Genomic DNA, 115,343 nt, shown 5'->3' on the forward strand with positions numbered 1-115,343 from the left:
TGATTATGTTTGGGTGCAAGAGGGGCAGACTGTTCGTGTTCCCCAAACGCATTACTATGTGAAAAATGAAGGATCAGCGGTAGAGTACTACAAAGAAACAGCGAAATCGAATAAGGGTCCGATTGTTAGTAAATATAGGACGAAAGCAGTATTATACCAAAAAGATAATGCTGGAAAACTGGTTCCGCTGACGAAAAAAACAATTTTAGTCAATGATCCACTAAACTATAAAGGTTTAAAATTATATCAATCCGATTTTCGCTCTGGAGACTTGACAGGGATTAAATTTTCGCTCACTGATCGAAAAACGAAGCAAAATCTCGGGGTGTTTTCCGTAAATCTTTCCCAGATTACCGAGTCACAGATTTATAAAGTGGGAGACTTACGAGTAAAAATCAAAGATTATTACCCTGATTTCGCCATTGAAAATAATGTTCCAGTTACAAAATCCCAAGATCCGAATCAACCAGCTTTTTTGTTTGAAACGATAGAAAAAGGCAAAACAAAAGGGGAGAACTCGTTAGTTATTTCTGGGATGAATTTTCCAAATCCCAAAAGTAATAAATACGATATTGGGCTTGCTGGATTTGACATGGTTAATACAGCAGGGCTAATGGTTCGAGTTGAAAAAAGTCTGCCTATCTATTTAATCGGTGGAATTATTTCCATGATAGGTTTAGTCATGGGCTTTTACTGGCAACATCGAAGAGTATGGATCAGAATTCAGGATAGAATCCTGTACTTAGGAGCACATACAAATAAAAATTGGTTCGCACTTCGCAGGGAGTTATCACAGATCGGCTTTAGCCATCTAGTGAAGGAGATAGACGAATGACTACCGTAATGAACAATCTTTTATATGGGACTTTTATCTTATATCTTGTTTCTGCAATCGCTTTTGTAGTTGTAGCAACAGAGTCAAAAAAACGTTCCAAAGTGTGGAGAAGACTTGCCATCATTCTCAGTATCACAGGGGTAGTGATCCATGTTGCATTTATGATTACAAGAATTGTGATCGGCGGTCACTTTCCAACAAGTAATATGTTTGAGTTTATTGCTTTTTTGTGTTTTGCTTTGGTATTGGCTTTTATTGTTATTTTTGCAATATACAAAACCTATGTATTAGGTGCATTTGTAATGTCATTAGCAGTAGTGTTACTCGCTTATGCTGCTGTTTTTCCAAGAGATATTCAACCTTTGATTCCCGCACTTCAAAGCCACTGGTTATATATTCATGTGACTACTGCTGCTTTGGGACAAGGTGCTTTTGCTGTATCCTGTGTAGCAGGATTAATTTATCTTATTTATCAAGTTGGGAAGGGAGAAAAGCCAAAACATGCAAAGTATTTGGAGATGACATTGATTATTTTTGTCATGTTACTTGGATTTTCGATTGCTTCTCTACTCTTTCAAACATTTGGATACCAAGCGAGCTTTACGCATCAAGTGGATGGAAATCAAGTGATAGAGGAATATAATCTACCACCAATTGTTGCTCCAAATGAAAGTAAAGCAGTAAAAGTAGATCGATTTCTTGGTTATCAAGGTCCTCTATTTGAAGCACCATCTTGGATGAAAGGAGAAAAAGCAGCAAGTAAATTTAATTCTGTAATTTGGGGAATTGTGGTAGGATTAGTTTTATACGCTATCTACCGAGCTATCGTCAGAAAAAATCTCTATCAATTACTCTATCCTCTTGTGCGAAAATTAGATCCAGAGTTATTAGATGAGATCAGCTATCGTGGTGTAGCCATCGGGTATCCTCTCTTTACATTGGGAGCCCTTATCTTTGCAATGATATGGGCAAATGAAGCATGGGGAAGACCATGGGGATGGGACCCAAAAGAGACTTGGGCATTTATCACTTGGATGTTCTATAGCGCTTATCTGCACTTGAGGTTATCTCGAGGATGGGTTGGAATGAAATCTGCTTGGCTTGTAGTAGGTGGGTTTGTTATCATTATGTTGAATCTGATAGTTATAAATCTTGTTATTTCTGGTCTTCATTCCTATGCTTGAGGATGGAGATGGAAGAGTTCGTAAGAGGTGAATGTATTGGCATCTAATGAAGGCAAAAATTATTCTATCTTAGTCGTAGATGACGAGGATCGCATCCGGCGTTTGCTAAGGATGTATTTGGAACGAGAAGGTTATGTTATTGAAGAAGCAGAAGATGGGGAAATAGCAGTCCAAAAAGCATCTTCACAAAATTACGATCTCATCTTATTAGATCTGATGTTACCAGGTATGGATGGTTTGGAAGTTTGTGCAGAGATCAGAAAACATAAAGCTACTCCCATCATTATGTTAACAGCTCGTGGAGAAGAAACAAATCGAGTAGAAGGTTTCGAAGCTGGTACGGATGATTATGTAGTGAAGCCGTTTAGTCCCAGAGAATTGGTGCATCGAGTGAAAGCTGTACTTCGACGAGCATCTGCAACCGCATACTTATCTACGAATACGGAAACACACAATGTTATTGTCTTTCCTGAACTCACTATTGATAATGATGCTCATGAAGTAAAAGCAGGCGGCAAATCAATCTCGCTTACCCCTAAAGAATATGAATTACTGTATTATCTGGCACAGTCACCCGATAAAGTATTCACTCGTGAAACCCTACTGCGTGATGTATGGAATTATGAGTTTTTCGGCGATTTACGAACCGTTGATACTCACGTAAAACGGCTCCGGGAAAAATTAAATCGTGCATCCAATCGTGCAGCATCGATGATAACTACAGTTTGGGGTGTAGGTTATAAACTAGAGGTGCCTAAAGAGTGATTTTAAGAAGTGTTGTCGGGAAACTGTGGCTTACGATAATTATTTTGGTTTCACTCGTTCTGATTCTTCTGAGTTTGTTTCTTAATCAACAAGTAGAAAAGACATATGTGCAAGACCAACAAATTAGTTTAAGTAAGCTAGCAGACGTCGTACAACGCAAATTAAACAGTACGATGATTGATATGCCTAACTATGTTGCTAATACAATTGCCATTGCCAAACAATTTAACACACATGTAGTTATTGTAGATCGGAATGGAAAGGTTTTACCTACTCTATCTTCCTTTGAAGATTCTGTTCCAAAAGCACTAATTCAAAAAGCCAATTTACCATACATACTAGCTGGAAATAAAAGTGTGGCCGTTGGGCGTATTCCGTCAACGGAATCCTTTTTAACGAGTGCCTTTCAAAAGAATGATGTGTTTTTAGTTGGAGTTCCTTATAAGAAAGATAATAAGACGATTGGTGCGATATTACTTTATCAAACAAAAGATCAGTTGAGTGTTTCGGATATCAAACATTGGATCTTTTATTCTGCTCTTATTGGTATTGCTTTAACTACTGTTTTTGCTTTCTTTTTATCAACACGTATTACCCAACCATTGATTCAAATGCAAAAAGCAGCTGAGAAAATGGCTCTTGGGCAATTTTCCACTCGTGTTCGAGTCAGGCCGCATGAACGCGATGAAATAGCTGACCTCGCGATCACGTTTAATCGCATGGCGCGACAGTTGGAAGAATCCATTAATCTTTTATCTCATGAGAAGGAACAGTTGACTAGTATTCTGAGAAGTATGGTCGATGGAGTTTTGACCATCAGTGCTTCAGGTAAAGTCATTGTCACCAATCCACCTGCTGAAAAATTACTAACTCTATATGATTTTCCTCATTCTCGTTTACTTCCGCCTCCATTGGAAACCGCATTTCGCCAAGTATTGGAGGAGGAGAAAGAGTATCAGGGAGACATTACAGAACAAGGAAGAACCTGGTCTGTTGCCATGACTCCACTATATGCGAGGAATCAAGTGAGGGGAGCAGTAGCCGTTATTCGAGATGTTACAGATGAACGATTACTTGAAAAGTTCCGCAAAGATTTTGTGGCCAATGTTTCCCATGAACTCCGAACACCACTTGCTATGTTACAAGGATATAGTGAAGCTTTGTTAGATGATATTGCAGAAACACCAGAAGTTCGACACGAGATTGCTCAAGTGATTAATGATGAGTCACAACGTATGGGTAGATTAGTCAGTCAGTTGCTTGACTTAGCGAGGATGGAAGCTGGGTATATTGACTTAGAACCAACCTTTATCTCCTTGCATCCATTCATTACCCGGGTATGCCGAAAATTTGCAAACTTGGCAGAAGAGCAAAAAGTTGAGTTAACTAGTGATTTCCATAATCCATTGCCTGAAGTATTTTGGGATACAGACAAAGTGGAACAAATTTTGACTAACTTAATCGGAAATGCAATACGACATACACCAGAAGATGGAACCGTTACTGTAAAAGTTTATTGGGAAAATGACTTTGTTCATCTCGATGTCGTCGATACAGGGGAAGGAATACCAGAAGAAGACTTGCCATTTTTATTTGAGAGATTCTACAAAGCGGATAAATCTCGGAAACGAGACAACTCTTCTGGAACTGGACTCGGATTGTCGATCGTAAAACATTTAATCAAAGCTCATGATGGCGATGTTACCGTTCGAAGTAAATTGGGTGTGGGGACAACGTTCTCTGTACAGCTACCAGTAGAGGTAAAGTTAGAGAATGATGAGGAGTTAATAGGATAACGGAAGAGAGATGTTGGTCTATCTTGGACCGACATCTTTTTTTGTAAATGACTCAAAGCGAATATAATCTATTGACTAACTATTGTGTTACTATAATAATTAAGCGCACTAGTTAGAAAGGTACGATTAATGCGACTTCTGCGATTTCTTCAGAATAGCTTGTCCCGAAAGGGCGCTGTGACCTACGGATATATCACTGTGCCTCAGATCGTGATCTGTTCTGGGAATCCAAATGAGATCACAGGAGTAAAGTCAGAAATGGGTTCGGTGACGCTGCCGGTGATGCAGGTGGAATCAGGAGCACCGCCGAAAGGCAACGGCTCTTGACTGGGAGCGTTGAACCGTGACTAAGTGAGAAAAGACCGACTTGAATCATTCCTTCAATAGATCAAGTCGGTCGCTCGTTTCAAAACATTTACGGAACTTGTGGACGCATCACAATTTGACCATAGATGACTTCTTTAGGGGATTCAACAACCATCAGAACCGTTTCTGCGACTTTTTCAGGTGGCAGAGCCCAGTCTTTGGGGGTGCCAAAATTAGTCTTAATGGAGCCTGGACAGATGGTGGATACTCGTACATGATATGGCTTAAGCTCTTGGGTTAAGCTATCAGACAATGCCATCAATGCAAATTTGGATGCGCAGTATCCTCCACCTTTAGCAAATGCTCCAAGGCCTGCTCCACTGGAGATATTGACAATATGGCCTTTTGTCGTTTTTAAGTGAGGGATAGCATATTTGCAAGTAAGAAAAGGCCCTTTGCTGTTTACATTAAGCATTTCATCCCATTGTTCTTCTGTTAGTTCGTCGACCGGAGCAAAATGCCCAACTCCAGCATTGTTTACTAAAATATCAATTTGATCCCATTTTGCTATCGTTTGGTCGATGACATCTTTTACTTGCTCTTGTTTGGTGATATCACAGCTTACAGGGAAAATTTGCTCAGGAGCTATCTTTGCTAACTTGTTTAAGGATTCTTTATCCCGAGCAGCAGCAACTACTCGATATCCCGTCTGAACAAATTGTTTTACAATCTCATAGCCTACTCCGCGACTTGCTCCTGTTACAATAGCTACTTTGCTCACGATGTTTCCTCCCGTTACAATCGTTTACACCACTATTATACTAATGACTAGAGCTCAATCACTTGAACTCCATTTACTACACCACACTCACGTAGATTTTCAAGAGCATTCTCGTCAATACCTTTGTCTATTCCTAGTAGCATAATGGCCTGTCCACCGATTGTTTCTCGACCAACTTGCATCGTAGCAATGTTTACATTGTCATTTCCGAGGATTGTCCCAACTTTTCCAACAACCCCTGGTTGGTCTTGATGAGTGATGTGAAGAATATGTCCTTCTGGGACAACGTCAACAGAATATCCATTTACTTTTGTGATTCTAGCACCAAATCCATTCAGTAATGTACCAGAAACAGTAGTTTTTCCTCTGCTTGTCGTAATATTTACTGTTATCAACTGTGTAAATCCATGACTAGCAGTGGATTTTTTTTCAAGAACTTCAATTCCACGATTCTTCGCCACATGTGGGGCATTTACTTGGTTAATTCCATCAAGATGCTCTGAGAGTACACCACTTAGTAAAGCTCGTGTTAATGCGGAAACTTCAAGGTCTGCTACTTCTCCGCCATAGGAGATAATCATTCTTTGTACAGCACCAGTTGCCAGTTGGGAAGCAAATTTTCCTAGCTTTTCTACTAATGGCAGGTAAGGTCCTATCTTTTTTTGTAATTCTGCTGATAGTGAAGGAAGATTTACTGCATTTTTGAAAGGTTTGTTTCTCAGTACATGTAGTACTTCTTCAGCAACGTCTATAGCTACATTTTCTTGTGCTTCCACAGTAGAAGCACCAAGGTGAGGCGTAACAATAACTTGTGGTAAAACGAAGAGTGGGTGATCGGATGCAGGTGGTTCTTGTTCAAATACATCCAACGCAGCTCCAGCAACTTTGCTAGATTGAATAGCAGTGACAAGTGCATACTCATCGATAATACCACCACGTGCACAATTCAAAATACGAACCCCATCTTTCATCTGATGAAAAGCGTCACTGCTGATGAGATGACGAGTTTGTTTGGTTAAAGGAGTGTGAACAGAGATAAAATCTCCTGCTCGAATAGCATCTTCAAACGAAGCTTTTTGTACTCCCAGTTCTTCGGCACGGGCAATAGTCAAATAGGGATCAAACGCGACGACATTCATCCGAAAAGCTTTTGCTTTGAGGGCCAATTCTGCACCAATACGTCCTAATCCGATTATGCTTAATGTTTTTCCATTAAGCTCTACCCCAACATACTCTTTTCGTTTCCATTCCCCATTGATGGTGGACCGATAAGCTTGTGGAATATTACGGGATAGGGAGATGAGCATTGCAAAAGTATGCTCAGCGGTTGAAATCGTATTTCCATCGGGAGCGTTCATCACGATAATGCCACGTTTTGTAGCGGCATCAACATCGATGTTATCTACACCTACTCCAGCTCTACCAATTACTTTCAATTTATGAGCTCTTTCTAGTACTTCCGCAGTCACTTGCGTTTGGCTGCGAACGAGCAGTGCATCTGCGTCTTCTATTTCAAGCAATAGTTGGTCTGATGATAATCCTGTCTTTTTTACAACCACCACATCTTGTGCATCTGACAGAGCAGCTAATCCTAAATCGCTTATATTATCTGTTACCAATACTTTAAACATAAGTAGATAAAACCTCCTCAGCAGCTTGTATTGCAGTACCAAAAGATAGGGCTACATTTTGTTTCTTTAAGGAAATCTCAATTGCAGATAGAACAGGTAATATATCGAAGGGGTCGCAGTAGCCCATATGACCGATGCGGAAGATCTTTCCTTTTAAATGTTGTTGTCCTCCTGCGATGACAATTCCCATATTTTTGAGATCGCTTCGAAGGCTTTCACTATTCCAACCATCAGCTTGGAACACAGATGTAACAGTTGGAGAAGCGTCCTGGTCACTTGTCATTAATGGTAAAGAAAGAGCACGAATAGCACTTCGGGTCATTTCTTTCATCACTTCATGACGTTTGAAAATTTGAGTCAATCCTTCCTGCTCCAGTAACTCAAGCGCGGCATCAAGGCCAAACAATAGTGATACAGCAGGAGTAAACGGAGTTGTGCCTTTTATTAGATTATCGCGGTAACGTCTGAAATCGAGATAAAACTTTGGATTTTTATTTTCTTCAATTACTTTCCATGCTTTTTGGCTAACTGCTGCAAACGCCAATCCAGCAGGGATCATCAATGCTTTCTGTGAACCAGCAACTGTGATATCGACTCCCCACTGATCCATCTCAAATGGTACGGCACCTAAGGAACTAACAGCATCCACGATGACGAAGGCATCAGAATGTTCCTTAACGATAGGGGCTAATTTATCAATTGGATTTAAAACTCCTGTAGATGTTTCACATTGAGTAAAAAAGACAGCTTTTGCGTTTGGATTTTGTTTCAATACGTTTTTTACAGCATCAGGTTCAGGAGTTTTCCCCCATTCCACATCTAATTTCTTTACAATAACACCATATTCTGTCAATATTTTCGCGAAACGATCCCCAAATACACCTGTTACTACCACGATAGCTTCTTCATTAGGTTGAACCGTATTGACAACAGCTGCTTCAAGGACAGAAGTACCACTGCCAGTAAACAATAGAGGGGACTCATTTGTGCCAAAAAAAGGTTTTAAGCGTTCGCTTACCTTTTTGATGAGTGTACTAGCTTCACCGCTTCTATGACCAATCATTGGCTTATTCATAGCAGCTTGAACTGCTGGTGGTATCGGAGTTGGACCTGGAATGCGAAGATTGATTTTGTTTGCTATAAACATAAGATAAATTTCCTCCTTAAAATAAAAAAACTCGTTCCAGTCACCTACTGTAGGTAGGTGAGGGACGAGAGACTCGTGGTGCCACCCTCAAATCATCGTTTGCTCACGCAAACAACCTTGAAAAGTCAGTTGACTTAGAGGTAACGGATCTACCGTATTTGCCTACTATATTCTTTCAGCAAATCACTCCAGAGTGCTCCATCAGGTTAGGAATGCCGATTTACACCAACCACCGGCTCTCTTTAATTCCTCTTTCCTCATTTGGCTCTTTCATCGCTTTCGTATGAAGTTGTGCTTACTTTAACACGAATAAGAAAAGCATGTCAATGCACTTTTGTGAAAAATGGGTCCGTAATAAAGAACGTTTATTGTGAGTTATAGTGATAATGTTCGCTTTTTTAGTATTTATGGATGAAAGCAGCTTTTTTCGACTTGCGAAAACACAAAAAACCAGATAGTAGAACTATCTGGTAAAAAGCAAAATAAAACAAAGCAAATTACATAGAATGGTTAAGACAACCATACATGGTCATTCTGCGTTTCAGCGATCACTGGTCGCAGTTACTGGTAAGCTTGATCGTATCCTGTTACCGATGCGAATACGTTTTTTTAACCAACACTATATGTTAGCTAAAAGGACGTATCCGTAACCGTAACGGGGAAACGATTTGTTTTCAAAACATCATTTGTTTCCTTCCCGTGTGACGCGTCCAAAAAGATCACGCTTACTCCAAGAAGTCACCAGAAAGTATGGGTAACACATTCCAAATTTATTATATGATAGAGAAACGTTCAGATCAATCAGAAAATGCTTTGTGTTTGTGTTTAGATACGTTGGAAAGACATAAAACCTAAGGAAATAAAATGTAAATATAAAAACATCAAAAATAAATCCATAAAAATTTACTATCCTTCCCACTGGTAATAATAATACGGAAATATTTTTCCTTTGATATTAAAAATATACTTGACTAAAAAAATACACGAAGATATAGTGTATGTAACCGGTTTCATGTAACCGGTTACATACGGAAGGGGAGGTGTGAAGGATTTGGCTACTATTCGTGATGTGGCGAAGTTAGCCGGGGTTTCTGTTGCCACTGTATCACGAGTGATAAACAAAAATGGTTATGTCCATGAATCTACGAAACAAAGTGTAGAAGCAGCAATATCCCAATTACATTATCGTCCAAATGAAATAGCACGAACACTATATAAAAAGAATTCAAAACTTATTGGGCTGATCATTCCAGATATTACAAACCCTTTTTTTACAGAATTGGCTAGGGCGATAGAAGACACTGCACATCATTATGGATACACCGTTGTCCTTTGTAATACCGATGAGATTTTAGAGAAGGAAAAGCATTATATTGAAGTATTACAGCAACGGCAAGCAGATGGGTGCATTATGATTACCAATGAAAAAGTAACTCATTCTAATCTACAACAAGATTTTCCCATTGTGGCATTAGACCGTCCCATTCATGCAAAGATTCCTTTTATTCATGCTGATCATTACCAAGGGGGACAACTTGCAGCTCGGATATTGCTGCAAAAAGGATCCAAACATTTGGTTCATATTCGAGGTCCAAAGTATTTAGATTCTGCTGAAGCAAGGTATCAGGGATTTTTGGATATAGTAAAAAAAGAAAGTGTTTCCTATCACATATTGGAGAGCTCCTTTCAACCAAGAACTGACGAGCGGTTAATCAATGACCTGTTTGATCGTTTTCCAGAAACAGATGGAATATTTGCAGCAAATGATGTTATTGCAGTATCTGTTTTAAAAACTGCTTTGCGTCGAGGGATTGCTGTACCAGAAAAATTACAAATCATGGGTTATGATGGAATTTTGTTTGGACAGTTATTCTATCCATCTATCTCCACAGTCGCACAACCGATCTATCAACTAGGCGAAAAAGCAACCAAAATATTATTGCAATGGATTGAAACGAAAACTTGTGATCCGATGGTCAGTTGTTTGCCAGTAGAATGGATAGAACGTGATACAACTCGAAAGGAGTCAAATGGATGAGCAACATAGTGATAATCGGCAGTATTAATATGGATCTAGTTGTGATCGCTTCTCGACGTGCTCATCCAGGCGAAACTATTTTTGGAGAAAAATTTCTTACTATTCCTGGAGGGAAGGGAGCCAATCAAGCAGTTGCTGCTGCTCGGTTAGGAGCAGATGTACACATGGTTGGTGCAGTAGGAGATGATTCGTTTGGAGCATCCATGCTTCAGAACTTGAAAAAGGAAGGGATAAATACAACGAACATTCAAGTTCTGTCAGATGTGAGTACAGGTACTGCTCATATCACAGTTGCAGAAAGTGATAATACCATTATTGTTATCCCTGCGGCAAATGCAATGGTGTCTGTGGAGATCATACAATCAATTCGAAAATGGATAGAAGATGCTTCTATCGTGATTCTTCAACTGGAAATTCCACTCACGACAGTAACATATGCAATCGACCTTTGCCAAGAATTACAAACTCCTGTTTTGTTAAATCCGGCTCCTGCGCAAGCTTTGCCGAAGGATATGGTGGATAAAGTAACTTATCTTACTCCTAACGAACATGAAGCAAAGATACTTTTTCCTGATGAAGAATTAGAAGAAGTGCTGAAAAAATACCCAAATAAATTAATCGTAACCGAAGGTGAAAATGGTGTTCGGTTTCATGATGGAGAGCAGTTGATCCATGTTCCAGCAAGAAAAGTTAAGGTAGTGGATACCACTGGGGCTGGAGACACCTTTAATGCCGCATTCGCTATTGGCCTAACAAAGGGATACAAATTGAAAGAAGCGATTGCGTTTGCCAACTTAGCAGCAGGATTATCAGTGGGTAGGTTAGGTGCACAAGCAGGAATGCCCACATTAGAACAATTAATTCAAGTTCAAGGTGAGATCGATGAAAAAAATAGGCGTCATCAATAGTGAGATATCTACTGTATTGGCACGAATGGGGCATACCGATACCATTGTAATAGCAGATAGCGGCTTACCAATTCCTGAACATGTAAAAAGGATTGATTTGGCTGTTGATCTAGGAAAACCTACATTTATCGAAGTTTTACATGTTGTTTTAAGAGAATTAGAAGTAGAAAAAGTAACGCTTGCTTCCGAAATAAAGCAGCATAATCCGAATTTATTTCAACAGGTAGAGTCTATTTTTTCTGATCAGGGCAAATCATTTGTTTCACATGAGCAATTTAAAAAAGCATGTTACGAAGCGAAGGCTATCATCCGAACAGGTGAAAATACCCCATATGCAAACGTTATTTTGCATGCAGGAGTGATCTTTTAAGAAGGGAGGAGGTTTTATGCGAATTCAATTAAAAAATATATCGAAGTCTTTTGCTAAGAATCAAGTGCTTAATAGGGTTGATTTTGCTTTAGAGTCTGGTGAAGTACATGCTCTTATGGGTGAAAATGGTGCCGGAAAATCAACGTTGATGAAAATCTTGACTGGTGTATACACCCAGGATGAAGGACAAGTTTTAATTGATGGTAGGGAAACCAAATTTAAAAATGCGAAGGAAGCAGAAGAAAAAGGAATTGCTTTTATTCATCAAGAGCTGAATATTTTCCCGAATTTAACTGTTGCCGAAAACTTATTTCTAGGACATGAAGAAAAGATAGGTCACACGGGAATTTTAAAAACCAAACAGATGGAACAGAAAACAGAAGAGTATTTAGCCAGTCTTGGTTTATCTGTTAAAGCTTCAAAGCTTGCAGGTTCGCTTTCTGTAGGACAACAGCAGATGATCGAAATTGCAAAAGCATTAAGACTCCAAGCACAGGTTATCATCATGGACGAGCCTACAGCTGCTTTAACGGATCGTGAAATCCAAATACTTTTTTCCCTGATTGAAAAACTCAAAAGTCAAGGTGTGTCTTTTGTGTATATCTCTCATCGGATGGAAGAGATATTTGAAGTATGTGACAAAATAACGATATTACGTGATGGACAATATATCGCGACTAAACAAGTAAAAGAAACAACATTTGATGAAGTAGTTTATTTGATGGTAGGGCGAAGTATTGGAGAACGATATCCTATACGATCTGGCCATAAGCAATCAGATGTGTTTTTAGAAGTCAAAGATCTGACAAGAAAAGGTGCATTTGAAAATATCTCTTTTCATGTAAAAAAAGGAGAGATTTTAGGTGTAGCTGGTTTAATGGGCGCAGGTAGAACCGAGATCATGAAAGCTATTTTTGGCTATGAATCAGTCCATTCAGGGGAGATATGGATAAATGGGGATCGAGTGTCCATTCGAAAACCATCAGACGCCATACGATATGGCTTAGGTTTTATAACAGAGGATCGAAAATCTGAAGGTTTAATAATAGATTTTTCGATTCAAGAGAATATGGTTCTACCAATTTTGAAACAATTTCAATCATTATTCGTTATATCCAAGCAAAAAGAAAAAAGTTTTGTTCATAAGATGATAAAAAAATTAAACGTTAAAACCACGAATGAAACGCAACAAGTCAAATCTTTAAGCGGTGGAAACCAACAAAAAGTAGTTCTTGCGAAATGGCTTGGACTTAGGCCGGATTGTCTTATACTTGATGAACCGACAAGAGGTGTGGATGTAGGAGCAAAAAAAGAGATTTATTCTCTCATGCAAGAGTTGGCTGATCAAGGTGTAGCGATCATTGTTGTTTCTTCAGATTTACCAGAGGTCTTAGGTATTAGTGATCGTATCATGGTCATAACTGAAGGAAGAGTTGGTGGATTTGTGGACAAACAAGATGCTACAGGTGAGAAGATCATGAATCTAGCAACAGGAGGGAAATAAATCGTGACTGCAATTCGAGAAAGACTAGGGACTGGATGGAAGCAATTAGGTTCCATGATTGGTTTAGTGCTCATTATCCTAATTGTAAGCGCTTTAAGTGCTGATTTTTTAACGATCAATAATTTGTTGAATGTTTTACGGCAAGTTTCTATCAATGCATTGATAGCTTTTGGAATGACTTTTGTTATCTTAACAGGTGGCATTGATTTATCTGTTGGCTCTATGTTGGCGCTATCGAGTGCTGTGGTAGCCCAATTGATAGCAAAAGGAGTAAGTTTCTATCCCGCATTACTAATAGGAATTGTGGCTGGAGCAATAATGGGTGCATTTAATGGTTTTATGATTACCAAAGGAAAAGTAGCTCCTTTTATTGCAACTCTCGCCACGCTAACTATTTTCCGAGGATTCACCCTGGTGTATACAGATGGTAGTCCTATTACGGGGATGGGTAATGATCTGTCCTTTCAATTGTTTGGGAAAGGTTATTTATTTGGTATTCCGATCCCAGTTGTGACTATGTTAGTGGTTTTCCTGTTTTTGCTTTTTGTATTAAAGAAAACGGTTTTTGGCCGACAGACCTATGCCATCGGTGGTAATGAAGAAGCTTCGATTTTAGCTGGCATCAAAGTCGATCGCATCAAAGTAGTCATTTATTCCATTTCCGGAGCACTTTCTGCATTAGCAGGGGTTATCTTAATTTCTCGCTTGAATTCAGCTGATCCAAATGTCGGCACTTCGTACGAATTAGATGCAATTGCAGCAGTAGTGTTGGGTGGTACCAGTCTTTCTGGTGGGAAAGGCTCCATCTGGGGAACGTTAATTGGTGCATTGATTATTGGAGTATTGAATAATGGACTAAATTTATTGAATGTCTCTCCATTTTATCAACTTGTGGTAAAAGGATTTGTCATTTTGTTAGCAGTACTCATTGATCGAAAAAAATCATAAAGGAGATCAGATATAAAATGAAAAAAATATTTACACTGGTCCTTGTTGGAATGTTGCTTTTAGTTGGTTGTTCGATGCAACCAGCAGGACAAGAAAAGACAAGTGATAAGAAATCTGCAAAAACAATTGGACTTTCTATTTCTACCATGAACAATCCATTCTTCGTTACTTTAAAAAATGCAACTGAAAAGAAAGCAAAAGAGTTGGGATATAAATTAATTACAGTAGATGCGCAAAATAATTCAGCAAAACAAGCGAGTGATGTAGAAGATTTGATTCAAAAAAACGTAGACTTTTTGTTAATTAACCCAGTCGACTCTGATGCTGTAGTTTCCGCAGTTCAATCGGCTAACAATGCAAATATTCCTGTTATTACATTGGATCGCTCTGCAAATGGGGGAAAAGTAGTTTCTCATATCGCGTCTGACAATGTATCTGGAGGAGAAATGGCTGGAAAACATTTACTTCAGCTAGTTGGTAATGGAGCAAACATTGTTGAGTTGGAAGGTGTACCTGGTTCATCTGCTGCACGTGAGCGTGGACAAGGTTTCCATAAAGTGATTGATGGGAAGTTAAAAGTAGTCTCTAAACAATCCGCAGATTTTGATCGTTCCAAAGGACTCTCTGTTATGGAAAATATCATCCAAGGAAACAAGAACATCCAAGGTGTATTTGCACAAAATGATGAAATGGCTTTAGGAGCACTAGAAGCTTTAAAATCTGCTGGTCTCACAAATGTGAAAGTTATCGGTTTTGATGGTACTGATGAAGCGAAAGCAGCAGTGAACAAAGGCGAATTATCTGCGACGATTGCTCAAAAGCCAGATGTTATGGGGGAAACCGCGATCGAAACAGTGAAAAAAGTTTTAGCTGGTGAAAAGGTCGATGCTAATATCCCTGTGGCACTAGAACTTGTTGTGAAAAAATAGCATCATTGGTGAATTAGGTAAAGCTCCAATCTTTGATTTGGAGCTTTACTTTTTAACTCGTCTTGCCGAAAATTTACTGTTCCTAAAATCAAGGAAATTTAAACTAATGAACTACTTCGACTGTAAATCCTCCAGGAGCTTTTACATAAAAAGTATAGCCATGTGATTGGGCAGGTGGCTGTACGTCAAATCCATCTTCTTTCAACTGTTTATTTATTTCATCTACTTGCTCTCTGCTCTTTTGCGGGAATCCAATATGGAAGGTTTTTGGATAATTCACTTCTTTTCCATACATCAATGTTAGTACAAATTCATCTTCGTCGTACATTAAGGCAAATCCATTTCCACGGGTTGCTGTGCATGTTAAACCAAAATAAGTTTCTAAAAACTTACGTGCAGCCAAGACGTCTGTAACTGTCAGATTGAGATGATTCAGTTTCAATGTTGCTCACCTTTTCTCTTGAAATTGTCTTTCATTCTTATTGTATTATATGGAAGCTAGTGAGAAGTTTATAGATTGAACCAGTTTATTTTTCTGAGTTTTACATCCTAGAACTTGTTAGGTAGTTTAACGTCTTGTCTGCATATTTAAACAGAAACTTTAGTGGTTGAGGTCTATAACCTATCTAGCACTTGCAAGTTTTTTTATTTTGCATGAAGATAGAAGTACTGTGTTGTTGGAGGCGGTAGATTTGGCAATGAAAGATATGGTAGGACAAGAGTGTGTCGTCAGATGGCTTCAGTCATCGATCAGGCAGAATCGGTTAGCACATGCCTACTTATTTACAGCTTTAGATATGGATGAACCTATAAGAATGGCTATTCAACTTGCTAAAGCGTTAAATTGTGAGAAAAAAGATATCGATGCATGTGATTCTTGTCCAACTTGCATTCAAATTGAACATGGAAATCATCCAGATGTGATTACAATTCAACCAGATGGTGCTTATATTAAAATAGATCAAGTTAGAGCAGTACAAGCAACTTTTCGATATCGAGCATCCAACCATATTACACGAATTCTTATTATTGAATCTGCTGAGAAAATGCGATTAGAAACAGCAAATTCATTACTCAAATTTTTAGAAGAACCCATCTCTCCGATGGTTGCGATTCTCATTACGGATAAAAAAGAACGTATTTTGCCTACTATCCAATCAAGATGTCAATGGGTTCGATTTTCTCCTCCTTCTCTGCAAAACCAAATGGAGCAATATCTTGAGGCAGGATTTGCATCTACAGATGCACAATTGCTTGCTTCTCTAAAATACAAAGCGGAATTAAATGAACTTTCGCCCTTAGAATTAAAGGATTTGTTGGGTAAGTTAAATAACTGGTGTCATGATTTTGTTACTGGGAACGACTCTGCTCTATTGGAAGTACAAGTTGGATGGCTCGCAGATGTATGCGCTCAAGGTCAAGTGAAAAGTGTATTGGAATTGCTTTTGATGTGCTTAAGAGAAAAATTAACCAAACAGACCCATTATTTTTCGCCAAAAAATGAATCAGAAACAGCTATTACATTAGCTATGGAAAATGTACTGATTGCGAGTCGGATGGTACAAAAAACAGAGCTATCTTCTCCTGCGGTATTAGAGCAGATGGTAATTGCGACCCAAGAGAAACGAAAAAGTAAGCCAGATGACTGGCGTCTGATCGTTATCTAGTATATAGAAGAAAGGAGCTATCAACAGTTGTAGCTTCTTTTTTGTATCTATTTTTCATATTTATCGAAAAGAAGTATGTAAATGAAAAAACTCCCCATGACGGGGAGTTTCTACTTTGTTTCTTGGTGACGAGATAGACATGCTTGGTAAAGATTAGAGGCAAATGCTGCATCTTTCCAACCTTCGATATGTGTTTCTTTTTTCTCCAGATCTTTGTAGACTTGGAAAAAGTGAGAGATCTCATCCAAAATATGCGGGGCGACATCATCTAAGCTTTTTACATTTGCAAAACGTGGATCGTCTGTTGGTACGGCTAGCAGTTTTTCATCTTGGCCTTTGTCATCAGACATTACCAACACACCAATTACACGACTGGAAATAACACATCCAGGAAAAGTCGGAAAACTGGTGAGAACTAGAATGTCTAATGGATCTCCATCTTCTGCCAATGTTCCATCTAGGTATCCATATTCAGTTGGATAATGCATAGGCGAAAAAAGAACACGATCTAAACGGAAAACACCTTTTTCTTTATCGTATTCATATTTGTTTTGACTGCCAGTTGGAATTTCAATAAAGGCATCTACAATAATTTCTTGGGACATTATGAAACCTCCTTAAATATGTACAAGCAACATTTTAAACGTTACAGAGAGAAATTTCCACAAAATAAAAAAGAGGCGTGTTGGCCCCTTTTTATTCTTCGACTTTGATGGAGTCAGTAGGACATCCTTCTTGTGCATCACGAACATCGTCATGTAGGTCTTCTGGTACATCGGCTGTACCTGTATTATCATCTAATGTTACATATGCAATTCCATCTTCGTCATAGTCATAAACATCTGGTGCAGTTGCTCCGCAAGCACCACATGCAATACATGTGTCCTTATCTACCCAAGTACGCATGATTGAGATCTCCTTCCAAGTATGTAGCCTAAGAACTTCATACACCATTGTAGAATGATTCAGTGCATATTGCAACAAGGAATGTGCAAGTACACATAGAGAGTAAATCAATAAAGAAAGAAAAGGTAATTCGTAAGAATGAGGCAAACATTGAACCCATACTTCTATCATATAGTGAAGAGGGAGGGATGGTGATGAGTAAAACAATTTGGATAGTGAGTATTGCTACTTGCGTGGCGTTATATTATTTCCCTAATCAAGATAATTTCTGGGCTTACATCAGTGTACCATATTATTTATCTGTATGTGGATTGATTGTAGCGTTGTTCCTTTCTACCCAAAATATATACAAATTGATAAATTATATGATACTGATGAACTCCTCTCTACAAAAAACCTTTGTTCTTCTATTTTATGTATGTATTTTGGGTATACTCTTCCTGTTTCTTCCTACACATACAACTCTCTTCTTTTTTTTGTTTGCGATTTACCAATGGAGGGAATGGAGTGAATATAGAGACATACTTTTACTCCGGAAAGAGCAATTAAATAAAGAGAAGTAAGTTATCCTTTTATAGCATTTTTAGGGACGTTCATGTATCATAATAGTAGAAAGAAATGGAGACTTGGAGAAGGAACAAATTATTCTCCTAACACATACAATACCATGTAAAGGTCTCCAGCGAGGGAGGGTAAGAGCCATGCGTGTCGAACGTCTAGGTGGGGATAAGGTCCGTTTCTTTTTAACTTTGGATGATTTAATGGATCGAGGAATTGAGAAAGAGGATATGTGGCGTGATATCCCCAAGGTGCATGAACTATTTAATGATATGATGGAGCATGCCTACCAAGAATTAGGCTTTGAGATTGCTGGGCCTTTAGCCGTAGAGGTATTTGCCTTACCAGCGCAAGGGATGGTTGTTGTCGTAACACGAGGACGAGTTCCTAAATCAGAAAATGATGACTATGATGGCAGCGATGTTTATGAGCTAGAGGTAACGATGGAAGAGAGTGATCGTATCGCTTTCCGGTTTAGCGACTTCGAATACTTGGTTCAAGCCGCTCTCCGTCTAGAACCGTTAGTGAAACAAGCGGGTCAAGTATATAGCTATAAAGATTCTTATTATCTTTTATTCTCAGACGATATCCCAACTTCACGCTTAGAAGGTGTTATTGCAATTTTATTGGAATTTGGAGAGCCTTCAACAGCAACAGATGTTTTTTTAATGGAGTACGGTAAAGAAATATGGAAAGAGAATGCGATTAAAGAGATTATCCACTATTTTGGTTAATGATATAGAGAATTATTACGCGCTTCGAGCGCGTTTTTTTATGGAATTACATTGATTTTTACTTTGCATTTGTAGTAAGGTGAAAAGGGTGTGTCAATCGTAATTTTTTATATATTATTTCTTCTTTTTTTACAGGCTTTTTCCTGCTAAAGAAGTGGTGTATACTGTTCACGTGATGGAATAAGTTCGATAACATTTCGAGGTGGTTAGGATGGGACAAACAATAGCGAAAGGTCAAGAAGAAAATCTAGATGTACTAGTTTCTACACAAACAGTTGTAAAAAATGCATTGGATAAACTAGGATATCCAGAGGCGGTGTATGATCTGCTAAAGGAACCAATGCGTATATTGACTGTCCGAATTCCGGTTCGTATGGACGATGGAAAAGTGAAAGTATTTACAGGATACCGTGCTCAACATAACGATGCAGTTGGACCAACCAAAGGTGGTGTTCGTTTCCATCCAGATGTAACAGAATCAGAAGTAAAAGCATTATCCATTTGGATGAGCTTAAAAGCAGGTATTGTGGACTTGCCTTATGGCGGTGGGAAAGGCGGTATTGTCTGTGACCCACGAAACATGTCTTTTGGAGAGTTAGAGCGTTTATCTCGTGGTTATGTTCGAGCGATCAGTCAAATCGTGGGACCAACCAAAGATATTCCAGCACCTGATGTTTTTACCAACTCCCAAATAATGGCATGGATGGTAGATGAATATAGTCGTATCCGTGAATTCGATTCTCCAGGATTTATTACAGGAAAGCCTTTGGTTTTAGGTGGGTCACGTGGACGTGAAACTGCTACAGCAGCAGGTGTGACTATCATGATTAACGAAGCAGCAAAAAAACGAAACATTGATATCAAAGGCGCTCGAGTTGTCATTCAAGGTTTTGGTAATGCGGGTAGTTTCCTTGCTAAGTTTATGCATGATGCTGGCGCAAAAGTCGTTGGGATCTCGGATGCTTATGGAGCGCTTCATGATCCAGATGGATTGGATATTGATTATTTATTGGAGCGTAGGGATTCATTCGGAACAGTTACAAAGCTATTTAAAGATACGATTTCTAACCAAGATTTATTAGAATTAGATTGTGATATTTTGGTACCCGCAGCTGTTGAAAACCAAATTACAGCTCGCAACGCAGCTAATATTAAAGCAAGCATCGTGGTGGAAGCTGCAAACGGTCCAACTACATTAGAAGGTACACGTATCTTAACGGAACGAGGAATACTGCTCGTTCCAGATGTAATTGCAAGTGCTGGAGGAGTTACTGTTTCTTACTTTGAATGGGTACAAAATAATCAGGGGTACTATTGGTCAGATGAAGAAGTCCAGTCCAGACTGGAAGAAATTATGGTTAAAGCATTTGCAAATGTTTACCAAGCAGCGGAGTCTCGTGGTATAGATATGCGTTTAGCAGCTTATATCGTTGGTGTAAGGAAAATGGCTGAAGCTTCCCGGTTCCGCGGGTGGGTTTAAACATATAATAGAAGAAAAATGAAAAGCACCCACTTGGGTGTTTTTCGCGTAAGAGGATGACAAAATGGAAGATGTAATTATTATTGGTGCAGGGCCATGTGGGTTATCAACTGCAATCGAGTTAAAAAAAGCTGGATTTAATCCATTGATCTTGGAAAAAGGGTGTATAACGAATTCGATCTATCACTTTCCACTTGGGATGACTTTTTTTAGTTCTCCAGATAAGATTGAAATTGGCAATGTACCTTTCCCTACCATTCACGAAAAGCCTACGCGAATAGAAGGTTTAACATACTATCGGAGATTGGTGGAACATTTTGGATTGCGTATTCATCAATATCAACCAGTGGAGCATATTTATGTTAATCCTCATCATTTTGAGATCTGGTCTACTTATCGTGGAAAAAAGCAAATTTTCCATTCTAAGTACTTGATCGTTGCGACAGGATATTATGGAAAACCAAATTTATTAAATGTTCCTGGGGAAAATTCACCTCATGTCCATCATTATTTCCGAGAAGCTCATCCATATGCTGGAAGAGATGTGGTGGTGATAGGTGGAAAAAACTCAGCAGTTGATACAGCTTTGGAGTTGTCTTATGTCCGAGCAAATGTAACGATGATCTATCGGCGGTCTTCTTTTCAATCGAGTGTAAAACCATGGGTAAAACCGTTGATTGAAGCAGTTATCAAAAATGGACGAGTAAAAATGTTTTGGGATACCGAAGTGGAAGAGATACAAGATGATACTGTTATTGTTCGTCATCAAGGTAATAGGAGAAAAATACCTACCGAGTTTGTTTTTGCAATGACAGGTTATCAACCAGATACTTCTCTTTTACAAAGTGCAGGTGTTCAGTTTGAGTCAGATGCCAAAGTCCCCATTTACTCGGAGTACATGGAGACTACAGTTCCTAACTTATATGTTGCTGGCGTTGTCATATGTGGGAAAGAGACTAGTAAAGTATTTATAGAAAATGGACGACTACATGGTCAACAAATTGTCCAAGGTATTAAGAAAAAAGAACTTGTTGGATAACTATAAAACAGTTAAGTGCAAAAACCTCCACTATGAGAGTGGAGGTTTTTTGTAATACCTAATTTGTTTTTCCTGTGAGTAAGAATTGTACCGTACTGGTTACTCGATCTACAATGCGGATAATAGGTCCATCATGGTTTGGTACTTCTGGATCAGTGACAACAGGAGTTTCCGTTGATTTCGTTGGTGGTGTCTCTTTTGGGGGATTTGGTTTGGATTCCTTGACTTGACTAGGCTTTGATTGAGAATGTAACTTTGTTGGCTTTTTAGTTGTAGTAGAACTTGTTGCCTTTTTTTGTTTGGTTGATTGTTTTTGTTGTATTACATCAGTTTGTTCTGTTTTGGTTGATGTCACTGAATAAACAGAAGTTTTGGACTCAGTTGCAGGTACTGGATTTACTTTTACTTGCCCTGATGGTTGTTTAACGGCTAGTTTCGTGTGTGTTATATTGGGAGATTTGTTAACTGCAAAAACCGTTGATTTTGTTTTTTTGGTTGAAGTTGAAGCTTGATTCGTTTGTTGCATAGCAAAAGCGATGCTTAATCCGACCAACAAAGATGCAGCTATTGTACATATATACCAGATCCAATGGGTTTTTGGTCTTTTTCGCTTCAACTCCTGTAGGGGATAATTTGATTGGGTCAAACTAAATTCCTCCTATGATAATCCGACTACTCCAATTAAACAAAATTCGTTACATCTTTTCAAGTTATTCAAATTTAATTCTTTACATTTTCACAAAAAAACAGACAACTAGCCAGCTGTCTGTTTAAATGGAAATGGGATTAAGGTATGAACTTTTGTATTATCTATCAAGATGGATAGGAGTTGTTTTTCGAATGTGTCGTCATCATAGTATTTTCGATTATCTAATAGCTCTCTTAATTTTTCTTGATTTTGGGGACCGTTCATGACCGTTTGATATAGGATCATTTTTCAGCAGCTCCCGTTGCTTTATTATATTAAAGTATAAAGCATTTTTGATATAATGTGTATATTCTTACGGGTAATTTTCACATAAAAAACTTATTTTTTTTCATTATCCTGTCCATACTGAAAATGGTGAGGTGATGAAAATGAATGAACAGCGCAGATACATAGTAAATATACAGTGTAACCAATGTGGTGAGCGATTTATATTAAAAGGAAGAGTGAAAAAAGGAAAGATTGAAACGGGATTTAAAAAATGTTTGTGTGATAATGAAGATGAATTTGAGATATCACAAGAGGAGCTAATCTAGCTTCTCTTTTTTGTATAAGGAACCAAGTAACAGTTCAAAATACCATAGAAGTTAAATTTTTTAGGAGACGAAATAGGTAGGTTAGGAGGTTGGAAAGGATGAAGAAACTTATTTTCTTGTCTGTATTTATATGTGGATTTCTCTTTTTAGCTAGTTCAGAGCCTTTATTTGCTGGTAATGCAGGAAAGAGCAGCAGTGGATTTTCTGAGAATGACATTCGTCTCATTTCGAATGCTGTCTATGGAGAATCCCGTGGAGAACCATATATCGGACAAATAGCGGTTGCCGCAGTCATTTTAAATCGATTAGAAGACAAACGATTTCCTCACACCGTTTCAGGCGTTATTTTTCAGCCAGGAGCATTTACTGCTGTAGCAGACGGACAAATTTATCTTACTCCAAATGCAAAAGCAAAAAGAGCTGTAGTGGATGCAATCAATGGCATGGATCCTACAGGTGGATGTAATTATTATTTTAATCCTGCTACAGCTACTTCTAAATGGATTTGGTCTAGACCACAAGTGAAAAAGATTGGAAAACATATTTTCTGTCGATAAGGAGTGTTTTTTTTGTATAGAAAAATAGCAGCTGTATTATTCCCGGTTTCTCTCATAGCTTTGGTAGCGACAGGAGTGTGGGGGTATTATGAGAGTCAGGATAAAGATTCGGTATTAATCAAAGCAGAAAATCAATACCAACGAGCGTTTCATGAACTAAATGATCATATGGATCAATTAAATGAAGAAATGGGTAAATCACTTGCAATTAATTCAGCAAAACAAACAACTACTTCGATGACAAATGTTTGGAGGCTGACTTATGCAGCTCAAAATGATATTGCACAATTGCCAATGACATTGATGCCATTTCATAAAGCAGAAGAGTTTTTAAGTGATCTTGGTACCTTTTCTTATAAAATTGGTGTAAGGGATCTCCACGTACAGCCAATGAGCAATAACGAATGGAAATCACTACATTCCCTTTATAGTCATCAGAAAGATATACGATCCAATCTACACCAACTTCAATCAAAAGTAATGGATAAGAATCTTCGTTGGATGGATGTTGAACTGGCTTTAGCTTCAGAAGATAAAGCAATGGATAATACCATTATTGATGGATTTCATAAAGTAAACAAAATGGTAGAACAATATCCAGAAGCGGATTGGGGACAGACCGTAAATAATTTAAAAGTAAGGCAGAAAGAAAAATATACCCGATTAAAAGGTAATTCCATTGCTCCAGAAGAAGCAAAACGGAAAGTAGCCCAATTGATGAATCGACCTTCTACCAAGAATATGTCTGTTGTTTTAAATAAAAAAGGTGATTATCAAACCTATAGTGTCCGATATCCTTTGAAATCTGGTGATGTTTACACAGATGTGACGAAAATTGGCGGACATGTGGTGTGGATGATTGATGAGCGACCTGTAGGAAAAGCAAAACTGAGTTTCGACCAGGCTGAAGCAGGTGCTAAGCGATTTTTAACGAGAATTGGTTTCCCAGATATGTCTGTTATCTCGTATAATCAAGCTGATAATTTGCTTTCTTTAAACTATGTTCATCGTGAGAATGGTGTTTTGGTCTATCCTCAGGCGTTGACCGTTAAAGTAGCTCTAGATAACGGTAATGTTGTTGGAATACAAGCAGCAGAATACGTATTTAATTTCCATGCAAAAGCAAAAGGTAAACCAAAATTAACCGAAGCAATGGCAAGGAAGTATGTGAGTCCTAGATTAAAAATCCAAAAAACAAATCTCGCTTCTATTTATGGAGAAGATGGAAATGAAGCGCTTTGTTATGAATTTTTGGGCACCATTGACAAAGATCAATTTCGAGTCTTTATCAATGCACAAAACGGAAATGAAGAACTAGTGGAGAAGATAACCAAAGCGGACATTTCGAAGGCTTAAGAAAATTAGTTCAAATCGGTCCTTGTGTCCATTGAATGGCGTTTGCCCCTTGCAAGTTCGACAAAGTATAGTATAATACCTGTAGAACGAGCACGAATGTTTACATAAATATGATGTTTTGTCGGGTCGAAGTCTTAGATGGATTGCATTGTATGATGAAAATAAGTTCATCACTTTGAGCAGGCTAAAAGACCTGCTCTTTCTATTTTTATGCATGGGGAAAGGATCGACGGAACATGTTGCCCATTCAGGTAGCAATTGATGGTCCAGCAGGTGCTGGAAAAAGTACAGTAGCAAAGTTGGTTGCCAAACAACTTGGTGCAAAGTATATCGATACAGGTGCGATGTATCGAGCAGTTGGATGGTTAGCCTTAAATGAGCATATTGATCTTTCAGATGAAGAAAAAATCGTTCGCTTGGCAGAGTCTCTGCGTTTTACACTTACAGATTCAGGGATACAAGTCAATGGATACCATCTGTCGAATGAAATTCGTACGGGAAAGGTTTCTGCAATTGCTTCCGATATTGCAACATTAGGTGGAGTAAGAGAAGTGCTCGTCGATAAACAGCGCCAACTTGCTGGAGAACAATCTGTAGTGATGGATGGTAGGGATGTAGGTACACATGTCCTACCTAATGCGAATATAAAAATATTTCTTACGGCATCTATTGACAAACGGGTAGAAAGACGTTATCACGAGCTCAAAAAGAAAGGTGGATCCCCATCACTAGAGAGCTTGCGAACAGAAGTTATCAGGCGAGATCACAATGATAAAAATCGTCAATTCGCCCCTTTATGCCGTGCTGTTGATGCTATTCTTCTCGATACAACTGATATGACAACAAAACAAGTAGTGAATCAAATTATTCAGTTATGTCGCACCAAATTAGGCGGTGAAGAGTAGTATGAGTGAGAGTAGAGGCTGGTATGTATTTTTTCGAAAATGTTTTCGAATCCTATTTATAACTATTTTTCGATGGAGAGTAGTAGGACTTGAACATGTCCCCACAGAAGGTCCTGCAGTTATTTGTTCCAACCACATTAGTCTACTGGATCCTCCGTTAGTAGGGAGTGCATCAAAAAGACCTGTACATTTTATGGCAAAAGAAGAGTTATTTCATATTCCGGTATTATCTTATTTTTTACCTAAAATATTGGCTTTTCCAGTTAAACGTGGGCAAAGCGATATGAAAGCGGTTAAGACTGCAATTAAAATCCTGAAGAGTAATGAATTATTTGGAATTTTTCCGGAAGGCACTCGGAAAAAGGAAAATGTATCTGAACAGGAAGCAGAAGAAGGTGCAGTGTTTATCGCTTTAAAAGCAAAAGCACCTATAATACCTGTAGCATTGATTGGTCCCTATCGTTTATTTCGGCCAGTGCGTGTTATTTTTGGAGAACCTATTGATACAACGCCATATTCTACAGGAAAGATCAGTAAAGAAGTGGTGTCAGAAGTTACACGGATTATGATGGATAAAATCCAGACGATAATTCAACAAAATCGGTAAATGGATCATTATGTGAGTATAGAACAATTGCTCCGTGATCATTACAATAAATAATTGGCACATTGGTGATTTCATAAGGAGGTCTGTTGGCATGTCAGAAGAAGTAAAAGCTGAATTTGTGCAAGTTGGAGACGTTGTGACAGGTAAGGTAGTGAAAGTGGAACAAAATCAAGCACTTGTTGATATAGGGTATAAATCTGAAGCAATATTACCTATTTCGGAAGTATCTAGTTTGCACGTAGAACAGGTGGCAGATGAACTACAAGAAGAACAAGAATTACAAGTAAAAGTAATTCGATATAATCAGGAAGAGGATCAGTTTGTCGTATCTAAAAAGGCTGTGGATGCAGAGGAAGCTTGGGAAGGGTTACAAGCAAAGTTTGAATCTGGAGAGTCCATTGTTGCAACTGTGGCTGATGTCGTAAAAGGTGGATTAGTTGTTAATGTGGGTGTACGTGGATTTATTCCAGCATCTTTGGTAGAACTTCGTTTTGTTGAAGATTTCTCCGAATATAAAGGTCAAGAATTAGAGTTAAAAGTTGTAGAATTAGATAAAGAAAAAAATAAATGTATTTTGTCTCGTAAAGCAGTCTTGGAAGAAGAAGTAAACCAAAATAAAGAAAACACTTTAAATAATGTAGAAGTGGGATCGGTATTAGAAGGTACTGTCCAGCGTCTAACAGATTTCGGAGCTTTTATTGATATTGGTGGAGTGGATGGATTGGTTCACGTATCTGAGATTGCTTGGCACCGTGTAGGCCATCCATCTGAAGCATTAAATGTTGGAGACAAAGTACAAGTAAAAGTATTAAAAGTGGATCGTGATAACGAGCGTATTAGTCTCAGTATAAAAGAAACACAAGAAGGTCCTTGGCAAAGAGTTGCTCGTGAAATTCAAGTTAACGATGTTGTCAAAGGAGAGGTAAAACGTCTCGTGTCTTTCGGAGCGTTTGTAGAAGTATTTCCAGGAGTAGAGGGACTTGTGCATATTTCTCAGATCTCCCATCGTCATATTGGAACGCCATCTGAAGTATTAAAAGAAGGCGAAGAAGTTGAAGTGAAGGTCTTAGATATCCAACCAGATCAAAAACGGATCAGTCTTAGTATTAAAGAAGCAAGTGAACAACCAGCTCCTGTGAAAAAAGAAGCACCAGAGTCAGTTAAAGATGATTCTGCTTTTGGTGTTACTTTAGGGGATATGTATCCAGAGCTTCGCAACTTGAAGTAATCTTAAAAAGCGTAATTCAGAAAGACCTAGCTATACATTAGCTAGGTCTGTTTGTGTGGGAAAAAATAAACAAAAACAAATCATTTAGTTAGTACGAAGCTCAAATATAATTGGTAATTTTTTGAAATTGTACATCATAGTGCTTGGGTGGACTTCAAGTTGGGTATCTGTTTGTAGTTGGATTTTTTTTATATTGAAAGTGCAATTCGCGATTCTAATTTGGCAAGGGGAGCACCTACACAATAGTGAATACCATGTCCAAAGCTACTGACTACTCCTAAATTATTTCTTTGGAAATCAAAGTTTTCAGGATCAGGAAAGACAGTTTCATCGTAATTAGCAGCCCCCATCCATACGTTTAAGTAATCCCCTTTTTTGATCTTTTGACCACGTAACTCTACATCCTTAAGAGCTATTCGATTTAAGCTCTGAATGGAAGCTCGAAAACGAAGCACTTCGTTAATTACATTTGGAATATCTTCAGGATGGGATTGGAATGGACAGCTTCCATTTGCCTTTTTTTGATGGGCTCTCGCAAAAGATCATTTGTGAAGGATTCTATTTGTGGCTCCAATTTTTTTTAGATCGGTCCATTAAATGATCGGGAGACATAAGCACGTAGAAATTTATGATCTGGTGGATCTACATTATTTATCGCCCTTGACAGTGGATTGTCGGATGGAGGAACTACTTGGTTGGAAAATGTATCGTATTCACTCATGACTCGTTTTACATCTTCGTAGAGAAATACATGCCATGCACCTTTAGCACCGAAATTCAACATAAAATCGGGATCATAAAACACAGGTTTTTCTCTCTGCATTTCTCGGTACCATGGAAATGGGTTTAATGAGTTTCTTTTCATTTTTCCCCTCCATACCTGTAATTAGTTTTTTTATTTATGTTATTACATTACTATTTTATACTAAATTCATAACATATAGTAAGAATAAAATACTTGAAATTTTAGATGCAGTACAGCTTATCGGATGCCCGTATGTAGAAAGAAATTTTAATTAAATGGATATAGTATGTTATTTTGTTTTATCGAAAAATCGCTAATTATTTCGGAAATGACATGTTGTTTTATGTAAAATAAAATAGAAAAAGGGAATAATTTTTATGAGTAGAGCTAAACCTTGGAAATAAAAAGACGTGATGAAGTAATTAAATAAAACAGTTTTATACGAAAAGATGATTGCAATTGTAATGCAAATCAATGCAGTGATGAAAGGAAAATACTTATACTTATATATATATATATCTATCTTGCAAGCTTAGTTTGGATGCGATGTAATTTAACAGACAAAGTTTAATAAGAAGAGCCCATGTGAGTACAATTATAGGAAAAGGATCGATATTTTTTAAAAACTCACCCTTTGAAATAAATCGTAGATATTCCAGTTGAGGAAATCTTATTCGTTGAGTCAGGTGATATCCAAACTCCAAAAAAGAGTAAATCCAATGTTGAATGTTGATATAGGTAGTTAATAGTGCAGCTAGGCTTAAAGCTATAAAAGGTGATTTTTTTGTTTTAAACTCTGGTGCAAGAAACAAAAACAACACAATGTCTCCTGTCCAATTTAAGGTTACTAAATAGGAGTAGTTCATTTTATTCCAATCAAAGTGAAAAAACATACGAAGCATATTAAATATATACTGAAGATTTAGATATATCACAATGAATTCAACTAGAAACTTTCCTTTCCCGGAAGTTTTTTGTTTTTTCTAGTGTTTATTTACCCATACTAAAAAAGAGGTGAAGTCTATGTCTACATTTATTCCTCTGGTTATTATGATTTTACTTTCAACAGGTTGGTTAACTTTTCTTCCAACGCAACTAGAAATAACCAAACAATACATGATTGTATATTTGTCTATTATCGGATGCATCTCCTTACTACCGCCGATTTCTATTACGTCCTCTGTTGATATTCAATTGGACTATCTTTTCCTGTTTTTCTTGTTTATCTATTCGTTAAAGGACACTTCTGTTCCCCAGTTAGTGACGTTACTTAGTTTGATTTTAATGTTAGGAAGTATTTTATTTTTATTTCATGAAGTTTTAGGAACTACTTTGATGGGCAGATCTTCTGTTTTTCAATGGGTAACCATTTTTTTATCGCTGGGCGAAGCTATTGTTTCAACAAATAAGATGAGGGAACAATTTTGTTTGATTTATGGCGGATTGTTGGCAACACAGGGTGTTCTCTACTATCTTTATCACGAACGTATCAGTCCAATTTCTTTCCCTGGTGTAGGAGTATTAGATACGTTTTGGATTACCATTGTTATTTTAATCGTACTAAAAGGTGTACAGCTTCGGATTTCTACTATACAGAAAAATTGGAGGCTCGAGTATTGGATAAAGAAACGTTAGCTATTTCTCTTGGAGTTGCAATTGGCTTTATGACTAGGTTGCGTTTGCTTCAAAGTGATTACCGCCAATATCCCACCTATCCACATGGACAAGTTATCCATTTAGCTTTGGGCTTAATTGCTTCTGCGTTAGGGGCAGTTGCAATCCCTGCTCTCTTAAAACCTGACTATACAGCAGTTACTTTTTTAACCCTTGCAGCTCAACAGTTTCGAGATGTACGAAATATGGAGAGGCAAGCCCTGCAAAAATTAGATGAAACTGAATTAGTTCCAAGAGGATTTAGCTATATTGAAGGGATAGCTATGGTCTTTGAAGGAAGAAATTATATTGTCATACTAGCAGCTCTGTTTACGAGCGCAGCGGTGATGATTGGTGGATGGGGTACTGGATTGATTGTAGGAGTTATCGTTATTCTTTTATCTAGTTTCTTAAAATCTGGAAAGCGAATAGGTCAAATTGGAAATGTATATGAAGTACCACTTCGTGTTAAAGGGCCTAGTTTATATGCAGATGATATTTATTTGATGAATATTGGTCTAGAAGATAATCTAAAGCGAATCATGGAAAATGGAGTAGGTGTTATCATAAAACCGTTAGATGCGAGTAGTAGAATAACCATTTCCAATCTCGGTCAGCGCCAAGCTATTTTGCATGATGTTTCTTCTATTTTAGGAGTAACTAGAGATTCTGGTGAACCAGCTTTGACTCCTATAGCAAAGTTAGATTTAAAAGATGGTCGATTGGGTTTAGTAGTTTTACCTCAAGAAAAAAATGTACCAAAATTAATAAAGATTATTGAAAGTGTACCTGTACTCGAAAGTGCTGTGCGTAAACCGAATGAATTTGATGAAAAAAAGCAGGTGGGAAATTAGAATGAACGAAATAATATTAGCTGTCATAACGACAAAACGGGACTTAGTGGGAGGTGGTTCTCCTATTTTTGTCACGGAAAACGAGAAAGAATTAATAGAAAGAGCTTTTTTATTGGAGAAGATTTTAGATGCGATGGTACATAAATTAAATGAATCGACTTATATCATCGTAAAACATTAACGGTTGAAGTCAGAACCGACGATAGGTAAACTGTATGAGGGAGACTTTGACGATCAAAGTGATAAATGAAGTGAGGAAGTTTACATGAGTTTACCAGTAGTTGCAATTGTAGGAAGACCAAATGTAGGAAAATCAACGATATTTAACCGATTAGCAGGTGAGCGGATAGCAATTGTTGAAGATCAACCTGGAATTACGAGAGATCGAATATATTGCCAAAGCGATTGGAATGGAGAACGATTTCATGTGATCGATACTGGTGGTCTTGAATTTGGAGAGCAAGATGAAATACTAGATCACATCCGTAATCAAGCAGAATTGGCTTTAACAGAATCAGATGTTATTTTATTCGTTGTCGATGGTAGAGAAGGAATTACAGCTGGTGATGAAGAAGTAGCTCGATTGTTGCATAAAACAAATAAGCCTGTAATCGTTGTTGCTAACAAGATTGATCATCTGAAACATGCAGATTTGGCATATGAGTTTTATCAACTGGGTTTTGAGCATGTAGTTGCTGTTTCGTCTTTGCACGGAACAGGTACGGGTGATTTACTAGATTTAACTGTTTCGCTTTTTCCGGAGAAACTGGAAGAAACTTATGATGAGGAGACCATTAAAGTATCGTTAATCGGTCGTCCAAACGTAGGAAAATCTTCGCTTGTCAATGCAATTTTAGGAGAAGATCGAGTGATCGTAAGTCCTGTCGCAGGTACAACTAGAGATGCGATCGATACCCCGTTTACCCTTGAAGGGGAGCAATATGTCTTAATTGATACCGCAGGGCTTAGAAAACGTGGAAAAGTATATGAATCCATTGAGAAATTTAGTGTTTTACGAGCCATGCAAGCAATCGAACGTTCAGATGTTTGTCTCATTGTATTAGATGGTGAACGAGGTATTGCAGAACAAGACAAAAAAATTGCGGGTTATGCCCATGAAGCAGGACGAGCAGCCATATTTGTAGTAAATAAGTGGGATGCTGTTGAAAAAGATGAAAAAACAATGGATCGATTCCGTAAAGAGATTCGGTTCCAATTTCAGTTTATGCCTTATGCACCCATTCTTTTCACCTCTGCTAAAACGAAGCAACGGGTTGGAAAAGTATTGCCAAAAGTAAAAGAGGTAGCTGAACAACACGCAATGCGAATTTCGACTTCGGTTATTAACCAAGTGATACAAGATGCTATTACCATGACTCCACCTCCTTCGGACAAAGGGAAAAGATTTAAAGTACAATATGCGACACAAGTAGCTGTAAAGCCACCAACCATCGTTTTGTTTGTAAATGATCCAGAACTATCTCATTTTAGTTATTTACGTTATTTAGAAAATCAACTGAGAGAGGCTTTTGCGTTCGAAGGTACACCGCTGCGAATATTGTTACGTAAAAAGAACAAATAATGGGGAGGATTTATGGACTTTTTAGCTATTATTTCGATTGTACTCGCTTATTTAATAGGGTCCATTAGTTTTAGTTACTTAATAGCACGATGGGTAAAAGGTGTGGATATTCGTGATCACGGTAGTGGAAATGCTGGAGCGACCAATACCCTTAGGTTACTTGGTAAAGGTCCTGCGGTAACGGTTTTAATTCTTGATGCTTTAAAAGGTGTTATTGCTATATACACTACTTTTCTCTTTGTTGGAAATAACCCTATAGTCCTAGCCGTCTCTGGGATGCTGGCCATTTTTGGCCACAATTGGCCTATTTTTTTACGCTTTCGTGGAGGAAAAGGAGTTGCAACAACAATAGGTGTTGTCGTTTCCTTGATGTTTTATGCAGGTCTTATATCTGGAATTATAGCTATTCTTCTTATTGTTATCACTCGATTTGTGTCTCTTGGATCATTGGTATTTACTGTTGGCTTACCTTTCGCTGTCTTAGCCTTTCAAGGTCATTATCCTGAGCCCTATCTTTGGCTTAGCTTTGCTATAGCTTTACTTGCTATTGTCAGACATAAACGAAATATCAAAAGTTTATTTCAGGGGACTGAACGGAAGATTGGTCAAAGGGAAGGAGAGAAATAATGAAGCGAGTTGCAGTTATTGGTGCGGGAAGCTGGGGAACCGTTTTGGCAAATGTTTTAGCTGATAATGGACATGAAGTTACCATATGGGCAAGAAAAGAAGAAGTGTCAAATGAGATAAATAATTTACATTGTAATCGTGCTTATCTCGGGGAAGCTGAATTACACCACAATTTAAAAGCAGATTCTTCATTAAAAACTGTAGTTTCTAATAAAGAGGTTGTTTTATTTGCAGTCCCATCACATGCGATGCGTGAAATGTTAACACAAGTGAAACTTTATGTTCACTCAGATGCATTGCTCATCCATGCAACAAAAGGTTTTGAACAAGAATCATGGAAACGAATGTCTGAGTTAATTGCTGAGGAATTACCACAATGGGGTGAACGAATTGTGGTTTTATCAGGACCTAGTCATGCTGAAGAAGTGATTAAACGTTCCCCTACAACAGTAGTTGTAGCTTCTTCTTGTCAGCAAAGCGCAGAATTAACCCAGACTATCTTTATCAACTCCTATTTCCGTGTGTATACGAATCCAGATGTTGTTGGTGTGGAGATAGGTGGAGCATTGAAAAATATTATCGCTTTAGCCACTGGTTTAGCCGATGGATTGGGATATGGGGACAATGCTAGAGCTGCTCTAATGACACGGGGATTGGCAGAGATTGCGCGTGTTGGTACAGCAATGGGTGCGGAAGCCATCACGTTCGTTGGATTAGCCGGAGTAGGGGATTTAATCGGCACTTGTACGAGTAAGCATAGCCGAAATTGGCGTGCTGGTTATGCCATTAGTCAAGGAAAAAGTTTAACGGAAGTGTTATCCGAGATGAAGATGGTAGTAGAAGGCGTCAAAACTACCCGTGCAGGTCATGCATTAAAAGAAAAATACAATATTGAAATGCCGATTACAGAGCAGCTCTATGCTGTTCTCTTTGAGGGAAAAGATCCTAAAATTGCTGTTGGAGATTTAATGAGTCGAGGTAAGACAAGAGAGTTACAGGAAATGGCACAAGGTTGGTGAAAAAAATTTTCACAATCTAATATCGCATCGAGTGTAAGGAACATATTCTAGGAGTAGCTTGAAACATTATCCTATTAACACTTGAGCATAGGTGTATCTGGGACAGGGATCAGTTTTTGATGCACCATCATACACATAGGATGATGAATAAGAAAAAAGGGTAAGCCCTATGGCTTAACCCTTTTTCTTCTGATGTTTCTTCTGCGCGCTGTTCGTGGTATTGTGTTTGGTCTTGATCTAACCGTGTTTGTGCGTACACGTGCTGGTTTAGCTGCAAACATCTGCGTAAAAATATTTTGCATAAATGGGGATTGCAATACATTTAGCACCTTACCCATATCTACATATTGCAACATGCGTAATAATGGAGAACGAGGGGGTGGCATATTAGGGAGTTTGATAATGGGTATATCCTCATCTTTAAACTCATCTTTCGTTTTAAATTCATCTTTACTCACTGGGGGTTTCGGTAATTGCGGTACAAAGGGTCGTTTCCCCGCCCGCGCATCTCTTCCTACGGTGAAAAATTTTGCAGTATGATCCATCATAGATTCCAATCGTTGTAAAGATTGGCTCAAATCATGAACAGTTGATCGGAAGGAGACAAACCCGTTCATTAATCTTAAAATGTTAATGTTAGGTACGGCAGAAGGGCTCGGTAGAGGCCTACGGGATATTCTCCCTGTAGGAGCTCTGTGACGTCTGGGATATTGCTTTGATCGTACAGGAGATTCTTTCACTGCTACTCCTCCATTCAGGCGTTAGTCCATCTATCATATGCAGGGCTTAATCCTTAAGTCTAGACGGTTATCTCTATGAATGGATAGGCTTCTGCGGAATTGCTTAAATCTAGAAAGGAATGTCAATACATGTCTTTGATGGCCACTATTTTTTTTCTTATTTTGGTTAACTTTTTTGTTGCATTTGCAAGACAACAAAAAAAGGGAGGCTTACGTGCTCTTCTGTTTGTCATTGCCATTGTGACACTGCTGCTAGCTGTTTTATTTGCAATACGAGCATTATCTGCTTAGGAGGATGAATAGAAATGAAAAAAGCTTTTCGTTTGGGCGCCATTATGATTGGTTTCTTATTCCTTACAGCATGCATGTATCCCAATGAGGAGAGGCAGCAACTTGCTGATGTAGTAAATCATGTAGCCAGGGTACAAGCTCAGTCAGAACAGTATCTACAGCAACATAAAACACTGCCATACAAATATTCAACCGATGACAGGAAATTTACTTCGCATTATCTGGTAGATTTTCAATTGCTATCTGAAATCCCAATGACTGCATACGAAAAAGGAGGGGATTTTCTATATGTCTATGTAGGCGCAGAAGGAAAACAACCTCTTGTTCGCTTGTTTGATCTACGTGTGAATGATGAAGTAGAAAAAGTACAACTCGCAATTAACAATTACAAATCGAAAAACAAAAATTTACCGATCAGGTCAAAAGAAGCAAATGGATTTTTCGATGTTGATTTAGAAAAATTACATATGTCAGACATCAAAATCCCATCTCCCTATTTTTCTGAAGCTAATTTGCCTATTCTTATGGATAAAAATGGCCGTATTTTTTTGGATTATCGAGGTGATGTCACTCGATTAATCCAAACGGTAAAGCAAAAACCTTCCTCACAGGAAGATCTGCGCCCGTTTATGGCAAAAAACTCGCTTTTTGTCCCAGCGTTCTCACCTCCACTAAAAGTTGGAAAGAAGGGAGAAATACTTTTTTTCTCATAATTTCTTAAAAGATTCATATGATGAAGTAACCAATTGAGAGGCAGGGTTTTGGGATGAATACAGTTTTGTTTCACCTCATCCTTATTCCAGGTGTATTTATGCTAGGTTATCTATTTGCAAGCATAAAAGTTGTCGCATTTCATACTGCAAAAAAAGAAAAAGATAAAGAGCTACAGCAATGATATGTAGCTCTCTTTTTTGCTTAAATTCGAAATTTTTGGGGATAGTGGTATAAGTGAAAGCTCATATCGCGAAATATGATATTTTAAAATTACAGTTGATTCTGATGGATGGAGAATCAGATGGTTCGGAACTGTCAAAGAAGGCTGTGGCGGAGCAGATGCTCACGGTTGGAATGGAAATAATCCTAGCAGAGGGGAGAGATACTCTCGAAGCAATCGATGAGTTCTACTTTAGCTCTGCTGGTTTTCCCAAGATCGGCCCAGCGATGGTTGCAAAGGGAGAAGAACTCGGGTTTCCTTATAGCATCCACCTCCCTGATGCAATGAATGCCTTTGAGAAGGCTAAGGAGATGATTCTCCAGAAAGACTGAGTCGACAGGTCGAGGCAGCAACCAGTTGTCTCGACCCCGCATTTGAAAAATAGCCACCTGATAGGGTGGTTTTGTTGTGTATGCGCGTTTAAAATGGTACAAGGATTAGAAACACATCATTCACCTATCCAAAATTGGGTGCTTTTTGTGTCCATAAAGATGGTTATAATATATTTTAAACGTTTATAAATTTCATCTGACCATTACAAACGAAATATGGTATAATTGTAATAGTCTGAATATTCACGAAAGATGAAATGATGCAAAAAGTATTTGGATATATTCGAGTGAGTTCGAAGGACCAAAATATAGATCGCCAGTTAGTAGAATTGCAAGAACTAGGTATTGAAGTATGTGACGTATTTATCGATAAACAAAGTGGAAAAGATTTTGATCAACCTCAATATCAAACATTAAAACAATACTTGCGTAAAGGTGATTTATTTTATATAAAATCGATTGACCGCAATTTTACTATTGATGATTTTTTGGAATTATCCAATGTATATGAGATAGCAACGATAATGAGCCAAAATCCAGTTATTCTATTGGATGATAGTGAAACAGTTCATTAGAAAGAAATAATTAAACAAGTACGTCGAGGATATAGACCTTATCAGAAAATTGAATATCAAGACAAAACAAAGAAAGTGAACCAGCATCCAGCGACTGAGGGGCATGGAACCATATAATGGAATCTATCTGACGACGACGAAGCAAGAACTCTGTCATTGGCCTTTTTCAGGGCGTGAGCAAAAACACCCATATTATGTAGACACTTTTTATCCATAAGAAAGAACGGACAGGCATGAACTCCAGGATTCGCAAAAAAATTACATTTCGTTTGTTTTACGATGGGCTTCCTTACATTTATCTAGATACAACAGATCAAGTGAGCGAGAACAGTAGTCTTAAAGATGAGTTAGTATTGAAGCGAGAAACAAATGACCTTCATGACACACTGGCATTCTATTTATTACGTTCATATATAAATTACGATTATTTAGAAAGCAAAGAACGCACCATTGTTAATGATGGAGGAGATTTATATGAGAAAATTCATCACAACCTTATGTCTGTTTATCTTGTTGTCTGGATGTTCTGAGATCAATCCGATGGCAGATCCACTCGATAAGGTCGATTCTAGAACCAGAGTCTATCGCCCTGGTTACGAGAAAGAAAAATCAATGGGTGATCCTGCACCGATGATTGAGAAAGCAAATCCACAAGCATTTATTTTTCGCGATGAGAAGATGATCTATTCCTGTAACCTGATCACCATCAAGGATTTACGTGATACAAAGGCACTGCTTCAACCTTCCTTGGACGGTGGTGGAATTATTCGGCACTACATGGATGGAGAAGGAAATGACGAAGAGTTAACCGCTGATTTGGAGGAAGGTTCCTTTAATCAATGCCGTTATCTATTAGTGAATCAAACGAGTATTGATGGAACCGACTATAATGATTTTGTATATTTAGATGTTTATCAAAAGAGATACTCAGATCTTGCTATTATCAAAAGGCAAATCAAACAGGATTATGAATCCGAAACGAGTTTTGGGGATGTGAAGGTGTTTCGGAAAAAAGATTCAACCTTTGATAATGAGGTGTATGTATTACAAAAAGGTGACGTGTTCGCCAAAGTAAAATTTGAATTAAAAGGGAAGACGTCAATGATCCAAAATCTCTTAAAAAAATCGGCTAACAACCTGACAAAGCAAGTTGTTCATCCCAATGGACTTTCGAAAATCGGGTTCAAGAGTCCAACATTCACCAAAAGTTTTGTGAATACATGTGAGATCGTTACAACACAGGATCTAAAGAAGATTTCTGGAAATGATGGAGTGGCTTTAGTAATAGAGGATTTTGGAACGGCTGTCGGAATAGAGATGTTGTATCCAAACTTATATAACTATGTGTCCCATGCATGTTGGAGGTTTGTGGGTAAGCAATATGTTCATATTGAGGCCAAAACATTCGAAAATGAGCAGGCTGCCAAAGAAGATTTTGCTGAACACAGGAACTATTATCAGAGTAAGAAGCAATATATCCAACAAAAAGGAATTAGTGATGAGGCCTATTTGAATAAAGATAACTCTGACCAGAAGTTGTTGCACTTTCGTAAAGGAAGGGTGAATATCGATATTGAGTACGTGGATGATAACAAGAAGAACATGGAAATAAACGAGATGCTCCAGAAGTTAAAGCTTATAATCCCCGAGATGATGAAACGGCTGAAGTCTGGATTGTAATTCACTCCATTCGAGTTAAGCCCTAGTTAAACCGGTAAAAGGCTCAGAACCAGCAATCGAACAATAAATCTTAATTTATCCAATAAGCCTCTGAATCAAAAATCACAGAGGCCTTTTTACTATACTTCTATATCATCTTTTAGTTTTAAGAAGTTTTGATAACAATCATGGCTTTCTATTCACGAATAAACCATTTATATTCTTTCGTCTCCCCTTCATAGGTGACTTCGCCTCTCTTTGTAATCTTTTTCCCCGATCAAAGTGCTTGTTCGCACATTTGAGCATGAAATTCCTTTTTTGTGTGTCCAGTTTATAGGAATAGCCTTCGCGAGAATGCAAAGGCTTAGATTCGGATATGATTAACCCCATGGAATTGCTGATCTCTTTCATTAAATCTTTAATTTTCTGGCTTTTTATCATACATCAAAAACACGCACAGCTATTACTTGGACACGGGTTAGAAATTCGGATGGAACGTAAATTTAGGTAGCTTCGCTGGTATTACCTCAATTTTTAAGAATCTGGCGACCTTTTCATGTACAAAAACATTAAAATGCCATCACAACTGAAGAGAAATGACGGGTTTGTGACGGAATGAAATACAAAATTTGGTTTATCATTATATAGAAGATATATTCAAAATGATTTGCTATTTCCTAATTACGGATATTTTAACGAGGAATGAATATAGTTTTGATTACATACTGAGAGATGGAATTAGAGAATGTTTATATAGAAGAAACATGTATTCAAAGGTGACCACACTTTGACCACACACTACCCAACACTAAATAAAATTTAATGCACATAAGTAGACGTAATCCTCCAACCCTCCGCATAGAATGCACTTAAATGACCTCAGGTAAATTAAAGAAAAAGTGCATTGTCATATTAAGAGAATGAGCTCATATATTAGTAGCGTATAGTGTAAACCGGAGGGGAGGGATAGCCTTCAAACCGGCAATAAACCCAGCAAAGCATGAACCTTTGAGGAGGGTAATGGATGGAAAAAGTAGATATCTTAAAAGATATTGCAGAACGCACAGGTGGAGACATCTACTTGGGGGTAGTAGGTGCAGTTAGAACTGGGAAGTCAACTTTTATAAAACGTTTTATGGAGCAAGTTGTTATTCCTAATATCGCAGATTCCTCTGAGAGAACAAGAGCAATTGATGAGCTGCCACACAGTGGGGCAGGGAAAACAATTACCACCATCGAACCAAAATTTGTACCAAATCAAGCAATAAACGTATTGGTGGATGAAGGATTAGATGTCAATGTTCGTTTAGTTGACTGTGTTGGATATGCAATCGAAGGCGCAAAAGGTTATGAAGATGAAAATGGACCAAGAATGATTAATACTCCATGGTTTGAAGAACCTATTGCGTTTCAAGAAGCTGCTGAAGTAGGAACCAGGAAAGTTATCCAAGAACATTCTACACTTGGTATTGTGGTTACAACAGATGGTAGTATTACGGATATACCAAGAAGTTCTTATGAAGAAATGGAAGAACGTGTGGTAGAAGAATTGAAAGAAGTTGGAAAACCTTTTATCATGATCCTAAATTCTGCCCACCCTCAGAGTGAAGAGACGGAGCAACTGCGTCTATCTCTTGTGGAAAAGTATGATATCCCAGTAGTAGCCGCAAGTGTTGCTACGATGAGTGAGGAAGAAATCTTAGGTGTTCTTCGTGAAGTATTATTTGAGTTCCCTGTACATGAAGTCAATGTGAATCTCCCTAGTTGGGTAATGGTGTTGGAAGATAAACATTGGTTACGACAAGAGTTTGAGGTTTCTGTCCGAGAGACAGTTAAAGATATACGAAGACTCCGTGATGTAGATCGGGTAGTTGGTAAATTTTATGAATATGAGTTTATTGATAAGGCAGCACTTTCTGGCATGCACATGGGTCAGGGAGTAGCGGAAATTGATTTGTATGCACCAGATGAATTGTATGATCGTGTATTGACAGAAGTAGTAGGCGAAGAGATAAGAGGACGTGACCACCTGCTACAATTGATGCAAGATTTTTCTATTGCTAAGCGTGAGTATGATAAAATTTCTGAAGCTTTACAGATGGTCAAAACAACAGGTTATGGTGTAGCAGCACCTACTTTGGAAGAGATGAGTTTAGATGAGCCGGAGTTGATCAAACAAGGATCTCGCTTTGGGGTCCGTTTAAAAGCAACAGCACCTTCGATTCATATGATTCGAGTAAATGTAAATTCGGAGTTTGCTCCAATTATAGGAACTGAACGACAATCAGAAGAGTTAGTAAACTATTTGATGAGAGATTTTGAGCAAGATCCGCTTCGTATTTGGGAATCTGATATTTTTGGACGTTCTCTTAACTCCATTGTGAGAGAAGGGATTCAAGCGAAATTATCTATGATGCCGGAAAATGCCAGATTTAAGCTACAAGAGACACTTGAGAGGATTATAAATGAAGGGTCAGGCGGACTGATTGCCATCATATTATAAGAAAAAGGTCGATAGTTTGAAACTATCGACCTTATTTTTTAGGAAAAATCATTTATAGTACTTGAACTACGGTCATTGCTTGTATTAGTATAGATGTGTCCCACGTATTGTCCCTTTACTGTGACAATAGGTGATTTGTACAGGAGGTGCGGTTATGAACAAAACCGATCTAATCAACAAAGTAGCAGAAGCTACAGAAACAACTAAAAAAGAAGCTACACAATCAGTAGAAGCAGTATTATCTGTAATCTCTGAGGCACTAGGTGCTGGAGAAAAAGTTCAACTGATCGGGTTTGGAAATTTTGAAGTCCGTGAGCGTGCTGCACGTAAAGGACGTAATCCGCAAACCGGTGAAGAAATTGATATCCCTGCAATGAAAGTTCCTGCTTTCAAACCAGGTAAACAATTGAAAGAAGAAGTAAACAAATAATATACTTCTTTTTTCTATCCATCGGATGGGACTACATATAAACACAAGGGGACCCTTTTCTTGGGTCTTTTTGTGTATATTAAGAAGGGATTTTATAGATGGATAAACCGAAATTAGAACAAGCGATCAAACTAATACTAGAAGCAATAGGCGAAGACCCAAATAGAGAAGGTTTGCTAGAAACACCTAGTCGTGTTGCAAGTATGTATGAAGAAGTGTTTGCAGGCCTTACGGAAAATCCAGAAGAACTTTTTTCTGTTGTTTTTAGTGAAGAACATGAAGAGTTAGTTTTAGTAAAAGATATACCTTTTTATTCTATATGCGAACATCATTTGATTCCTTTTTTTGGACATGCTCATGTTGCTTATATTCCAAAAAGTGGCCGCGTGACTGGGTTGAGTAAATTAGCTCGGGCAGTAGAGATTTTATCCAAACGACCCCAGTTGCAAGAACGGATTACAGCGACTGTTGCTGATGCAATCATGTCTAAATTAGAACCACATGGTGTGATGATTATGATTGAAGCAGAACATATGTGTATGACGATGAGGGGTGTAAAAAAACCAGGTACAAAAACAATTACAACAGCTGTTAGAGGCGTATTTGCAGAGTCTGCTGAAAAGCGCGCAGAAGTATTAGCGATGATTCGCTAGCTTTTATTAATGAAGACCACAGTTTTATAACAATTTTAATTTTCAAACAGGTTTTCTTTTCTCTCTTGACACAAGGATATGCTCGTTATAAAATGATATCTGTTCTCTTAGAATTAAGAAATCATGTATAACGGGCTATGGCGCAGCTTGGTAGCGCGCTTGCATGGGGCGCAAGAGGTCGTCAGTTCGAATCTGGCTAGCCCGACCAAAAAAATCCCTTCCCTTATCGGGAGGGTTTTTTTTACCCAGCGTTGGGAGGGTTTGAAAAATGGGAAATCAAGTAGACTATTTTGTTATAAAAGCGAAAGAAAATGGTGTGAACGTCATTGGTCTTACACGAGGAAAGGACACCCGTTTTCATCACTCAGAAAAGTTGGACAAAGGTGAAGTGATGATTGCGCAATTTACAGAACATACATCTGCTGTGAAAATTCGTGGAAAAGCTGAGATTATCACCTCATTTGGAGTTGTAGATACAAATGAATAAGAAGGTTTTATGGCCGGGGTAATATACTCTGGCTATTTTTATGTAATCAACTTGATGGATTTACAAATTTGTGACAAATGCTTTTTGGTAATGAATTATGGTATACTATCGTGGATATAGCAAATATAGGAGGACGCTTTAATGACGTCCATACATAAAACGCAAGAGGAGATTATTCTTCGTCTGAATCAACTAACAGGCCACTCTTATTTATTGGAGAAATGTGGAAAGCCTAAAATACCGGAATTATTTATAAAAATTCTTCAACTTATGTTAACATCTATCCAAGAAAAACCCCAGCGTATCATTTCATATTGCGTTTCTACAGCATTGTTGCGTATGGGGCTCGTTGTACATGAACAAGTGTCCTTGGAAGATGAAAAGGATGTAGAAGTATTTCAAAAGAAGCAGTTATCCATATTAGCTGGGGACTATTATAGTAGTTTATTTTATAAGACACTTGCTCATCACAATGAAATAGAAGGAATGCAAGTACTATCTAAAACAGCTAGTCAGATTTGTGAGGCAAATATGCAACATCATATCGATGGTACCTTTGATCCATTTAAACAGGAAGATTGGACAGGCCATCAACTGCTTACGGCTCTTGCCGATTTTTTTCATGTTCACAGGCAGGTAGAATGGTGTTCACTCTTTTCTTACTACCTTCATTTGGACCATCATCGGGCTCCAAAGATTCAGCGAGCAACCTTTTTAAAATGTATGGAGTCTATTGAGCCAGAGAGTGTCCAATCTGTCCTATATCAGATGTTGTTGGATAAGGAGGCAATTCATTGAAGGATACAAAGGTAGTCCCTCTCCAAGGTACAGAAAAAGAAAAATATGTTCATCAAGTTTTTGAAGATATCGCAGAAAATTATGATCGAATGAATAGTATCCTAAGTTTTCGCCGTCATCGCGCATGGAGAAAATTTGCGATGAAAAAAATGAATGTAGGTGAGGGAGATTCAGCTATCGATGTATGCTGTGGAACGTGTGATTGGACAATTGCACTAGCCAAGGCCTCTAAAACAGGAAGTATCATTGGGCTGGATTTTAGTTCTAAAATGCTGGAAATGGGATTGTCTAAGTTAGAAAAAGAAGGAATACAAGACAATGTTAATCTTATAGAAGGTAATGCATTAGAATTGCCATATCCAGACAACACATTTGACTTTGCTACGATTGGGTTTGCTTTGCGAAATGTTCCTGATGTAGTAAAAGTTTTACAAGAAATGAAGCGAGTGGTCAAACCAGGAGGAAAAGTGGTCTCTCTTGAGTTGTCGAAGCCGACTTGGAAACCATTTCGTGCTCTTTATTTCTTTTATTTTGGTCGTATTCTACCTCTATTGGGCAAACTATTTGTTAATCGTTATGAGCAATACAAATGGCTGCCTACATCACTTTTATCTTTTCCTGATTATAAAGAGTTAGAAAAAATGATGAAGGAAGAGGTTGGATTTTCTGATGTAGAGGTGTATCCTTTATCAGGGGGCATTACTGCTCTACACATAGGCTACAAATAGAAGAAGGTAATCATCATGGTAAAAAAACTAAAATTGGTCCTAGACATGATCAAGTTTGAGCATTCTATCTTTGCGCTTCCATTTGCCTATCTGGGAGCTATTTTAGGAAGCCTAGAGGTAAATGGACATTTTCCTTCATGGATGCAAATCTTTTGGATTACAATCGCAATGATAGGTGCTAGAAGTGCAGCGATGGCATTAAATCGAATCATTGACCGCCAAATTGATGCAAAAAACCCAAGAACCTCAAACAGGCACATTCCAAAGGGGCTAATTCCTGTTTCCTTTGCTTGGGGATTTGTGGTCGTTTCCTTTCTTGTATTGTTTATTGCAGCTTTCCAGTTAAACATGTTAGCTGTAGAATTGTTACCGATTGCGGTGTTTTTTTTGGTTTTTTATTCATATACAAAGCGTTTTACATGGACATGCCATTTGATACTTGGTATAGCAACAGGTCTGGGACCATTAGGTGGCTGGATTGCAACTACTGGACAGATTGATATCAAAGGAATACTGCTCTTTTTAACAGTTGCATTGTGGATAGGTGGATTTGATGTTATTTATGCTTGTCAAGATGTAGAGTTTGATAAAAAAGAGGGGCTTCACTCGATTCCTGTTCGATTTGGAATTAAAAGAGGATTGCAGATTTCATCCTTTATGCATATCGGTACTGCTCTTGGATTATTTGGGCTTCTTTGGATGACGGATCTCGGAGTTTATTTTGGTTTAGGAGTTATTGTCGCATTGCTCATTCTTCTCTATGAACACTCTATCGTCTCGCATGATGACCTTTCCCGTTTGAATACTGCATTTTTTACCATGAATGGGGTTCTGAGCGTTATCGTATTTTGTTTTATGATGATAGATGTGCTATTTCGATAAAGGTGGATGTGGAAATGAAACCGATACGCATTGGGAAAATTGCATTTACAAACATTTTACCGCTATACCACTACTTTCATTTTTCAGATTTATCGGTGGAACTCATTCCTCAAGTCCCATCTCTGTTAAATCAATCAATGGCAGATGGTAGAATTGATATGGGTCCTATTTCTTCCTTTGCTTATGCTCGTGATTATCCGAAGTATATTGTCATGCCAGATATATCAATTAGTGCAAAAGGTCCAGTTGGCTCTGTTTTTTTGTTTAGCAAAAAAGATACGTTTTCAGCAGTGAAACATGGAAAAATTGCATTAACCAATACATCAGCAACTTCGATTCATTTACTCAAAATTTTATTAGAGCATTTTGCTAATGGTTCACCGAGTTATACAACCCACGAAACAAACTTAGACAAAATGATGGAGGTTGCGGATGCTGCCTTGTTAATTGGTGACGATGCCCTCCGCGCTAATTGGTCCAATACAAAATATCATGTGTATGATCTAGGTTTACAGTGGTATAAAGAAACAGGTCTACCAATGACTTATGCAATATGGGCGGTAAACCGTCGTGTGGCAGAGGAAAGACAGGAGATGCTTTCACTTATCTATCAACGATTTTTACAAGCAAAAAAACTTGGACAACAGGATCTGATTCCAGTTATTCAAGAAGCGAGGAGACAAGTAGGAGGAGAAGTAGCTGATTGGAAAAAATATTATGCTGGGCTTAATTATAATTTTGGTCCAGAAGAACAACGTGGTTTAGCTACTTACTTTCACTATGCAAAGCTTACTGGATTGATAAAAGATGAAGTGAAAATTGAGGTTTTGGATCTACCTGTACACATCTAAGCTAACAGGGTGAGGAATTTGCGACTAGCAAGTATTTATAGACATATAAAAAAAGATCTAGAAGTAGTAGAAGATTTGCTAACCCAATCAATGGATACAGATCTGCTGGAACTACGCGAATCATCTACTCATCTGCTCCGGGCTGGTGGCAAAAGAATGCGCCCGGTTTTTGTACTGTTATCAGGAAGATTTGGAACATCATTGAACAAACAACAAGTGATTGATGTAGCAGTTGCTTTGGAATTAATACATATGGCAACATTGGTGCATGATGATGTGATCGACAATGCTTCATTGCGTAGAGGTCAGGAAACGGTTAAAGCGCGTTGGGATAATCGAGTGGCAATGTATACAGGAGATTATATTATTTCTCGTGCACTTCAGATTATTTCAGATATTACTATTCCACAAGTTCATCAAGAGTTGTCGAAGTCAATATCTCTCATGTGTCGAGGAGAAATTGATCAAATTCAAGATTTATATAATCCAAATCTTATCCTCAAACAATATTTATCTCGCATAAAACGTAAAACTGCACTTTTGATGTCCGTCAGTTGTTATTTAGGTGCCTTGGTAAGTCATGCTTCTCCTAAAGTAGTACGGCATATGAAACGATATGGGTATTATGTTGGTATGTCCTTCCAATTAACCGACGATGTACTTGATTTTACTGGAGATGAAGAGACTTTAGGCAAGCCAGCTGGAAGTGATTTAAAACAAGGCAATGTAACATTACCAGTAATATATGCATTGAAAAATTTACCCCTTGAAGAAAGGAAAGTTATAGAAGACTTTTTATCAACAAAGGGCCAAGAGCCGCTCAACGATGATGTACTTGATCTCGTGATAAAAGCAGGCGGAAATGAATTTACATTAGATTTATCAAAACAATATTTAAACAAAGCCTTACAAGAACTAGAAAAATTACCACCTACTCATGAACAAAATTTATTAAAAATGCTAGCAGAATTTATCGTTGGTAGAAATTATTAAGCGGAAATATTGCGTTTCTGATCTATGCTTGATACAATGTGGAACGTTATCATACATACTATTGGAGGATTTTTCATGGGAAAAACTTTTATTATGATTAAGCCTGATGGAGTACAACGTGGACTGGTAGGAGAAATCGTATCTCGTTTTGAAAAGAAAGGTTTTCAACTTTTAGGTGCGAAACTAATGAGTGTTTCAAATGAATTAGCTGAAAAACATTATGCTGAGCACAAAGAACGCCCTTTCTTTGGAGAACTGGTTGATTTTATTACTTCTAGCCCAGTATTCGCCTTTGTATTAGCAGGAGATAATGTAATTGCTACAGCACGTCAAATGATGGGGAAAACAAATCCTTCTGATGCGTTGCCTGGTACGATTCGTGGTGATTTTGGTATAAGTGTTGGTATGAACATCATTCATGGTTCTGATTCTCCTGAAAGCGCTGAACGTGAACTCGCCCTTTGGTTTCCAGAAGCAGAGCAAGTAGAATATGAGAAAACAATCAATCGTTGGGTTTAAGTGACGAGAAATTCGTTGAAGTAGGATATAACATATTTCGGAGTTTATGATATAGAGTTCCCCTGAGATGGGAGACTTTTCCACTAATATGTACAAAAGTTATCCTGTGAAGCGGAAATGAGCCAAAAGGCTCATATAATAGATTAGAAAGTTAGAAGACCAATCTATATAGATCGGTCTTCTATTTTTAGTTATTGATATATTCTTCAAATACAAATCCAAAATCTTTCACAACATAGGTTTGTTTTTTCTCTTTAAGCCAAGTAAAGGCAAATTCGTTTAGCTCTTTAAATTGGTTAACAACATTGCTTTCTTCACTTGTAATGCGGCTGAGTGTAGTAGAGGCTATGTTCAGGCTTTGTTCGGAAAATTGTAGATAGCTAGCGTTATCTTTGGTAATTTCGGCTATTTTAATTAATGCTTTGTATAAGTCTTTGACGTCTTCCAATTGTTTTTTTTGTACGTCAATGTGGTATAATTCAGATCCTAATTTAAACTTAAGTTCCACATCTAAGTCAACAGTTCCAGCGGTTTCCAATGAAACGTAGGAGATATGATTTTGATAATAATCATATCGATATAATGTACGTTTCTTGCTCACTGCACTTGTGCCATCTAAATGAATCAGTGCTTTATTTGTAAAGCAATACTCATCCGATTTGGATTTGATGAGGAAAAATATTTTCTCTCCATCTTCGTGCATGACATAGTCATCTGAGTCTACCTTATCATAATCAGCAGGTTTTATTACTGTCCCTACATTGCTTAAACCTAACACATCTGCAGCTACTTTTCCAAACATGAAACCAAACCTTTCACAGGAGATTGAGTCTTCACGATTTTCTTTTATTACAAATAAAAGTATATCACAGGTGATGATTTTATTTCTATTGAGTAGCTCGGATGAAAGCATAGACGAAGGGATAAAAATTTCTCTTTGAGTTTTAGGTTATAATTAGGTATGCTAAATTTAGTTCTTTTCATGTAATTTTAATAAGATATATTGGAATACCAAATGAAAGAATACGTAAATAGATAAACAAGAGAAATTGCATTGCGAGACAGGATGAACCATGATAAGAAAGTATAGTAAGAAAAATTCTTGACTAAGACGATTCTTACAAGTATAAAAAAACAGGCAAGAACTTTTGCTTTCAAGAAGAGGAAGGGTGTTCGAGTTGCAATATGTGATAGGCGTTGATGGAGGCGGTACCAAAACGATAGCAGTTGCTTATGATCTAGATGGAAATGTGTTGGGAGAGGGAAGAAGTGGTTTCAGTAATGTAATGGTTAATTTTAAGGAGGCAACCAAACATATTCTCGTAGCTATTGATCAAGCTCAAGAGAATCTTAGAAAAGAGGATTGCAAATATATCTATCTAGGGATTGCAGGCAGTGAAGGAATTGAGAATAAAGATGAACTCATTCAAATCATAACAAATGAATTCCAAACTAAAATAAGTGTAGTAAACGATTCGATTATTGCTCACGCAGCAATGTTAAAAGGTGAGGATGGAATTTTAGCGATATCTGGTACAGGTGCAATTGCAGTTGGGATCAAAGGAGATAAATGTGTTTTTAGTGGGGGATGGGGACATTTACTAGGAGATGAAGGTAGTGGTTATTGGATTGTGATGGAAGCTTTTCGTCAGATGATTATGGAGACAGATGAGTCTCTACCATTATGTCAACTGAGCAGCGCATTGTTAGATGAGATGGGCTATACAGATCCACAAGATATTAAGCTATTTGCGTATAGTAGACCAAAAGCTGAGATTGCAAAGCTAAGTAAAGTAGTAACACGTTTAGCTGATACAGGAGATGCTATTGCTGGCCGAATATTGTATGATGCAGGTCAAAAACTAGGAAGTATGACATGGAATTGTTGTAGAAAATTAGGTCATGACGATCCGATTACCATTGCTCTGAGCGGGAGTATTTTTGAACATATTCCACAAGTAATGGATAGTTATAAACAATATTTATCCAGTATCATTCAAGTTCCTATCACATTGGTGCTCGATGCAGTACCAGCTACAAAGGGTGCCTATTACTTAGCCACGAAGGAAATATAGGTTTGTGATTGAATAACTAACGATAAATGTAAGATAAAAAGGGAAGCAAGATTGGAATTTGAAAAATCATTCTACAACCTAATCCTGATGGTAACGGGGTTAGGTAATGAAAGATAAACAGATTACCGGCTTAACATCCTATGTTTTAAGTTGCAGGATGTTCAAAAGCATAAAAAATACCTAAGCAAGTAGAATGCCTAGGTATTTTTCTTCAGTGCAATTGGTATGGTTTTGCTGTAGCGTAAAAAGCTCTACTAGGGTTCTTTTGTTATAATAATTTCTTTATTTTATCTTTTATTTGTTCAGATTGGGTACCAAATACGATTTGTACTGCTCCTTTACCCAATTTCATGATACCTGCTGCTCCTAAGCTTCTCAATCCATCGTCATCAGTCAATTTATCATCTTTGACAACTAAGCGTAGTCGAGTGATACAAGCATCTACATCGACAATGTTTTCTTTTCCGCCCACCATAGTTAGAACTTTTGAGGCTTTATCATCCAAATTGGAAACGCTTCCAATTTCTTTGTCATTTTCCTCCATTTCATCTTCTCTACCAGGGGTCTTCAGGTTAAACTTTGTAATAATCAAACGAAATAGCAGATAATACACAACAGCAAAGATAAGTCCTATCGGAATCAAAAGTAATGGCTTTGTAGCTTTTCCATATGCTAAGAAATAGTCGATCAATCCTGCAGAGAAGCCAAATCCGATTTTAATGCCCATAGCAGTTACAATATATCCTGCAATACCAGATAAAATAGCGTGCAGTCCATAAAGTGCAGGAGCTACAAACATGAAAGCGAATTCAATTGGTTCCGTGATACCAGTCAAAAAGGCTGCTAAAGCAGAACCAATAAAGATGGATGAAATTAATTTCCTTTTTTCTGGTTTTGCAGTGTGAATAATGGCAAGTGCTGCTCCTGGAAGTGCAAACATTAAGATCGGATAAAATCCAGCCATAAACATACCAGCTGTAGGGTCTCCGGCAAAGTAGCGGTATAGATCTCCGTGAACGACTTTATGTGTGACAGGATCTGTAAAGCTGCCAATTTGGAACCAAGCAATGGAGTTTATAACATGGTGAAGGCCAAATGGGATGAGTAAACGGTTAAAGAATTGGTAAATTCCAGCGCCGATTGCTCCAAGGCTAACTACCCAGTTACCAAAAATATCAAGTGCATGTTGAACAGGTCCCCAAATCAGTCCAAAGAGTAGTGCCACAATAACCATGGTAAGGGAAGTGATGATCGGTACAAATCTTTTTCCACCAAAAAAACCCAACCAATCAGGAAGTTTAATATCATGATACCTGTTGTAGAAGTAAGCTGCTAACGCACCAGCTAGAATACCCCCTAGAACACCCATATCTAATTTTACATCATTTGCGATAAAACCAAAGGCAGTTGGTACTTTAGCTAATACATTGACTAAAATTTCATATGCCATGACAGCAGCCAAAGCAGCAACTCCATCACCTGCTAGTCCAAGTGCGATCCCGACAGCAAAAATAAGTGCGAGATTATCAAATATAGCGGACCCACCTGCTAATAAAAAAGGTGCAATGTACTGGTTTAGAAATCCTCCTACAGTAGTACCGAGATGAAAATCTTTGATGTAGTCTATCGCTCCAAATCGAAGCAAGATAGCTGCTGCTGGTAAACTTGCTACGGGTAGCATAAGAGATTTACCAATCTTTTGCAAAAATGCTAGCACTGAAGATACCTCCTTGTTTATGCATCATATATTTTCAGAAAGTAGTACCCATCAAAGACGGATACTACTTTAACTGACATTAATAAGAGGCTGTTATATATTCTAATACTTCTTTTGAAGTACCAAAACTTAGAGTCTTTTCAGCTGTTTGTTTAGCTTTATCTGTAGAAAGTTGTAACAGTTGATGCTTAACTCTAGGTAGTAGGGTGGGGGAAACACTGAATTCATCAAGACCCAAACCGAGCAATATCTCAGTCGCTTGTAAATCTCCAGCCATTTCCCCGCACATACCAGTCCAAATGTTATGGCGATGAGAGGCATCAATCACCATTTTAATCAGACGCAAAACAGCTGGATGAAAATGATCATAGAGATCTGTTATTTTCTCATTCATTCGATCTACTGCTAGCGTGTACTGAACAAGGTCATTGGTACCAATGCTAAAGAAATCAACTTCTTTCGCCAATTCATCTGCAATCAGACAAGCACTTGGAATTTCTATCATTACTCCAATTTCAATTTCAGGATCATAAGCGATATTTTCTGCTGTCAGTTGTTTTTTTGTTTCTTCTAAGATTCTTTTTACTTCTTGAATTTGTTCTAAGTGTGAGATCATAGGAAACATAATTCTTACTTTCCCATGAGCGCTCGCCCGAAGCAGTGCTCGAAGCTGGACTTGGAAAAGTTCTGGTCTGCTCAAGGAAATACGAATTGCTCGCCATCCTAGAAAAGGATTCATTTCTTCTGGTAAGTCAAAATAAGGAAGGTGTTTATCTCCGCCAATATCTAAAGTGCGAATAATAACTGGTCTATTTCCTAATTTTTTTACTACTTGGGAATATGCTTCATACTGTTCTTCTTCAGATGGAAGTGAAGTGCGATCCATAAAGAGAAATTCGCTACGAAATAGACCGATCCCCTCACCTCCTTGTTGTAGGACTTCTTCTGCATCTTGTGGTCCTTTTATATTTGCAACAAGCTCGATTTCATTTCCGTCGCGAGTTGTTGCTTTTTTATCTTTTAGCTTTGCGAGTTCTTCTTTTTCTTCTTTTTCTTCTTGTTGTTTTTCTTGGTATTTTTGAATCAATGATGATTCTGGATTGATATAAATTTCTCCAGTTGATCCATCGATAATAAGAATGTCACCAGTTTTTACTCCATTGGCCAGTTGATCGCCTACACCCATAATAGCTGGAATACCAAGAGAACGAGCAAGAATAGCAGCATGAGACGTTTTTCCGCCTTTGGCTACGATAATCGCTTCAACTCGTTCTCTAGGAAGTGTTACTGTCTCAGAAGGAGTGAGGTCATCTGATACCAAAATAAATGCTTCTTCCGTATCGATTGTTTGTTTATCGTTCTTACCTAATATGTTGGATATGAGTCTATTCGCGATATCTTTGATGTCTGTTGCTCGTTCTCTCATATATTCGTCATCCAAGGATTCAAAAAGCTGAACAAATTGATCTGCGGCCATCTGTACAGCGGAAGATACATCAATCAAATTGTTTTCAATACGGTTATTTATTTCATCTATAAATGCAGGATCTCTGAGTAATACCAAATGTGCAGACATAATAGAAGCTTGTTCTTCTCCTACCGACTCAAGTAATTGTTGGTGGAGTTCAGTAAGCTGTTCTTCTGTCTTGTCTAATGCTGTTTCTAATTTTTTTTGTTCAGAAGCGATTTGATCTTTCGTAATGCTTTTCTTTTCAGTGGTGACAGGACTATTTTGCAAAAATAAAGCTTTATTTATTGCGACACCTGATGAAACTGGAATTCCTTGTAGCATTTCTTATCCCTCTCATTTCTATTTGCTAATTTACCAATGCAGTGGAACGATATCTTAAGTTTTTGGCCACTTCGCTACTTACAAAAACAATCACATTTTCATGTAGTTGCAGAATGGAAGCTGGAATGTTCGGGTCAATCACTCCAGAAAACATTGCATTGAGTGCAGCAGTTTTTGTTTCATTGTTTGCAAGAAGTAAAATGGTTCTGGCTCTCATAATATTGCCGATTCCCATGGTGATAGCTTTTCGAGGAACCTCTCCTGAGCCATTAAAAAATCGAGCATTGTCGGTGATTGTTCTGCTAGTTAATTCTGTAATATGCGTTTCCAATGTCATTCTATCAGCTGGTTCGTTGAATCCAATATGCCCATTTGAACCGATTCCGAGTATTTGCAGGTCAATACGATCAATGTCTTGAAGTTGATGTTCATATTCTCGACAAGCTTTTCCAGCATCCTCAAACAAACCTTGTGGAAAATGAATGTTTGCTGCCAATATGTTAACTTTGGAAAACAAATGCTGATTCATAAAGTAATAATAACTTTGGGAGTGATCACGTGGTAAACCAACATATTCGTCAAGATTAAATGTAACAACATCAGAAAAATTGACTTTTGATTCTTTATACATTTTTACAAGTTCTTGGTATAATCCTAGTGGTGTACTACCAGTAGCTAGTCCAAGAACAGCATTCGGTTTTTTTCTGATGAGCTCAACAATATGTTTTGCAGCTTGCCTGCTCAATGATTGGTAATCTTCGAAAATAGCGAGTTGTATCAAAATGGATGATCCTCCTGATAAACGAACTGTCCCTCAATCATAGTAAGTTTCACGTTAAAACCATCAGACATTACTACTATATCGGCGTCTTTTCCTATTTCTAAACTACCTTTATGGTGATCAATTCCTAATTTTTTTGCAGGTGCAGTGGAAGCCATATATACTGCATCCACAAGTGATATACCGACTGTATTTGCCATATTTTGTACAGCTTTGTTTAAAGTTAAAGTGCTGCCAGCTAGGGCTCCGTTATCTAATCGAGCAATACAGTGATGAACATTTACTTTTTGACCACCCAAATGAAAAGTGCCATCTCCCATACCCACAGCACGCATACCATCACTGATCAATAGAAGCTTTTCTCTCGATTTTAGCTCAAAGACAAGACGCACAACGCTAGGGTGAACATGGACCATATCAGCAATAATGTCACACGATGACGCATGATTGATAAGAGCGCTTCCTACTACACCAGGTTCTCGATGATGTAACTCTCTCATTGCATTAAATAGGTGTGTAAAATGAGTAGCTCCAGCATCCAAAGCTTTTTTTACTTGCTCTTCCGTTGCGTCTGAATGTCCAATTGAACAAATGATACCGTTTTTGCTTAGGATTCTAATGGCTTCTATGGCATATGGTATTTCAGGTGCAATAGTAACCACTTTGAGCTTGTCTTGTAGTAAAGTTTGGATTTGTTCCAGCTTTTCATGAGTCGGATGTAAGATGTCTTCTTCTTTCTGGGCGCCTTTTTGCTTTGGACTTATAAATGGACCTTCAAGGTGGACACCAATAAGTCTGGCATAGGGGCTTGGATATTTTTGGTATTGTAATACAGCATGAATAGCTTGAATGACTTGATCCATAGGCATTGTCATAGTCGTTGCCAAAAAACTCGTTACACCATAACTGCTTAAACTTTTAGCAATTCCATGCAAAGATTCTACTTTGCCATCCATAACATCAAAGTTAGCATTACCATGGACATGTATATCAATCAATCCTGGGATAATCCAGCCATTAGGATAGTTCAAAACATGTATATCAGAATCTTTTTGAAGATCGTAATCTGTTTGGCTTCCAACAAAGACAATTTTAGTATTTTCTACGACAACAATACCTTCGTCCATGCAGTGATGTTTGGTGATTACCTTCCCTAAAAGAGCTGTTTTACTCATAGCATTTCTCCTACTTTAGGTGAATGGATAAATATCGTTTTTTCCAGCAACGATTTCGTTATTTATAATGACGAAAGGGGAAATGGTTGGATACCCAGTTGCTTTTATGTTAAGCATATCAAAATCAATTAGTTTTTCATCTTTTTTCACTTCATCTCCAAACTTGTACATATGGAGTAAAGTTATCACCTGTCATTTTTTGAGAAAAAACAGGAGCAGGAACTTGGTCTAATGTAACCAGATTGCCTGTAAGGGGAGTGGCAATCTGGTTAATTTTTTCGATCAAAACCATTTTGAGAACATCAAAAATCTTTTTCTCTTTGGATCAAGCGATCAATGTCTATTGAAAGTAAAGTGATTTCTTCCCTATTTGGAATTATCTCCAAACGAGTTTCTATTAAACAAAATAGTCTTTTGGAATAGGAATAAGCAACCGGTAAAGTAGATTCAATACTTCCAAGTAGGGAAGAGTTTTTGTTTATAGATTTTTTTTCCCGCTCAACAGCAAAACGAAAATTTGTTACGAATTGAAGATACTCTGTACTACTTCGATCAATGGAATGTTTTTGTTCCTTTTCCACCATCTCCACAAAATCTGCTAATAAGCTAGCAAAAGTTACGGTTCGATGGACAGGTACAAAATTTAATGCTGAATGAATATGTAGAGCTAAAAATCCTATTTCACTTTCAGGTATCTCCATATCAAATGTGTTGGAAAGTAACTCTGCTGCTTGAACGGCTAATGAAAATTCTTTGTTGTACAAGGTTTTTATCTCAAATAGAAACGGATTAATAATTTTTAATCCGTTTCGCATGCGATACAAGGCGAACTGAATATGGTCTGGCAATGCTAGGTGTACATACTCATTTATATTGTCTGTAAATTCTTTAGAGATAAGTCCGATGATTTCCTCAGATATACCAAATACATCTTTATCGACTTGTGTGAGTAAGTCCCGGTATTGAGCTAAATATTGTTCATCTTCTAAGTGAAATTTTTTCTCAATGCGGACATCGTTGTGTGGGAGGTGTGTGCCTTTTTTTTGTTGAAAGCCCAGTCCTTTTCCTAGCAAGATCGTTTCTTTATTGGATGATGGGTCTGTTACTAAGACAACGTTATTGTTAAATACATGATTTACAATATATGCGGGATCTTGGTTCATCAACAACACCTTACTTTATATGTGATTTACATATAAAAAGCCAAAAAAGATCTTTGTTTTTGGAGATCTTTTTTGGCTTATGCCTGCATTACCAGTAACACGCCAATTGAAAGCGTTTTAATTTCATACTACCAATATAATCTTTAAAATTGTATTTGTAAATTATTTTGCATATGGCAATTTTTCCATGTTCATAGCAATTATCTTTAACATTTATAATATTATTTTATTATTCACTCTAGATCAACCTCGGATTAAAGTAGGAATATTTAGTTAATTATTTATAATTAAAATTGTACTCTTGTAGTGGTTGACCATAGCGTTTTAGTAGCGTATAGTTAACTATATTAAATATTAAAGATATCAATAGTTTATATGCTAGGGATAAAAAAGGAGGGAATATAGTGGAGAATAAAGAGCTTGAACATTATGTAGAGAAACTGCAACAAATTTTCTTACTTACCATGAGACGAATTAGCAAACAAACTACAGATTGTGAGCCTAAATTAACAGGACCACAGTTCTATATACTTCAATTGCTTCGTAAAAAAGGTCGTAGTACTGTTTCTAGCCTAGCGGAAGAGATGACGGTTAAACCAAGTGCCATTACAGCAATGATAGATAGGCTTTTAAAGCAAGGATATGTATTGCGAGACCGAGATGAGCAAGATCGAAGGGTCGTTTTTATCCAGATATCAGAAGAAGGAAATAAAACATTGGATGAGACACTAGAGAAAAGAAAACAAGTGCTAGTGAAATACTTGTCACATCTTGATCGAGATGAATTAGATTCGCTTGTATCCATATTTAGAAAACTTTCTCGTGTAGACTCTAAGGAGTGAGCTAGTTTGAGTCAGAATTCAGCAAGTTTGCATGTTACAGAGATAGACGAAAAAAACTCAGGTAACGGCTTATTGATCACAGGGTTAATAGTAGCTATGTTATTTGCGGCATTGGATAATACGATTGTCGGTACAGCAATGCCGAAAATTGTTGGGGAGCTTGGCGGACTAGAATTAATGACATGGCTGACTACTGCATACATGTTAACCTCTACAGCAATTGTACCGATTGCTGGGAAGTTAGCAGATTTGTTAGGTCGCAGGGTTGTTTATTTATCGGGTATTTTTATCTTTATGATTGGCTCAGCTCTTTGTGGTATAGCTTCAACCATGGATCAATTGATATTTTATCGTGCACTACAAGGTTTAGGTGGCGGAGTTATGATGCCAATGGCCATGATCATTATTGGGGATATATTTACCGGGGCCCAGCGTGCCAAATGGCAAGGTGTTTTTGGTGGCATTTTTGCTTTAGCTTCTGTTGTTGGTCCTCAAGTGGGTGGCTGGATCGTCGATTCATTAAACTGGAGTTGGGTGTTTTATATCAATCTCCCTGTCGGCCTTTTGGCTTTTATCTTTATTGCCATGGGATTAAAAAGTCATAAAGCTGAAGGACCAGTTAAATTCGATATTCTTGGGATGTTTACTATGATCGTGGGTGTTGTCAGTCTTCTACTCGCACTCACATTTGGTGGGAATGAGTACTCTTGGGGATCCTGGCAAATTATTTCTTTGTTCGCTTTAGCTGTAGTGGGATTAGTAGCGTTTGTGATAGTGGAAAATCGTGCAGAAGAACCAATTTTACCTATGCATCTATTTAAAAATAGGACCTTTACGTTATTAAATGGAATTGGATTTTTGATGTCATTAGGAATGTTCGGTGCGATCATGTTTGTTCCTCTGTTTATGCAAGGTATCATTGGGATTAGTGCTTCAGCATCGGGAACAGTCATGACACCTATGATGTTTGCAATGATTCTAGCTAGTATTTTAGCAGGACAATTGGTAAAGAAGATTGGTATCCGTATTCAAATGATCATTGGGATGGCTGTGATGTCTTTTGGTTTTTATTTATTGTCTACGATGACAATGGAAACATCAAAGCTACAAGCAATGACAGATATGGTTATTCTAGGGTTAGGTATGGGACTCATTATGCCTTTACTTACACTTGCTCTTCAGGAGTCTTTTCCTAAGTCAGAATTAGGCGTAGTAACTTCATCAAGTCAGTTTTTTCGTCAAATTGGTGGTACTTTTGGGATGACCATTTTAGGTGCAATTATGAACCATAAATCATCTACTTTATTAACGAATCAATTGGTTCCGACGTTAGACAAATTGCCACCACAGGCACATGAGCTGGTGACACATATGAAAGAGCTGGTGGCAAATAATCCACAAGGGCTATATTCGATGCTGCTCAGTTCAGAAACGATGAACAAAATTCCTCAAGCGATGCAAAATATATTTGTACCTATTTTAAAGGGTACTTTAGTGGATTCTCTTCATTTGGTCTTTATTGTTGGATTGATTTTTGTTATTGCAGGCTTGGTATTTGCCCCATTTCTAAAAAATATAAAAATTTCGGATGATAAAGAACCGACAGAAGAGAAGAAGGCATCCTAATCTAAACTCCATATCAAATGGAGTTTTTTTATGGATATTTGGCTATTGGAACGGAAATCTTATACTTAGTATATAAGTATAGGGGTTTTTAACATGTTAACAAACATAGCCACCGTTGCCGTTTATGTAAATAATCAAGAGGCAGCGGAGCACTTTTGGATAGAACAGATGGGATTTGTTCAAAAAGAGAAAAAGCAAATGGGATCAGATAGTTATTGGCTGGAAGTTGCCCCTGAAAAAGCTCTAACTCATCTCGTGATTTATCCAAAATCCATGATGGCTAGCGCAGATGAACATAAAGCATCCATCGTTTTTGTGTGTGATAATGTAGAACAAACTTATCGACATCTTATGGAAAAAGGTGTTAATTTTTCAGGAGAACCACAAAAAATGCAATGGGGTACTTTTGTGCAGTTTCAAGATAATGAAGGTAATGATTATTTATTAAAAAGTTAAGTCAAAGAAATCAGAAGGGAAGAACGTTTCCTTTCTGGTTTTTCTTTGTGATTTTTGCTGTTTCTTTGTCAAAGAAGATATTTTTTTCATAAGGCAATATATTCCTAAATTTCGCTTAAGTTGTTGCTATTTCAATTTATTTGTCATAATATTAGAATAGCTCCGAAAGGAGGGATGTAGATGGATCCCAAAAAATCTTTAGAAGGATTTCGAGTTGATGCTTTACAACCCAAAAAAGAGGTCAAACCCATTCCAAAGCAAACTTACAAAAAAGGTAATGCTATTTTAATAATTTTATTTGCTAGCCTAATCGGGTTAACAACAGGGATAGGAAGCGCGTTTGCTTTTGGTATTAAGGAATTGCCTCCAAGTTCATCTCCATTAGATGAACCTTCGGCACAGTCACATGTCGATCAAGTTGAACCTTCTATAAAACAGTCAGAAATAAAAACATCTGAATTATCACCGCAAAAACCTCCAATTGATGAACCAACAGTAAAAGAGACGTTACCAATTGATGAGCCAATTAAAGAAGATACTTCTATTACAAAACATAAGGAAGAGGAATCAAAAGGTTCGGAAAAAAGCAATCATGAGAAGCAATCGAACGAACATAAATCAGAACCGACCGAATCAAAATCCACATCTAAGCAAAAAACATCTGAATCACCTCCTCCATCCAATCAGAAAACGGCTATGACCTCATCTAAATCAAATAATGATTCTTCAAATTCTACGACTTCATCTGCTGAGGAACAAAAAGTAACCGCATCTGCTGGAAATGTTCAACCAGACAAACAAACGATTCAAAACAAATCTGTTTCTGGAGCAACTAAAGACAGTGACATCAATACACAAACCAACAAGAAAAGTATTCCAACCGACCAAGTCGCAGTGTCATCAGAAGAAACTCCAGATCCTAAGACAAAGCCTGGAACATTACCAGAAACAGCGGGAAATGATCTAAATCATGCAGTTGCTAGTTTTGTCATCGTTTGCTTTAGCATTGCCTATCTTTTAGCAAGAAAAGAAACTCATCCTGAAAATTAGGATGAGTTTCTTTTTGTTTGGTTCATACTAAGGAAAACATAGAAAGGTGGATTTTGCTAATGAATGATGAACCAGAAATCCAAGAAGATGCGAAAAAGAAAAACGTGGTCCAAGCAATACAGCAGTTAGGGCAGACCAATGTACCACAAATGGAATCAAATATTTTCTGCTTGCCCATCATTGGGCAAATCGAAGGACATTTAGTAATGCCGCCACAAAACAAAACAACCAAATATGAGCATGTCATTCCTCAAATTGTCGCCGCAGAACAGAATTCAAAAATCGAAGGAGTAGTACTGATCTTAAATACGGTTGGTGGAGATGTAGAAGCAGGATTAGCCATTTCTGAGATGATCGCCACCATGAGCAAACCAACGGTCTCCATCGTATTAGGTGGTGGACATAGCATAGGCGCTCCAATTGCGGTTTCCGCTGATGTTTCTTTTATAGCATAATATAAACAGCAAAGAAAAAGCCTATAGATTTAGGCTTTTTCCAAGGTGTTCTTTATGTTTAATTTTTCCGTGATCACATGTTTAAACCGAGGGGATAGTTTTACTTTAGCTGACTTACTCACATTGCCTTTCTCTAATATCGTTAATTTAATATCATGGAATAGAGAATGGAGAATTTCGTTTTTCATTTGAGGACTTTTTGTGTTTTTGTAGATTGTTAATATCTTGGTGAAATTATCTTTTACAATTTCTATGTCTAATGGGGATTCGTAGGTACTGGCAGTTTCTTCAACGTTACTATACCAACTTTCCTCCATTGTCTTTAATTCTTGTAGCTCAGATTCAATAGCTGATCTTCGCTCAATAAAAGTCTGATCATCATAGATACCATTTTCGTATTTTGTAAAAATAAAATCTCTTCTTTTTTCGAGTTCCTTAGTTTTAGACTTAATTTGATTCAGTATATCTTCTTTTCTTTGAGCATGTGTGAAATTCTCTTTTGATTTCTTTTCGATTAGACCATGAAGTGCTTGTTCTAAGGTACTGTTATCAATCTCATGAAAATACTTAAGCAAACCGACCACTTTTTCTTCAATTGGTTCATACCTTGTAGTCAAACAGCCGTTTCGGCATCTTAGATAATAATCAAAGTAAACCGATACTTCTCCATCTTTTTTCTTATGACGACGTTTTGATCGATTAATAACAAGTTTTTTTTCACAGACGTTGCATACCATTAAAGCTGTGAGTTCAGCAACTGGAAACTCTTTTCCATTATGTGGTGGTATGCTTCGAGGGCTACTAATCCTTTTTTGCGCCTCGTAAAAGACTTCCATATCAACGATTGGTTCATGCGCTTCTTCAACATAGATATGTTCCTCTTTTGGACGGGCAATAATCCTTCCTTTTCTTCGTTCCGTTTGACTAAAACGAACGTGACCAATGTATACAGGATTTGTAACCATCCTTTTTAATTGGTGAGTATCCCATTTGTCATATCCTTTGGGAGTTTTAATCCCTAATTTGCTCAAGTAATTGGATATAGCCTTAAAACCTACTTTTCTACTTTCAATCCCATTGATGTAAAGATCAAAAATCAATCTTACAACTTTAGCTTGATCCTCATCAATCTCTAATCTTTGTGTTCTTGAGTTTAAATAATATCCGAAGGGAACAGAGCCAGTCATCCATTTTCCTTGCATAGCATAGCTATAACGTGCTCCTACCATCCGTTCTTTAATCTGTTCATATTCTTCTCTTGCCATAAAAAGCTCAAAACGAATTTGTCTAGCATCGCTTGAATTATTGGGGTCATAGGTTCGATAGGGAGTAATAATATAAATCCTTTTCTCTTGAAGTAAATCCATAATAAGACCTGTATCCTCATAACTACCACGGCCAAGACGGCTAATTTCTTTGACTGCTATCGTATCATATTTACCTTCTCGTAGCAGTTGGAGTACTTGCTGAAAAACAGGACGATTGGCAATGCTGTCACCAGAACCAATTTCTAAAAATTGATCATAAGGTATTCCAAGATCATCAAGAACCCGGCACATGAGCATTTTTTGTTCTTCTAATGTATCTTCGCCAGTTCTCTTTTCTCTTTCTTCATCTCGTCGAGATTTACGAACATAGTTAATAATGTTTGTTATTTTGTAGTCTTCTTTGGATGATTTCGGTTTACTTCGCATAGATTTATCACCTTTATATTATCGCTGTATCTTTTTATATTGCTGTATCATATATGCATTATAATATTGAAACAGCGATATAAAAGCAAGATATTTCCCAAGCATAAATATAGCCGCTTGTCTCAGCGGCTTAATGTTTCATCTATTGATTGGGAGAGGTTTAAGTTCTTAAATACAGCGTTAGCTAAAGCATCGTAAAGTTCAATCTCATAGGTTTTATGTGTATTTCCTTGTATTAATTCATAGATACAATCTTTTTTTTCAATTACTGCTATAACATTATCCTTCAATTTAAAACCCCCTGTAAACAGTAGACTTTGTAAAATAAGGAAATGATATACGTCTAATGTTTATATTGGGGAACTAATGACATAAATGAGCTCGATTAAAGAAATAAAAGAGATAATTGGTACTTGTAACTATCCAATTTCAATATATCTTATAAAAATGGATGTCCATGAAAGGGTTTGATGGCTTTATTTTGTTGCTCATATGGATTGTAGATAGATAAGGAAATAGTATGCGAAGCATTGATTCATCTGTATTATGATGTTTTCAAGTTGTCATACTCCGAATAATAAAATTGGATGAGCATGGATAACAACTAAGGTGCAAAAATATTTTTAAAAAAAGTTGACACCCTTTGCTACTTGGTGTTACTATATACATGTAATTAGTGATACTTAATAGCGTGATTCACCAAAAACTATTAGGAGAAAATAAATCAAAAGGAGAGTAGTAAAATGAATTTTTTTGAAAAAATTATTGGAAGTCTGGATGACAAAAGGGAATGGAGGGCGATGGAGGCACGTGCGAAGGCACTTCCAAATGAGTACCACAACGCTTACAAAGCTATCCAAAAATATATGAATTACTCTGGCGGTCTCACTGACTGGAAGGACTGTAGTCGCATCTTTGGCGGTATTCTCGATCTTTTCGAGGTAGGAGTAGCCGAAGGAAAGAAAGTCACTGACCTCACGGGTGAGGACGTGGCCGCTTTCTGCGACGATCTAGTGAAGGATGAGAAAACTTGGAGAGACAAGTATCGCGAAGATTTGAATCAGAGTATCGGGAAGCGAAAGGAAAAAAAGTAAATTCAATAAATAATACAGACTGATTAGCTGGGTAGAAGCGAGAATTACTGCATTCGCTATTCAGTTATATTTTTAACTTAGTAATAAGTGATACAGATTATCAGTCAGACTGAATAGAAGAATATAGGCAATCTAACTTAGTTTTTAAGGAGGAAAAAAGTATGAACAATCCAGCGATTTCTGTAAAAAGGTTAAAAAAATCCTTTAAAGACAAGGAAGTTTTAAAGGGAGTGAATTTTGAGGTGAGGAGTGGCGAAATTTTTGCACTGCTGGGTTCTAATGGAGCGGGCAAGACGACGATAGTCAACATCCTCTCGACACTGATGAAGCCTGATGGAGGGGAAGTAGGTATTTGCGGTTTTGACGTTCAGCGTCAACCAGATCATGTTCGCCAGAGTATCAGCTTGACAGGACAGTTCGCAGCTTTAGACGGCATGCTCACTGGAAGGGAAAACTTGATAATGATCGCCAAATTGCGGGGAGTTTCCAATCCCGCACAAGTCGCCGACAATCTGCTGGCAAGATTCAGCCTGACTGATGCAGCGAACCGGCGGGCGGATCAATATTCCGGTGGGATGAAGCGCCGGCTTGACATCGCAATGAGCCTGATTGGGAAGCCAGCAGTCATTTTTCTCGATGAACCGACAACAGGGCTTGACCCCGAAGCGCGAATTGAAGTCTGGGATACCGTCAAGGAGCTTGCCGGCGGCGGTACAACCATCTTGCTGACGACCCAATATTTGGAGGAAGCTGAACAACTGGCGGATCGTATCGCTATCCTGCATGGCGGAAAAATCATCACGACCGGTACTCTTGCCGAACTCAAAGAGATGTTCCCGCCAGCAAAAGTGGAGTACATCGAAAAGCAGCCGACATTGGAGGAAATTTTCCTCGCGATCATCGGCAAAAAGGAGGACATGTAAATGAAAAACAAAACAGGGGTATTACTAGGTCGTTTAATGCGCAACATCATGCGCAGCCCGGATACAATTATCACGGTGGCGATTACTCCGATTATGATGATGCTGCTGTTTGTCTACGTATTTGGCGGTGCCATAAAGACAGGTACAGACAACTATGTCAATTATTTATTGCCGGGAATCTTGCTGATGGCTATTGCATCCGGTGTCGCTTACACTTCCCTGCGGCTGTTTAATGATGTAAAGAGTGGGCTGATGGCGCGTTTCATTACCATGCCCATCAAGCGCTCGTCGATATTGTGGGCTCACGTGTTGACCTCACTTGTTTCTAATGCGCTTACTGTTGTAGTGGTTATCCTCATCGCGCTCTTGATGGGTTTCCGTTCCAGCGCTGATATTCTGGATTGGCTCGCGGTAGCTGGGATACTTGGGCTGTTTACGCTGGCATTGACATGGCTGGCGGTCATTCCCGGATTGACAGCGAAGTCTATGGAAGGAGCTACAGCCTACTCGTATCCGCTGATTTTCCTGCCGTTTATCAGTTCGGCCTTTGTTCCCACCGAAACCATGCCTAAAATTGTCCGTGTGTTCGCTGAGAACCAGCCGGTGACTTCAATCGTGAATACGATTCGTGCCCTCTTGTATGGAGGATCTGTTGGCAACGGTATCTGGATTGCACTTGCCTGGTGTGTTGGCATCATGGTGATCGCTTACTTCTTTGCCAATAAACAATTTAAACGCCATTTAGGATAAGGATACTTAACCATACCAATAGTCAGCCTCTGGGATGAATTCATTTGCTATCACATGAAGGGCAGTTTAAACGCCAGGCAACCATCGACGAAATCATGGAAACCCTCAAAATTGGTGTGATTGGAGGCGGCTCGATCACTTATTTCAACGCGAGGTTTGCCATGCATGATTTAGAAGAATATACAATATTGATTACATTTCAGTTGGAATGGGATTCATTGGGTGATCTTTGTATCTGAATTATAATGATTCATCAATTTATTACAATATTGATATTGACACAATCAACTACTCGGTATTGCTATATATTAATACTGAGTGATACTAAATAGAAATCAAAATGGGGTGTTAGGATGTTTTTATCAGTATCAAACCTTACGAAAAGCTATAACACAGGGATTATTACCCATGTACTCAAAGATGTGAGTTTGGAGATGGAAAGAGGACAAATCGGAGTAATTTTAGGCCCCTCTGGCTCGGGTAAATCTACGCTGATGAACATTATAGGCGGCGTGGACTGGGCGGACGGCGGTACGGTCGAAGTTGACGGAGAGCATGTTACAGATTTAAATGATAAGCAACTGGTTGAATACCGCCGGGAGAGCGTGGGCTTCATCTTTCAGTTTTACAACCTTGTGCCGAACCTCACGATAGCCGAAAATATCGAGGTTGTGTCGAACATCAGTAAAAACCCGTTTCAAATAGATGAGGTGCTGTCTGCTGTCGGACTTTCCGATAAAAAGAACCGTTTCCCCCGGGAACTTTCCGGAGGCGAGCAGCAGCGCGTGTCGATCGCACGAGCCATCGTCAAAAATCCAAAGCTCTTACTCTGCGATGAGCCCACCGGAGCGCTGGATCTCGAGACCTCACGGGATGTGCTGTCATTGCTCCAAAAAGTAAATGTGCAGTTTGGTACGACCATCCTGATGATTACCCACAACAGCGCTATCGCCGGCATGGCGCACGCCGTATTCCGGCTGAGAAGCGGCGAAATTGCGGAAGTTGGGTACAATTCCGAGCTTATCCCTTCGGAAAGGATTGAATGGTAATGGCCCTGCGAAAACGCGTATGGCGTATCCTAAAGGAAAACAAAGGTCGATATATCGGTATTTTTATCTTGATATTTTTGGGGAGCTTTTATTTTATCGGAGCTTCGGGAGTAGGCAGTAGCTTAGGAAATCTGGTCACCGACTTTACCGAAAAAAACAAGCAGGAAGACATTACATTCAAGTCAAACAAACCACTGGAAAATATTGCGGAGCTGGAAAGAGAATCCGGTGCGCTGATCGACACTTACCGGTTATACGACGTAAAAGTACCTAATGGGGAACTGCGTATTCTCAGCCCTGGCATAAAGGTCAATATCCCGGCGATAACATCGGGACATGGTTTGAATAAACCGGGGGACATTTTGCTCGATCCGAAATTTTGTCAGATGCATGGGCTGAAGATAGGCGATCAAATGAAGCTGAACGGAAAAATATTCAATATAGTTGGCACGGTAGCTATACCCAATTATATTTATATACTAAAGAACGTTTATGACACATTACCTCCTAATGGTTTTGGTATCGGTCTTATTTCCGACGCGGATTTTAAGGCGTTCCCGGAGGCGACCACGGTATATTCGGCATACATGAAGGACAGGGAAAATGTAAAAGCAAAGGCTGCCAATCTGTATGGGCTCTTAACCAAAAAAGGCTATTCCCTTTCCGAATGGTTGAATGCCGATACTAACGCACGCATCGCTATGGTGCGAGGGAGCATTGAAGGTGCAAATACCTTGGGCGCTCCCGTGGCAGTGTCTGTTTTCCTGTTATGCTGTCTTATTCTCGGTGTGATGATTCTGCGTATGGTCAAATCAGACAGCGTAGTCATTGGTATGCTATACGCACAGGGATATCGCAGGGGTGAACTGGTTCGGCATTATATGGCGATCCCGGTTCTGCTGTCCGCTGCAGGCGGTCTTGCAGGTACACTGCTTGCTCTGCCGGTTGTAGGACCCGTCATCGATCTTCTGACATCTTCTTACAATGTGCCTGTAACAGGCTTATCCTTCCCTCCATTGAGCATGGCACTGGGAGTGCTGATGCCTATGGCTTTGCTGAGTCTTTCGAGCTATTTCGTCCTACGCAGAGTGCTAAGGAAATCTGCGGCAGAGTTGATGAAAGGCGACGAACAAAAAGCGAAGGTGAATTTCCTTGAACGCGGACTCCGGCTGGAGCGGTTTAAATTTGCTACTAAATTCAAACTACGCGAGCAGATACGCAGCATACCTCGTTTGTTGTTTTTACTACTGGGTGTTAGCGCCGCATCGATGCTGATGCTGATTGGCTTTACTGTCAACAATTCGTTTCATGTTTTGATGGACAGCGCCGGAACCGATAGGTATTTTCCCATGGAGTATGCTTTCAAAGAAATACAGCATGGAGCTGTTCCGAAAGGCAGTGAGCCGTTCAATGCAATTCGCAGTTATCCCAAGGGGAACGAAAAGGCGGAGTTTTATGTTATGGGCTTGGAACCAGGCTCCATCGGTGTTACTATACGTGACTCGAACGGCAACAAGTTGCCAAAGAATCAGGTAAATATCACATATCTTTTGGCAAACAGGCTGGGGCTAAAGGTGGGTGATACCATTAACATCATTAGCAAAGTGGACGGAAAATCATTCAGTTTGAAGATAGGCGGGATCGCGGATACCTACTCCGGACAATATATCTATATGCCCCTTGATGAGCTCAACCGTATAAGCGGTAACAAACCGGGAAGCTATATCGGGGTGCTAAGCAAAAATAAGCTTAATATTGATGGAAATCTGCTTGCTGGAGTAAAAGACATGAGTAAACTTGATGAAATGGCTGATACATCTACATCCATGACAATGACGGGATCAGTAGTGCTTATCACCATCGTCGCAAGTCTTACTGGGGCAATCATTATCTTTCTTGTAACGTCGATGATGATTGAGGAAAGCCGCAGCACGATATCTCTGATGAAGGTATTCGGCTATCGCGGAAAAGAGGTTGCGAAGTTGCTTCTCAACAGTTCCACGCCAGTAGTGTTTATTGGTTTCTGGCTCGGACTCCCCTTAATGCTGGCTGTCGGGAACACCCTGTACGGTTATCTCGGGGAACAGATCAACGTTGTGATGCCCATGATTGTGAACCCATGGTATGTTCTGATAAGTTTTGTAGTGATTTTCGCCGTGTACGAAGTGACCAAACGGCTATGTGGGAGGAAACTCGCGAAAATATCCATGAGCGAGGCGCTGAAAGCGAGCACGGAGTGAGTTGTTTGGTCGCAACCCAATACATGCCAGCAAATCTAATAAAGTTGTTGCCGTTTAGTTTCGGATACGTTAATGGAGAACAATGCCCCGGTATACTGGGGCATTGTTCGTTGAGGGAATCCCTCAATTCCCTAGTGTGTATGATATCTCCAACGCCAAAAAAAGTGCGGTCTCGGAGCAGATACATTTAAGTGTAATTAGAGGTACAGTTGCAACTTTCTTTTATCATTCAGTTGGTTTTAACCCCCCTTGGTCTGGAGTTGGGTGCTCTTAAAATAGGGAAGAAGTATTTTGACGATGAGTATAGTATTTTTTGAAAAATCCAAAGTGAAATTTTTGTAAAAGCTGTAACAAGTAAAGATTGTATGAGTTTTCATGGAAGGGATCAATCAAGATGAAAAAAGCTGAAAGATTTGGGGTGGGGAACATAGGAAATGAAATTATTGATTTTCACAGATCAGTATGAGTTTATAGATTTGCGAGTGAGAAAACCCACAGTTTAAATAGTAGGATGATAACGAGCGTTGAACAAGAGAGGGTTTCATCCCTCTCTTGTTCAACACATTTTTCAGAAAAATATTTTTACAAACATACATTCTATTGGTAAATTATTACCAATTACACATAATGAATACTACTGAAATGCGAAAATCAAGCAGTAAATCTATTCTATACTGTACAATTCAACGGTGGGGCTCACGGGGGTAGCTTGGTAATGAAGGAGTCATAAGACTACAGTCCCAAAAATCCTATGGCTTTAGCCGTATGAAGTGTCAAAGGATAGACTTCAAAAGAAGAAGCCATATAAAAATGGCTTATGTCATCTAGTTTTACTTGTATAACGTTGTCTCTCGCCTTATATTAAAAAGGAGTTTCAGCACATTTTTTACTAGAAAAAATTAAGGTAATGTATAGTAAACAGAACTCAAAAAAGTAAGAACCATAGAACTGACATTATAAGATATCGTGCCATCCTACTTAAAAATTGACGATTCATGCAGGTACTTTTTATACCAGCTAAGCGTTTTTTTGATGAAAAAGGAACAGATTTGGGTTGTTTTGGAGAAAATATATAAAAAAATCATCCAAGCAAAGAGTTTTTAAACTCCTTGTAATTAGAATGCTTATGGTTTAAAACTGTAAGTATTTTAATGTTTTTTTATTTACTAAGAAGTGCATCCAATTTTTTTACCATTAGCTTTGCTCTCAGATAATAAAGACCTCTCATTAGTCGTTTTTCATCTGCACTTAAATCAGGCGGCTCTTCTACTGTAGGCTCTAACTGTTTTAACTGTTTCATGAAAATAATCAGTTCTACTCGATAAGTTCTGCATGTTTTTTTGATATTCTGTGATAGAGGGTGTTTCCCATGTTGTGAGTTTAATATTTCATCTATCTCATCAACAATCTTTCTAGCATTTTCCATCATCTTTCGTTCATGGATTTGTTCCTCTATCTCATTATAGAAAGAGCTTCCTTTATAACTAGGATCTAAGACTATTAGCTTTTTATGCACTTCTTCTAACTCTTTTGTTAATTGCTCAGGATTTAAAGCATCGAAATTTATTTCCATTTCTTTATCTCCTTCATTGATCATTTTTCTAAAAGATACTGTATGAGATGGAAAATGATTCATATTTTCCTTGCTAATAAGAATACTACTTTAAATTCCTCATTTCCTTTTTTCAATGTCACATCTCTATATTTTGACGATATATTATCTATGTTAGTAGCTTTATAGCAATTGGAAACCAAATAAAACAAAAGGAGATGAAGAATGAAAAAAGAAGAGGGGAAGTATTTTTTTAACTTATTCCAAATGGATTACTTCCTAATCTAATTTTCTCGCTACTTTATGTTGAAAAGAAATATAAATATAGAAGAATATACAGAATTGAATAGATGCTTGTAGTGAGCAAATGACGATTAAAGAGCATTTAAAGAATTTCATGATGGAAAAGTGGATAAAAAATATACAAGCCTTATGTGTTATTTGCTGTATAAATTATGCGTTATATTCTTTTATAGCAGAAACAGCAACAATGACTATCCACCCAATACGCTTAACAGGTTTGGTAATTGGGGTTCCACAGACCTTTGAGTACCTAGAAAAAATGCAAGATCGGGTGATTCGGTTTATTTCTAGTCATTCGAAGGTGACAGAAGAGAAGCTACGTGATTTGATGTTTCGTACTGGTGAACTTGCGAGAGATATTGGAACGAATGTGGTGGGAAAAGATGCAGTGAGAATGGGGCTCATTGATCGAGTTGGTGGTATTTCGGATGCAATGAGTGAGCTAAATCGGCTGATAAAAGAGCGAAAAGGAGGAAGCATTGATGCTTCATTGGACACTTCTTCCTGAGGAAATCGTATTCCAAGATCTCACCACTGAGGTTCCCCCAATTCATGAAACGATTGTGGATGGTGTGAGACTTTTGGTTCAGCAAGATGGAGATGCTATGCGAGTAGTTCGGTTACTAAGTCCTGATCCAGCTCATTTTCTTGATCCTCGGTTTCAGCCTGGAAATGTGATTTTTTCACAGTCAATAAATTCAGTTCGGTAGGACCATTACACCGCGCGTTCAGGGTTTATGACCTAAGGCATAAAAAATAAAATTGAAGGTATTTAGATCAAATGAAATAAATGGATGTTTAATCAGATCCAAAGATTTATTTTTTCAATTGTAGAATTAAAGAACTCAAATTATTTCCAGATCTAACCAATAAATTCCCAAAAAAACTCACTTGACACCATGATCCATGTTATAATGCTGGTGAAAGGTTACAGGGAGTTGGATGAAATGGCGAAAAAAGCAACGAAACCAATAAGTACGCCTCGTACAGAAAAATTCAAGCGAGAATTATTATTTGAAATATATGGTATAACGATTCTGGCATTATCGATTATTGCTATGGCAAGTTTAGGAGCGATCGGTAGGAATTTAACTTACTTGGCACGCTTTTTTGTAGGGTCCTATGATTTTCTCATTCCTTTAATTGGAGTGGGTTTAGGTTTTTATGTGATGTTGAAGCGCAGATGGCCAAATGATTGGTCGCCTCGTATGACTGGTATTGTTATTGTTCTCCTTTCGCTTTTAGCATTCTCCCACTACTTTACGTTTCAATTGCTGATTGCCCAAGGGTTTCATGGGTCAATTATCGATAAGACTTGGAATCTGCTATTAGCAGAACGGGAATCGCGCCTGCCAACAGATGTAGGTGGTGGGATGATTGGCGGAGTGATCTTTGCTCTTTTTTATTTTTTATTTGAAAGTATCGGAACTGTTGTGGCACTTTGTGCATTATTTTTGTGTGGTTTTTTACTTGTAACGGGTTTTTCCTATGTGAAATTTTTTCATCATATAAGTAAGTTTTGGGACGGTAAAAAAGCTGCTTGGAAGACAAAACTAGCTACGTTTTTAGCTACTTATTATAAAACAGAACAAAATGAAAAAAATAAAAGACGCCGCAAAGTAACACCGATTGGAAGCGTGACAAAAGATCCAATTATCGAAGAGAACGAAGAGGTAAAACCTACTATCTTTGATTTTGAAGAGTCTGCTCTGAAAAAAGAACCAGTTGAAGAATCACGCGAACAATTAACATTAAAAATGGGAACAAAAAAAGAATCTCTAAAGCCAGTAAATACATTGAAAGAAGAGGAACAGGCAGAGGTTCCATTTCAGATGGAATCAGCCAATGAACATTATCAGCTTCCTCCGATAAACATCTTGGAACAACAGAAAAAAACACCGATAGCAGATAAGCATGATCTTAATAAAAATGCAGAAAAATTGGTACATACATTAGAGAGTTTTGGTGTTTCCGCGAGAGTAATCCATATTCACCGTGGACCAGCTGTGACTCGATATGAAATTCAACCGCAAGTAGGAGTAAAAGTAAGTAGAATTGTAAATCTTGCGGATGACTTGGCCTTAGTACTAGCTGCAAAAGATATTCGGATCGAAGCTCCGATACCTGGAAAATCAGCAATTGGTATTGAAGTGCCTAATACAGAAGTTGCGATGGTTGGTCTGCGTGACATCATCGAAAGTGATGAATATCAAACATCAGATTCAAAATTGACTATCTCTCTTGGTAGAGATATTTCAGGAGACCCTAATGTCGCGGTTCTATCTAAAATGCCGCACTTATTAGTTGCTGGGGCAACAGGTTCAGGAAAAAGTGTGTGTATCAATGGTATTATTGTGAGTCTGCTCTATAAGGCAAAACCAGATGAAGTAAAGCTGATGATGATTGATCCAAAAATGGTGGAACTCAACATTTACAATGGAATTCCACATCTTCTTGCACCAGTTGTCACTGATCCGCGTAGAGCAGCTATTGCCCTAAAAAAAGTAGTTAAAGAAATGGAAAAGCGATATGAGATGTTTGCGAACATTGGTGCTAGGGATATTGAAAGGTATAATACTTTAGTAGCGCAAGAAAAGGGTGGACAGCCTAAGTTACCTTATATTGTTGTGATTGTAGATGAGCTTGCTGATCTTATGATGGTGGCACCAGGTGATGTGGAAGATGCGATTTGCCGTTTAGCACAAATGGCCAGGGCTGCGGGAATTCATTTGATCATTGCAACACAAAGGCCATCAGTTGATGTTATCACTGGTGTGATCAAAGCGAATATCCCTTCTCGTATTGCCTTTGCTGTATCTGCGCAGACAGATTCGCGAACGATCCTAGATATGGGAGGAGCAGAAAAACTACTAGGAAGAGGAGATATGCTTTACTTACCAGTAGGAGCTCCTAAACCAGTTCGACTGCAAGGTACATATTTATCCGATGAGGAAGTGGAGCAAGTTGTTTCTTTTGTGAAAGGTCAACAAGAAGCAAAATATGTACAAGAAATGATTCCTACTTCAGCAGAAGGAAAACAAGTAGACGATCCTCAAGACAATTTATATTTAGAAGCTGTACAACTAGTAGTAGAAGCAAAAACCGCATCTGTTTCTTTACTCCAAAGAAGGTTGAGAATAGGTTATTCTCGAGCAGCTAGATTAATCGATACGATGGAGCAAAATGGAATTGTTGGCCCGTATGAAGGCAGTAAACCTAGAGAAGTTCGTCTTTCGCTAGAAGAGTGGAAACAACAACAAAATGGTAATGCTAATACCAATTCAGAACAAATCAACTAGAAAACAAGAAAGACACATTTAAGCCTGAAGGTGTCTTTTTTTTTATGAAAGTAAGAAAAAATGGTTGAAAAAATTTTTCCTACACAGACTAGAAATATATGTTTTTGTGCAGGAGGGAGAGTAATAAGAGGTGGATCACCAAAGTTATACTTGGAAGATAGGATTTAAGCTGGATAAAGCACTTACAGATATAGCGAATCAAATCTCAGATCAAAAATTTGGTTGATGGATAGCAATTTAGGAGGAAAAATACCGAAAAATGTCGTAGCTATTACTTTTAAAGAGAATAGAATTTGCTAACCGTAAGTTGACCAAAAAATTGTCGATCAGCGTGTCATTAAGAAATTAGAGGACTACAAACAACAGATTATAAGCGGTAAAATAAAGGTGCCCACTTCTTTATAATCGATAGAAACTTAGTGGATGATCGTTACTAAGGTTTTTAAGGGATGTAAATCAGGTGAAACATATGAAAGAGGTGTATGCATGACTTTTGCAACTTTTCAAACTGTATCATTAGGAAATATTCGACTTCATATTTGTCCGAGTGATAAATTCAAGACGACTACATTGTCCGCATTTATTACCAATGCACTGCAATCCGATTCGGTAACAAAAAATGCCCTATTGCCGAATGTTTTAAGTAGAGGAACTCGTTCTTATCCTACTACTGTTGCCTTGCGACAAAAACTCAACGAATTATATGGTGCCGGTTCATTTGGAGATGTATTTAAACGAGGAGAACGACAAGTAATTCAGTTCGGAATGGATTTAGCCAATGAGGCCTATTTACAAGATGCGCCATCTTTATTGGAAGAAGGAATCCGCTTATTTTGTGAGATTATACTAGATCCTTTTGCAGAAAATAATCAATTTCATCCTGCTTTTGTGGAAGCAGAGAAGAAAAATTTAAAACAAAGAATAGATAGTTTACAAGACGATAAAATTCGTTATGCTGCTGAACGATGTGTACAAACGATGTGCGAAGGGGAACCTTATTCTCTCTATACATATGGAAATGCTGAAGATATTGCGGCAATTGATGCCAAATCACTTTACGATCATTACCATGAAATACTTGATCGCTCCCCTATCGATCTTTATTGCGTAGGAGATGTGGATAGTGAAGAAGTAAAAACATTATTTGCGAAATACTTCGATGATAAGATGCAAAAGGCGACAAGAGCAGAAGTTCCATTCGCAACCGTTTCTCATCATGTCGACAAGGTAAAAATGGCAGTTGATCGATTAGATGTCAATCAAGGTAAACTAAATATGGGATGTCGTACGCAGATATCGATTCGAGATGAAGATTACCCTGTTCTACTCATGTACAATGGTATCCTTGGTGGTTTTGCTCACTCCAAATTATTTATGAACGTCCGAGAAAAAGAAAGTTTAGCTTACTATTGTTCTTCATCTATTGAAAGCCATAAAGGGCTTTTGTTCATTCAAAGCGGTATTGAAGAAAAGAATTTAGAACGTGCGATTGAAATCATAAAAGAACAATTAACCGCTATGAAAAATGGCGAAATTACAGATAGGGAATTAGAACAAACCAAAGCAACACTTTCCAATCAACTGCGAGAGGGACAAGATAGATCCTTTGAATTAATCGGTTTTCATTTTCAATCTGTCTTAAGTGGGAAATCTCGTACATTAGAAGAACTGTTGCAAAAAATTAATGCCGTGACCAAAGAAGATATCAAAAAAGTAGCAGAAAAGGTTGAATTGGACACGATATATTCTTTGCGTGGAGAAGAGGGGGAAAAACAGTGAAAAAGTTAGATCATCCTCAATTGAAAGAAACATTGTATTATGAGCAATTATCAAATGGTCTACAGGTGTATTTATTGCCTAAACCCGGTTTCCAAAAGACATATGCAACCTTTACTACCAAATATGGGTCTATTGACAATACCTTTCAAAGAGAAGGACAAGAGAAACATCAAGTGCCAGATGGGATTGCTCATTTTCTTGAGCATAAGATGTTTGAACAAGAATCAGGAGAAGATGTGTTCCAACAGTTTGCAAGACAAGGTGCTGCAGCAAATGCTTTTACGAGTTTTACTCGTACTGCTTACTTGTTTTCCTGTACAGACCACACGGTAGAAAACTTGTTAACGCTCCTAGATTTTGTTCAGGAACCTTATTTTACAGATCAAAATGTAGAAAAAGAAAAAGGAATCATTGGCCAAGAGATCAAGATGTATGATGACAATCCAGACTGGCGATCTTATTTTGGGTTGATCGAAGCGTTTTATCAAAATCACCCAGTTAAAATTGATATAGCGGGAACGGTTGAGTCAATCAGTAAAATTACAAAAGAAACACTATATGATTGTTACCATACTTTTTATCATCCAAGTAATATGTTGTTGTTTGTAGTGGGAGGTATTGAAGCTGAAAAAACGATGCAATTGATTCGTGAGAATCAGTCGGCAAAAAAATTCGATCCACCGTCGAAAATTGATAGATTTTATCCAGAAGAATCCAATGAAGTTTCCGATGCAAAAAAAATCATGAATTTGAGTGTACAAACTCCAAAATGTTTAATGGGTTATAAGGAAAAAAATACAGAAGTAAATCGCATTGGTGAAGAACGTTTAAAGCAAGAGCTGGCAACTCAAATTTGTTTAGATGCGATGTTTAGTACTTCTTCCGATTTTTATCAATCTCTATATGATGATGGCATTATTGATGATACTTTTGGTTTTGATTACTCACTAGAGCAAGGATATGGTTTTACGATGTTTGGTGGAGATACGCATCATCCTGAAGAGTTAATTAAACGTATTCAAGAGGAGGTTCCTCGTCGCCTTTCCGTTGGTGTAACACAAGAAGAATTCAATCGGATTCAAAAGAAACGGATTGGTGCAAGTCTTCGTTCTTTAAATTCCTTAGAGTGGATTGCCAATCAGTTTACGAGCTATCGCTTTCAGGATGCTGATTTATTTGATATTATTCCTACATTAGAAAAATTGACTTTGGATGATGTAAATGAAAGATTGAGAAGTCATTTTCAACCTGAACAATTTGCGGTCTCTTTGGTATTGCCAAAATAGATGTCAGCAGATAAAAAAATTGCATGGGTAACAGGTGCTAGTGGAGGAATTGGAGCTGCTATTGCTACTCAATTAGCTGGGGCAGGGGTAGATGTAGCTGTTTGTTATAATCGAAATCAAACAAAAGCAATTGAAGTGGTTCAACAATGTCGTGATAATGGTGTGGATGCTCATGCTTTTAAGCTTGATGTTACAAAAGAAGTAGATGTGAAAAAAGTATATAAATCCATTTACTATTCATTGGGAAAACCAACAATATTAGTACATGCAGCGGGACACACAGAAGTAAGTCTCTTCCAAGATTCGAGTACAGAACAATATCATCGTTTGATGGATGTGCATGTAAAAGGAGCTTTTCTTCTTGCACGAACTACATTGCCGCATCAATTGCAGGAAAGATGGGGAAGAATTATATTCGTCTCTTCGATATGGGGATCAGTTGGTGGAGCAACAGAAGTTTTATACTCAACAGCAAAATCCGCTCTTCATGGAATGACGAAAGCTCTTGCAAAAGAAGTTGCTTTATCAGGAATCACAGTAAATGCAGTTGCACCTGGAGCAGTAGATACGAAACTTTTAAGACAACAACTTACAAAAGAAGAAATACAAGATTTAGCAGAAGAAATTCCAATGGGTAGATTAGGAAATCCATTTGAAATTGCTGCAACAGTTGTATTTTTGTGTCAACAAGAAACATCCTATATAACTGGACAAGTGATACACCAAAATGGTGGTATGTACTAGATAAAAGAAAGTCTCAAGATTAGAAAATATTAAGGACCCTAGGACTAGTGAGAGTAGAAGAATTTTTGAAGTCTATGTTGATTGTTGCACTTGGCAAGAAACAGACTTTCCTATAGGACGTACGCATAATTCCTCTTAGAAGTGGTGATATTATCTTTAGAATGTTACTTACTTTAGGAGGGAAACCAATCATGTCTGTACTACACAACTTTGATGAATGGAAAAAATTTTTACAAGATCGTGTGGACCAAGCATCTAGTCTTGGAATGGACAAAGCGACCATACATGATCTTGCTTATGAAATCGGAGACTATCTTGCAAAAGACGTAGATCCTAAAAACGAACAAGAGCGTTTGTTGAAGGAATTGTGGGATGTTGCGGATGAAAATCAGCAGCGTGTTATGGCTGACCTTATGGTGAAATTAGTCGACCGCAAATAAGGAAAACGTCTGGTTCTCTGATGAAGAGTTCCAGACGTTTTTATTTAACCATTAGACTACACAATTTTATCATAAATGGTTAGACTTGCGAAACCACGGGGTTTTTATAGCTTTGCATTTGTTTTTATTCACCCATACTAGAGTTTTATAGGTCGATTCTCTTTCGAGAGAAAAGAACATGTGCTATACTAATTCGTATAGCTCATGAAGCCTGTCATTCCTTTGAGAGGTGGTATCATGGCAAGTCAAGAATGGTACATGGAGTACCAAATACATAAAAACAGACCAGGTTTATTAGGTGATGTTGCCTCTATATTAGGGATGCTTGCTATCAATATTATCACGATCAATGGTGTTGAAAATCGGCGACGTGGTTTGCTTTTACAAACGAGTAACCACGATAAGATTGAATCGCTTCGTCATATATTGTTGCAAGTGGAAGACATTACGCTAACAGCACTTCGACCTCCTAAATTAGTTGATCGTATTGCGATTCGACATGGAAGATATTTAGAACGGTCATCTGAAGATATGCGTACCTATTTTTTCACAAGAGAAGAATTGGGTATATTGGTTGATTTTATGGCAGAGCTATTTCAACGTAAAGGTCACCAACTAATTGGCATTCGAGGCATGCCTCGAATCGGGAAAACAGAATCAATTGTTGCTTCTAGTGTTTGTGCGAACAAGAGATGGATTTTTTTGTCTTCCACTTTGTTAAAACAAACAATGCGCAGCCAGCTGACGAGAGATGAATTCTCAGAAGAAAGGGTTTTCATCATCGATGGTGTCATGTCGACTAGAAGAGGCGATGAAGAGCACCGAATGTTACTTAGAGAAATAATGAGTTTAAATGCAACCAAAGTAATTGAACATCCTGATGTATTTGTCCAACAAACCGAATACTCTTTAGATGATTTTGATTACATTATTGAATTAAAGCAAGATTCATCTGAAACCATCACACTTGAAGACTTGGATCAAGATTTTTAAGGGGGATAATGCACTTGGCTGGCGTGGGGAAGTACTTGAAACAAGCGCGTGAGAAAAAGAGTTATACGCTTGAAGAAATGGCAGAACTCACGAATATTGAGGGGAAATACTTACAAGCTTTGGAAAAGGAAGAGTATGATTTACTTCCTAGTCCTTTTTATGCACGCGCCTTTCTGAAAACTTATGGGAAGTATTTAAATCTTAATGTGAGTTCTCTTTTGCAGTTGTACGAATCATCGCAAATGGTAGAACAATCTTCCACGCCAATAAAGCCAAAGATAGAAGCAGTTGAATTACCTAAGCGGTCACCAGCTAAAAAAAAGAAAATTTCTTCTCTCTGGTTGATTGTAGCTATTATCCTCATTTTGGGTATGGTTTACATGCTTTTCCAATAGAGGGAGGATCAAAAGTTGAAAGAATTGGGATACCATTTGCGGTCAACACGTGAACAGTCAGGTATTTCCATGGAAGAATTGTCAGAAGCGACTAGGATAGAAATAAAATATTTAGATGCGATTGAACGTGGAGATTTTGAAGCTCTACCTGGCCCAGTATATATTCGATCCTATCTTCGTACATATTCCATCTATGTGAATCTGGACCCTCGTAAGGTTATTAAGATTTATCAAGAAAGTAAACAGGTGGCAACAGAGCGTTTGTCACGTACTGCAAGGATTCAAAAAGAACAAGTGCTACAGCGTTCCGATGAAATCCCAGTCCTTTCTCGTAGTAAAAAGCAGGAATTTGGGCGTTCTTCGGAAAAGATGGTAACTATGTCACGTGCTGTGAAAAGCCAATCAAAGACGAATAAGTCTAAAAAGAAAGCCAAAAAGAAGAAGGTTTCAGGATTTGCCAAGTTTTATAATGGGTTACTCATCACTGGTTTTCTGTTATTATTGGTTGCGGCAGGTATTGTTGTTTATCTCCGCTCAACAAGCACAGAGGTTGCAGAAATATCTGACAAGGTTAAGCCTTTGACAGCTTCAGAATCCAATGGTATGCTTGGATAAAATTTATGACAATTTTATGTCGGTTGTACGATTGTTGATGATTGATGTACAACCTATCAGGAGGTGGCTGGGGTGTCTGTCGAAATTGGTAATTTTCTTCGACAAGCCCGAGAGTCGGTAGGACTGTCCCTCGACGAAGTACAAGAAAAGACGAGAATACAAAAATCGTTTTTGGAAGCAATTGAAAAGGGAGATTTCGATAAATTACCAAGTCCATTTTATGTAAGAACCTATCTTCGATCTTACGCAAATTGTGTAAAAGTGGAACCTCATTACATTTTGCGTGAATATCGGAAAAAGGAGCAGGCAGAACGATACCAAACAGGTCAATTTGACGCTTCTCAATTGACAGAGCAGTTAAACAAATTGGGTCAAACTGGTATGCATAAGTTTGGTTTAACTGGTGCAATGCCGAAAGTATCACCAAATACGAAACCTTCGGCTGCTATTAATCGAACAAGTGCAAAAACAGCTCTTACCATTGCTAATCCGATATCGAACACGGCTAAGCTCCCTATGATGCAGAGGCGAGAAGAATTAGAGAAGACAGCAAAACCTCAGGTTCTCTCGAGTGATAAGTCTAAAAAAGAACAAAAGTTCCCATCGTTATTGCCATCACAAGCACTTACAACTCGTGGTGGAACCCCTACAGTAAAAGAAAAACGTTTTGCTACGAATGAAAATTCTATTGTAAAGCCGGCTAATAAAGAAGGAAGTACTGCTGTAGAGCAGACGACTTTGATTCAAAAACAACAATCTTCTCGCTTGAAAAAACAAGTCACATCACCTCAGTCTACGGAGAGTAGTACTGCACAATTTGTACCATCAAGATTGAATAAAACACCTGAATCTTCTACTCTATCTCGTACACAAGCAAATAAAAGACCAACTCAACCAGAACAGGTTGTAAAGGAACATACAAAACCGCCTAATACAGAACAAAAGACAAATTCTATCCAAGAAAGCAAAGTGCTTTCTCGATCTTCACGCTTTCGTAATACTAATACTTTACCTACTGTTAATAGTACGTTTTCAAATGGCAATACAGAATTACAAGAGAAAGCGACAGTGGAAAAGGAAAATACCGGTAATAAACGGTCATTTGGTTTCAAAGAGTCTCGTTTTGCATCTCGAAATACGGGGGATTTCAAGACCGCATCTTCCAATTCCCAAGATGCATCAGAAGTACAAACACTTCGTAGAAGTTCTGTTCGAAATCGTCCAATTCAAAACTCAAATGGGTTCTTTAGTAGTAGAGTTATCATCGCTAGTATTGTTGCTGTTCTACTTCTTGTAGGTATTGGTTGGTATTTATTTTCAGGAAATGGCGAGGACGACAAAAAAGTTGTTCAGGAAAAAAATACCACCACGGAAGAAACAAAGACAGAACAGAAACAACAAACTGCTGGTCCATCTACCAAAGAGACTACTGAAAGTACATCTCAAGGAAACTTGGAAAAGGAATCTGCTGGGCTTTACACGCTGACAGGTACAGATACTGCAAAAGTTGTTCTAAATCCATCCGGAACATCTTGGGTACAACTGCGGACTCAGCAAGATCCTACCACTGATCCTAATAAATATTTAAAAGATGTCACCTTAACAAGTAAAGATGCTACTTTTGAATATAACCATACATTCAAAGATATACCTGATCTTTATATCGTTTTAGGTTCTCCAGATAATGTGAAAGTAACAATCAACGGTATTCGCGTTACTTCATCAAAAATCATACACATTGTAAAAAAATAAGAGCAATGGCCCTCTTTTGGGCTGTTCTTTTTTATATATTGATAGGGGAGAGACTATTGAGTCAACTTAAGGAAGTGCGTGAAACGTCTTTTCTCGATCTGGATGAGATTTCAGATCATCTTTCTATACCTAAGTTGTATTTGCAAGCAATTGAAGAAGAAAAATTCTCTCATTTGCCTCAAAAAAAATACTTGGCAGAAAGATATATTACTACTTACGCTGATTTTTTAGAAGTTGAAGTGGATCCTATTATTGATTCTTATCGTCAGTTTCAGCGTCCAGAACAAACATTAACCCCTAGGAGAAAGGGAAGAAGATCTACCCGATCATTATCAAAAGAAAAGCCTGTTTGGTACACTTATCGATATTATTTTTTAGCATGTGGTGCTTGTTTAAGTTTGGCACTTGTCACATGGCTCTTTATTCCAAATGAGAAATCAGAAAGTACAAATTCGATGAAACAGCCATTACAAAATCAAACTACCCCTGTCTCATCAAACAAAGAAAGGCCAATTTTTACGCTACAGAAAACATCCTCTGATTCATCCATCGAGCAGACATGGTTTATTTCGCAAGCAGATTCTTTACATGTTCATATACAACCACTTGAAGGTGTTAGTTTTCGTATTCGTGAAGATAGTATCAAAGGAAAAATCATTGCCGATAAAGAATTGTCAAAGAGTGAATCTTTTGATTTGAGTGGCAAAAAGTGGGTTTTTATTCACGTTGATGATCCAAGCAAAGTAATAATGAAAGTGAATGATGTTGTAATTGATACGGTTTCTCAGAAAACGGGAACTACCTATGAATTTAAAATTGCATCAAATTAAAATCTATCCTGTTACATTTTTGACATCACTCTCTGCTGTGGTTTATACTTACGGAAGGATTGCTTTCTTCCTTTTTTGATATTCAATTTTGATTGGAAATAGTGGATAATAGTGGTGAAGACCGAGAAAGTTCCATAAATAAACATGTGTGCGATATCCGTACAACAAAAAGCCCATGGCATTGGGATAACGGCTTATTCTTCATCTCCCTTCCCAGCCAAGAGAAGTAAATCAGGGAGGTAGTTGTTGGTGAACTTGGCCAATAAAATAACATTAATACGTATTTTTCTTGTGCCTGTTGTGATGATTTTTTTGCTAATTCGCTTTGATTTTGGCATCGTGCGACTTGGCGTGGTAACACTTCGGGTTAGTGAGCTGATCGCAACTTTTGTTTTTATTATCGCTGCTGTTACAGACGGATTAGATGGCTACATAGCAAGAAAAAATAAAACCATTACCAATTTGGGCAAGTTCTTAGACCCACTTGCTGACAAGCTATTAATAACCGCTGCGCTTATCTCACTTGTAGACATGCAGCGGCTCCCGGCGTGGATTGCAATTGTAATCATAAGCCGTGAATTTGCGGTCACAGGTCTTCGATTGATTGCGGTTGCGGAAGGCCATATTATTGCTGCGAGCACACTTGGTAAAATAAAAACCATTGTACAAATTGTGGCAATTGTATCGCTTATGTTGAATAATTTTCCGTTTTCTAACTTTGCTTTCCCCTTTTCCATCATTGTTACATGGTTAGCTGTCATTATCACCATTTTGTCAGGACTTGACTATTTTTATAAAAATAGGAAAATCGTATCTCTTACTAAAAATGGATGAGGAGTTGCTCCATGCAAGCCGAAGTAATTACAGTCGGATCCGAGCTTATGCTAGGTGTTACACTTAATACTCATTCGCAGTTTATTTCTCAGGCATGCGTTCCTATTGGTATAGAAGTTGCCTATCATACGTCTGTTGGAGATCATGCTGATCGCTTAGCAGAGGTAATGAAGGTAGCTCATAGTAGATCACAACTGGTGTTCCTATGTGGCGGTCTCGGACCAACATTAGATGATTTAACAAAAGAGACATTGGCAGACCTGTTAGGAGAAACATTAGTAGAAGATCTACAATGGCGACAGCGTTTAGAAAGTTATTTTTCGAAACGTAAAACTCCTATTCCCGCAAATAATTACAAACAGGCATTGGTATTTTCCTCAGGAATTGTATTCCCCAATGAAAAAGGTACTGCTCCAGGCTTATCCATTACGAAAGATGGAGTTATTTATATATTACTGCCTGGTCCTCCCGGTGAATTAAAACCAATGTTTGAAAAACAAGTACTTCCTTATTTGCACCGTATACTACCATCAAAAGAGGTCATTTACTCACATCCCATGTCTTTTTTTGGGATTGGAGAGTCTGCTTTAGAAGAAGAGTTAAAAGATTTAATTATCGCTTCTGATAACCCTATTCTTGCCACATATGCAATGGATATTGGAGTTACTTTGCGAATCACCTCACACGCAGAATCGGAAGATTTAGCAAAACAATTCATTGAACCAACTCGTAATGAAATTTTGTCCAGAGTTGGGAGACACTGTTATAGTGAGCGAGAAGAATCTCTTGAAGAAGTAGTAATTCATTATTTAAGAAATAGCAAGCAAAGTGTCGCTACAGCAGAAAGTTGCACAGGCGGTCTCGTTGTTCATTTGTTAACTACTGTACCAGGTGCTAGTGAAGAAGTGAAAGGTGGATTTGTTTCCTACTCCGATAAAGCCAAAACCGATATTGTTGGTATTTCCACTGAAGTGCTAAAAGAATATGGAGCAGTAAGTATGGAAGCTGCTAAGCTGTTAGCAGAACAAACAAGGCAAAAATTTCAAACTGATTTTGCTATAAGCGTGACAGGTGTAGCAGGTCCGGCTTCATCTGAAAGTAAACCAGTTGGTTTGGTATACATTGGTTTAGCCCAAATAGGTATGCCTACCGCTATCTGTGAGTTATCGTTATCAGGAGATAGAGAACGTATTCAAAAATCTGCAGCAAAACATGCATTGTTCTTTCTACTTGAACGACTAAAGAAAGGTGAAACTACGATATGAAACGTTTTGAGGATTTTGATCTTAGTAATGAAATTATGAGAGGGATACAAGATATAGGCTATGAAGAGCCTTCTCCTATTCAAGCTGAATGTATCCCAGCTGTTATACGTGGAGAAGATGTGATTGGGCAAGCTCAAACTGGTACAGGAAAAACAGCCGCATTCGGTATTCCAGTTTTAGAGCGTATTGATCCATCTGATAATCGTGTCCAAAGTATTATTTTAACGCCTACTCGGGAGCTGGCTATTCAAGTTTCCGAAGAACTACGGCGTTTGGGACGTCCAAAGAGAGTGAAGACATTACCTATCTATGGTGGTCAATCCATCATTAGACAAATTAAAGCTTTGCAACAAGGTGTACATGTGGTGATTGGCACTCCTGGAAGATTACTAGATCATTTGCGTAGAGGTACATTAAAAACAGATGGAGTAGAAGTTATTGTTCTAGATGAAGCAGATGAAATGCTAGATATGGGCTTTATCGATGATATTGAGACTGTATTGCGATTTTTGCCTGGACAGCGTCAATTACTGCTGTTTTCAGCTACCATGCCTCCAGCAATTCGTCAGTTATCTCACAAATATATGAGAAAACCTAAATATATCACTATCAATCGGGGTGAAGTTACCGTACCTATGATTCAACAGGTTTATTACCGAGTTTTGGAAAATATGAAGGTGGAAGCTCTCTGTAGAATCTTAGATAGTGAAGAAATTGAATTAGCAATCGTTTTTTGTCGTACCAAAAAAGGAGTCGATGATTTAACCGAGGCTCTTCAAGTAAGAGGTTATTTAGCAGGTGGGCTACACGGTGATCTGCAACAACAACAACGTGATCGGGTAATGGGGCAGTTCCGTCAAGGTGAGATCGAACTTCTTGTGGCTACGGATGTCGCTGCTCGGGGCATTGATGTCGGTAGTGTAACTCATGTGATCAACTACGATATCCCTCAAGATGTAGAAAGCTATGTCCATCGAATTGGACGTACTGGTCGTGCAGGCCGCACAGGGATGGCCCTTACTTTAATTACACCTCGTGAAATGAAACAACTTCGTCTAATTGAGCAAGAAACAGGAGCAAAACTTGTATCCCGTGAACTCCCCACTTTAGAAGAAGTAGCAGCGAAACAACAACAAAGTTGGATTTCGCAAATTGAAGATGTTATTCGATCTGAAGCTGATCTATCTTTATTTGAAGATATGATTGAACAGCTTGCTGGCAAGTTTTCAGCAGAAAAAGTGGCAGCAGCATCTTTATACCTTACTTTCTTTGAACGATTTAATAAAACTAGCGATGCTGCTTATAATTTTGGGGAGACAGGCGCCTCTCCTGGAATGGTACGATTCTTTATTAATGTTGGACGTAATAGCAATCTTCGTCCACAAGAGCTCGCTAAAGCAATTGCGGATCATGCTGGTATTGGTTTGCGTCAAGTGGGACGAATCAATATTTATGATCGGTTCTCATTTGTAGAAGTTCAAGAAGAGATTGCTCCGTTTGTTTACGAGGCTCTTCAACAATCCCGTATCAATGGAATGCGTGTCAACATGGAACCTGCAAGACCAAGGACCAATTCGCCAAGACCTACAACCCGTGAATCACGTTCTGATTCAGGTAGGAGTCGTAGACCAGAAGTGAATGCAAGAGGTTGAATAAAAGTAAAATGCACCTAGCTGAAGAATGCTAGGTGCATTTTTTTAATCTGGTATTCCTAGTGCTATTTTTGCATAGCGAGACATTCGGTCTTTGCTCCATGGTGGATCCCAAACGATATCAACTTCAATTTCTTCTACACCTTCGACTTTTCGAACAGCGTCTTCTACAAGACCATTTATCATTCCAGCTAGGGGACAACCCATCGCAGTTAAAGTCATGGTTATCTTGACATTATTGGATTCACTTATCTCAATATCATAAACTAATCCTAAGTTGACGATGTCGATGCCTAGTTCAGGATCGTTTACTTCTTCTAGCTGCTCCAATATTTGGTTTTTCAATTGATCTTTGTCCATGTTACTACCCTCCTATAAACTTAGATTACCACATTTGTGCAAGTTCTAACGCACATTTTTTACAGAATAAATGTTCGGAAAAAGGCTTGTTATCCTTTGAGAAACACGTTATGATAGAGAAGATGAAAGTGATGAAAAACTTCTTACTACCCATAAGAACGTGTACGCAAACAGAAAATAAGTAAGAATAATGCAATCATTCTAACTTTATGAAAGAGGGAGAGTTTCTACATATGTCAGATCGAAAACAAGCCTTGGAAATGGCACTGAGACAAATCGAAAAGCAATTTGGTAAAGGTTCTATCATGAAGATGGGAGAAGATGCTTCCCATCAAGTAGAGACTATTTCCAGTGGTGCTCTTGCTTTGGATATTGCTCTTGGAGTAGGAGGATATCCTCGTGGACGAGTTATTGAAGTATATGGACCGGAATCGTCAGGTAAAACAACTGTCGCATTACATGCGATAGCAGAAATTCAAAGAAATGGCGGTCAAGCTGCTTTTATTGATGCAGAACATGCCCTTGATCCCGTTTATGCACAAAAATTAGGTGTGGATATTTCTGAGCTACTCTTGTCTCAACCAGATACAGGAGAACAAGCATTGGAAATTTCTGAGGCTTTGGTGCGCAGCGGAGCAATTGATATTATTGTGATTGACTCTGTAGCAGCGTTGGTTCCAAAAGCAGAGATAGAAGGAGAAATGGGAGATTCTCATGTAGGTCTTCAGGCCCGATTGATGTCACAAGCATTGAGAAAGTTATCTGGTGCGATCAACAAATCTAAAACTATCGCGATCTTTATCAATCAGATCCGTGAAAAAGTTGGTGTTATGTTTGGTAACCCAGAAACAACTCCAGGAGGACGTGCTTTGAAGTTCTACTCCAGTGTACGTTTGGAAGTACGTCGTGCAGAAGCTATCAAACAAGGTACAGATGTGGTTGGGAATCGTACCAAGATCAAAGTAGTTAAAAACAAGGTTGCTCCTCCATTTAAGGTGGCTGAAGTAGATATTATGTTTGGTGAAGGTATTTCCAAAGAGGGTAGTGCTTTAGATATTGCTACTGAACTGGAGATTGTGAATAAAAGTGGTGCATGGTATTCCTATAATGGTGATCGTATGGGACAGGGTCGTGAAAATGCAAAACAATTCCTCAAAGAAAATGCAGAGACTTTTATAAAAATCGAAAACCAAATCCGTTCACATCATGAACTTCCAGTTATTCATGTAGAAGAAGCTGCCGTTACGATAGAAGTTGAAGAAACGGAAAAACCAAAAAGAGGTCGTAAAGCAAAGGAGAAAGCGGAGGAAGAAACACCTCTGTTTGATCTCAAGTGATAATTTCAGCTATTGTAGGACAACGACATAAGCGTTACGAAATCCAAGTGGATGGAGAGCCTGTGCTCTCTGTCCATGAGGATGTTTTGGTAAAGTATGGCTTACATAAAGGGATGGAAATAGAACCTTCCGATTTAACAGAAATCAGCGAGACTCAGGAGCGTCATTATGTAACCCAAGCCTTTTTTCGTTATATCAGTTATCGTCCAAGAACTGTGAAAGAAGCAGAAAAACATTTATTACAAAAAGGATTTGATGAGAGACTTATCAAGTCTGTTCTTGAATCGATGAAACAGCAAGGTTTTTTGGATGATCGTCAATATGCAGTAAATTGGATAAAAGAAAGACAGATGGGAAAAAAACTAGGAATTAATCGTCTTAAGCAAGAATTAAAAAGCAAGGGAGTTTCCTCAACTAATATTGATGAGGCTATTCAGGAAGAGGACATCATAGAGGAGCGCCAATTGGTGACAGAGGTCGCCGAACGGCGCTATTCTCGTCTTTATCAAGAAGATTGGCAAACAATTGAGCGTCGATTGGGCTCTTATCTTTTACGAAGAGGCTTTCCCTCTGACTTGGTTCGTCAAGCGTTGCAGCATATCAGAAACAAACGAGATCTGGAGGGGTCATAATGCGTTTGCTTTATTTCACAGATACGCATATTCGAGGTACTTCTCCTCGTGGTCGTACAGATGATTTTTTTGAGTCGATGAAGCGAAAATTAAACGAAATTATACAGATAGCAGAAAAAAAGAAAGTGGACTATGTGTTACATGGTGGAGATGTTTTTGACCGTCCAAACTTATCCCCTGCAGTGGTTCGAGAGTTTGCCCAACTTTTTCGTAAATTCTCCGTCCCTGTATACGCTGTTGCTGGTAATCATGATATTTTTGGTCATAATCCTGCCACAGTAGATCGTACGATGCTTGGTTTGCTTGAGGCTTTTGGTATTTTGACATTAGTAAAACCGAAGGAACATATAGTGTTATCAGATGGCACCTATCAGGTTCAATTAACTGGACAAGCCTTTCATTACGATCTGGACAAACGGACGATAGCAGAGGACTACGCCGTTACCAATCATGCAGGAGCAGATTATTGTATACATATGGTTCATGGTATGCTTGTGGACAAAGCATTGCCGGAAGGAGTACCTCATACGATGGTATCCGCTTTATTGGAGATGGAAAGCGATGCAGATATATTATTGACAGGGCACTATCATGCAGGTTTTCCTATCCAGCATAAAAACAAGAAATATATTATCAATCCAGGTTCAGTTGCTAGACTTTCGAATCAACAAGCAGAAATCAGACGTATGCCACAAGTTGTTCTAATCGAATTGGGGAAAGAAATTCAAATCCATTTTCAAAAATTAACATCTGCTGCTCGTGGAGAAGATGTTTTTGACCGATCTATTCAAGAAGAGTCTATATATCGACAAGAGAAATGGGCCCAATTTGCTCAAGAGGTGAGTGCAGCTGGTATCTATCAAGGGATTCAAGTAGAGGAAATCATTGAAGAGATCGCTAAGATTGACCTGCTGGATCACTCTGTTAAAGCGGAAGCATTGAAAAGAATTGGAGAAGCTCAAGAGATGGCAGGGGAAAAGAATAATGATACATTTTAAAAAATTAATCATAAAAAACTTCCAATCCCATGTACATACAGATTTAGATTTTCATCCGGGCTTAAATGTGTTTGTAGGTCCGTCAGATAGTGGAAAAAGTGCTATTTTACGTGCGCTTCGCTGGGTCTTATTCAATTCCCCTAGAGGAACTGAATATATTCGTATGGGTGCTAATCTCTGTGAAGTAGCACTCTATTTAGATGATGGAACCATTATTAGACGAATTCGTAATCACAACTCCATTAATCGTTATCAATTGGAAAAAATAGGAGAGGAACCGCAGATATTTGAAGGTTTTGGTTCAGATGTGCCGTTGGAGATATCCAATGCTCATCAGTTTAGACCTTTGGAGTTGGATCAAAAAGATATTTTTTTACAAGTGGGTAATCAGCTTGATGGTCCTTTTCTCCTATCTGAGTCCAGTGGAGTAAAAGCTAAAACAATTGGTCTAGTTAGTGGCGCCCATTTGATAGATAGGGCATTGAAGAAGTTAAATAGTGATCGAATACAGCTTGCTTCAAAAAATAAACATCTCCTTGAACAGAGAAAAAATGTGGAGCAAAAACTTCAACCCTTTGAAAATCTAGATATTTTAGAGTCAGCTCTGCTACAAGCAGAAAAAAGGGCATCTGATATCAAAGAAAAACAATCTCTTCTTATCCAATTAAAGCAATTGGCGTACCAATATAAACTTGTAACTCAAGAAAAACAAGTACAACAAGTTATATTAGAGAAGTTTCCTAGTATAGGTGAAGCCGAACACATTTCCATTTCATTAGAAAATAAATTGTTATACCTTCGCCAATATCGACAACTTTTAATCCGTTATCATCTTCATGTTGAAGAAAAAACAGTACAAAAGTCTATTTACGACAAAACTGCATCCATTACCCAAATAGAACAAATCCAACAAGAGATAGACACGAAAATGCAAATCGTGAATAAGTACAAAAAGTTTCAAAATGAGTACAACAAGATTCAACTGGAACAAGAAAAATTAAAGGATGTATTGCTACAAACGGAGCAGATAGACGAAGGGATGAATCTTGTAAGCGCTGTAGAAATAAAGCGTAATCAGTTAGAAAAATTAATGAAGTGGGAACGGATTTGGGAAGATACATGTAAAAGGAAACAAAAAGTAGAACAGTTTTTAACAATCAGCGAAGGTTTTCTAGCAGATTTGCAACTTTATCTACCAGAAGTAGAAACAAAACTATCTCTTTTATCAAAACTGCGAACTTATTTAGTAGATTTAACAGATAAACAAAAAAGAATAGCAATGGGATATCAGTGCATAGCTGAGGTAAACAACACTTTGGAAGGTCTATTAAAGGAATATGGAGATTTGCTTACGGAACATGGAGAATGTCCAATTTGCGGATCAGAAATCAATGATCACTTGATTCAACACTTATTACAAGAACTTGAAGGAGGAAGTAATTATGCAGCAGCTGGAAGAGAAGATCAAGCAAATAAAAACAAAAATTGAGGAAGCAAAAGATTTACGTCGTAGAGCGGAATTAAAATTGGAAAATCTGGAAAAACAGGAAAGAGATATATTAATGGAGTTGGAGCAGCTAGGGGTAAAGCCAGAACAACTGACAGAAGAAATAAGTCGTTTGGAGCAAGAAGTTCAAGATGGATTAGAAGAAGTAGAGCAATTACTTCCTAAGGAGCTACTTGCTGATGGAAACCATTGAGCAATTTGAGCTGATGGATCTTAGATTAAAAGAAGCAAGAGAAGAATGGATTCGTCGAAAGACAAAAAAGGATATGCTTGTGAAGGAGCAACTGGAATTGCTTGAACAAGAAGAGAAACTACGCCAAGAGCAAGAGTTATTGGACAGAGTTCGTCTTTTGTTTCAGCGATCTGGAGAGTATGCACGTAAACAGGCAAAAGCTCAATTGGAAACATTGGTTACGAACGCACTTCAATACGTATTTGGTTCTTCTTTTCGTTTTGAGATAGACCTTTCACCTGCAGAAAAAAATCCAACAGCTGAGTTCTATGTTGTTACAAAATGGAATGAAGAAACGATCCGAACCAAACCTCAAGAGGCTAGAGGTGGTGGAGTAGTGGATATTATCTCCCTTGCCCTTCGAATTGCTTTCTTGGAGACAGTAAGGCCTCGATTAAATGGTCCCATTCTATTAGATGAACCAGGTAAACATGTAAGTGAGGATTATATATTACCTATGACACAATTTTTACAGTCTGTACATGAAACTTTCGATCGTCAGATTTTGTTTGTGACACATAATATACATTTAACAGAATCTGCTGACCAATCTTTTTTTGTTCGTCTAAAAGATGGAAAATCAGAGGTGCATGCTAGTCGCCTTGACAATGGGATTTCATAACGAATACAATTGAGCTGTATCTTTTTATTTTTATCATCTATTTAAGATACACTTGACCGGTTGCATGTATGCAAAATGAACAACAAGGTAAAACGGTAGACCGAGCAAATCGGTCTTGTTTTTAAACCAACCCATGTATGAAGTAATCTTGTGAGAATACTGCAAGATTGGTAATTTATCTTCAAAGATAGGAAAAACATAACTAAGATTGGCTTATGCAGGAAATAGTAGGTTGATCCCTACTAATGTTCGTAAAATTATGTGCCCTTACTTAAAGAAACAGAGTGTTTCTGGATTTTAGAAATACTTACTTCTGATAGTAAGAAACCCCATCAATAGTGGTGGAGGTTGAGATAAAAGAATAAGGGAGGTGAACACTACAGTGCTAGACACAGGACATATCCTGCTGCTGTTCGCCTCGCTAATCATGGGATTTGCTGGTTATTGGCTGCGGAAAAGTATAGCTGAATCTCGTATCGGTAGTGCTGAGAAACAAGCAGAACTGATTTTAGAGAAAGCTAGACACGATTCAGAGGCTATGAAAAAGGAAAAAATCCTTGAGTCACGAGATGAAGTATACCAATTGCGAAGCGAAGCAGAACAGGAAATACGTGAACAGCGAAACGAACTCTCTCGGATGGAACGGAGAATCGTTCAAAAAGAAGAAACATTTGATGTGAGACAACAAAATCTAGAGAAACGTGAAAGTGAACTAAATGATCGAGAGATTACGATTAACACGCATCTAAAAGAAATAGAGGATTTAAAAGAAGCTGGAGTCAAAGAAATGGAACGTATTTCTGGCTTAGCAACTGAAGAAGCCCGTCAAATCATTATGAAGCGTGTAGAAGATGAAATGCGTCATGAAACTGCCCAACTCATCAAAGAAATGGAACAACAAGCGATTGAAGAAGGAGATAAGAAAGCTAGAAATATTCTATCTCTCGCTATTCAACGCTGTGCAGCTGATCATGTAGCAGAAACAACTGTGTCTGTAGTTACCTTGCCAAATGATGAGATGAAAGGTCGCATCATAGGACGTGAAGGTCGAAATATACGTACATTAGAAACGTTAACTGGGATTGATTTGATAATCGATGATACCCCAGAAGCTGTAATTTTGTCCGGATTTGACCCGATTCGTCGTGAAGTTGCGCGTGTGGCCTTGGAAAAATTAGTCGCTGATGGTCGAATTCACCCAGCCAGAATTGAAGAAATGGTTGAAAAGGCTCGTCGTGATGTAGATGAGAGAATTCGTGAATATGGTGAACAAGCTACTTTTGAAACAGGAGTACATGGTTTGCATCCAGACCTCATAAAAATCGTTGGACGTCTTAAATTTCGAACGAGTTATGGTCAGAATGTATTGAAACATTCCATGGAGGTTGCTTACCTTAGCGGTCTTTTAGCTGCTGAATTGGGAGAAGATATTCCTTTAGCAAAGCGTGCGGGATTGCTTCATGATGTCGGCAAGGCAATTGACCATGAAATCGAAGGTTCTCACGTGGAGATTGGAGTAGAGTTAGCCAAGAAGTTTCACGAACATCCAGTCGTTATCAACAGTATTGCTTCCCATCATGGTGATGTCGAAGCAGAAAGTGTTATTGCAGTACTTGTAAGAGCTGCTGATGCTTTATCAGCTGCCAGACCAGGAGCTAGAAGGGAAACATTAGAGGCATATATCCGTCGTTTGGAGAAATTAGAAGCGATTTGTGAGTCTTTTGATGGTGTAGAAAAATCATATGCTATCCAAGCCGGTCGAGAATGTAGAATTATTGTACGACCTGAAGAAGTAGATGATGCAGAGGCAACTAGATTAGCTAGAGAAATAACCAAACAAATTGAAAATCAACTAGATTATCCAGGACATATCAAAGTAACTGTAATTCGGGAGACTCGATCAGTTGAGTATGCAAAATAAAGTGGCCTTGTGCCGCTTTATTTTTTTCATAGAATAAAAAGTCTCTAGTGGATAGAAAGAGGATATCAAACAAATGAGATTATTAATGATTGGAGATATCGTTGGTAAAGTGGGTCAAGATACACTTCGAACATACCTCCCCAAATTAAAACAAACCTATCAACCCGATGTCATTGTGGTCAATGGAGAGAATGCCGCTATAAATGGTAGAGGAATCACTAAAGATATTTTTCGGGAATTTCTATCCTTAGGAGTAAATTGTGTGACGATGGGCAATCACACATGGGGACAGTCTGAAATTTTTGATTTTATCGATGATGAGGAGAAAATTATTCGACCGGCTAATTACCCAGAGGGAACACCGGGAAGAGGGTATACAGTCATTTCTTCTGCAAAAGGTAAAGTTGTAATCATCAACCTTATGGGCAGAACATATGCTGCTAGCTCATTGGATTGTCCATTTCGAACAGTAGATAATATTTTAAATCGTATATCAGGAAATCCTTATATCTTAGTGGATATGCATGCAGAGACTACATCTGAGAAACAAGCACTTACATGGTATTTAGATGGGAGGGTATCAGCTGTGGTTGGAACGCATACACATGTACAGACAGCAGATGAAAGAATCTTACCAAAAGGTACTGGTTATTTGACGGATATTGGAATGACAGGCCCCTATAATGGAGTAATCGGAATGGAGGTTGATGCTGTTGTAAGAAGATTTATAACGCAACTTCCGGTTCGATTTGAGGTTTCAAAAGAAGGATTTATGTTGCAAGGTGTTTTAATGGATTTCGATACCTCAAATAAACGAACAAAAAAATTGAAGAGAATTCGTATTGATAATGACACACCGTGGTTAAATTAAAATAATTTTATTTGGATTATTTCAGTTCTGTCTACTTTTTTAAGAAGGAATTTTTACACTTTAGTCGAATATGATAGGAGTGGACTTACTCCAACCATCGAGGAGGTACATTCATGGAAGTATTAAAAGTTTCAGCAAAATCGAATCCCAATTCCGTCGCAGGTGCACTTGCTGGTGTTTTGCGTGAGAGAGGTCAAGCCGAAATGCAGGCTATTGGCGCAGGTGCACTAAACCAAGCTGTTAAAGCGGTTGCAATCGCACGAGGATTTGTTGCTCCAAGTGGAATTGATCTCATCTGCATCCCTGCCTTTACCGACATTGTCATCGATGGTGAAGAACGCACGGCGATAAAATTAATTGTGGAACCTCGATAATCGTTTAAACCTGTTATGTCATGTAGCAGGTTTTTTCTTTATATATGGGGGGTGAGGGTTTGTACTGGATAGATAATCACTGTGATGTACTCTACCAGCTTTGGAAACGGGAAAAGGAGGATTGTTCGTTTTTTTCAAATAAACAACCTCAAGAAAACTTATTTCTTTCGGATAATTCTCCTTTAGATGTTTCTTATAACTCTTTAAAATATAGCAATGTACTCCTTCAAAATTTTGCTATCTATGTTCCTGATCATATCCCCCAAACTGGTAAATTAGGAACTGCACTTAAACAAATTGATTTGTTTTACCAAAACGTTGAACCTTTTGTTCCCCTGTTATCATGCGGAAATGAGAAAAGAATAGAGGAAGAAACTCGCTCTGTACTCTCTCTCGAAGGTGGAGAAGCAGTGGGTAGAGATCTTTCCATCTTGCGTTTATTCCATCGATTGGGAGTAAGGCAAATAGGTTTAACATGGAATTGTTCGAATGCTATTGCAGATGGTTGTAGGGAGATTCGTAACGGAGGTCTTACTAATTTCGGTAAGGAATTTGTGAAGGAGATGGTGAGACTCGGAATGATTGTAGATGTTTCACATTTATCGGAGCAAGGGTTCTGGGATGTTGTTTCGATTCCAAATGTGAAAGTTATGGCATCTCATTCCAATTGCCGAAAGATCTGTGACCATCCTAGGAATTTGACAGATGATCAAATTAAAATAATCATCGAATTGAATGGTTTAATCGGAATTACATATGTCCCTCAATTTGTGTTTCATCCCTACCAAAAGGCAACAATAGACCATTTGTTGTTTCATCTTGAACACATCCAATATTTAGGGGGAGAAGATCGTATTTCTTTTGGTTCTGATTTTGATGGGATGGAGAATAAACTATATGGATTGAGTAATGCGTTTGAATTACCGTCCTTTTACCATGTATTGAGTAGTTACTTTCCAAAGTCATTAGTAGATAAATGGACTTACCATAACGCCCTCAAATTTTATAAACATTCACTAAGATAAGATTGCTTATTGCAATTTCTACTACACAGGAATAAAATTAGAAAAGGCAATAGTTAGTGTTTAGTAATTTACCATAATAAACAAATGTATAAACATTACTGGTTCACATCTGGGGATTTCTCCAGATGATTGTTTGGCGTGAAGTATTAAAGGAGATGAGTTCATGATTAACCAGCTTTCCTGGAAAGTAGGCGGACAGCAGGGAGAGGGGATTGATAGTGCTGGAGAAACTTTAGCTACAGTGCTCAATCGCCAAGGCTACTTTCTATTTGGGTATCGTCATTTTTCTTCCCGTATTAAAGGTGGCCACTCCAATACGAAAATTCGTATTAGCACAGAACCTACCAGCTCTATTTCAGATGATCTAGACATTTTAGTTGCATTCGACCAAGAAACGATTGATTTAAATTCTTATGAACTAATAGACGGTGGTGTAATTTTAGCTGACGCAAAATTTAATCCTACTGTTCCAGAAGGCGTCAAGGCACACTTAATTGCAGTGCCATTTACAAAGATTGCTGAAGAAGTTGGTATGGCTCAAATGAAAAACATGGTGGCTGTTGGTGCATCTGTAGCGCTACTAGGTATTTCTGTTGAATCATTCCGTGAAGTTTTGACAGATAGATTTGCGAAAAAAGGACAACAAGTGATTGATAAAAACATGAATGCAATCACAAAAGGAATTGAGTATGTCAAAACCGAAACTACCAATCTTTCTATCAAAGACTTTAGCTTAGCACCATCTGATGGAAAGAAACGTTTATATATGATTGGTAATGATGCAATTGCTTTTGGTGCGGTTGCTGGTGGAGCAAGACTAATGGCAGCTTATCCGATCACTCCATCTTCTGAAATCATGGAATACTTAATCCGTCGTCTTCCGGAATTTGGTGGAACGGTAGTACAAACAGAAGATGAAATTGCTGCAATCACAATGGCTATTGGTGCAAACTATGGTGGTGTGCGTGCATTGACAGCTTCCGCTGGACCTGGGTTATCTTTAATGACAGAAGCTATAGGTCTTGCGGGTATGACCGAAACACCTGTTGTAATCATAGATACACAACGTGGTGGCCCAAGTACAGGACTTCCTACCAAACAAGAACAAAGTGATATTCTTGCTATGCTGTACAGCACACATGGTGAAATTCCAAAGATCGTTATCGCACCAAGTTCTGTGGAAGAATGTTTCTATGATACGATTGAAGCATTTAACCTCGCTGAAGAGTATCAATGTCCTGTAATCATCGTTACGGATTTGGCATTGTCGCTCGGCAAACAAACCGTGGATCCGCTAGATTATAATAAAATTGAGATTCGTCGTGGAAAACTGGTTACGGATGAAGAGGAATTGCCAGAACTCGAAAATTCAGAGTTATTCCCACGCTATGGATTTAGTGAAGATGGTGTGTCTCGTCGTGTTCTTCCTGGGAAAAAACATGGGCTTCATCATGTAACTGGTGTGGAACACAATGAAACAGGACGTCCATTTGAAGGTGCTGTCAACCGTAAAAAAATGATGGACAAACGGTTGTCCAAATTGACTAACCTGTCTTTCCCAAATCCAATTCATGCCGATACACGTCATGAAAATGCAGATATCTTGATTGTTGGTATTAACTCTACTTATGGAACCATCCAAGAGGCAATGGGTCGTTTAGAAGCTGATGGATTAAAAGTAAATCATGCTCATATTCGTCAATTGATGCCTTTTCCAACTGAACAATTAAAAGAACAAATGGAAAAAGCGAAAAAAGTAATTGTCGTAGAAAACAATGCTACAGGACAACTGACTTCGCTCATTAAAATGAATGTAGGTATGGCTGAAAAATTGGTTCACGTTGGCAAATACGACGGAAACCCGTTCTTGCCGATGGAAATCTATAAAGAGTGTAAGGAGCTGTTGGTTCATGGCAACGTTTAAAGAATTCCGCAACAAAGTGAAACCTAACTGGTGCCCTGGTTGTGGAGACTTCACGGTTTTGGCTTCTATGCAGCGTGCGTTTGCAAACTTAGGTAAAGAACCTGAAGAAGTTGCTATCGTTTCCGGTATCGGTTGTTCTGGTCGTATTGCAGGTTATGTGAATTCCTATGGATTTCATGGTGTTCACGGTCGTTCTCTACCAATCGCTCAAGGTTTAAAACTCGCCAATCGAGAGCTAACTGTAATTGCTTCTGGTGGTGATGGAGATGGCTTTGCGATCGGTATGGGACATACGGTTCATGCCATTCGTCGTAATGTTGATATCACCTATATTGTAATGGACAATCAAATCTATGGTCTCACCAAAGGACAAACTTCTCCACGCTCGGAGATGGGATTCAAAACGAAAAGTACACCAAATGGTTCTATTGAAGCTGCGATTTCTCCAATGGAAATGGCACTAACGGTAGGAGCTGGTTTCGTTGCACAAACGGTATCCAGTGATTTAAAAGGAATGACTGCTGTAATCGAAGCAGGTATTAAACATAAAGGTTTCTCGTTGATCAATGTTTATAGCCCATGTGTGACTTACAACAAAATCAACACATACGATTGGTTTAAACAAAACCTTACTAGTCTGGATGATATCGAAGGATATGATCCATCAAACCGTGGGAAAGCAATGCAAACCTTGATGGAACACAATGGTCTCGTTACTGGAATTATTTATCAAAATTCCGACAGATCTTCCTATGAAGACTTGATAAAAGGTTATAAAGAAGAAGCCCTTGTAAAACAAGATCTAAATTTAAAAGAAGAGCAATTTGATCGTTTAATCAGCGAATTTGCATAAGGTTATGGAGAGTTGGACTTATCCAGCTCTCTTTTTTATTTCTTAACACTTTTTGCCAAATAACAAGTAAATATTTGATTGCACAAGAAAAAAATTTTATCGGAAATATAATGTAAATTAAAAAAGAATGGATTTTGTTTTCTTAATTGTTGCGCATAAATATTTTGCTTTGGAGGCAAAGAGTTGAAAAATTGGATAAATGTTTATCGATCACATATCTTTTTTCGAAGTATGGAGTTAGCCGTAACGGAAAAAGAACTGTTGAAAGGGCTTCTTGGACGAAACTCAGCTGGTAGTGGATTATTTCTCATGAGAGGAAGAATGGTTCATACATTTCAAATGAAATTTCCAATTGATATTGTTTATTTAAATCAAGATGGGGATGTTATCGCATTAGAAGGGAACGTAATGCCAAACCAGTATGGAGGTCACTATGAGAAGACAGCACACATAGTGGAGTTTGATGCGGGGACTATTCATAGTTATCAGATATTTACTGGGGAAAAATGGGATTGGGGAAACTGATTATGAATAGGATTCATATGGATTTATAGAAGATGAAATTGCAATTAATCAAATTTCAATTTCATCTTTGGATCATGCCAAAATAAATATTTATTTCCTTAATCGTAGGAATCAAACAAAGGAATTTTATACAGATATGAAGCATAGATACTAAACCTAACCCCTTATCACATAAGGGGTTAGGTTTGAATAATTTGTTTTTTTCATCATATTTTATCGTTTTAACCGTAGTAATTGGTTTATCTGTTTGTGAATCAATATAAAATTATTCTACTCTTATAATAGTTAAAGTTGCACCTGCTCCTGATACAAGTACAGCAGTTCCTAACAGCCCGAATAATTGAAGTGATATGGTAGATCCAGCAGTTAATGTGACAATGACATCTGTAGAGAAACTAGAAACACTGATAGATGGTGCGATGGAGGATTGAGTTAAAGGTGATCCATTTACAATCAACCTTGAACCTAGTAATAAACTAGCCGTTAAATGGATGTTATAAGAAATATAGTAACGCCCTGCTGGAGCTACGGTAAATATTGTATTTGCTCCATTTACTGTTATATCGGCAGACAGATTTTGAGCATCTGGAAGCGGGACAACTGTTCCTCCTAATATAACTGCTATGGATGCTCCTGAAGTATTCGCTGCGAAACCGGAAGTTGCTGTTACATTCGTACCTGTAGCGCCGGTATTCCCGGTAGCGCCAGTGTTCCCGGTAGCGCCAGTGGTACCTGTAGCGCCGGTATTCCCGGTAGCGCCAGTGTTCCCGGTAGCGCCAGTGTCCCCGGTAGGGCCAGTATTTCCGGTAGCGCCGGTATTTCCGGTAGCGCCAGTATTCCCGGTAGCGCCAGTATTCCCGGTAACGCCAGTATTCCCGGTAGCGCCAGTGTTTCCGGTAGCGCCAGTGTTCCCGGTAGCGCCAGTGGCTCCGGTAGCGCCAGTGTCCCCGGTAGCGCCGGTATTCCCGGTAGCGCCAGTGTCCCCGGTAGCGCCGGTATTCCCGGTAGCGCCGGTATTCCCGGTAGCGCCAGTGGTCCCAGTAGCGCCGGTATTCCCGGTAACGCCGGTATTTCCGGTAGCGCCGGTATTCCCGGTAGCGCCAGTATTCCCGGTAACGCCAGTGTTCCCGGTAGCGCCAGTATTCCCGGTAACGCCAGTATTCCCGGTAACGCCAGTATTCCCGGTAACGCCGGTATTTCCGGTAGCGCCGGTATTCCCGGTAGTGCCAGTAACTCCAGTATCTCCGGTGGCACCGGTATTTCCGGTAGCGCCAGTGTTCCCGGTAGCGCCGGTATTTCCGGTAGCGCCGGTATTCCCGGTAGCGCCGGTATTCCCGGTAGCGCCGGTATTCCCGGTAGCGCCAGTATTCCCGGTAGCGCCAGTGGCCCCGGTAGCGCCGGTATTCCCGGTAGTGCCAGTATTCCCGGTAGTGCCAGTAACTCCAGTATCTCCGGTGGCACCGGTATTTCCGGTAGCGCCAGTGTTCCCGGTAGCGCCGGTATTCCCGGTAGCGCCGGTATTCCCGGTAGCGCCGGTATTCCCGGTAGTGCCAGTATTCCCGGTAGTGCCAGTATTCCCGGTAGTGCCAGTATTCCCGGTAGTGCCAGTAACTCCAGTATCTCCGGTGGCACCGGTATTTCCGGTAGCGCCGGTATTTCCGGTAGCGCCGGTGTTCCCGGTAGCGCCGGTATTTCCGGTAGCGCCGGTGTTTCCGGTAGCGCCGGTGTTCCCGGTAGCGCCAGTATTTCCGGTAGCGCCAGTATTTCCGGTAGCGCCAGTATTTCCGGTAGCGCCAGTATTTCCGGTAGCGCCAGTATTCCCAGTAGCGCCAGTATTCCCAGTAGCGCCAGTGGTCCCAGTAGCGCCAGTATTCCCAGTAGCGCCAGTATTCCCAGTAGCGCCAGTGGTCCCAGTAGCGCCAGTATTCCCAGTAGCGCCAGTATTCCCGGTAGCGCCAGTATTCCCGGTAGCGCCGGTATTTCCGGTAGCGCCGGTATTCCCGGTAGCGCCGGTATTCCCGGTAGCGCCAGTATTCCCGGTAGCGCCAGTATTCCCGGTAGCGCCAGTGGCCCCGGTAGCGCCGGTATTCCCGGTAGCGCCAGTAACTCCAGTATCTCCGGTAGTGCCAGTATTCCCGGTAGTGCCAGTAACTCCAGTATCTCCGGTGGCACCGGTAGCGCCAGTATTCCCAGTAGCGCCAGTGGTCCCGGTAGCCCCAGTAGCGCCAGTAGACCCAGTTCCAGTGGCCCCGGTGGCACCAGTAACACCTCTTGGTCCTATTGGTCCAGTAGCGCCAGTGGGGCCCTTTGGACCGATACAACAAGGGAAGTTAAAAGGTTGACAAAGAGAATTACAATTTCCAAATGGATCTGTACTATCTTTATTTATCCATGAATCAAATGCTGTTGCCCATTCATCCGTTTTTTTTCTGTTCGATATAACAATCAACCCTCTTTCTACTAAAAAAAGTCTTTAATAAAGTATATGGAAATCAGAGGAGGGTTGATAGAAATATGCACAGTTATCTAAACCTATTTTTGATAGGAAGGTTGGGTTAATAGTAACAGAATCTTTAAATCTATTAAATTTCATAGAATTGGTGTTCATTTGCTATTTGGGCATTTGGAAAGATACTTCTCACTTCTTCTATCAAATGTTCTTCCATTACTTCATGGTAACGAGGACTCAAGTGGTTAATGATCAGTCGTTTTGCTCCAGCTTCTTGGGCGATAGAGGCAGCCTCAGTAGTTGTAGAATGAAAGTATTGGGATGCCTTATCTTGTAATTCATGAAGTTGTGTAGCTTCATGAATTAATAGATCAGCATTTTTAGCTAATGTGATACTATTTTCACAGGGTAGCGTATCTCCTAATATCGTAACAATTTTACCTGGTGTAGGAGCATCAATGAATTGTTTCCCATCTATTTGTCTGCCGTCTGGTAAAATGACTAGTTCTCCACGTTTTATTTTTTGAAAAATGGGGCCGGGTTTTACCCCTTGAGCCAGTAGTTTTTTGGTATTCAGTTTGCCAGGCTTATCATTCTCTTCTAAACGAAATCCAAAACACGTAATTCTGTGTTCAAGTTGTTTAATGTGAATCGTAAAATGTTTTTCAGCCAAAGTCATCTCATCCATTATTTCTACATAGGCAATTGGATGACTTAAATGAGTTTCACTTATGGAAAGAGTAGTTTCTATAAATTCTTTGATTCCTCTAGGTCCGTAAATGGTGAGTGGAGACTCAGTTTGAAAAGAACGTGTACTGAGTAATCCAGGTAAACCATAAATATGATCTCCATGCAAGTGAGTAATAAATATTCGACTGATTCGGCTCAATTTAATAGGAGATTTCATAATTTGATGTTGAGTTGCTTCACCACAATCAAATAACCAAATATCGCCATTGTATTCGGGTAAGAAGAGTGCTAAGGAAGATACATTTCGGAAATTTGTGGGTACTCCTGCACTTGTTCCTAAAAAGTAAAGTTTCATAAGAAATTTCCTTTTCGTTTTTATCTTTATTTCGAGCTTGTAAACAGATAAAGATATTGTAACAAAAGCCTTATCCGATTTGCCAATAGTATGTTTTTGTACTTGCAAGATGACCTGTCTATTGTTTCATTATTGATGGTTTTGTTTTTTGTATCTATTTCTTTTATTATCTTACTAGCCACAATGGGATTTCCAATTTCGATTGTTACCTGTACAGGGGGATTATTAGGTCTTTTGTTTTTAGTACTTGGAAACTATATGAGACAAATTAGGCAAAATTATATATTTGGAATAAGGACTCCATGGTCTATTGCTTCCGAACAAAATTGGAGAAAAACGCATCAGTTGGGGTCTGTATTATTTGCAGTGGATGGGTTTTTGTTTTTGATAGGAGCAGGTTTTTCAGCATATTGGTGGATGATTATAGGAATAGGTTTTTTGATGTTTACAGTGGTCATTCTCTATGTCTACTCTTACTTGCTCTATAAACAAGAAGAAAAAAGATAAGAACGGAAGCATCGTCTTCCGTTCTTCCTTTTCGGCAGTTAGAAGGTTATAGGTAGGTTTTCCAATGAACGAAGAGTGCTTGTTTGATAATGAAGTTGGTCCATTTTCGTATTCAATCGTAGATGAGGTAATCGACGAAGCAAGGTTTCAAATGCGATTTTTCCCTCTAAACGTGCCAATGGAGCACCCAAACAGTGATGGATACCTGTACTAAAAGCTAGGTGTTCCGTTTCATCTCGTGCAATGTTTAATTCATTAGGTTTTGTATACTTGCTGGGATCTAGATTCGTAGAAGCTATGGAAATAAGGATATTATCTCCTCTCTGAATGTTCTGGTCATGAAGTACTATATCTTCTCCGGCAATACGATTGATAATCATAACAGGTCCAGTATAGCGTAATAGTTCTTCCACAGCAGTGGGAAGTAGGGAAGGATTGTTACGCAGCAAATCCATTTGCTCCGGATGTTGTATGAGTGCTAGCATCCCATTTGAGATCAAATTAACAGTAGTTTCATGACCAGCAGTGATGAGTAACCAGATAGTAGAAATTAATTCATTCTCACTTAATTTTTCTCCTTCTTCATGTGCTTTTATTAAGCTGCTAATTACATCATCATTTGGGTTTTTGCGTTTCTCGCTTATTAATGTTTTGATGTAGCCAATAAACTCCTCTAATGTAGCGGCAACCAATCCTGCTTGTTTTGGATCTAAAGAAGCTTTTCCGATTTTTTGAGTCCATTCTCGAAACTGATTTCGGTCATTTTTGGGGATTCCTAGCATCTCAGAAATGACTAAAATAGGCAATGGATAAGCAAAATCTTCGATGAGATCCATTTTTTTCTTATCCATTACCTTGTCCAATAACTCATCTGCTATTTCCTGTATACGGGGTGTAAGATTATTGATCATTCGTGGAGTAAATGCTTTCGATACCAATCTACGTAGGCGAGTATGATCTGGGGGATCAACAGTAAGCATATTTGGCATCGTTCTCAACCATTCTACTAATACACTTACAGAAGCATTTTCTTGGTGTTTTTCTTGTTCTGTTTGCTGAGGCTGAAATTTTCGCATATCTTTTAGAAAACGTTTGTCTTTCAGTATGCTAAGAGCATCATTGTAACGATGTACAAGCCAGGCTTTTCCCATGCCAAAGAAATCATCAATAGGAATAAGTGTTTTCTTTTGAAATTGTATTTTCTCATGAAATTTAGCGAAATTCTCCATGTATTCTGGAGAGATAAAATCATTACTTGTGATTTTATCCATATCCATCCTTCTTTCTTTTTAATGATAACCATTTGATTGGAAACTGCTCAGCTTATTGACTATATGGTCAATAGGCTTTTGGTTTTATTTTATCTCATATTGACCACTTGGTCAATCGGGTGGGGAGGAAAGGCTAAAATTTTTTAATATTAACAGGATAGAGGTCTTGGAATAAAAAACGGAAGGTTTAAATCATCTCCCGTTTTACTTTATTTCATATTTGTCCAAATCTATTTGTTGGAGTTGTATTCGGTGGAACTTTCGAGGTCGTGGAAATGGTGCAGTAGCATCGATACCAATTTTTGTTACAGTTCCACCTAATGTCATTGGATTTAATTCATGTCCGATCGCTTCTGGAATGACAATGATATCTTTCACGGGATCATGTCTGGTTGCGATTGCCCATTCTACATCAATTGGATCATAAATATTTACATCTTCATCAACAATTGTCACACGTCTTAAAGAAGGAAAAGAGGCAAATGCAGCTAAGATGGCATTTTTTTGCACTCCTTCGGTATTTTTCTTTATTTGCAAAACAGCATGGTAAAACCCACAACCTCCATAAGTTAAAAACACTGCTTGGACACTTGGTACTAGTCGGTTGACATTTCGAAAAATACTCGCTTCAGCCATAAGGCCTACGGCATTATATACTTCCCTACCTGGAATAATGGTATGGAAAATAGGTTCTAGTCGCTTTGTAACCGCTTTAACATGTACCACCCAGCGTCGATCTTTTTTTGCATAGTAGTCAGTTACCTCAGCTGCCGGTCCTTCCCACTCTCGAATTTCTGGTAAAATTTCACCTTCAATGACATACTGCGCATCCGCGATTCCTTCTACAGATACGGTTTGAGATTGTAGAAGAGCTAGGGGCTCTCCTAATATGGTACTGGCTATACCTAATTCATCTTTATCTAGCGATGCGGCATTGCTTGGTGTTACAGCAGCTATATGTACTGCAGGACTTACTCCATTATTTATTGTTATTTCCAATGGTTTTCCCATTTGTTCTGCTCGTTCATAGTAATCACGGAGGTGCCTGCCCATATCCAACTGCATCGTCAATCGATTTGGTCCTGTTACCATAAAACGATGAATGGAAGCGTTACGTATTCCTGATTCCGGATCTTTGGCTATGACAACACTAGATGTGAGATAAGGACCACCTTCTTCTAATCCTTGTATAGGAATAGGGAGTATATTTAAGAGGTCAATGTCTTGAGTATAAACTGCTTCATTTGCAGGTCCTGATGAATGAGTTACAGGAGAAACAGGATTTTGTTGCCATTGTTCGATTGCATCAGCCATCAAAAATGGAAGTTTTTCGGATTTCGTTTGGAACAATCGAGCCAATGCATCTCGATTCCAATAAAGGCCAGTAAATACAGGAGCAATATAAGGGATTACTTTTTCAAAAAGAAGAGCGTTTGTTCCTTCTAATTTTTTTGCGACGCCAGCCATTTCATGAATACGATTTACAGATGTTTTGACCGTAGAAAGAAGTCCTTCTTGTTTCAAAAAACGAATAATACCTTGTAAATCTCCAAGTCCACGACTTGCAAAATCCCAATGATTTGTAGATTTGTGCATAGTATCCCTTCTCTTAAAAAGAATATAAATATACTTAATTATAAACGAGATATATTTGAACAGATAGAAAAGACTCTGAAAGGAATAAGTTAGCAATAAAAAGTGAGTACTCACTTTACTTTATGGGTGATTTGAGCTAGAGTAAAGAAAAGACATTGCTTTTTTTGGAGGGAAGTCCATGTGTGTGAATATCTTATTTTTTGCACAGATTAATGCCAGAAATAGTGGAGAAGTGGGAGGAAAAGGGGCTAATTTGGGAGATTTATTTGCAGCTGGTTTTTCTGTACCTGATGGCTTTTGTGTAACTACTTTTGCTTATCAATCCATCATTGAATCGAGCTCTGAAATGGAAGAACTGCTTAAGGAGTGCACAAAAGTAAATGCAAATAATCTTGATGATATTAAAGATTTAGGAAAACGAATCCGTGAGCATATAGAGAGTTTAGAAATTCCAAGTATTCTCCAAAAAGACATCATAAACGCTTGGAAATCTATTGGGAATAACTATACCTACGCGGTTAGGTCTAGTGCTACAGCTGAAGATTTACCATCTGCATCATTTGCAGGACAACAAGATACGTATTTGAATATTCAAGGAGAACAGCCCTTATTAGATGCCATTCGCAAGTGTTGGGCTTCTTTATTTACAGACCGCGCCATTGCTTATCGGGCGAGAAATGGATTTGATCACCGCCAAGTGTATTTATCTGTAGTCATACAGCGTATGGTACAACCAGAGATTTCTGGGATTCTTTTTACTGCTGATCCTGTTAGTGGAAACCGATTGGTGACTTCTATTGATGCAAGCTATGGATTAGGAGAAGCCCTAGTATCGGGATTAGTTACAGCAGATTTATATAAGGTAAAAGCAGGCGAAATCATATCAAAGAAAATTTCAGCCAAAAAAATAATGATCGAATCGCTTGAAGATGGGGGGACGAAAAAGAGCGATATTCCAGAGGAAAAGCAGAAGAAACAAGTATTATCCGATACTCAGATTTTGTCCCTTGCTGAGCTAGGAAGCCGAATAGAACAGCATTTTGGATTCCCTCAAGATATAGAGTTCTGTGTAGAAGATGGAAAGTTTTTTGTGGTTCAAAGTAGACCGATTACATCTTTATATCCCATGCCAAAGATAGAATCCGAGACATTACGTGTCTTTTTATCTTTTGGACATATTCAAATGATGACATCACCAATGAAGCCTTTGGGCATATCTATTTTTCAAACGCTTTTCCCATTTGGTAAAGAACCAGCAAGTACAACAAGCAAGTACATTTTGCCGGCAGGTGGAAGGCTGTTTGTTGATCCATCAGATATACTTCGATATCCACTCGCTAAAAAAATTATCCCTAAAATTTTATCCAATATGGACAATAGGATGAGCCTTGCTCTACAAGAGGTGATTAATCGCCCAGATTTTAAAAATGTACCACTTTCTAAAGAAATCGGCAAAGCAGTTAGAAAAAATATTACTCCAGTAGTCACAGAGGTTTATCAAAATGTATTTCGAAGAGACCCTTTTTTGGCAAAAAAACGAGTAGAGACATATATGCAAGAACAACATACGAGATGGAAAGAATCTTTTACAAGGTTAGAAGGGTTCGAACAGTTAGAAAAAATGCAGGAATTATTATCCACTTCTTTGTTATCCATTTTTCAAAATCTGTTTCCCTTCATCGCTCCATTTCTTTTTACAGCTGGCTTATTAAAGAAATATCTTCGTGATTGGGTTCAAGATGATCAAGCCTTACAAAAACTGAGCCAATCTTATGATGGAAATATTTCAAGTGAGATGGGACTGGCAATCGGAGATTTAGCCGACCAATTGCGAGTATTGCCTGATGTAGTGCAATATTTACAAACTGCTGATGACTCTAGTTTTTTGGACGGATTAGATAAAATAGCTGGTGGAAAACAGTTTCAACAGGTGTTTCATGATTTTCTAGATAAATTTGGACAAAGATGTCCTGGTGAGATTGATATTACTAATCCTAGATGGAGAGAGAAGCCAACTCTATTAGTTCCAGCAATTTTGGGGCACATGAGGAGTGTAAAAGCTGGTGAACATAGAAAAAAATTCCAATTAGGGGCAGAGCAAGCAAAAGAAACAGAAATAAGGGTTCTTCAACAATTGAGACGTCATCCAATTCGGTATCGAATCATGAAGAGACTGATAAAATTATACCGTAACTTAGGAGCGCTTCGCGAACACCATAAATATTTCCTTATTACCATACTAGATGAATGTAAAAAAGTGATCATGAAGCAAGCAGATAACTTAGTTGCGAAAAAAGTGATCATGAACCGCGAAGATGTGTATTATTTATCGCTTCCTGAAATCATTCGACTAGCAAAAGGAGAAGAGATAGAAGATTTGTCCCAAATCTTAAAAAATCGAAAAGAAGCATATATTTTGCAGCAGAAATGGACTCCTCCACGAGTGATGACTAGTGAAGGTGAAATAATTACCCCAACATCAAGGTCGGAAGATTTTCCGAAGAATTCCTTAATTGGTACTCCGGTATCGGCTGGTGTTGTACAAGGGAAGGCTCGAATCGTGTATAGACCAGAAGAAGCACAGTTACATGAAGGAGAAATATTGGTAGCACCCTTTACCGATCCAGGATGGACTCCTTTGTTCCAATCTGCTATCGCATTGGTGACGGAAGTAGGCGGATTGATGACACATGGGTCAGTAGTTGCAAGAGAATATGGTATTCCTGCGGTCGTTGGCGTCGAAGATGCACTGAAGAAAATTAAAAATGGTCAAATCATACGTGTGGATGGGACACAAGGGTTTGTAGAAATTATAGAATGAGATTATGGTTAGCCCCTTATTTTCTTAATGATTTTAGGAAATAAGGGTGTTTTTATTTGCAACATAGGCGCCCCCCAACCTATGGGTTGGGGAGCTATCGCCCAAGTACTCAGAGTGAATCACCCTTCACACTGAGAATCCTCTCCTCATCGAAGCGGATCTCGGTTTCGAAGTGGCAGAACCAGTCCTCCTTCGTGACAAGTGTGATGAGTCCTTCTTCTACGATGGCCATTTCGTACTTGCCTTTTCGAGTGGACTCCCTCCTGACAGGGATGCCGAAGATTCGCTTCTCTGGAACGGTGATCTCGTACTCCACACCTACGAGTACGATTCCTGTGTCAGAAGGGTACTTGTAGGTGTACTCCAGACTCACTTCTTTGGGGAGGATGAGCTCAACTTCTGAGATTGTGCTCGGGAGATTGTCAGCAATCATGGATTATTCCTCTCTATTGCTTGTATTAAGTATATCGGATTATATTTTAATATGCGAGAAAATTTTTAATAAACGAGTTTGTTATTTAAATCAAAAAACGGGAATGAATAACTATTGTTTGATCCATCATCTAGAAAGAGAGCAAAAACTTTTTCCAAAGGCAAGTAGGGTCATACGATCTTATGAAAAAAGTGAGATTGTGATTATTATTTCCTATATTTAGTAGGAAAAGGCTGAGTAATTTAAAAAAGATAAGTATAATTTTGTCATTTATTCATTGAAAGGATTGGTATTTTAGCAAAAATAGTAGGAGATAAGAAAAACGTAATATGTTCTTGTTTTTTTAATATTATTATCATAAACAAGTTTGCAATCCAAACTATTTGAAGAAAAAGCATATATCCGATATAATAATCAAGTTACGACGCTGAAATCATTAATCTAATAGATATTTCATATAGAAAGGGTGGAGGCCGTGAGTGGAAAAGATTACAGTCAGTATTTTATTGCTCCTGATCTAAAAGAAGCAAAAAAACGGGGCAAAGAAGACATCCAAGTCTTGCAATTTGATCAGATACCACAAGAGATGCAAGGTATTGGATCAGGTAAGAAGTACATGATTGAAACATATGGCTGTCAAATGAATGTCCATGATAGTGAGACCATTGCCGGGATACTGGAACAAATGGCATATACACGAACTGCATCTCATCAAGATGCAGATATTATTTTATTAAACACTTGTGCAATCCGAGAGAATGCAGAAGATAAGGTGTTTGGGCATATTGGCAGTCTGAAAGCATTAAAAACCGAGAAACCGGAGCTCATTTTGGGCGTCTGTGGATGTATGTCACAAGAAGAATCTGTTGTTTCACGTATCTTGCAAAAGCATCAGCACGTGGATTTAATTTTCGGTACTCATAATATACATCGTTTACCATATCTTTTGTATAATGCATTGATGTCTAAAGAAATGGTAGTGGAAGTATGGTCCAAAGAAGGCGATGTCATTGAAAACATGCCAAAAGTGCGTGCAGATGGACTTCGAGCATGGGTTAATATTATGTATGGATGCGACAAATTTTGTACGTATTGTATTGTACCATACACTCGAGGAAAAGAACGCAGTCGTCGACCTGAAGATGTATTAAATGAGATTCGCAACTTGGCGCGTCTTGGCTATCAAGAGATCACCTTGCTCGGGCAAAACGTCAATGCTTATGGAAAAGACTTTCATGATACCACCTATCGTTTTGGGGATCTGATGGATGATGTGAGAAAGATTGGCATCCCTAGGGTGCGTTTTACCACTAGTCACCCTAGAGATTTCGATGATCATTTGATTGAAGTATTGGCCAAAAAAGGGAATTTAGTGGAACATATCCATCTTCCAGTTCAATCGGGAAGCAGTGAAGTGTTAAAATTAATGGCAAGAAAGTATGATAGAGAACGTTATTTGGAATTAGTGGCGAAATTGAAAAAAGCTATCCCTGATGTTGTGCTTACTACTGATATTATTGTTGGATTTCCTGGAGAAACAGAAAAGCAGTTTGCTGAAACCATTTCTCTGGTAAAAGAGGTGGAGTATGATATGGCATTTACATTCATTTACTCACCTAGAGATGGCACTCCAGCGGCAAAAATGAAAGATGATGTTCCAATGGAAGTAAAGAAACGCCGTCTCGCTGAATTGAATGATGTGTTAAATGAGATGAGTAAGAAGAAAAATGCTCTATTACAAGGTCAAGTTGTAGAAGTTCTAGTGGAAGGAGAAAGCAAAAAAAATCCAGATGTGCTCTCTGGTAGAACCAGAACGAATAAATTAGTTAATTTTGTTGGACCGAAACATCTGATCGGCAAAATGGTTTATGTGTCTATTGAAAAAGCACAAACATGGACATTGAAAGGCAAATGGGTGGAAGAGATATCTAAATCTCCAGTAGCATAAGGTGGGGTGGATAAGATGATAGAACATTCAGTTTTGAAATCTGCTGAGTTTTTCGCTGAAAAAGTACGTACAAGTTCTGAAGTAGAGCGATTTCATATAGCGGAGCAACAAGTCAATGATAGTCAATCCGTACAAAACTTGATTGAGACAATAAAGAAGAAACAAAAAGAATTGGTACATGCCAAACATTATGGAGAAAACAGTGTACAGGATGCAAGTAGAAAAAGAATTGGATGAACTGAATGATAAACTGGATCATATGCCTATTGTGTTGGAGTATCAGCAACGGCAAGTAGAGTTAAATGAGTTACTACAAATGATCCAACAAGTAATTGCTCAAACGGTTTCCGGAAAACTAGAAGTGGAAACAGGCGGTGTCGTCGCAAGTGGCTGTGGTAGTGGCGGTGCTTGCGGTTGTGGAAACAAACATAAAAAAACAGGTTAAATCAAGCAGGTAGGAAATTTCCTATCTGTTTTTTTATTAGAAAAGAAAAGACAATTTGCGCATTTGTATCATTTTTTTCTTATTTTTGCGTAATACATGTTATAAGATCAAAATCATTTGTACGGCTTTAAAAAAAGTCTATGGGTTTTTAGCACCCAAGGCAGATGCCCTGCATACATTGGTTTTGAAAGACCGTTGGAGGAGGGAATTTAGGTGCCAAATACAGATAGAGTAGTGGAATATCGTCAGGTTATTACGAAAGCGATAGTTGGGAAAGGGCGCAAATTTTCGCAAGTTACTCATTCTATTGAAACGCCTGACCATGTCCACAATGTTTTAGGCGCATGGGTTATTAATCATCAGTACGAATCTGCAAAAGTTGGAGAAGCAATTGAAGTACAGGGTAGCTATGATGTGAATATTTGGTATTCCACAAAAGGAAACACCAAAACAGATGTGATGAAAGAGACAGTAAAGTATGTGGAACAAGTTCCACTGAGTTATTTTGACCCGCATACGAGAGAATTAAGTGTTTCTGTAAGTGCTGCAGCTACACAAACACCAAATTGTGTAGAGGCATCCATCTCATCCAATAACGATGCGATAATCGTTCGTGTAGAAAAAGAGTTTGCAGTTGAACTTGTAGGTGAAACCAAAATTACGGTTGCCTGTTATCCAGCAGAATATGCAGAGATTGATGATAAAGATTTTGTTTTCCAATCCCAAAATGGGGAAGAAGGATTTGAAGAATTAGATCCAGACTTGATCATTGATGATTTAGAAGATTAATCCCCCCAAAAAGTTTCCCCTTTTTGGGGGTACCAGAGAAGGCGGAGGAAGAGGCCTTCTTTTCTTTTTCGTGGGCAAATTTCGGCAAGATAAAACAAAGCTTTCTTAATAACCTATTTACCTGTTACTACATAAGCTAAGGGTAGTGGCAAAGAAGGGGGAAGGTTGATGAGAGCCGTTACCCTGCGGGAAGAATATGAGAAAAAACAGGGACTATCATTGTCAGATGAACAAGGTAAATTATTTGCTACTATAAAACTTAATGAGCACATCACGTTAAATCCAGCTCAACAAGTTGAACGAGTAGCAGATGAGGCGACAAGAAAACGGGTTTTACGAGCACATGGTATTCTTGTTCAAGACCGAGGCTTTATTATAAGACAATATATCGTATATGTGTGTCAGACCAAAGTTCTATTTATGTACTGCTCAAAATCAGAAGGTCAATGGTTACAAAAAAGACCGGCTCAGGTAAGTTATCAACGAGTTCCGATAACTGTGGAAAAATCAAAAGAAGTGCAAAATGTCCAGAATATGTCGATAAGAGCCGTATATGCACTAGGTCTTGATTACGCAGTTGTAATTTGTGGAGTAGCCTCTGGTAAAAATATTGTAATTCGAAAAGTAAATCCAAGCCCAAAACTCGGTCCACCAATGTTAGATGCCTATGAAAAAGAATTTAAACAACATAAAGAAAAGTCACGCACAACCATATCTGCTGATGAATTGATGATTGGTGCCGATCCTGAATTTGTAATGCGTTCTCAAAATGGAAATATTATACTTGCATCTAAATATTTTCCGTTGCGGGGAAGAGTAGGTTGTGATGCCATTTGGTTAGGGCAAAACCGTTCTCACAAGCCATTGGTAGAAGTAAGGCCACGACCCTCGACAGATCCACGGGTCTTGGTAGAACGCATATACCATTGTTTGTCCTATGCTGCTAGGAAAGTTGCTCATATACCATGCAGCTGGTTAGCTGGTGCTATGCCATTTGCTGGTTTTCCTATGGGAGGTCATATTCATTTTAGTGGAATAGAACCTAATTTTGAAATGCTTCGTGCACTTGATAATTATTTGACCCTTCCTCTTATGATGGCTGAAGATCAAAAAGGAATTAGCAGAAGGCCAAAATATGGTTATTTAGGTGACTATCGAATCAAAAGTCATGGTGGATTTGAGTACCGTACTCCCCCCAGTTGGTTGGTATCTCCTACACTTACTAAAGGTGTTATAGCTGTAGCTAAACTTATCATATTGAATCACCAAAAATTAACTCTCAATCCACTCAGTAATCCTGATCTTCAAATTGCTTATTATAAAGGGGAAAAAGATTCTTTTCGATTTTGGACATCATTACTTATACAAGAATTGAAAGACTTAGATGATTACTCACAATACGAAAAATACTTAGATCCTTATTTTGAATATTTACAGAGCGGGAAGAATTGGGATGAATCCCGTGATTTTCGTAGAGCATGGAGACTTCCGCCATATCGGGAAGGATTTAAGAGAAATCAACCAAATCCTTGATGCAAGTTGGGCATCAAGGATATTTCTAATTCATTATGTTTTATGCCATAACTGCTGTGCTTTTTTATGATACACTAAAGAGAAATTTATTGGTTGGAGGACTTACGATTGGCTAGATATACACCCATGATTGAGCAGTATCTTTCTATAAAAAATAAAAACCAAGATGCTTTTTTGTTTTTTCGATTAGGAGATTTTTATGAATTATTTTTTGAAGATGCTGAAAAAGCTTCGAAAATCTTAGAGATAACATTAACTGCTCGAGATGGTGGAGCAAGTGAAAAGATTCCTATGTGTGGAGTTCCTTTTCACTCCGCTTCTGCATACATAGAAAAGTTAGTAGCAGCAGGGCACAGAGTTGCAATTTGTGAGCAAGTAGAGAATCCAAAGCAGGCAAAAGGTGTTGTGAGACGAGAAGTGGTTCGTGTCATTACTCCAGGGACTGTAATGGAAGAAAATATGCTGTTAGCAACAGAAAATCATTTTTTGACAGCTTTGTATCAAGAGGAACATAGTTATGGAATAGCTGCTGTGGATCTTTCTACTGGAGAGTGTTTTTTAAGCGAGTTACACCAGGCATTGCCAGCTGTTTTAAATGAAATTGCAACTTTTGAACCCAAAGAATTAGTAGTGGTTCATGAGCTGGCTGCAAATTCGTTACTGCATGAGGAATGTAAACGTTTAGGCATTGTAGTCAGTGAATTTGATGATGTAGATTCTGCTTCATCGTTGGAGGAACAATTTCCGAATGTGTATGAAGTTTGTAATACTTCTTTGCTGCTTGGAACATTGCACTATGTCTATCAATATTTATTACAAACCCAAAAACGATCCTTGGGCCATCTTAAGCGATTGAGGCGTTATCATGCTCATTCTTATATGTTATTGGATGAGGTCGCTCGCCGGAATCTGGAATTAACGAGATCTCTTCAGAATGAGAAACGAACAGGTTCTTTACTAGCCCATTTGGATCATACAGCAACAGCAATGGGGAGTCGCATGTTGAAGCAATGGCTGGATAAACCTTTACTTTCTAAACAGGAAATTACACATCGGCAAAATATTGTTTCTCAGTTTATAGACGAGATGATTTTGTTAGAAGAGTTAACCGATCATTTAAAAAGGGTATATGATTTAGAACGGTTAGCAGCCCGTGTCTCATTTGGATCAGCTTCACCACGTGATCTTTATCAATTAAGAAAATCACTGGAGGAAATACCTACGATCAAGGAAAAACTTGCATCTTTTTCATCTGACGTTTTACATCGTTTAGCGGATAGTCTTGATCCTTGTCAAGATGTACAAGCACTTATTGCATCCGCTATTGTCGATGAGCCTCCTATTTCCTTAAAAGATGGAGGAATCATTCGTGAAGGATATCATGAAGAGCTGGACGAGCTTCGTCATATTCAGAGCAATGGGAAGGGT

At 38.4% G+C, this 115,343-nt stretch carries 115 protein-coding genes, 1 tRNA gene, 4 pseudogenes and 1 other annotated feature (2 of these 121 only partly in view); of the genes and pseudogenes, 92 read left to right on the plus strand and 28 right to left on the minus strand.

The genetic code is table 11. The features are described from left to right. The 4 genes in view from resB to AC5WOF_RS09870 are tightly spaced (at most 36 nt apart) and all read left to right on the plus strand, a layout consistent with a single transcriptional unit that may run on beyond the window. A protein-coding gene (gene resB / locus AC5WOF_RS09855) for a cytochrome c biogenesis protein ResB (protein ID WP_496049964.1) crosses the window boundary here: on the plus strand, positions 1 to 835 show its 3' portion. Its footprint begins 731 nt before the window's first position; only the last 835 of its 1,566 coding nucleotides appear in the window; its start codon lies beyond the left edge, outside the window; it ends in the stop codon at positions 833 to 835. Next, positions 832 to 2,019: a c-type cytochrome biogenesis protein CcsB gene (gene ccsB, locus AC5WOF_RS09860; protein WP_496049786.1), complete on the plus strand. Its 1,188-nt coding sequence runs from the start codon at positions 832 to 834 to the stop codon at positions 2,017 to 2,019. Before resB ends, ccsB begins: the two co-directional genes overlap by 4 nt. Before the next feature lie 36 nt (positions 2,020 to 2,055). Then, positions 2,056 to 2,784 (plus strand): response regulator transcription factor, encoded by a 729-nt coding sequence (locus AC5WOF_RS09865; RefSeq protein WP_496049787.1) that lies wholly within the window; start codon positions 2,056 to 2,058, stop codon positions 2,782 to 2,784. Then, positions 2,781 to 4,580 carry a sensor histidine kinase gene (locus tag AC5WOF_RS09870; RefSeq protein WP_496049788.1) on the plus strand — a complete coding sequence of 600 codons (1,800 nt, stop codon included), beginning with the start codon at positions 2,781 to 2,783 and terminating at the stop codon, positions 4,578 to 4,580. Before AC5WOF_RS09865 ends, AC5WOF_RS09870 begins: the two co-directional genes overlap by 4 nt. Positions 4,581 to 4,995: 415 nt before the next feature. On the opposite strand, the gene AC5WOF_RS09875 is transcribed toward AC5WOF_RS09870, so the two are convergent. From AC5WOF_RS09875 to AC5WOF_RS09885, 3 genes are read right to left on the minus strand one after another with little or no spacing between them, the layout of a single operon-like run. Continuing rightward, on the minus strand, positions 4,996 to 5,667 hold the full coding sequence (locus tag AC5WOF_RS09875; protein WP_496049789.1) for an SDR family oxidoreductase: 672 nt from the start codon (positions 5,665 to 5,667) through the stop codon (positions 4,996 to 4,998). A gap of 47 nt (positions 5,668 to 5,714) precedes the next feature. Continuing rightward, the gene (serA, locus tag AC5WOF_RS09880; protein ID WP_496049790.1) at positions 5,715 to 7,298 is read right to left on the minus strand and encodes a phosphoglycerate dehydrogenase; all 1,584 of its coding nucleotides are present in this window, start codon (positions 7,296 to 7,298) and stop codon (positions 5,715 to 5,717) included. After that, positions 7,291 to 8,445, minus strand: coding sequence for a pyridoxal-phosphate-dependent aminotransferase family protein (locus tag AC5WOF_RS09885; protein WP_496049791.1), 1,155 nt, complete (start codon positions 8,443 to 8,445; stop codon positions 7,291 to 7,293). Before AC5WOF_RS09885 ends, serA begins: the two co-directional genes overlap by 8 nt. A 57-nt stretch (positions 8,446 to 8,502) precedes the next feature. Further along, positions 8,503 to 8,728 (minus strand) — a binding site (T-box leader). A gap of 768 nt (positions 8,729 to 9,496) precedes the next feature. Here AC5WOF_RS09885 and AC5WOF_RS09890 point away from each other — a divergent pair. The 6 genes from AC5WOF_RS09890 to rbsB are packed head-to-tail and all read left to right on the plus strand — an operon-like array spanning position 9,497 to position 15,142. Beyond that, complete coding sequence (locus AC5WOF_RS09890) at positions 9,497 to 10,483, plus strand: LacI family DNA-binding transcriptional regulator (protein WP_496049792.1); 987 nt, start codon at positions 9,497 to 9,499, stop codon at positions 10,481 to 10,483. After that, a complete protein-coding gene (rbsK, locus tag AC5WOF_RS09895; protein ID WP_496049793.1) occupies positions 10,480 to 11,391 on the plus strand; it encodes a ribokinase in 912 nt (303 codons plus the stop codon). The genes AC5WOF_RS09890 and rbsK overlap by 4 nt, the downstream gene beginning before the upstream one ends. Then, entirely contained in the window at positions 11,366 to 11,761 is a 396-nt protein-coding gene (gene rbsD, locus AC5WOF_RS09900) for a D-ribose pyranase (RefSeq protein WP_496049794.1), read from the plus strand. Before rbsK ends, rbsD begins: the two co-directional genes overlap by 26 nt. 16 nt (positions 11,762 to 11,777) lie before the next feature. Next, positions 11,778 to 13,265 carry a sugar ABC transporter ATP-binding protein gene (locus tag AC5WOF_RS09905; protein WP_496049795.1) on the plus strand — a complete coding sequence of 496 codons (1,488 nt, stop codon included), beginning with the start codon at positions 11,778 to 11,780 and terminating at the stop codon, positions 13,263 to 13,265. A gap of 54 nt (positions 13,266 to 13,319) precedes the next feature. After that, positions 13,320 to 14,213, plus strand: a complete 894-nt coding sequence (locus AC5WOF_RS09910; RefSeq protein ID WP_496049965.1) for an ABC transporter permease subunit — start codon at positions 13,320 to 13,322, stop codon at positions 14,211 to 14,213. A gap of 17 nt (positions 14,214 to 14,230) precedes the next feature. Next, positions 14,231 to 15,142, plus strand: coding sequence for a ribose ABC transporter substrate-binding protein RbsB (gene rbsB, locus AC5WOF_RS09915; RefSeq protein ID WP_496049796.1), 912 nt, complete (start codon positions 14,231 to 14,233; stop codon positions 15,140 to 15,142). Positions 15,143 to 15,245: 103 nt separating this feature from the next. Here rbsB and AC5WOF_RS09920 read toward each other — a convergent pair whose 3' ends face one another. Beyond that, positions 15,246 to 15,584, minus strand: a complete 339-nt coding sequence (locus AC5WOF_RS09920; protein WP_496049797.1) for a VOC family protein — start codon at positions 15,582 to 15,584, stop codon at positions 15,246 to 15,248. A gap of 256 nt (positions 15,585 to 15,840) precedes the next feature. Here AC5WOF_RS09920 and AC5WOF_RS09925 point away from each other — a divergent pair, with 256 nt between their 5' ends. Further along, positions 15,841 to 16,809 carry a DNA polymerase III delta subunit-related protein gene (locus AC5WOF_RS09925; protein ID WP_496049966.1) on the plus strand — a complete coding sequence of 323 codons (969 nt, stop codon included), beginning with the start codon at positions 15,841 to 15,843 and terminating at the stop codon, positions 16,807 to 16,809. Positions 16,810 to 16,919: 110 nt separating this feature from the next. Here the strand turns inward: AC5WOF_RS09925 and AC5WOF_RS09930 are convergent, their stop codons facing one another. Both AC5WOF_RS09930 and AC5WOF_RS09935 read right to left on the minus strand, forming a co-directional pair. Continuing rightward, a complete protein-coding gene (locus AC5WOF_RS09930; protein WP_496049967.1) occupies positions 16,920 to 17,417 on the minus strand; it encodes an inorganic diphosphatase in 498 nt (165 codons plus the stop codon). Between the two features lie 88 nt (positions 17,418 to 17,505). Beyond that, entirely contained in the window at positions 17,506 to 17,715 is a 210-nt protein-coding gene (locus tag AC5WOF_RS09935; RefSeq protein ID WP_240874188.1) for a ferredoxin, read from the minus strand. A gap of 701 nt (positions 17,716 to 18,416) precedes the next feature. Here AC5WOF_RS09935 and AC5WOF_RS09940 point away from each other — a divergent pair. From AC5WOF_RS09940 to AC5WOF_RS09950, 3 genes are all read left to right on the plus strand, one after another. Continuing rightward, positions 18,417 to 19,007 (plus strand): genetic competence negative regulator, encoded by a 591-nt coding sequence (locus AC5WOF_RS09940; protein WP_496049798.1) that lies wholly within the window; start codon positions 18,417 to 18,419, stop codon positions 19,005 to 19,007. 211 nt (positions 19,008 to 19,218) lie between these two features. Further along, positions 19,219 to 20,487: a Glu/Leu/Phe/Val family dehydrogenase gene (locus AC5WOF_RS09945; protein ID WP_496049799.1), complete on the plus strand. Its 1,269-nt coding sequence runs from the start codon at positions 19,219 to 19,221 to the stop codon at positions 20,485 to 20,487. Positions 20,488 to 20,551: 64 nt separating this feature from the next. Next, positions 20,552 to 21,526: a YpdA family putative bacillithiol disulfide reductase gene (locus tag AC5WOF_RS09950; RefSeq protein WP_496049800.1), complete on the plus strand. Its 975-nt coding sequence runs from the start codon at positions 20,552 to 20,554 to the stop codon at positions 21,524 to 21,526. Positions 21,527 to 21,584: 58 nt separating this feature from the next. On the opposite strand, the gene AC5WOF_RS09955 is transcribed toward AC5WOF_RS09950, so the two are convergent. Further along, positions 21,585 to 22,172 (minus strand): hypothetical protein, encoded by a 588-nt coding sequence (locus AC5WOF_RS09955; protein WP_496049801.1) that lies wholly within the window; start codon positions 22,170 to 22,172, stop codon positions 21,585 to 21,587. Between the two features lie 108 nt (positions 22,173 to 22,280). Then, on the minus strand, positions 22,281 to 22,460 hold the full coding sequence (locus AC5WOF_RS09960) for a hypothetical protein (RefSeq protein ID WP_496049802.1): 180 nt from the start codon (positions 22,458 to 22,460) through the stop codon (positions 22,281 to 22,283). A gap of 143 nt (positions 22,461 to 22,603) precedes the next feature. Between AC5WOF_RS09960 and AC5WOF_RS09965 the strand changes: the two genes are divergently transcribed. The 6 genes and pseudogenes from AC5WOF_RS09965 to rpsA all read left to right on the plus strand — a co-directional run bounded on the left by AC5WOF_RS09965 (position 22,604) and on the right by rpsA (position 27,421). After that, a complete protein-coding gene (locus tag AC5WOF_RS09965) occupies positions 22,604 to 22,768 on the plus strand; it encodes a hypothetical protein (RefSeq protein ID WP_496049803.1) in 165 nt (54 codons plus the stop codon). A 194-nt stretch (positions 22,769 to 22,962) separates the two neighbouring features. Beyond that, positions 22,963 to 23,325, plus strand: a pseudogene (locus AC5WOF_RS09970) (cell wall hydrolase); the annotation flags it as partial. 12 nt (positions 23,326 to 23,337) lie between these two features. Next, positions 23,338 to 24,681: a germination protein YpeB gene (gene ypeB / locus AC5WOF_RS09975; protein WP_496049804.1), complete on the plus strand. Its 1,344-nt coding sequence runs from the start codon at positions 23,338 to 23,340 to the stop codon at positions 24,679 to 24,681. Positions 24,682 to 24,917: 236 nt separating this feature from the next. After that, positions 24,918 to 25,586 (plus strand): (d)CMP kinase, encoded by a 669-nt coding sequence (cmk, locus tag AC5WOF_RS09980; protein WP_496049805.1) that lies wholly within the window; start codon positions 24,918 to 24,920, stop codon positions 25,584 to 25,586. A gap of 1 nt (position 25,587) precedes the next feature. Beyond that, positions 25,588 to 26,193, plus strand: a complete 606-nt coding sequence (locus tag AC5WOF_RS09985) for a lysophospholipid acyltransferase family protein (protein ID WP_496049806.1) — start codon at positions 25,588 to 25,590, stop codon at positions 26,191 to 26,193. A 91-nt stretch (positions 26,194 to 26,284) separates the two neighbouring features. Beyond that, the gene (gene rpsA / locus AC5WOF_RS09990) at positions 26,285 to 27,421 is read left to right on the plus strand and encodes a 30S ribosomal protein S1 (RefSeq protein WP_496049807.1); all 1,137 of its coding nucleotides are present in this window, start codon (positions 26,285 to 26,287) and stop codon (positions 27,419 to 27,421) included. A 188-nt stretch (positions 27,422 to 27,609) separates the two neighbouring features. Here the strand turns inward: rpsA and AC5WOF_RS09995 are convergent, their stop codons facing one another. From AC5WOF_RS09995 to AC5WOF_RS10005, 3 genes are all read right to left on the minus strand, one after another. After that, positions 27,610 to 27,897, minus strand: a complete 288-nt coding sequence (locus AC5WOF_RS09995) for a cytochrome P450 (RefSeq protein WP_496049968.1) — start codon at positions 27,895 to 27,897, stop codon at positions 27,610 to 27,612. A 104-nt stretch (positions 27,898 to 28,001) separates the two neighbouring features. Next, complete coding sequence (locus tag AC5WOF_RS10000; RefSeq protein ID WP_496049808.1) at positions 28,002 to 28,286, minus strand: hypothetical protein; 285 nt, start codon at positions 28,284 to 28,286, stop codon at positions 28,002 to 28,004. Between the two features lie 383 nt (positions 28,287 to 28,669). Then, complete coding sequence (locus AC5WOF_RS10005) at positions 28,670 to 29,068, minus strand: GerAB/ArcD/ProY family transporter (RefSeq protein WP_496049809.1); 399 nt, start codon at positions 29,066 to 29,068, stop codon at positions 28,670 to 28,672. A gap of 121 nt (positions 29,069 to 29,189) precedes the next feature. Here AC5WOF_RS10005 and AC5WOF_RS10010 point away from each other — a divergent pair, with 121 nt between their 5' ends. The 6 genes from AC5WOF_RS10010 (at position 29,190) to AC5WOF_RS10035 (ending at position 33,901) form a co-directional block, all read left to right on the plus strand. Continuing rightward, positions 29,190 to 29,801 (plus strand): hypothetical protein, encoded by a 612-nt coding sequence (locus AC5WOF_RS10010; protein ID WP_496049810.1) that lies wholly within the window; start codon positions 29,190 to 29,192, stop codon positions 29,799 to 29,801. Further along, positions 29,783 to 30,673, plus strand: coding sequence for a YIEGIA family protein (locus tag AC5WOF_RS10015; RefSeq protein ID WP_496049811.1), 891 nt, complete (start codon positions 29,783 to 29,785; stop codon positions 30,671 to 30,673). Before AC5WOF_RS10010 ends, AC5WOF_RS10015 begins: the two co-directional genes overlap by 19 nt. A 1-nt stretch (position 30,674) precedes the next feature. Beyond that, positions 30,675 to 30,854 carry a capping complex subunit for YIEGIA gene (locus AC5WOF_RS10020; RefSeq protein ID WP_496049812.1) on the plus strand — a complete coding sequence of 60 codons (180 nt, stop codon included), beginning with the start codon at positions 30,675 to 30,677 and terminating at the stop codon, positions 30,852 to 30,854. 84 nt (positions 30,855 to 30,938) lie between these two features. Further along, positions 30,939 to 32,255, plus strand: coding sequence for a ribosome biogenesis GTPase Der (gene der / locus AC5WOF_RS10025; RefSeq protein WP_496049813.1), 1,317 nt, complete (start codon positions 30,939 to 30,941; stop codon positions 32,253 to 32,255). A 12-nt stretch (positions 32,256 to 32,267) separates the two neighbouring features. Next, the gene (plsY, locus tag AC5WOF_RS10030) at positions 32,268 to 32,882 is read left to right on the plus strand and encodes a glycerol-3-phosphate 1-O-acyltransferase PlsY (RefSeq protein WP_496049814.1); all 615 of its coding nucleotides are present in this window, start codon (positions 32,268 to 32,270) and stop codon (positions 32,880 to 32,882) included. Beyond that, positions 32,882 to 33,901: an NAD(P)H-dependent glycerol-3-phosphate dehydrogenase gene (locus AC5WOF_RS10035; protein ID WP_496049815.1), complete on the plus strand. Its 1,020-nt coding sequence runs from the start codon at positions 32,882 to 32,884 to the stop codon at positions 33,899 to 33,901. The genes plsY and AC5WOF_RS10035 overlap by 1 nt, the downstream gene beginning before the upstream one ends. Before the next feature lie 167 nt (positions 33,902 to 34,068). Here AC5WOF_RS10035 and AC5WOF_RS10040 read toward each other — a convergent pair whose 3' ends face one another. Then, the gene (locus AC5WOF_RS10040; protein WP_496049816.1) at positions 34,069 to 34,641 is read right to left on the minus strand and encodes a hypothetical protein; all 573 of its coding nucleotides are present in this window, start codon (positions 34,639 to 34,641) and stop codon (positions 34,069 to 34,071) included. 129 nt (positions 34,642 to 34,770) lie between these two features. On the opposite strand from AC5WOF_RS10040, the gene AC5WOF_RS10045 reads away from it, so the two are divergent. The 18 genes from AC5WOF_RS10045 (at position 34,771) to ndk (ending at position 47,276) form a co-directional block, all read left to right on the plus strand. Then, on the plus strand, positions 34,771 to 34,932 hold the full coding sequence (locus tag AC5WOF_RS10045; protein WP_496049817.1) for a hypothetical protein: 162 nt from the start codon (positions 34,771 to 34,773) through the stop codon (positions 34,930 to 34,932). Positions 34,933 to 34,946: 14 nt separating this feature from the next. After that, positions 34,947 to 35,645, plus strand: coding sequence for a YphF family lipoprotein (locus AC5WOF_RS10050; RefSeq protein ID WP_496049818.1), 699 nt, complete (start codon positions 34,947 to 34,949; stop codon positions 35,643 to 35,645). Between the two features lie 53 nt (positions 35,646 to 35,698). Next, positions 35,699 to 35,827: a hypothetical protein gene (locus AC5WOF_RS10055; protein WP_496049819.1), complete on the plus strand. Its 129-nt coding sequence runs from the start codon at positions 35,699 to 35,701 to the stop codon at positions 35,825 to 35,827. 53 nt (positions 35,828 to 35,880) lie between these two features. Then, a complete protein-coding gene (locus tag AC5WOF_RS10060) occupies positions 35,881 to 36,198 on the plus strand; it encodes a hypothetical protein (RefSeq protein ID WP_496049820.1) in 318 nt (105 codons plus the stop codon). A gap of 260 nt (positions 36,199 to 36,458) precedes the next feature. Continuing rightward, on the plus strand, positions 36,459 to 36,773 hold the full coding sequence (locus AC5WOF_RS10065; RefSeq protein WP_496049821.1) for a recombinase family protein: 315 nt from the start codon (positions 36,459 to 36,461) through the stop codon (positions 36,771 to 36,773). Positions 36,774 to 37,006: 233 nt separating this feature from the next. After that, positions 37,007 to 37,303 carry a hypothetical protein gene (locus AC5WOF_RS10070; protein ID WP_496049822.1) on the plus strand — a complete coding sequence of 99 codons (297 nt, stop codon included), beginning with the start codon at positions 37,007 to 37,009 and terminating at the stop codon, positions 37,301 to 37,303. After that, complete coding sequence (locus AC5WOF_RS10075; RefSeq protein WP_496049823.1) at positions 37,248 to 38,453, plus strand: hypothetical protein; 1,206 nt, start codon at positions 37,248 to 37,250, stop codon at positions 38,451 to 38,453. Before AC5WOF_RS10070 ends, AC5WOF_RS10075 begins: the two co-directional genes overlap by 56 nt. A gap of 1,003 nt (positions 38,454 to 39,456) precedes the next feature. Then, positions 39,457 to 40,935 carry a stage IV sporulation protein A gene (spoIVA, locus tag AC5WOF_RS10080; protein ID WP_496049824.1) on the plus strand — a complete coding sequence of 493 codons (1,479 nt, stop codon included), beginning with the start codon at positions 39,457 to 39,459 and terminating at the stop codon, positions 40,933 to 40,935. A 154-nt stretch (positions 40,936 to 41,089) separates the two neighbouring features. After that, the gene (locus AC5WOF_RS10085) at positions 41,090 to 41,365 is read left to right on the plus strand and encodes an HU family DNA-binding protein (protein ID WP_240876962.1); all 276 of its coding nucleotides are present in this window, start codon (positions 41,090 to 41,092) and stop codon (positions 41,363 to 41,365) included. 98 nt (positions 41,366 to 41,463) lie between these two features. Beyond that, complete coding sequence (gene folE / locus AC5WOF_RS10090; RefSeq protein ID WP_496049825.1) at positions 41,464 to 42,018, plus strand: GTP cyclohydrolase I FolE; 555 nt, start codon at positions 41,464 to 41,466, stop codon at positions 42,016 to 42,018. Positions 42,019 to 42,149: 131 nt separating this feature from the next. Continuing rightward, positions 42,150 to 42,226 (plus strand) — tRNA-Pro (locus tag AC5WOF_RS10095). A gap of 60 nt (positions 42,227 to 42,286) precedes the next feature. Beyond that, positions 42,287 to 42,505 (plus strand): trp RNA-binding attenuation protein MtrB, encoded by a 219-nt coding sequence (gene mtrB, locus AC5WOF_RS10100; protein WP_496049826.1) that lies wholly within the window; start codon positions 42,287 to 42,289, stop codon positions 42,503 to 42,505. Between the two features lie 141 nt (positions 42,506 to 42,646). Continuing rightward, positions 42,647 to 43,303 carry a heptaprenyl diphosphate synthase component 1 gene (locus tag AC5WOF_RS10105; protein ID WP_496049827.1) on the plus strand — a complete coding sequence of 219 codons (657 nt, stop codon included), beginning with the start codon at positions 42,647 to 42,649 and terminating at the stop codon, positions 43,301 to 43,303. Beyond that, a complete protein-coding gene (locus AC5WOF_RS10110) occupies positions 43,300 to 44,031 on the plus strand; it encodes a demethylmenaquinone methyltransferase (RefSeq protein WP_496049828.1) in 732 nt (243 codons plus the stop codon). Before AC5WOF_RS10105 ends, AC5WOF_RS10110 begins: the two co-directional genes overlap by 4 nt. A gap of 15 nt (positions 44,032 to 44,046) precedes the next feature. Continuing rightward, the gene (locus tag AC5WOF_RS10115) at positions 44,047 to 44,913 is read left to right on the plus strand and encodes a UbiA-like polyprenyltransferase (RefSeq protein ID WP_496049829.1); all 867 of its coding nucleotides are present in this window, start codon (positions 44,047 to 44,049) and stop codon (positions 44,911 to 44,913) included. 14 nt (positions 44,914 to 44,927) lie between these two features. Continuing rightward, positions 44,928 to 45,764, plus strand: a complete 837-nt coding sequence (locus AC5WOF_RS10120) for a menaquinone biosynthesis protein (RefSeq protein WP_496049830.1) — start codon at positions 44,928 to 44,930, stop codon at positions 45,762 to 45,764. Between the two features lie 9 nt (positions 45,765 to 45,773). Then, complete coding sequence (locus AC5WOF_RS10125; RefSeq protein WP_496049831.1) at positions 45,774 to 46,757, plus strand: polyprenyl synthetase family protein; 984 nt, start codon at positions 45,774 to 45,776, stop codon at positions 46,755 to 46,757. 75 nt (positions 46,758 to 46,832) lie between these two features. Continuing rightward, the gene (gene ndk / locus AC5WOF_RS10130; RefSeq protein WP_496049832.1) at positions 46,833 to 47,276 is read left to right on the plus strand and encodes a nucleoside-diphosphate kinase; all 444 of its coding nucleotides are present in this window, start codon (positions 46,833 to 46,835) and stop codon (positions 47,274 to 47,276) included. Between the two features lie 187 nt (positions 47,277 to 47,463). Here ndk and AC5WOF_RS10135 read toward each other — a convergent pair whose 3' ends face one another. Continuing rightward, entirely contained in the window at positions 47,464 to 48,078 is a 615-nt protein-coding gene (locus AC5WOF_RS10135) for a PH domain-containing protein (protein ID WP_496049833.1), read from the minus strand. A gap of 367 nt (positions 48,079 to 48,445) precedes the next feature. Here AC5WOF_RS10135 and AC5WOF_RS10140 point away from each other — a divergent pair, with 367 nt between their 5' ends. Then, positions 48,446 to 49,351: an N-acetylglucosamine kinase gene (locus tag AC5WOF_RS10140; RefSeq protein WP_496049834.1), complete on the plus strand. Its 906-nt coding sequence runs from the start codon at positions 48,446 to 48,448 to the stop codon at positions 49,349 to 49,351. Positions 49,352 to 49,619: 268 nt separating this feature from the next. Here AC5WOF_RS10140 and nagE read toward each other — a convergent pair whose 3' ends face one another. From nagE to AC5WOF_RS10170, 6 genes are all read right to left on the minus strand, one after another. After that, positions 49,620 to 51,068 carry an N-acetylglucosamine-specific PTS transporter subunit IIBC gene (gene nagE, locus AC5WOF_RS10145; protein ID WP_496049835.1) on the minus strand — a complete coding sequence of 483 codons (1,449 nt, stop codon included), beginning with the start codon at positions 51,066 to 51,068 and terminating at the stop codon, positions 49,620 to 49,622. A gap of 79 nt (positions 51,069 to 51,147) precedes the next feature. Further along, positions 51,148 to 52,860: a phosphoenolpyruvate--protein phosphotransferase gene (gene ptsP, locus AC5WOF_RS10150; protein ID WP_496049836.1), complete on the minus strand. Its 1,713-nt coding sequence runs from the start codon at positions 52,858 to 52,860 to the stop codon at positions 51,148 to 51,150. Positions 52,861 to 52,885: 25 nt separating this feature from the next. Further along, positions 52,886 to 53,641 carry a glucosamine-6-phosphate deaminase gene (gene nagB / locus AC5WOF_RS10155; RefSeq protein ID WP_496049837.1) on the minus strand — a complete coding sequence of 252 codons (756 nt, stop codon included), beginning with the start codon at positions 53,639 to 53,641 and terminating at the stop codon, positions 52,886 to 52,888. Beyond that, positions 53,638 to 54,816: an N-acetylglucosamine-6-phosphate deacetylase gene (gene nagA / locus AC5WOF_RS10160; RefSeq protein WP_496049838.1), complete on the minus strand. Its 1,179-nt coding sequence runs from the start codon at positions 54,814 to 54,816 to the stop codon at positions 53,638 to 53,640. Before nagA ends, nagB begins: the two co-directional genes overlap by 4 nt. Positions 54,817 to 54,831: 15 nt before the next feature. Then, entirely contained in the window at positions 54,832 to 54,987 is a 156-nt protein-coding gene (locus tag AC5WOF_RS10165; protein ID WP_496049839.1) for a hypothetical protein, read from the minus strand. 131 nt (positions 54,988 to 55,118) lie between these two features. Further along, positions 55,119 to 55,979, minus strand: a complete 861-nt coding sequence (locus AC5WOF_RS10170; RefSeq protein WP_496049840.1) for a PRD domain-containing protein — start codon at positions 55,977 to 55,979, stop codon at positions 55,119 to 55,121. 404 nt (positions 55,980 to 56,383) lie between these two features. On the opposite strand from AC5WOF_RS10170, the gene AC5WOF_RS10175 reads away from it, so the two are divergent. The 5 genes and pseudogenes from AC5WOF_RS10175 to AC5WOF_RS10195 form a co-directional block, all read left to right on the plus strand. Continuing rightward, positions 56,384 to 56,821 (plus strand): MarR family winged helix-turn-helix transcriptional regulator, encoded by a 438-nt coding sequence (locus tag AC5WOF_RS10175; protein ID WP_496049841.1) that lies wholly within the window; start codon positions 56,384 to 56,386, stop codon positions 56,819 to 56,821. A gap of 42 nt (positions 56,822 to 56,863) precedes the next feature. Continuing rightward, on the plus strand, positions 56,864 to 58,447 hold the full coding sequence (locus AC5WOF_RS10180) for a DHA2 family efflux MFS transporter permease subunit (protein WP_496049969.1): 1,584 nt from the start codon (positions 56,864 to 56,866) through the stop codon (positions 58,445 to 58,447). A gap of 93 nt (positions 58,448 to 58,540) precedes the next feature. After that, positions 58,541 to 58,903 (plus strand): VOC family protein, encoded by a 363-nt coding sequence (locus AC5WOF_RS10185; protein WP_496049842.1) that lies wholly within the window; start codon positions 58,541 to 58,543, stop codon positions 58,901 to 58,903. 180 nt (positions 58,904 to 59,083) lie between these two features. Further along, complete coding sequence (locus AC5WOF_RS10190; protein WP_496049843.1) at positions 59,084 to 59,953, plus strand: hypothetical protein; 870 nt, start codon at positions 59,084 to 59,086, stop codon at positions 59,951 to 59,953. Positions 59,954 to 60,012: 59 nt separating this feature from the next. Continuing rightward, positions 60,013 to 60,405 (plus strand): annotated as a pseudogene (locus AC5WOF_RS10195) (ClpP family protease); the annotation flags it as partial. Between the two features lie 32 nt (positions 60,406 to 60,437). Here the strand turns inward: AC5WOF_RS10195 and AC5WOF_RS10200 are convergent. Continuing rightward, the gene (locus AC5WOF_RS10200) at positions 60,438 to 62,102 is read right to left on the minus strand and encodes a recombinase family protein (RefSeq protein ID WP_496049844.1); all 1,665 of its coding nucleotides are present in this window, start codon (positions 62,100 to 62,102) and stop codon (positions 60,438 to 60,440) included. 122 nt (positions 62,103 to 62,224) lie between these two features. Further along, positions 62,225 to 62,392, minus strand: a complete 168-nt coding sequence (locus AC5WOF_RS10205; protein ID WP_496049845.1) for a hypothetical protein — start codon at positions 62,390 to 62,392, stop codon at positions 62,225 to 62,227. Between the two features lie 453 nt (positions 62,393 to 62,845). Between AC5WOF_RS10205 and AC5WOF_RS10210 the strand changes: the two genes are divergently transcribed. From AC5WOF_RS10210 to AC5WOF_RS10235, 6 genes are all read left to right on the plus strand, one after another. Next, entirely contained in the window at positions 62,846 to 63,196 is a 351-nt protein-coding gene (locus AC5WOF_RS10210; protein ID WP_496049846.1) for a DUF1048 domain-containing protein, read from the plus strand. A 161-nt stretch (positions 63,197 to 63,357) separates the two neighbouring features. After that, a complete protein-coding gene (locus tag AC5WOF_RS10215; protein WP_496049847.1) occupies positions 63,358 to 64,119 on the plus strand; it encodes an ABC transporter ATP-binding protein in 762 nt (253 codons plus the stop codon). Next, entirely contained in the window at positions 64,120 to 64,869 is a 750-nt protein-coding gene (locus AC5WOF_RS10220; RefSeq protein WP_496049848.1) for an ABC transporter permease, read from the plus strand. It abuts the gene before it with no gap. A 44-nt stretch (positions 64,870 to 64,913) separates the two neighbouring features. Then, positions 64,914 to 65,108 carry a hypothetical protein gene (locus tag AC5WOF_RS10225; protein WP_496049849.1) on the plus strand — a complete coding sequence of 65 codons (195 nt, stop codon included), beginning with the start codon at positions 64,914 to 64,916 and terminating at the stop codon, positions 65,106 to 65,108. A 114-nt stretch (positions 65,109 to 65,222) separates the two neighbouring features. Then, a complete protein-coding gene (locus tag AC5WOF_RS10230) occupies positions 65,223 to 65,918 on the plus strand; it encodes an ABC transporter ATP-binding protein (protein ID WP_496049850.1) in 696 nt (231 codons plus the stop codon). Then, the gene (locus AC5WOF_RS10235) at positions 65,918 to 68,158 is read left to right on the plus strand and encodes an ABC transporter permease (RefSeq protein ID WP_496049851.1); all 2,241 of its coding nucleotides are present in this window, start codon (positions 65,918 to 65,920) and stop codon (positions 68,156 to 68,158) included. The genes AC5WOF_RS10230 and AC5WOF_RS10235 overlap by 1 nt, the downstream gene beginning before the upstream one ends. 1,159 nt (positions 68,159 to 69,317) lie before the next feature. Here AC5WOF_RS10235 and AC5WOF_RS10240 read toward each other — a convergent pair. Beyond that, a complete protein-coding gene (locus tag AC5WOF_RS10240) occupies positions 69,318 to 69,731 on the minus strand; it encodes a hypothetical protein (protein WP_496049852.1) in 414 nt (137 codons plus the stop codon). 442 nt (positions 69,732 to 70,173) lie between these two features. On the opposite strand from AC5WOF_RS10240, the pseudogene AC5WOF_RS10245 reads away from it, so the two are divergent. The 15 genes and pseudogenes from AC5WOF_RS10245 to AC5WOF_RS10315 all read left to right on the plus strand — a co-directional run. Next, a pseudogene (locus AC5WOF_RS10245) lies at positions 70,174 to 70,521 on the plus strand (ClpP family protease); the annotation flags it as partial. After that, complete coding sequence (locus tag AC5WOF_RS10250; RefSeq protein ID WP_496049853.1) at positions 70,496 to 70,723, plus strand: YlzJ-like family protein; 228 nt, start codon at positions 70,496 to 70,498, stop codon at positions 70,721 to 70,723. The pseudogene AC5WOF_RS10245 and the gene AC5WOF_RS10250, both read left to right, overlap by 26 nt. 237 nt (positions 70,724 to 70,960) lie before the next feature. After that, positions 70,961 to 73,312, plus strand: a complete 2,352-nt coding sequence (locus AC5WOF_RS10255) for an FtsK/SpoIIIE family DNA translocase (protein WP_496049854.1) — start codon at positions 70,961 to 70,963, stop codon at positions 73,310 to 73,312. A gap of 486 nt (positions 73,313 to 73,798) precedes the next feature. Then, entirely contained in the window at positions 73,799 to 75,091 is a 1,293-nt protein-coding gene (gene yfmF, locus AC5WOF_RS10260; RefSeq protein ID WP_496049855.1) for an EF-P 5-aminopentanol modification-associated protein YfmF, read from the plus strand. Next, complete coding sequence (yfmH, locus tag AC5WOF_RS10265) at positions 75,088 to 76,377, plus strand: EF-P 5-aminopentanol modification-associated protein YfmH (protein WP_496049856.1); 1,290 nt, start codon at positions 75,088 to 75,090, stop codon at positions 76,375 to 76,377. Before yfmF ends, yfmH begins: the two co-directional genes overlap by 4 nt. Continuing rightward, positions 76,378 to 77,121, plus strand: coding sequence for an elongation factor P 5-aminopentanone reductase (gene ymfI, locus AC5WOF_RS10270; protein ID WP_496049857.1), 744 nt, complete (start codon positions 76,378 to 76,380; stop codon positions 77,119 to 77,121). It abuts the gene before it with no gap. 191 nt (positions 77,122 to 77,312) lie between these two features. Beyond that, the gene (locus AC5WOF_RS10275) at positions 77,313 to 77,561 is read left to right on the plus strand and encodes a DUF3243 domain-containing protein (RefSeq protein ID WP_496049858.1); all 249 of its coding nucleotides are present in this window, start codon (positions 77,313 to 77,315) and stop codon (positions 77,559 to 77,561) included. Positions 77,562 to 77,798: 237 nt separating this feature from the next. Beyond that, positions 77,799 to 78,554 (plus strand): DUF3388 domain-containing protein, encoded by a 756-nt coding sequence (locus tag AC5WOF_RS10280; protein WP_496049859.1) that lies wholly within the window; start codon positions 77,799 to 77,801, stop codon positions 78,552 to 78,554. A gap of 23 nt (positions 78,555 to 78,577) precedes the next feature. Next, positions 78,578 to 78,949 (plus strand): helix-turn-helix domain-containing protein, encoded by a 372-nt coding sequence (locus AC5WOF_RS10285; protein WP_496049970.1) that lies wholly within the window; start codon positions 78,578 to 78,580, stop codon positions 78,947 to 78,949. Between the two features lie 15 nt (positions 78,950 to 78,964). Continuing rightward, a complete protein-coding gene (locus AC5WOF_RS10290; RefSeq protein ID WP_496049860.1) occupies positions 78,965 to 79,564 on the plus strand; it encodes a helix-turn-helix domain-containing protein in 600 nt (199 codons plus the stop codon). Positions 79,565 to 79,636: 72 nt separating this feature from the next. Further along, positions 79,637 to 81,316 carry a helix-turn-helix domain-containing protein gene (locus tag AC5WOF_RS10295; protein WP_496049861.1) on the plus strand — a complete coding sequence of 560 codons (1,680 nt, stop codon included), beginning with the start codon at positions 79,637 to 79,639 and terminating at the stop codon, positions 81,314 to 81,316. Positions 81,317 to 81,372: 56 nt separating this feature from the next. After that, the gene (locus AC5WOF_RS10300; protein WP_496049862.1) at positions 81,373 to 82,146 is read left to right on the plus strand and encodes a helix-turn-helix domain-containing protein; all 774 of its coding nucleotides are present in this window, start codon (positions 81,373 to 81,375) and stop codon (positions 82,144 to 82,146) included. Positions 82,147 to 82,395: 249 nt separating this feature from the next. Further along, a complete protein-coding gene (pgsA, locus tag AC5WOF_RS10305; protein WP_496049863.1) occupies positions 82,396 to 82,980 on the plus strand; it encodes a CDP-diacylglycerol--glycerol-3-phosphate 3-phosphatidyltransferase in 585 nt (194 codons plus the stop codon). Between the two features lie 11 nt (positions 82,981 to 82,991). Further along, positions 82,992 to 84,245: a competence/damage-inducible protein A gene (locus AC5WOF_RS10310; RefSeq protein ID WP_496049864.1), complete on the plus strand. Its 1,254-nt coding sequence runs from the start codon at positions 82,992 to 82,994 to the stop codon at positions 84,243 to 84,245. Then, a complete protein-coding gene (locus AC5WOF_RS10315; RefSeq protein WP_496049865.1) occupies positions 84,242 to 85,897 on the plus strand; it encodes a DEAD/DEAH box helicase in 1,656 nt (551 codons plus the stop codon). Before AC5WOF_RS10310 ends, AC5WOF_RS10315 begins: the two co-directional genes overlap by 4 nt. A gap of 45 nt (positions 85,898 to 85,942) precedes the next feature. Here AC5WOF_RS10315 and AC5WOF_RS10320 read toward each other — a convergent pair whose 3' ends face one another. Next, positions 85,943 to 86,257 carry a metal-sulfur cluster assembly factor gene (locus tag AC5WOF_RS10320; protein ID WP_496049866.1) on the minus strand — a complete coding sequence of 105 codons (315 nt, stop codon included), beginning with the start codon at positions 86,255 to 86,257 and terminating at the stop codon, positions 85,943 to 85,945. 233 nt (positions 86,258 to 86,490) lie between these two features. Here AC5WOF_RS10320 and recA point away from each other — a divergent pair, with 233 nt between their 5' ends. From recA to AC5WOF_RS10385, 13 genes and pseudogenes are all read left to right on the plus strand, one after another. Further along, complete coding sequence (recA, locus tag AC5WOF_RS10325; RefSeq protein ID WP_496049867.1) at positions 86,491 to 87,594, plus strand: recombinase RecA; 1,104 nt, start codon at positions 86,491 to 86,493, stop codon at positions 87,592 to 87,594. After that, positions 87,591 to 88,226, plus strand: a complete 636-nt coding sequence (locus AC5WOF_RS10330) for a regulatory protein RecX (protein WP_496049868.1) — start codon at positions 87,591 to 87,593, stop codon at positions 88,224 to 88,226. Before recA ends, AC5WOF_RS10330 begins: the two co-directional genes overlap by 4 nt. Beyond that, complete coding sequence (locus AC5WOF_RS10335) at positions 88,226 to 89,224, plus strand: metallophosphoesterase family protein (RefSeq protein ID WP_496049869.1); 999 nt, start codon at positions 88,226 to 88,228, stop codon at positions 89,222 to 89,224. The genes AC5WOF_RS10330 and AC5WOF_RS10335 overlap by 1 nt, the downstream gene beginning before the upstream one ends. Next, a pseudogene (locus AC5WOF_RS10340) lies at positions 89,211 to 90,227 on the plus strand (AAA family ATPase); the annotation flags it as partial. The gene AC5WOF_RS10335 and the pseudogene AC5WOF_RS10340, both read left to right, overlap by 14 nt. A 448-nt stretch (positions 90,228 to 90,675) precedes the next feature. Further along, positions 90,676 to 90,924 carry a hypothetical protein gene (locus tag AC5WOF_RS10345; protein WP_496049971.1) on the plus strand — a complete coding sequence of 83 codons (249 nt, stop codon included), beginning with the start codon at positions 90,676 to 90,678 and terminating at the stop codon, positions 90,922 to 90,924. Further along, a complete protein-coding gene (locus AC5WOF_RS10350; RefSeq protein WP_496049870.1) occupies positions 90,911 to 91,585 on the plus strand; it encodes an OLD family protein in 675 nt (224 codons plus the stop codon). The genes AC5WOF_RS10345 and AC5WOF_RS10350 overlap by 14 nt, the downstream gene beginning before the upstream one ends. A 427-nt stretch (positions 91,586 to 92,012) precedes the next feature. After that, complete coding sequence (gene rny, locus AC5WOF_RS10355) at positions 92,013 to 93,506, plus strand: ribonuclease Y (protein WP_496049972.1); 1,494 nt, start codon at positions 92,013 to 92,015, stop codon at positions 93,504 to 93,506. 73 nt (positions 93,507 to 93,579) lie between these two features. Continuing rightward, positions 93,580 to 94,377: a TIGR00282 family metallophosphoesterase gene (locus AC5WOF_RS10360; RefSeq protein ID WP_496049871.1), complete on the plus strand. Its 798-nt coding sequence runs from the start codon at positions 93,580 to 93,582 to the stop codon at positions 94,375 to 94,377. Positions 94,378 to 94,490: 113 nt separating this feature from the next. Next, positions 94,491 to 94,751, plus strand: coding sequence for a stage V sporulation protein S (locus tag AC5WOF_RS10365; RefSeq protein WP_022737614.1), 261 nt, complete (start codon positions 94,491 to 94,493; stop codon positions 94,749 to 94,751). A gap of 59 nt (positions 94,752 to 94,810) precedes the next feature. After that, positions 94,811 to 95,776, plus strand: coding sequence for a dipeptidase (locus AC5WOF_RS10370; RefSeq protein ID WP_496049872.1), 966 nt, complete (start codon positions 94,811 to 94,813; stop codon positions 95,774 to 95,776). A 163-nt stretch (positions 95,777 to 95,939) separates the two neighbouring features. Next, complete coding sequence (locus tag AC5WOF_RS10375) at positions 95,940 to 97,700, plus strand: 2-oxoacid:acceptor oxidoreductase subunit alpha (RefSeq protein WP_496049873.1); 1,761 nt, start codon at positions 95,940 to 95,942, stop codon at positions 97,698 to 97,700. Further along, on the plus strand, positions 97,687 to 98,553 hold the full coding sequence (locus AC5WOF_RS10380) for a 2-oxoacid:ferredoxin oxidoreductase subunit beta (RefSeq protein ID WP_496049874.1): 867 nt from the start codon (positions 97,687 to 97,689) through the stop codon (positions 98,551 to 98,553). The genes AC5WOF_RS10375 and AC5WOF_RS10380 overlap by 14 nt, the downstream gene beginning before the upstream one ends. 183 nt (positions 98,554 to 98,736) lie before the next feature. Then, complete coding sequence (locus AC5WOF_RS10385) at positions 98,737 to 99,078, plus strand: DUF192 domain-containing protein (RefSeq protein ID WP_496049875.1); 342 nt, start codon at positions 98,737 to 98,739, stop codon at positions 99,076 to 99,078. A gap of 265 nt (positions 99,079 to 99,343) precedes the next feature. Here the strand turns inward: AC5WOF_RS10385 and AC5WOF_RS10390 are convergent, their stop codons facing one another. Together AC5WOF_RS10390 and rnz are read right to left on the minus strand one after the other, a co-directional pair. Next, positions 99,344 to 101,395: a BclA C-terminal domain-containing protein gene (locus AC5WOF_RS10390; RefSeq protein WP_496049973.1), complete on the minus strand. Its 2,052-nt coding sequence runs from the start codon at positions 101,393 to 101,395 to the stop codon at positions 99,344 to 99,346. Positions 101,396 to 101,660: 265 nt separating this feature from the next. After that, positions 101,661 to 102,572: a ribonuclease Z gene (gene rnz, locus AC5WOF_RS10395; protein ID WP_496049876.1), complete on the minus strand. Its 912-nt coding sequence runs from the start codon at positions 102,570 to 102,572 to the stop codon at positions 101,661 to 101,663. A gap of 102 nt (positions 102,573 to 102,674) precedes the next feature. On the opposite strand from rnz, the gene AC5WOF_RS10400 reads away from it, so the two are divergent. After that, entirely contained in the window at positions 102,675 to 103,079 is a 405-nt protein-coding gene (locus AC5WOF_RS10400) for an SdpI family protein (protein WP_496049877.1), read from the plus strand. Between the two features lie 38 nt (positions 103,080 to 103,117). Here the strand turns inward: AC5WOF_RS10400 and AC5WOF_RS10405 are convergent, their stop codons facing one another. Continuing rightward, entirely contained in the window at positions 103,118 to 104,350 is a 1,233-nt protein-coding gene (locus tag AC5WOF_RS10405; protein ID WP_496049878.1) for a cytochrome P450 family protein, read from the minus strand. A gap of 204 nt (positions 104,351 to 104,554) precedes the next feature. After that, positions 104,555 to 105,946 (minus strand): UbiD family decarboxylase, encoded by a 1,392-nt coding sequence (locus tag AC5WOF_RS10410; protein WP_496049879.1) that lies wholly within the window; start codon positions 105,944 to 105,946, stop codon positions 104,555 to 104,557. A gap of 178 nt (positions 105,947 to 106,124) precedes the next feature. Between AC5WOF_RS10410 and AC5WOF_RS10415 the strand changes: the two genes are divergently transcribed. Further along, positions 106,125 to 108,767, plus strand: a complete 2,643-nt coding sequence (locus AC5WOF_RS10415) for a phosphoenolpyruvate synthase (RefSeq protein WP_496049880.1) — start codon at positions 106,125 to 106,127, stop codon at positions 108,765 to 108,767. A 109-nt stretch (positions 108,768 to 108,876) separates the two neighbouring features. Here AC5WOF_RS10415 and AC5WOF_RS10420 read toward each other — a convergent pair whose 3' ends face one another. Beyond that, the gene (locus AC5WOF_RS10420; RefSeq protein WP_496049881.1) at positions 108,877 to 109,200 is read right to left on the minus strand and encodes a hypothetical protein; all 324 of its coding nucleotides are present in this window, start codon (positions 109,198 to 109,200) and stop codon (positions 108,877 to 108,879) included. A gap of 475 nt (positions 109,201 to 109,675) precedes the next feature. Between AC5WOF_RS10420 and miaB the strand changes: the two genes are divergently transcribed. From miaB to mutS, 6 genes are all read left to right on the plus strand, one after another. Beyond that, positions 109,676 to 111,148: a tRNA (N6-isopentenyl adenosine(37)-C2)-methylthiotransferase MiaB gene (miaB, locus tag AC5WOF_RS10425; protein ID WP_496049882.1), complete on the plus strand. Its 1,473-nt coding sequence runs from the start codon at positions 109,676 to 109,678 to the stop codon at positions 111,146 to 111,148. A 15-nt stretch (positions 111,149 to 111,163) separates the two neighbouring features. After that, positions 111,164 to 111,385 (plus strand): YlbF family regulator, encoded by a 222-nt coding sequence (locus tag AC5WOF_RS10430; RefSeq protein ID WP_496049883.1) that lies wholly within the window; start codon positions 111,164 to 111,166, stop codon positions 111,383 to 111,385. Next, a complete protein-coding gene (locus tag AC5WOF_RS10435) occupies positions 111,360 to 111,593 on the plus strand; it encodes a YlbF family regulator (protein ID WP_496049974.1) in 234 nt (77 codons plus the stop codon). The genes AC5WOF_RS10430 and AC5WOF_RS10435 overlap by 26 nt, the downstream gene beginning before the upstream one ends. 213 nt (positions 111,594 to 111,806) lie before the next feature. Continuing rightward, positions 111,807 to 112,382: an outer spore coat protein CotE gene (gene cotE, locus AC5WOF_RS10440; protein ID WP_496049884.1), complete on the plus strand. Its 576-nt coding sequence runs from the start codon at positions 111,807 to 111,809 to the stop codon at positions 112,380 to 112,382. 168 nt (positions 112,383 to 112,550) lie between these two features. Further along, on the plus strand, positions 112,551 to 113,915 hold the full coding sequence (locus AC5WOF_RS10445; protein WP_496049885.1) for a putative amidoligase domain-containing protein: 1,365 nt from the start codon (positions 112,551 to 112,553) through the stop codon (positions 113,913 to 113,915). 108 nt (positions 113,916 to 114,023) lie between these two features. Continuing rightward, positions 114,024 to 115,343 carry the 5' portion of a DNA mismatch repair protein MutS gene (gene mutS / locus AC5WOF_RS10450; protein ID WP_496049886.1) on the plus strand. It continues 1,260 nt past the right edge of the window, so 1,320 of the gene's 2,580 nt are visible here — the first part of the coding sequence; its start codon is at positions 114,024 to 114,026; the stop codon falls past the right edge of the window.

This window comes from Shimazuella sp. NTD250, assembly GCF_059510375.1.

Bases quoted from the DNA above. Each gene is read 5' to 3' on its own strand.
- AC5WOF_RS09935 (WP_240874188.1), bottom strand. From the start codon at position 17,715: ATGCGTACTTGGGTAGATAAGGACACATGTATTGCATGTGGTGCTTGC.
- AC5WOF_RS10045 (WP_496049817.1), top strand. From the start codon at position 34,771: ATGTCTTTGATGGCCACTATTTTTTTTCTTATTTTGGTTAACTTTTTT.
- AC5WOF_RS10010 (WP_496049810.1), top strand. From the start codon at position 29,190: ATGTCTACATTTATTCCTCTGGTTATTATGATTTTACTTTCAACAGGT.
- AC5WOF_RS09985 (WP_496049806.1), top strand. From the start codon at position 25,588: ATGAGTGAGAGTAGAGGCTGGTATGTATTTTTTCGAAAATGTTTTCGA.
- AC5WOF_RS09950 (WP_496049800.1), top strand. From the start codon at position 20,552: ATGGAAGATGTAATTATTATTGGTGCAGGGCCATGTGGGTTATCAACT.
- rbsB (WP_496049796.1), top strand. From the start codon at position 14,231: ATGAAAAAAATATTTACACTGGTCCTTGTTGGAATGTTGCTTTTAGTT.
- AC5WOF_RS09940 (WP_496049798.1), top strand. From the start codon at position 18,417: ATGCGTGTCGAACGTCTAGGTGGGGATAAGGTCCGTTTCTTTTTAACT.
- AC5WOF_RS10115 (WP_496049829.1), top strand. From the start codon at position 44,047: ATGGTAAAAAAACTAAAATTGGTCCTAGACATGATCAAGTTTGAGCAT.
- AC5WOF_RS10415 (WP_496049880.1), top strand. From the start codon at position 106,125: ATGTGTGTGAATATCTTATTTTTTGCACAGATTAATGCCAGAAATAGT.
- AC5WOF_RS10165 (WP_496049839.1), bottom strand. From the start codon at position 54,987: ATGTACAAGTTTGGAGATGAAGTGAAAAAAGATGAAAAACTAATTGAT.
- AC5WOF_RS10420 (WP_496049881.1), bottom strand. From the start codon at position 109,200: ATGATTGCTGACAATCTCCCGAGCACAATCTCAGAAGTTGAGCTCATC.
- der (WP_496049813.1), top strand. From the start codon at position 30,939: ATGAGTTTACCAGTAGTTGCAATTGTAGGAAGACCAAATGTAGGAAAA.
- AC5WOF_RS09910 (WP_496049965.1), top strand. From the start codon at position 13,320: ATGATTGGTTTAGTGCTCATTATCCTAATTGTAAGCGCTTTAAGTGCT.
- rbsD (WP_496049794.1), top strand. From the start codon at position 11,366: ATGAAAAAAATAGGCGTCATCAATAGTGAGATATCTACTGTATTGGCA.
- AC5WOF_RS10035 (WP_496049815.1), top strand. From the start codon at position 32,882: ATGAAGCGAGTTGCAGTTATTGGTGCGGGAAGCTGGGGAACCGTTTTG.
- serA (WP_496049790.1), bottom strand. From the start codon at position 7,298: ATGTTTAAAGTATTGGTAACAGATAATATAAGCGATTTAGGATTAGCT.
- AC5WOF_RS10380 (WP_496049874.1), top strand. From the start codon at position 97,687: ATGGCAACGTTTAAAGAATTCCGCAACAAAGTGAAACCTAACTGGTGC.
- recA (WP_496049867.1), top strand. From the start codon at position 86,491: ATGTCAGATCGAAAACAAGCCTTGGAAATGGCACTGAGACAAATCGAA.
- AC5WOF_RS10235 (WP_496049851.1), top strand. From the start codon at position 65,918: ATGGCCCTGCGAAAACGCGTATGGCGTATCCTAAAGGAAAACAAAGGT.
- ptsP (WP_496049836.1), bottom strand. From the start codon at position 52,860: ATGCTACAAGGAATTCCAGTTTCATCAGGTGTCGCAATAAATAAAGCT.
- AC5WOF_RS10240 (WP_496049852.1), bottom strand. From the start codon at position 69,731: ATGGAAATAAATTTCGATGCTTTAAATCCTGAGCAATTAACAAAAGAG.
- AC5WOF_RS10320 (WP_496049866.1), bottom strand. From the start codon at position 86,257: ATGGACAAAGATCAATTGAAAAACCAAATATTGGAGCAGCTAGAAGAA.
- AC5WOF_RS10070 (WP_496049822.1), top strand. From the start codon at position 37,007: ATGAACTCCAGGATTCGCAAAAAAATTACATTTCGTTTGTTTTACGAT.
- cmk (WP_496049805.1), top strand. From the start codon at position 24,918: ATGTTGCCCATTCAGGTAGCAATTGATGGTCCAGCAGGTGCTGGAAAA.
- rnz (WP_496049876.1), bottom strand. From the start codon at position 102,572: ATGAAACTTTACTTTTTAGGAACAAGTGCAGGAGTACCCACAAATTTC.
- AC5WOF_RS09925 (WP_496049966.1), top strand. From the start codon at position 15,841: ATGAAAGATATGGTAGGACAAGAGTGTGTCGTCAGATGGCTTCAGTCA.
- AC5WOF_RS10430 (WP_496049883.1), top strand. From the start codon at position 111,164: ATGATAGAACATTCAGTTTTGAAATCTGCTGAGTTTTTCGCTGAAAAA.
- AC5WOF_RS10200 (WP_496049844.1), bottom strand. From the start codon at position 62,102: ATGCGAAGTAAACCGAAATCATCCAAAGAAGACTACAAAATAACAAAC.
- spoIVA (WP_496049824.1), top strand. From the start codon at position 39,457: ATGGAAAAAGTAGATATCTTAAAAGATATTGCAGAACGCACAGGTGGA.
- AC5WOF_RS10435 (WP_496049974.1), top strand. From the start codon at position 111,360: ATGCAAGTAGAAAAAGAATTGGATGAACTGAATGATAAACTGGATCAT.
- ccsB (WP_496049786.1), top strand. From the start codon at position 832: ATGACTACCGTAATGAACAATCTTTTATATGGGACTTTTATCTTATAT.
- AC5WOF_RS10075 (WP_496049823.1), top strand. From the start codon at position 37,248: ATGAGAAAATTCATCACAACCTTATGTCTGTTTATCTTGTTGTCTGGA.
- AC5WOF_RS10445 (WP_496049885.1), top strand. From the start codon at position 112,551: ATGAGAGCCGTTACCCTGCGGGAAGAATATGAGAAAAAACAGGGACTA.
- ndk (WP_496049832.1), top strand. From the start codon at position 46,833: ATGGGAAAAACTTTTATTATGATTAAGCCTGATGGAGTACAACGTGGA.
- AC5WOF_RS09905 (WP_496049795.1), top strand. From the start codon at position 11,778: ATGCGAATTCAATTAAAAAATATATCGAAGTCTTTTGCTAAGAATCAA.
- nagA (WP_496049838.1), bottom strand. From the start codon at position 54,816: ATGAGTAAAACAGCTCTTTTAGGGAAGGTAATCACCAAACATCACTGC.
- AC5WOF_RS10250 (WP_496049853.1), top strand. From the start codon at position 70,496: ATGCTTCATTGGACACTTCTTCCTGAGGAAATCGTATTCCAAGATCTC.
- AC5WOF_RS10310 (WP_496049864.1), top strand. From the start codon at position 82,992: ATGCAAGCCGAAGTAATTACAGTCGGATCCGAGCTTATGCTAGGTGTT.
- AC5WOF_RS10020 (WP_496049812.1), top strand. From the start codon at position 30,675: ATGAACGAAATAATATTAGCTGTCATAACGACAAAACGGGACTTAGTG.
- rpsA (WP_496049807.1), top strand. From the start codon at position 26,285: ATGTCAGAAGAAGTAAAAGCTGAATTTGTGCAAGTTGGAGACGTTGTG.
- AC5WOF_RS10280 (WP_496049859.1), top strand. From the start codon at position 77,799: ATGGCAAGTCAAGAATGGTACATGGAGTACCAAATACATAAAAACAGA.
- AC5WOF_RS10005 (WP_496049809.1), bottom strand. From the start codon at position 29,068: ATGCTTCGTATGTTTTTTCACTTTGATTGGAATAAAATGAACTACTCC.
- AC5WOF_RS10315 (WP_496049865.1), top strand. From the start codon at position 84,242: ATGAAACGTTTTGAGGATTTTGATCTTAGTAATGAAATTATGAGAGGG.
- AC5WOF_RS10170 (WP_496049840.1), bottom strand. From the start codon at position 55,979: ATGAACCAAGATCCCGCATATATTGTAAATCATGTATTTAACAATAAC.
- AC5WOF_RS10055 (WP_496049819.1), top strand. From the start codon at position 35,699: ATGAATACAGTTTTGTTTCACCTCATCCTTATTCCAGGTGTATTTATG.
- rbsK (WP_496049793.1), top strand. From the start codon at position 10,480: ATGAGCAACATAGTGATAATCGGCAGTATTAATATGGATCTAGTTGTG.
- AC5WOF_RS10135 (WP_496049833.1), bottom strand. From the start codon at position 48,078: ATGTTTGGAAAAGTAGCTGCAGATGTGTTAGGTTTAAGCAATGTAGGG.
- AC5WOF_RS10410 (WP_496049879.1), bottom strand. From the start codon at position 105,946: ATGCACAAATCTACAAATCATTGGGATTTTGCAAGTCGTGGACTTGGA.
- AC5WOF_RS10375 (WP_496049873.1), top strand. From the start codon at position 95,940: ATGATTAACCAGCTTTCCTGGAAAGTAGGCGGACAGCAGGGAGAGGGG.
- AC5WOF_RS09945 (WP_496049799.1), top strand. From the start codon at position 19,219: ATGGGACAAACAATAGCGAAAGGTCAAGAAGAAAATCTAGATGTACTA.
- AC5WOF_RS10215 (WP_496049847.1), top strand. From the start codon at position 63,358: ATGAACAATCCAGCGATTTCTGTAAAAAGGTTAAAAAAATCCTTTAAA.
- AC5WOF_RS10255 (WP_496049854.1), top strand. From the start codon at position 70,961: ATGGCGAAAAAAGCAACGAAACCAATAAGTACGCCTCGTACAGAAAAA.
- AC5WOF_RS10350 (WP_496049870.1), top strand. From the start codon at position 90,911: ATGGAAACCATTGAGCAATTTGAGCTGATGGATCTTAGATTAAAAGAA.
- AC5WOF_RS10000 (WP_496049808.1), bottom strand. From the start codon at position 28,286: ATGAAAAGAAACTCATTAAACCCATTTCCATGGTACCGAGAAATGCAG.
- AC5WOF_RS10065 (WP_496049821.1), top strand. From the start codon at position 36,459: ATGCAAAAAGTATTTGGATATATTCGAGTGAGTTCGAAGGACCAAAAT.
- AC5WOF_RS10365 (WP_022737614.1), top strand. From the start codon at position 94,491: ATGGAAGTATTAAAAGTTTCAGCAAAATCGAATCCCAATTCCGTCGCA.
- AC5WOF_RS10335 (WP_496049869.1), top strand. From the start codon at position 88,226: ATGCGTTTGCTTTATTTCACAGATACGCATATTCGAGGTACTTCTCCT.
- yfmF (WP_496049855.1), top strand. From the start codon at position 73,799: ATGACTTTTGCAACTTTTCAAACTGTATCATTAGGAAATATTCGACTT.
- AC5WOF_RS09885 (WP_496049791.1), bottom strand. From the start codon at position 8,445: ATGTTTATAGCAAACAAAATCAATCTTCGCATTCCAGGTCCAACTCCG.
- AC5WOF_RS10220 (WP_496049848.1), top strand. From the start codon at position 64,120: ATGAAAAACAAAACAGGGGTATTACTAGGTCGTTTAATGCGCAACATC.
- AC5WOF_RS10405 (WP_496049878.1), bottom strand. From the start codon at position 104,350: ATGGATAAAATCACAAGTAATGATTTTATCTCTCCAGAATACATGGAG.
- AC5WOF_RS10050 (WP_496049818.1), top strand. From the start codon at position 34,947: ATGAAAAAAGCTTTTCGTTTGGGCGCCATTATGATTGGTTTCTTATTC.
- AC5WOF_RS10210 (WP_496049846.1), top strand. From the start codon at position 62,846: ATGAATTTTTTTGAAAAAATTATTGGAAGTCTGGATGACAAAAGGGAA.
- mtrB (WP_496049826.1), top strand. From the start codon at position 42,287: ATGGGAAATCAAGTAGACTATTTTGTTATAAAAGCGAAAGAAAATGGT.
- AC5WOF_RS10105 (WP_496049827.1), top strand. From the start codon at position 42,647: ATGACGTCCATACATAAAACGCAAGAGGAGATTATTCTTCGTCTGAAT.
- AC5WOF_RS10360 (WP_496049871.1), top strand. From the start codon at position 93,580: ATGAGATTATTAATGATTGGAGATATCGTTGGTAAAGTGGGTCAAGAT.
- rny (WP_496049972.1), top strand. From the start codon at position 92,013: ATGGGATTTGCTGGTTATTGGCTGCGGAAAAGTATAGCTGAATCTCGT.
- AC5WOF_RS10120 (WP_496049830.1), top strand. From the start codon at position 44,928: ATGAAACCGATACGCATTGGGAAAATTGCATTTACAAACATTTTACCG.
- AC5WOF_RS10185 (WP_496049842.1), top strand. From the start codon at position 58,541: ATGTTAACAAACATAGCCACCGTTGCCGTTTATGTAAATAATCAAGAG.
- AC5WOF_RS09960 (WP_496049802.1), bottom strand. From the start codon at position 22,460: ATGATCCTATATCAAACGGTCATGAACGGTCCCCAAAATCAAGAAAAA.
- AC5WOF_RS10230 (WP_496049850.1), top strand. From the start codon at position 65,223: ATGTTTTTATCAGTATCAAACCTTACGAAAAGCTATAACACAGGGATT.
- AC5WOF_RS09965 (WP_496049803.1), top strand. From the start codon at position 22,604: ATGAATGAACAGCGCAGATACATAGTAAATATACAGTGTAACCAATGT.
- ymfI (WP_496049857.1), top strand. From the start codon at position 76,378: ATGTCAGCAGATAAAAAAATTGCATGGGTAACAGGTGCTAGTGGAGGA.
- AC5WOF_RS10085 (WP_240876962.1), top strand. From the start codon at position 41,090: ATGAACAAAACCGATCTAATCAACAAAGTAGCAGAAGCTACAGAAACA.
- AC5WOF_RS10275 (WP_496049858.1), top strand. From the start codon at position 77,313: ATGTCTGTACTACACAACTTTGATGAATGGAAAAAATTTTTACAAGAT.
- plsY (WP_496049814.1), top strand. From the start codon at position 32,268: ATGGACTTTTTAGCTATTATTTCGATTGTACTCGCTTATTTAATAGGG.
- AC5WOF_RS10190 (WP_496049843.1), top strand. From the start codon at position 59,084: ATGGATCCCAAAAAATCTTTAGAAGGATTTCGAGTTGATGCTTTACAA.
- folE (WP_496049825.1), top strand. From the start codon at position 41,464: ATGGATAAACCGAAATTAGAACAAGCGATCAAACTAATACTAGAAGCA.